General features: G+C 71.7%; 104 protein-coding genes, 3 tRNA genes, 2 pseudogenes and 1 riboswitch (2 of these 110 cut by a window edge). Of the genes and pseudogenes, 50 read left to right on the top strand and 59 right to left on the bottom strand.

The window, feature by feature from the left end:
* From miv_RS07550 to miv_RS07540, 3 genes are all read left to right on the top strand, one after another.
* Positions 1 to 1177, top strand: the 3' portion of a protein-coding gene (locus miv_RS07550) for a PAS domain-containing protein (protein ID WP_207182089.1). 782 nt of this gene lie to the left of the window's left edge; only the last 1177 of its 1959 coding nucleotides appear in the window; its start codon lies beyond the left edge, outside the window; it ends in the stop codon at positions 1175 to 1177.
* A 161-nt stretch (positions 1178 to 1338) separates the two neighbouring features.
* Positions 1339 to 2625: an MFS transporter gene (locus miv_RS07545; RefSeq protein ID WP_048430501.1), complete on the top strand. Its 1287-nt coding sequence runs from the start codon at positions 1339 to 1341 to the stop codon at positions 2623 to 2625.
* Complete coding sequence (locus miv_RS07540; RefSeq protein ID WP_207183429.1) at positions 2618 to 3484, top strand: amidohydrolase family protein; 867 nt, start codon at positions 2618 to 2620, stop codon at positions 3482 to 3484. The genes miv_RS07545 and miv_RS07540 overlap by 8 nt, the downstream gene beginning before the upstream one ends.
* A gap of 49 nt (positions 3485 to 3533) precedes the next feature.
* Here the strand turns inward: miv_RS07540 and miv_RS07535 are convergent, their stop codons facing one another.
* The 3 genes from miv_RS07535 to miv_RS07525 form a co-directional block, all read right to left on the bottom strand.
* Positions 3534 to 4811, bottom strand: coding sequence for an NAD(P)/FAD-dependent oxidoreductase (locus miv_RS07535; RefSeq protein ID WP_048461432.1), 1278 nt, complete (start codon positions 4809 to 4811; stop codon positions 3534 to 3536).
* Positions 4812 to 4832: 21 nt separating this feature from the next.
* Positions 4833 to 6071, bottom strand: coding sequence for an allantoate amidohydrolase (locus miv_RS07530; RefSeq protein WP_207182087.1), 1239 nt, complete (start codon positions 6069 to 6071; stop codon positions 4833 to 4835).
* Positions 6072 to 6163: 92 nt separating this feature from the next.
* A complete protein-coding gene (locus miv_RS07525) occupies positions 6164 to 6526 on the bottom strand; it encodes a metalloregulator ArsR/SmtB family transcription factor (protein WP_244276550.1) in 363 nt (120 codons plus the stop codon).
* Between the two features lie 89 nt (positions 6527 to 6615).
* Between miv_RS07525 and miv_RS07520 the strand changes: the two genes are divergently transcribed.
* Positions 6616 to 7482, top strand: coding sequence for a hypothetical protein (locus miv_RS07520; RefSeq protein WP_048425496.1), 867 nt, complete (start codon positions 6616 to 6618; stop codon positions 7480 to 7482).
* On the opposite strand, the gene miv_RS07515 is transcribed toward miv_RS07520, so the two are convergent.
* From miv_RS07515 to mdeB, 8 genes are all read right to left on the bottom strand, one after another.
* Positions 7470 to 8744 carry a BatD family protein gene (locus tag miv_RS07515; protein WP_048425497.1) on the bottom strand — a complete coding sequence of 425 codons (1275 nt, stop codon included), beginning with the start codon at positions 8742 to 8744 and terminating at the stop codon, positions 7470 to 7472. The two genes, miv_RS07520 and miv_RS07515, sit on opposite strands and share 13 nt — an antisense overlap.
* Entirely contained in the window at positions 8738 to 9619 is an 882-nt protein-coding gene (locus miv_RS07510) for a hypothetical protein (protein WP_048425517.1), read from the bottom strand. The genes miv_RS07515 and miv_RS07510 overlap by 7 nt, the downstream gene beginning before the upstream one ends.
* A complete protein-coding gene (locus miv_RS07505; protein ID WP_207182085.1) occupies positions 9562 to 10482 on the bottom strand; it encodes a VWA domain-containing protein in 921 nt (306 codons plus the stop codon). The genes miv_RS07510 and miv_RS07505 overlap by 58 nt, the downstream gene beginning before the upstream one ends.
* Positions 10483 to 10492: 10 nt before the next feature.
* Entirely contained in the window at positions 10493 to 11461 is a 969-nt protein-coding gene (locus miv_RS07500) for a VWA domain-containing protein (protein ID WP_207182084.1), read from the bottom strand.
* Between the two features lie 5 nt (positions 11462 to 11466).
* Positions 11467 to 11901: a DUF4381 family protein gene (locus tag miv_RS07495; RefSeq protein ID WP_058616910.1), complete on the bottom strand. Its 435-nt coding sequence runs from the start codon at positions 11899 to 11901 to the stop codon at positions 11467 to 11469.
* A complete protein-coding gene (locus miv_RS07490; protein ID WP_207183428.1) occupies positions 11888 to 12757 on the bottom strand; it encodes a DUF58 domain-containing protein in 870 nt (289 codons plus the stop codon). Before miv_RS07490 ends, miv_RS07495 begins: the two co-directional genes overlap by 14 nt.
* A gap of 83 nt (positions 12758 to 12840) precedes the next feature.
* On the bottom strand, positions 12841 to 13860 hold the full coding sequence (locus miv_RS07485) for an AAA family ATPase (RefSeq protein ID WP_048425502.1): 1020 nt from the start codon (positions 13858 to 13860) through the stop codon (positions 12841 to 12843).
* 223 nt (positions 13861 to 14083) lie between these two features.
* Positions 14084 to 16816, bottom strand: coding sequence for an alpha-ketoglutarate dehydrogenase (gene mdeB, locus miv_RS07480; protein WP_207182083.1), 2733 nt, complete (start codon positions 16814 to 16816; stop codon positions 14084 to 14086).
* A gap of 293 nt (positions 16817 to 17109) precedes the next feature.
* Here mdeB and gcvT point away from each other — a divergent pair, with 293 nt between their 5' ends.
* From gcvT to miv_RS07455, 5 genes are all read left to right on the top strand, one after another.
* Positions 17110 to 18243: a glycine cleavage system aminomethyltransferase GcvT gene (gene gcvT / locus miv_RS07475; RefSeq protein ID WP_207182082.1), complete on the top strand. Its 1134-nt coding sequence runs from the start codon at positions 17110 to 17112 to the stop codon at positions 18241 to 18243.
* Positions 18244 to 18257: 14 nt separating this feature from the next.
* Positions 18258 to 18620 (top strand): glycine cleavage system protein GcvH, encoded by a 363-nt coding sequence (gcvH, locus tag miv_RS07470; RefSeq protein ID WP_207182081.1) that lies wholly within the window; start codon positions 18258 to 18260, stop codon positions 18618 to 18620.
* Between the two features lie 273 nt (positions 18621 to 18893).
* Positions 18894 to 21743, top strand: a complete 2850-nt coding sequence (gcvP, locus tag miv_RS07465; protein WP_207182078.1) for an aminomethyl-transferring glycine dehydrogenase — start codon at positions 18894 to 18896, stop codon at positions 21741 to 21743.
* 100 nt (positions 21744 to 21843) lie between these two features.
* Positions 21844 to 22473, top strand: coding sequence for a hypothetical protein (locus tag miv_RS07460; RefSeq protein ID WP_207182076.1), 630 nt, complete (start codon positions 21844 to 21846; stop codon positions 22471 to 22473).
* 341 nt (positions 22474 to 22814) lie between these two features.
* The gene (locus miv_RS07455) at positions 22815 to 23051 is read left to right on the top strand and encodes a type II toxin-antitoxin system VapB family antitoxin (protein ID WP_207182074.1); all 237 of its coding nucleotides are present in this window, start codon (positions 22815 to 22817) and stop codon (positions 23049 to 23051) included.
* A gap of 22 nt (positions 23052 to 23073) precedes the next feature.
* Here miv_RS07455 and dnaQ read toward each other — a convergent pair whose 3' ends face one another.
* The 5 genes from dnaQ to miv_RS07430 form a co-directional block, all read right to left on the bottom strand.
* Positions 23074 to 23793 (bottom strand): DNA polymerase III subunit epsilon, encoded by a 720-nt coding sequence (gene dnaQ / locus miv_RS07450; RefSeq protein WP_207182073.1) that lies wholly within the window; start codon positions 23791 to 23793, stop codon positions 23074 to 23076.
* A gap of 48 nt (positions 23794 to 23841) precedes the next feature.
* Positions 23842 to 24447 carry a dephospho-CoA kinase gene (gene coaE / locus miv_RS07445; RefSeq protein WP_244748911.1) on the bottom strand — a complete coding sequence of 202 codons (606 nt, stop codon included), beginning with the start codon at positions 24445 to 24447 and terminating at the stop codon, positions 23842 to 23844.
* The gene (locus tag miv_RS07440) at positions 24444 to 25307 is read right to left on the bottom strand and encodes a shikimate dehydrogenase (RefSeq protein WP_207182069.1); all 864 of its coding nucleotides are present in this window, start codon (positions 25305 to 25307) and stop codon (positions 24444 to 24446) included. Before miv_RS07440 ends, coaE begins: the two co-directional genes overlap by 4 nt.
* A 232-nt stretch (positions 25308 to 25539) precedes the next feature.
* Positions 25540 to 26160, bottom strand: a complete 621-nt coding sequence (locus miv_RS07435; RefSeq protein ID WP_207182067.1) for a Maf family nucleotide pyrophosphatase — start codon at positions 26158 to 26160, stop codon at positions 25540 to 25542.
* A 7-nt stretch (positions 26161 to 26167) separates the two neighbouring features.
* Positions 26168 to 26998, bottom strand: coding sequence for a pyruvate, water dikinase regulatory protein (locus miv_RS07430; RefSeq protein WP_048425512.1), 831 nt, complete (start codon positions 26996 to 26998; stop codon positions 26168 to 26170).
* A 533-nt stretch (positions 26999 to 27531) separates the two neighbouring features.
* Between miv_RS07430 and hemE the strand changes: the two genes are divergently transcribed.
* The 5 genes from hemE (at position 27532) to miv_RS07405 (ending at position 31515) form a co-directional block, all read left to right on the top strand.
* A complete protein-coding gene (hemE, locus tag miv_RS07425) occupies positions 27532 to 28620 on the top strand; it encodes a uroporphyrinogen decarboxylase (RefSeq protein WP_207182066.1) in 1089 nt (362 codons plus the stop codon).
* 330 nt (positions 28621 to 28950) lie between these two features.
* Positions 28951 to 29325, top strand: a complete 375-nt coding sequence (gene hemJ / locus miv_RS07420; protein ID WP_244749038.1) for a protoporphyrinogen oxidase HemJ — start codon at positions 28951 to 28953, stop codon at positions 29323 to 29325.
* A gap of 20 nt (positions 29326 to 29345) precedes the next feature.
* Entirely contained in the window at positions 29346 to 30206 is an 861-nt protein-coding gene (locus miv_RS07415) for an alpha/beta fold hydrolase (protein WP_048425519.1), read from the top strand.
* A gap of 4 nt (positions 30207 to 30210) precedes the next feature.
* Positions 30211 to 30948 (top strand): acid phosphatase, encoded by a 738-nt coding sequence (locus miv_RS07410; RefSeq protein ID WP_207182062.1) that lies wholly within the window; start codon positions 30211 to 30213, stop codon positions 30946 to 30948.
* Positions 30949 to 31371: 423 nt separating this feature from the next.
* Positions 31372 to 31515 carry a hypothetical protein gene (locus tag miv_RS07405; protein WP_207182060.1) on the top strand — a complete coding sequence of 48 codons (144 nt, stop codon included), beginning with the start codon at positions 31372 to 31374 and terminating at the stop codon, positions 31513 to 31515.
* Positions 31516 to 32066: 551 nt separating this feature from the next.
* Here miv_RS07405 and miv_RS07400 read toward each other — a convergent pair.
* Together miv_RS07400 and miv_RS07395 are read right to left on the bottom strand one after the other, a co-directional pair.
* On the bottom strand, positions 32067 to 32807 hold the full coding sequence (locus miv_RS07400; protein ID WP_048425515.1) for a TerC family protein: 741 nt from the start codon (positions 32805 to 32807) through the stop codon (positions 32067 to 32069).
* A gap of 13 nt (positions 32808 to 32820) precedes the next feature.
* Complete coding sequence (locus miv_RS07395; protein ID WP_207182059.1) at positions 32821 to 33741, bottom strand: lipid kinase; 921 nt, start codon at positions 33739 to 33741, stop codon at positions 32821 to 32823.
* A gap of 406 nt (positions 33742 to 34147) precedes the next feature.
* On the opposite strand from miv_RS07395, the gene miv_RS07390 reads away from it, so the two are divergent.
* Complete coding sequence (locus tag miv_RS07390; RefSeq protein WP_207182058.1) at positions 34148 to 34948, top strand: hypothetical protein; 801 nt, start codon at positions 34148 to 34150, stop codon at positions 34946 to 34948.
* 120 nt (positions 34949 to 35068) lie between these two features.
* Complete coding sequence (locus miv_RS07385) at positions 35069 to 36211, top strand: thermonuclease family protein (protein ID WP_207182057.1); 1143 nt, start codon at positions 35069 to 35071, stop codon at positions 36209 to 36211.
* A 10-nt stretch (positions 36212 to 36221) separates the two neighbouring features.
* On the opposite strand, the gene miv_RS33700 is transcribed toward miv_RS07385, so the two are convergent.
* From miv_RS33700 to miv_RS07365, 4 genes are all read right to left on the bottom strand, one after another.
* On the bottom strand, positions 36222 to 37310 hold the full coding sequence (locus miv_RS33700) for a nitrogen regulation protein NR(II) (RefSeq protein WP_048430925.1): 1089 nt from the start codon (positions 37308 to 37310) through the stop codon (positions 36222 to 36224).
* A gap of 230 nt (positions 37311 to 37540) precedes the next feature.
* Positions 37541 to 39076 (bottom strand): histidine--tRNA ligase, encoded by a 1536-nt coding sequence (gene hisS, locus miv_RS07375; protein WP_048430924.1) that lies wholly within the window; start codon positions 39074 to 39076, stop codon positions 37541 to 37543.
* A gap of 132 nt (positions 39077 to 39208) precedes the next feature.
* Positions 39209 to 40444, bottom strand: coding sequence for an O-antigen ligase family protein (locus miv_RS07370; protein WP_048430923.1), 1236 nt, complete (start codon positions 40442 to 40444; stop codon positions 39209 to 39211).
* Positions 40445 to 40720: 276 nt separating this feature from the next.
* Positions 40721 to 41755, bottom strand: coding sequence for a bile acid:sodium symporter family protein (locus tag miv_RS07365; RefSeq protein ID WP_207182056.1), 1035 nt, complete (start codon positions 41753 to 41755; stop codon positions 40721 to 40723).
* 145 nt (positions 41756 to 41900) lie between these two features.
* Between miv_RS07365 and miv_RS07360 the strand changes: the two genes are divergently transcribed.
* A complete protein-coding gene (locus tag miv_RS07360) occupies positions 41901 to 42752 on the top strand; it encodes a LysR substrate-binding domain-containing protein (RefSeq protein WP_089504284.1) in 852 nt (283 codons plus the stop codon).
* A gap of 40 nt (positions 42753 to 42792) precedes the next feature.
* Here the strand turns inward: miv_RS07360 and miv_RS07355 are convergent, their stop codons facing one another.
* Positions 42793 to 43110 carry a hypothetical protein gene (locus miv_RS07355; RefSeq protein ID WP_420865523.1) on the bottom strand — a complete coding sequence of 106 codons (318 nt, stop codon included), beginning with the start codon at positions 43108 to 43110 and terminating at the stop codon, positions 42793 to 42795.
* A 280-nt stretch (positions 43111 to 43390) separates the two neighbouring features.
* Here miv_RS07355 and miv_RS07350 point away from each other — a divergent pair, with 280 nt between their 5' ends.
* The 4 genes from miv_RS07350 to miv_RS07335 all read left to right on the top strand — a co-directional run bounded on the left by miv_RS07350 (position 43391) and on the right by miv_RS07335 (position 46339).
* Positions 43391 to 43840 (top strand): DUF2948 family protein, encoded by a 450-nt coding sequence (locus miv_RS07350; RefSeq protein WP_048430928.1) that lies wholly within the window; start codon positions 43391 to 43393, stop codon positions 43838 to 43840.
* A 91-nt stretch (positions 43841 to 43931) separates the two neighbouring features.
* Positions 43932 to 45221 carry a histidinol dehydrogenase gene (gene hisD, locus miv_RS07345; RefSeq protein ID WP_048430920.1) on the top strand — a complete coding sequence of 430 codons (1290 nt, stop codon included), beginning with the start codon at positions 43932 to 43934 and terminating at the stop codon, positions 45219 to 45221.
* A gap of 103 nt (positions 45222 to 45324) precedes the next feature.
* Positions 45325 to 45813, top strand: a complete 489-nt coding sequence (locus miv_RS07340) for a UPF0262 family protein (protein ID WP_048430919.1) — start codon at positions 45325 to 45327, stop codon at positions 45811 to 45813.
* 112 nt (positions 45814 to 45925) lie between these two features.
* Positions 45926 to 46339 (top strand): arsenate-mycothiol transferase ArsC, encoded by a 414-nt coding sequence (locus miv_RS07335; RefSeq protein ID WP_058619803.1) that lies wholly within the window; start codon positions 45926 to 45928, stop codon positions 46337 to 46339.
* A 16-nt stretch (positions 46340 to 46355) separates the two neighbouring features.
* Here the strand turns inward: miv_RS07335 and miv_RS07330 are convergent, their stop codons facing one another.
* The 3 genes from miv_RS07330 to miv_RS07320 form a co-directional block, all read right to left on the bottom strand.
* On the bottom strand, positions 46356 to 46676 hold the full coding sequence (locus tag miv_RS07330) for an AzlD family protein (protein ID WP_207182055.1): 321 nt from the start codon (positions 46674 to 46676) through the stop codon (positions 46356 to 46358).
* Positions 46673 to 47419: an AzlC family ABC transporter permease gene (locus tag miv_RS07325; protein WP_207182054.1), complete on the bottom strand. Its 747-nt coding sequence runs from the start codon at positions 47417 to 47419 to the stop codon at positions 46673 to 46675. The genes miv_RS07330 and miv_RS07325 overlap by 4 nt, the downstream gene beginning before the upstream one ends.
* Positions 47420 to 47576: 157 nt before the next feature.
* Entirely contained in the window at positions 47577 to 48320 is a 744-nt protein-coding gene (locus miv_RS07320; RefSeq protein ID WP_207182053.1) for a Crp/Fnr family transcriptional regulator, read from the bottom strand.
* A gap of 374 nt (positions 48321 to 48694) precedes the next feature.
* Here miv_RS07320 and miv_RS07315 point away from each other — a divergent pair, with 374 nt between their 5' ends.
* Both miv_RS07315 and miv_RS07310 read left to right on the top strand, forming a co-directional pair.
* Positions 48695 to 48925, top strand: a complete 231-nt coding sequence (locus tag miv_RS07315; RefSeq protein WP_048428597.1) for a hypothetical protein — start codon at positions 48695 to 48697, stop codon at positions 48923 to 48925.
* Between the two features lie 7 nt (positions 48926 to 48932).
* Positions 48933 to 49208 carry a hypothetical protein gene (locus tag miv_RS07310; protein WP_048428598.1) on the top strand — a complete coding sequence of 92 codons (276 nt, stop codon included), beginning with the start codon at positions 48933 to 48935 and terminating at the stop codon, positions 49206 to 49208.
* A 130-nt stretch (positions 49209 to 49338) separates the two neighbouring features.
* Here miv_RS07310 and miv_RS07305 read toward each other — a convergent pair whose 3' ends face one another.
* The 4 genes from miv_RS07305 to miv_RS07290 all read right to left on the bottom strand — a co-directional run bounded on the left by miv_RS07305 (position 49339) and on the right by miv_RS07290 (position 51224).
* A complete protein-coding gene (locus miv_RS07305; protein WP_058618718.1) occupies positions 49339 to 49599 on the bottom strand; it encodes a hypothetical protein in 261 nt (86 codons plus the stop codon).
* A gap of 209 nt (positions 49600 to 49808) precedes the next feature.
* Complete coding sequence (locus miv_RS07300; RefSeq protein WP_207182052.1) at positions 49809 to 50534, bottom strand: hypothetical protein; 726 nt, start codon at positions 50532 to 50534, stop codon at positions 49809 to 49811.
* Positions 50531 to 50890, bottom strand: a complete 360-nt coding sequence (locus miv_RS07295) for a hypothetical protein (protein ID WP_131800178.1) — start codon at positions 50888 to 50890, stop codon at positions 50531 to 50533. The genes miv_RS07300 and miv_RS07295 overlap by 4 nt, the downstream gene beginning before the upstream one ends.
* Positions 50891 to 51002: 112 nt before the next feature.
* On the bottom strand, positions 51003 to 51224 hold the full coding sequence (locus miv_RS07290) for a hypothetical protein (RefSeq protein WP_125901269.1): 222 nt from the start codon (positions 51222 to 51224) through the stop codon (positions 51003 to 51005).
* Between the two features lie 271 nt (positions 51225 to 51495).
* Here miv_RS07290 and miv_RS07285 point away from each other — a divergent pair, with 271 nt between their 5' ends.
* From miv_RS07285 to hisG, 3 genes are all read left to right on the top strand, one after another.
* Complete coding sequence (locus miv_RS07285; protein WP_082711572.1) at positions 51496 to 54369, top strand: phosphoenolpyruvate carboxylase; 2874 nt, start codon at positions 51496 to 51498, stop codon at positions 54367 to 54369.
* Between the two features lie 139 nt (positions 54370 to 54508).
* A complete protein-coding gene (locus tag miv_RS07280) occupies positions 54509 to 55636 on the top strand; it encodes an ATP phosphoribosyltransferase regulatory subunit (protein WP_048428602.1) in 1128 nt (375 codons plus the stop codon).
* Positions 55636 to 56622 (top strand): ATP phosphoribosyltransferase, encoded by a 987-nt coding sequence (hisG, locus tag miv_RS07275; protein WP_048428603.1) that lies wholly within the window; start codon positions 55636 to 55638, stop codon positions 56620 to 56622. Before miv_RS07280 ends, hisG begins: the two co-directional genes overlap by 1 nt.
* A 49-nt stretch (positions 56623 to 56671) precedes the next feature.
* Here the strand turns inward: hisG and miv_RS07270 are convergent, their stop codons facing one another.
* The 4 genes from miv_RS07270 to hemA form a co-directional block, all read right to left on the bottom strand.
* Positions 56672 to 58366: a TadE/TadG family type IV pilus assembly protein gene (locus miv_RS07270; protein WP_207182051.1), complete on the bottom strand. Its 1695-nt coding sequence runs from the start codon at positions 58364 to 58366 to the stop codon at positions 56672 to 56674.
* Positions 58350 to 58976 carry a TadE/TadG family type IV pilus assembly protein gene (locus miv_RS07265; protein ID WP_048428604.1) on the bottom strand — a complete coding sequence of 209 codons (627 nt, stop codon included), beginning with the start codon at positions 58974 to 58976 and terminating at the stop codon, positions 58350 to 58352. The genes miv_RS07270 and miv_RS07265 overlap by 17 nt, the downstream gene beginning before the upstream one ends.
* Positions 58970 to 59494: a hypothetical protein gene (locus tag miv_RS07260; RefSeq protein ID WP_048428605.1), complete on the bottom strand. Its 525-nt coding sequence runs from the start codon at positions 59492 to 59494 to the stop codon at positions 58970 to 58972. Before miv_RS07260 ends, miv_RS07265 begins: the two co-directional genes overlap by 7 nt.
* Before the next feature lie 1161 nt (positions 59495 to 60655).
* The gene (hemA, locus tag miv_RS07255) at positions 60656 to 61939 is read right to left on the bottom strand and encodes a 5-aminolevulinate synthase (RefSeq protein WP_207182049.1); all 1284 of its coding nucleotides are present in this window, start codon (positions 61937 to 61939) and stop codon (positions 60656 to 60658) included.
* A gap of 243 nt (positions 61940 to 62182) precedes the next feature.
* Here hemA and miv_RS33215 point away from each other — a divergent pair, with 243 nt between their 5' ends.
* The 3 genes from miv_RS33215 (at position 62183) to miv_RS07245 (ending at position 64796) form a co-directional block, all read left to right on the top strand.
* Entirely contained in the window at positions 62183 to 62365 is a 183-nt protein-coding gene (locus miv_RS33215) for a hypothetical protein (RefSeq protein WP_048428607.1), read from the top strand.
* 108 nt (positions 62366 to 62473) lie between these two features.
* Entirely contained in the window at positions 62474 to 63763 is a 1290-nt protein-coding gene (gene murA, locus miv_RS07250; protein WP_048428608.1) for a UDP-N-acetylglucosamine 1-carboxyvinyltransferase, read from the top strand.
* A 193-nt stretch (positions 63764 to 63956) separates the two neighbouring features.
* Positions 63957 to 64796, top strand: coding sequence for a class I SAM-dependent methyltransferase (locus miv_RS07245; protein ID WP_207182048.1), 840 nt, complete (start codon positions 63957 to 63959; stop codon positions 64794 to 64796).
* A gap of 32 nt (positions 64797 to 64828) precedes the next feature.
* Here miv_RS07245 and miv_RS07240 read toward each other — a convergent pair whose 3' ends face one another.
* The 3 genes from miv_RS07240 to miv_RS07230 form a co-directional block, all read right to left on the bottom strand.
* The gene (locus miv_RS07240) at positions 64829 to 68248 is read right to left on the bottom strand and encodes an acyl-[ACP]--phospholipid O-acyltransferase (protein WP_207182047.1); all 3420 of its coding nucleotides are present in this window, start codon (positions 68246 to 68248) and stop codon (positions 64829 to 64831) included.
* Positions 68249 to 68391: 143 nt separating this feature from the next.
* Complete coding sequence (locus miv_RS07235; protein WP_048428611.1) at positions 68392 to 68664, bottom strand: YiaA/YiaB family inner membrane protein; 273 nt, start codon at positions 68662 to 68664, stop codon at positions 68392 to 68394.
* 40 nt (positions 68665 to 68704) lie between these two features.
* Positions 68705 to 69409, bottom strand: coding sequence for a PspA/IM30 family protein (locus miv_RS07230; protein ID WP_207182046.1), 705 nt, complete (start codon positions 69407 to 69409; stop codon positions 68705 to 68707).
* Positions 69410 to 69560: 151 nt separating this feature from the next.
* Between miv_RS07230 and miv_RS07225 the strand changes: the two genes are divergently transcribed.
* The gene (locus tag miv_RS07225) at positions 69561 to 70187 is read left to right on the top strand and encodes a TetR/AcrR family transcriptional regulator (protein ID WP_048428613.1); all 627 of its coding nucleotides are present in this window, start codon (positions 69561 to 69563) and stop codon (positions 70185 to 70187) included.
* Between the two features lie 61 nt (positions 70188 to 70248).
* Here the strand turns inward: miv_RS07225 and miv_RS07220 are convergent, their stop codons facing one another.
* The 5 genes and pseudogenes from miv_RS07220 to miv_RS07195 form a co-directional block, all read right to left on the bottom strand.
* Positions 70249 to 70689, bottom strand: a complete 441-nt coding sequence (locus miv_RS07220) for a type II toxin-antitoxin system MqsA family antitoxin (RefSeq protein WP_048428614.1) — start codon at positions 70687 to 70689, stop codon at positions 70249 to 70251.
* Positions 70682 to 70996, bottom strand: a pseudogene (locus miv_RS33210) (type II toxin-antitoxin system MqsR family toxin). The gene miv_RS07220 and the pseudogene miv_RS33210 overlap by 8 nt, the downstream one beginning before the upstream one ends.
* A 96-nt stretch (positions 70997 to 71092) precedes the next feature.
* Complete coding sequence (locus tag miv_RS07205; protein ID WP_207182043.1) at positions 71093 to 71779, bottom strand: SDR family oxidoreductase; 687 nt, start codon at positions 71777 to 71779, stop codon at positions 71093 to 71095.
* 106 nt (positions 71780 to 71885) lie between these two features.
* Positions 71886 to 74963, bottom strand: coding sequence for a PAS-domain containing protein (locus miv_RS07200; RefSeq protein WP_207182042.1), 3078 nt, complete (start codon positions 74961 to 74963; stop codon positions 71886 to 71888).
* A 222-nt stretch (positions 74964 to 75185) separates the two neighbouring features.
* A complete protein-coding gene (locus tag miv_RS07195) occupies positions 75186 to 75767 on the bottom strand; it encodes a MarR family winged helix-turn-helix transcriptional regulator (protein WP_207182037.1) in 582 nt (193 codons plus the stop codon).
* Positions 75768 to 75977: 210 nt separating this feature from the next.
* Here miv_RS07195 and miv_RS07190 point away from each other — a divergent pair, with 210 nt between their 5' ends.
* From miv_RS07190 to miv_RS07180, 3 genes are all read left to right on the top strand, one after another.
* Complete coding sequence (locus tag miv_RS07190) at positions 75978 to 76781, top strand: creatininase family protein (protein WP_207182035.1); 804 nt, start codon at positions 75978 to 75980, stop codon at positions 76779 to 76781.
* A 74-nt stretch (positions 76782 to 76855) separates the two neighbouring features.
* A complete protein-coding gene (locus miv_RS07185; RefSeq protein WP_048426267.1) occupies positions 76856 to 77818 on the top strand; it encodes a CobW family GTP-binding protein in 963 nt (320 codons plus the stop codon).
* Positions 77819 to 77963: 145 nt separating this feature from the next.
* Positions 77964 to 78068: riboswitch (glycine riboswitch) on the top strand.
* A 126-nt stretch (positions 78069 to 78194) separates the two neighbouring features.
* On the top strand, positions 78195 to 79481 hold the full coding sequence (locus tag miv_RS07180) for a D-amino acid dehydrogenase (protein WP_058620763.1): 1287 nt from the start codon (positions 78195 to 78197) through the stop codon (positions 79479 to 79481).
* 123 nt (positions 79482 to 79604) lie between these two features.
* Here the strand turns inward: miv_RS07180 and nhaA are convergent, their stop codons facing one another.
* Positions 79605 to 80813 carry a Na+/H+ antiporter NhaA gene (gene nhaA / locus miv_RS07175; protein WP_207182033.1) on the bottom strand — a complete coding sequence of 403 codons (1209 nt, stop codon included), beginning with the start codon at positions 80811 to 80813 and terminating at the stop codon, positions 79605 to 79607.
* Between the two features lie 392 nt (positions 80814 to 81205).
* On the opposite strand from nhaA, the gene miv_RS07170 reads away from it, so the two are divergent.
* Positions 81206 to 81976: a potassium channel family protein gene (locus tag miv_RS07170; RefSeq protein ID WP_207182032.1), complete on the top strand. Its 771-nt coding sequence runs from the start codon at positions 81206 to 81208 to the stop codon at positions 81974 to 81976.
* A gap of 12 nt (positions 81977 to 81988) precedes the next feature.
* On the opposite strand, the gene miv_RS07165 is transcribed toward miv_RS07170, so the two are convergent.
* Together miv_RS07165 and miv_RS07160 are read right to left on the bottom strand one after the other, a co-directional pair.
* A complete protein-coding gene (locus miv_RS07165; protein ID WP_048426270.1) occupies positions 81989 to 82597 on the bottom strand; it encodes a helix-hairpin-helix domain-containing protein in 609 nt (202 codons plus the stop codon).
* 229 nt (positions 82598 to 82826) lie between these two features.
* Positions 82827 to 83714: a C40 family peptidase gene (locus tag miv_RS07160; RefSeq protein WP_207182031.1), complete on the bottom strand. Its 888-nt coding sequence runs from the start codon at positions 83712 to 83714 to the stop codon at positions 82827 to 82829.
* 282 nt (positions 83715 to 83996) lie between these two features.
* Between miv_RS07160 and miv_RS07155 the strand changes: the two genes are divergently transcribed.
* From miv_RS07155 to miv_RS07140, 4 genes and pseudogenes are all read left to right on the top strand, one after another.
* A complete protein-coding gene (locus miv_RS07155) occupies positions 83997 to 84344 on the top strand; it encodes a hypothetical protein (protein ID WP_420865512.1) in 348 nt (115 codons plus the stop codon).
* Between the two features lie 198 nt (positions 84345 to 84542).
* Positions 84543 to 85004 carry a MarR family winged helix-turn-helix transcriptional regulator gene (locus miv_RS07150; RefSeq protein WP_048430129.1) on the top strand — a complete coding sequence of 154 codons (462 nt, stop codon included), beginning with the start codon at positions 84543 to 84545 and terminating at the stop codon, positions 85002 to 85004.
* Positions 85005 to 85304: 300 nt separating this feature from the next.
* Positions 85305 to 85760, top strand: a pseudogene (locus miv_RS33205) (NUDIX hydrolase); the annotation flags it as partial.
* Between the two features lie 362 nt (positions 85761 to 86122).
* Positions 86123 to 86839 (top strand): MgtC/SapB family protein, encoded by a 717-nt coding sequence (locus miv_RS07140; RefSeq protein WP_048430130.1) that lies wholly within the window; start codon positions 86123 to 86125, stop codon positions 86837 to 86839.
* 8 nt (positions 86840 to 86847) lie between these two features.
* On the opposite strand, the gene miv_RS07135 is transcribed toward miv_RS07140, so the two are convergent.
* The 4 genes from miv_RS07135 to miv_RS07120 are packed head-to-tail and all read right to left on the bottom strand — an operon-like array spanning position 86848 to position 90996.
* The gene (locus miv_RS07135) at positions 86848 to 87744 is read right to left on the bottom strand and encodes an ABC transporter permease (RefSeq protein ID WP_207182029.1); all 897 of its coding nucleotides are present in this window, start codon (positions 87742 to 87744) and stop codon (positions 86848 to 86850) included.
* Between the two features lie 5 nt (positions 87745 to 87749).
* A complete protein-coding gene (locus miv_RS07130; RefSeq protein ID WP_207182028.1) occupies positions 87750 to 88697 on the bottom strand; it encodes an ABC transporter permease in 948 nt (315 codons plus the stop codon).
* The gene (locus miv_RS07125; RefSeq protein ID WP_207182027.1) at positions 88694 to 89977 is read right to left on the bottom strand and encodes an ABC transporter substrate-binding protein; all 1284 of its coding nucleotides are present in this window, start codon (positions 89975 to 89977) and stop codon (positions 88694 to 88696) included. The genes miv_RS07130 and miv_RS07125 overlap by 4 nt, the downstream gene beginning before the upstream one ends.
* A 29-nt stretch (positions 89978 to 90006) precedes the next feature.
* Entirely contained in the window at positions 90007 to 90996 is a 990-nt protein-coding gene (locus miv_RS07120; RefSeq protein ID WP_207182025.1) for an ABC transporter ATP-binding protein, read from the bottom strand.
* A 221-nt stretch (positions 90997 to 91217) separates the two neighbouring features.
* Between miv_RS07120 and miv_RS07115 the strand changes: the two genes are divergently transcribed.
* Together miv_RS07115 and miv_RS07110 are read left to right on the top strand one after the other, a co-directional pair.
* Positions 91218 to 91292: transfer RNA gene (locus miv_RS07115), tRNA-Thr, on the top strand.
* 85 nt (positions 91293 to 91377) lie between these two features.
* A tRNA-Thr gene (locus tag miv_RS07110) sits at positions 91378 to 91452 on the top strand.
* Positions 91453 to 91556: 104 nt separating this feature from the next.
* Here the strand turns inward: miv_RS07110 and miv_RS07105 are convergent.
* Complete coding sequence (locus tag miv_RS07105) at positions 91557 to 94406, bottom strand: bifunctional diguanylate cyclase/phosphodiesterase (RefSeq protein WP_207182024.1); 2850 nt, start codon at positions 94404 to 94406, stop codon at positions 91557 to 91559.
* 309 nt (positions 94407 to 94715) lie between these two features.
* Here miv_RS07105 and miv_RS07100 point away from each other — a divergent pair, with 309 nt between their 5' ends.
* The 3 genes from miv_RS07100 (at position 94716) to miv_RS07090 (ending at position 95995) form a co-directional block, all read left to right on the top strand.
* Positions 94716 to 94874, top strand: a complete 159-nt coding sequence (locus tag miv_RS07100; RefSeq protein WP_158004072.1) for a hypothetical protein — start codon at positions 94716 to 94718, stop codon at positions 94872 to 94874.
* Between the two features lie 355 nt (positions 94875 to 95229).
* Positions 95230 to 95478 (top strand): hypothetical protein, encoded by a 249-nt coding sequence (locus miv_RS07095; protein WP_048430136.1) that lies wholly within the window; start codon positions 95230 to 95232, stop codon positions 95476 to 95478.
* A 109-nt stretch (positions 95479 to 95587) separates the two neighbouring features.
* Positions 95588 to 95995: a hypothetical protein gene (locus tag miv_RS07090; protein ID WP_048430137.1), complete on the top strand. Its 408-nt coding sequence runs from the start codon at positions 95588 to 95590 to the stop codon at positions 95993 to 95995.
* 22 nt (positions 95996 to 96017) lie between these two features.
* Here the strand turns inward: miv_RS07090 and miv_RS07085 are convergent, their stop codons facing one another.
* Both miv_RS07085 and miv_RS07080 read right to left on the bottom strand, forming a co-directional pair.
* On the bottom strand, positions 96018 to 97775 hold the full coding sequence (locus miv_RS07085; RefSeq protein WP_207182023.1) for a sensor histidine kinase: 1758 nt from the start codon (positions 97773 to 97775) through the stop codon (positions 96018 to 96020).
* 175 nt (positions 97776 to 97950) lie between these two features.
* Entirely contained in the window at positions 97951 to 100398 is a 2448-nt protein-coding gene (locus miv_RS07080) for a PAS domain-containing protein (protein WP_207183427.1), read from the bottom strand.
* A gap of 337 nt (positions 100399 to 100735) precedes the next feature.
* On the opposite strand from miv_RS07080, the gene miv_RS07075 reads away from it, so the two are divergent.
* Positions 100736 to 100984: a (2Fe-2S)-binding protein gene (locus tag miv_RS07075; RefSeq protein WP_058618782.1), complete on the top strand. Its 249-nt coding sequence runs from the start codon at positions 100736 to 100738 to the stop codon at positions 100982 to 100984.
* A gap of 108 nt (positions 100985 to 101092) precedes the next feature.
* Here miv_RS07075 and bfr read toward each other — a convergent pair whose 3' ends face one another.
* A complete protein-coding gene (gene bfr / locus miv_RS07070; RefSeq protein ID WP_048430139.1) occupies positions 101093 to 101590 on the bottom strand; it encodes a bacterioferritin in 498 nt (165 codons plus the stop codon).
* Between the two features lie 126 nt (positions 101591 to 101716).
* Positions 101717 to 102820, bottom strand: a complete 1104-nt coding sequence (gene ribA / locus miv_RS07065) for a GTP cyclohydrolase II RibA (protein WP_244748909.1) — start codon at positions 102818 to 102820, stop codon at positions 101717 to 101719.
* Positions 102821 to 103045: 225 nt separating this feature from the next.
* On the opposite strand from ribA, the gene miv_RS07060 reads away from it, so the two are divergent.
* Positions 103046 to 103591 (top strand): cytochrome b, encoded by a 546-nt coding sequence (locus miv_RS07060; RefSeq protein WP_207182021.1) that lies wholly within the window; start codon positions 103046 to 103048, stop codon positions 103589 to 103591.
* Between the two features lie 332 nt (positions 103592 to 103923).
* Here miv_RS07060 and miv_RS07055 read toward each other — a convergent pair.
* Positions 103924 to 104015, bottom strand: a tRNA-Ser gene (locus miv_RS07055).
* Positions 104016 to 104128: 113 nt separating this feature from the next.
* Positions 104129 to 104983 (bottom strand): LysR family transcriptional regulator, encoded by an 855-nt coding sequence (locus miv_RS07050; RefSeq protein WP_244748907.1) that lies wholly within the window; start codon positions 104981 to 104983, stop codon positions 104129 to 104131.
* Between the two features lie 215 nt (positions 104984 to 105198).
* On the opposite strand from miv_RS07050, the gene miv_RS07045 reads away from it, so the two are divergent.
* The 4 genes from miv_RS07045 to miv_RS07030 all read left to right on the top strand — a co-directional run bounded on the left by miv_RS07045 (position 105199) and on the right by miv_RS07030 (position 108033).
* Positions 105199 to 105813 carry a YceI family protein gene (locus tag miv_RS07045; RefSeq protein ID WP_202972698.1) on the top strand — a complete coding sequence of 205 codons (615 nt, stop codon included), beginning with the start codon at positions 105199 to 105201 and terminating at the stop codon, positions 105811 to 105813.
* 25 nt (positions 105814 to 105838) lie between these two features.
* Positions 105839 to 106444, top strand: coding sequence for a cytochrome b (locus miv_RS07040; protein WP_058618783.1), 606 nt, complete (start codon positions 105839 to 105841; stop codon positions 106442 to 106444).
* Complete coding sequence (locus miv_RS07035) at positions 106441 to 107016, top strand: YceI family protein (RefSeq protein WP_048430144.1); 576 nt, start codon at positions 106441 to 106443, stop codon at positions 107014 to 107016. Before miv_RS07040 ends, miv_RS07035 begins: the two co-directional genes overlap by 4 nt.
* Positions 107017 to 107118: 102 nt before the next feature.
* Positions 107119 to 108033 (top strand): bestrophin family protein, encoded by a 915-nt coding sequence (locus tag miv_RS07030; RefSeq protein ID WP_048430145.1) that lies wholly within the window; start codon positions 107119 to 107121, stop codon positions 108031 to 108033.
* 13 nt (positions 108034 to 108046) lie between these two features.
* Here the strand turns inward: miv_RS07030 and map are convergent, their stop codons facing one another.
* From map to miv_RS07015, 3 genes are all read right to left on the bottom strand, one after another.
* Complete coding sequence (gene map / locus miv_RS07025) at positions 108047 to 108802, bottom strand: type I methionyl aminopeptidase (RefSeq protein ID WP_058618784.1); 756 nt, start codon at positions 108800 to 108802, stop codon at positions 108047 to 108049.
* A gap of 112 nt (positions 108803 to 108914) precedes the next feature.
* Positions 108915 to 109577, bottom strand: a complete 663-nt coding sequence (locus miv_RS07020; protein WP_207182019.1) for a L,D-transpeptidase — start codon at positions 109575 to 109577, stop codon at positions 108915 to 108917.
* A 105-nt stretch (positions 109578 to 109682) separates the two neighbouring features.
* A complete protein-coding gene (locus miv_RS07015; RefSeq protein WP_207182017.1) occupies positions 109683 to 111770 on the bottom strand; it encodes a prolyl oligopeptidase family serine peptidase in 2088 nt (695 codons plus the stop codon).
* Positions 111771 to 111973: 203 nt separating this feature from the next.
* Here miv_RS07015 and miv_RS07010 point away from each other — a divergent pair, with 203 nt between their 5' ends.
* Positions 111974 to 112422, top strand: partial view of a glycosyltransferase gene (locus miv_RS07010; RefSeq protein ID WP_207182016.1) — the 5' end (the start) only. Its footprint extends 703 nt past the window's final position; the window shows 449 of its 1152 coding nt (coding positions 1-449); the start codon lies at positions 111974 to 111976; its stop codon lies off the right edge, out of view.

Raw genomic sequence — 112422 nt, 5'->3', positions numbered from 1 at the left:
GCTCCGCTCGCAGGCGGTGATCGAGTTCGACATGGACGGCGTCGTGCTCGACGCCAACGCCCACTTCCTGAAGGCGATGGGCTACGGCCTCGACGAGATCGTCGGCCGCCACCACCGCCTGTTCGTCTCCCCCGACCAGGCCGGGAGCCCGGGCTACGCCGAGTTCTGGGCGAACCTGCGCGCCGGGCGCTACGCCTCCGCGGTGTTCCAGCGGGTCGGCAAGGGCGGCCGGGAGGTGTGGATCCAGGCTACCTACACCCCGGTCTTCGACCTCGACGGGCGGCCGAGCAAGGTGATCAAGTTCGCCACCGACGTCACCCACAGCATGACCGTGCGGGCCCGGGCGATCGGCGCCGCCGAGCAGGCCTTGAGCCGCGTCCAGGCGGTGTCGAGCGCCGCCGAGGAGATGCACCGGACCTCGACGGCGATCGCCACCCAGATGGACCGGTCGCGCCACGCGGTCGACGAGATCCAGGAACGGATGGGCGCGGCGGGCACCGCCACCGGACGGCTCGACGAGGCCGCCCAGGCGATGAACGGCGTCGTCGAGGCGATCACCGCCATCGCCGAGCAGATCAACCTGCTGGCGCTCAACGCCACCATCGAGGCCGCCCGGGCGGGACCGGCCGGCCGGGGCTTCGCCGTGGTGGCGGCCGAGGTGAAGAACCTCGCCGGCCAGGCCCGGGCCGCGACGGACCGGATCTCGGGCGAGATCGGCGCGATGCAGGCGGTCTCCCGCGAGGTCGCCGACGCCCTCGGCTCGATCCGCGGTGCGGTCGACGCGGTCCAGGGCTTCATCGCCGAGACGACCGCCGCCAGCGAGCGGCAGCGCGCGACGACCGGCGAGGTCAGCCACAACGTCCAGACCACGGCGGCGGGCGTCGCCGATCTGGCCGGCAGCCTCGACGAGTGGCTGGTCGGCGTCGAGGAGCGGCGGATCGGCGAGCGGGTGCGGACCTCGAAGCCCGGACAGGTCACGGTGCCGGCGGGTCCGGGCCCGGAGGAGACGCTCTCCTGCATCATGCTCAATCTCTCCGAAACCGGCGCCAAGCTCGGCCTCGACCGGCCGCTGCGGCTGCCTGTCCGGATCCTGCTCCGGATCGAGGGCGGACCGGCACGACCCTGCGAGGTCGTGCGCCAGCACGGCGTCGAGGTCGGCGTGCGGTTCATGGCGTGATTGCCGGAGGGTGCCAAACTACCAAGATATTTTGCACCGAAAAATATCCAATTAGCCGGCTATGCGACATGATCGGTGCGGCGTCGTAGCAGGTATCCCAGAAATCGTGTCATCTCCCGACCGGCCCCGCGAGGGCCGCAACGACACCAGGGAGCGACACGATGCCGACGCCCGCCCGCGACGCGGTCGCGGTGGAGGATGCCAGCCTCACCGCCTTCTACCGCGACATGACCCCGCCGGAGCGCCACACCTTCTGGGCCTGCGCCGCCGGCTGGGCCCTCGACGGCATGGACTTCATGATCTACCCGCTGGTGATCGGCACGATCATCAAGCTGTGGAGCGTCGATGCCGGCACGGCCGGGCTCGCCGCCACCGTGACCCTGCTCGCCTCGGCGCTCGGCGGCTGGCTCGCCGGCTACCTCGCCGACCGGATCGGGCGGGTCCTGACGCTCCAGATCACCATCCTGTGGTTCTCGTTCTTCTCCCTGGTCTGCGCCTTCGCGCAGGATTTCTCGCAGCTGCTGATCGCCCGCGCGCTGCTGGGCCTCGGCTTCGGCGGCGAGTGGGCGGCGGGCGCCGTGCTGATGGGCGAGACCATCCGGGCGCAGTATCGCGGCCGTGCCGTCGGCTCGGTGCAGTCGGGCTGGGCGATCGGCTGGGGCATGGCGGTCCTGTCCCAGGCCATCCTGTTCTCGGTGCTGCCGCCCGAGACCGCCTGGCGCTGGATGTTCGTGATCGGGGCCGCCCCCGCCCTCCTGGTCTTCTACCTGCGCCGCTACGTCGAGGAGCCGCGGGTCGCCGTCGAGAGCCGGGCCCGGGCCGCCGCCACCGGCGACCGTCCGGCGATCTGGGAGATCTTTTCCGGTCCGCTCCTGCGCACCACCATCCTCGCCTCGCTGATGTCGGCGGGCTGCCAGGGCGGCTACTACGCCATCACGACCTGGCTGCCGCGCTTCCTCACCACCGAGCGCGGTCTGTCGATCGTCTCCTCGACCGGCTACCTCGCCGCCCTGATCGTGGGTTCATTTGCCGGCTATCTCGCCGGAGCCTGGCTCGCCGACCGCCTCGGGCGCCGGCCCCTGTTCCTGATCTTCTCGCTCGGTGCCATCGCGGTGATCCTGGTCTACACGCAGATCCCGCTCTCGAACGCGGTCCTGTGGGTGCTGGGCTTCCCTCTGGGCTTCTTCGCCTCGGGCTACTTCTCGGGCATGGGCGCGTTCCTCACCGAGCTCTACCCGACGCGCCTGCGCGGCTCGGGCCAGGGCTTCTGCTACAATTTCGGCCGCGGGATCGGCGCCCTGTTCCCCGCCCTCGTGGGCTATCTCTCGGCGAGCATGAGCCTGGCGAGCGCCATCGCGATCTTCGCGGCCGCCGCCTACGGGGTGTTCTTCCTCACGGCCTACGCCCTGCCCGAGACCCGCGGAAAAGTGCTGCATGCCGATGGCTGAGATCCGCGACTGTCCCGGGCCCGCCCCGCATCCGCGCGGACCCACCCGGTTCACCGTGCCGGCGGGCGCGGTCGACACCCACGCCCACGTCATCGGCCTGCCGCCGGACTACCCCTTCGTGGCCGCGCGCAGCTACACGCCGCCGCACGCCGCGGCGGAGTCGTACCTCGCCATGCTCGACGCCACCGGCATGATGCATGGCGTGCTGATCCAGGTCAGCGTCCACGGCACCGACAACCGGCTGATGGTCGAGACCCTGCGGGCGCATCCGCGGCGCCTGCGCGGCATCGCGGTCGTCCCGCTCGGGCTGCCCGAGGCGGAGCTGGCATCGCTCAAGGAGGCGGGCGTGGTGGGGCTTCGCCTCAACGTGCTCTATGGCGGCGGGGTCGGCTTCGAGGCGGTGGAGGCCTACGGCGCGCTCTGCCGCGAGATGGGCTGGCACCTGCAGTTCCTGATCGACGCGCGCAGCCTGCCGCCGCTCGCTGGGCGCCTCTCCCGGCTGCCGGTGCCGTTCTGCATCGACCATATGGGCCATTTCCCGACCTCCTGCGGGGTCGGGGACGAGGGCTTCCGCACCCTCGTGTCGCTCGTGCGCGACGGCGCCTGGGTCAAGCTCTCGGGCGCCTACCGCAACTCCGTCGCCGGCCCGCCCTACGCCGACACGGTGCCGTTCGCCCGCGCGCTCCACCAGGCGGCGCCGGAGCGCTGCGTCTGGGGCTCGGACTGGCCGCACGTCGCGCATTGGGGGCCGATGATGAATGTCGGCGACCTCCTCGACCTCCTGGCCGAGTGGGTGCCCGACGAGGCCGACCGGCACCGGGTGCTGGTGGAGAATCCGGCCCGGCTCTACGGGTTCTGAGCGACGGGGCGGCCGTCGCGACGTCCGCCCCGTCCTCCGTCGGATCCCGCTACGGCCGCGGCCAGCCGAGCAGCCGCCCCGGCGCGAAGGCCGCCACCGGCACCTGCGGCGTGCGGCCGGTGGCGAGGTCGGCGACGAGGCGGCCGGTGATCGGGCCGGTCGAGAGGCCGATATGGCCGTGGCCGAAGGCGAAGATCAGGCCCTTGTGGCGCGGGGCGGGTCCGATCACCGGCAGGCCGTCGGGGGTCGAGGGGCGCGAGCCGAGCCAGGGCCGGTTGTCGAGGGGCTGGCCGAGGCGCACCGTGCCGGCGGCCTCCTTCGCCGCCGCCTCGATCTGGCGGTAATCCGGCTCGGCGTGGCGGTCGGCGACCTCGACGCCGGAGAGCACCCGCACCCGGCCCTCGCCCATCGGCGACAGGATCGAGGCGGCGCCGGTGTCGTAGATCGGCCGGGTCAGGGCCGGGCTGCCGGGCAGGAGCGCGTAGTGGCGATGGTAGCCGCGCTCGGCCGCGAAGGCGAAGCGGTAGCCGAGGGGGCGCGACAGCTCGTTGGCCGCCGCCCCCGTCGCCAGCACGACCTGGCGCGCCCGCACCGTGCCGCCCGGATGGACGACGCGCCAGCCCTCGGCCTCGGGCTCGAGGCGGGACACGGTGGTGGGCAGGATCCGCCCGCCGAGGCCGGCGAACAGCTTTTCGCTCGCCTCGACCAGCCCGCCCGGATCGCCGACCGCGCCGGTCTCCGGCAGCAGCATCGCCCGGGCGAAGGGGCGAATCAGCGCCGGCTCCAGGGCCTGGATCGCGGGCCCGTCGAAGATCTCGAACGGCACGCCGTGATGGGCGAGGATCTCGCGCTCGAGGGCCGCCCCCGCGAAGGCTTCTTCCGTGCGGTAGAGCTTCACCCAGCCGCTCTCGCGCAGCAGATGGGGCACGCCGGCCCGGTCGGCGAGGCGGCGATGCTCGGGGAAGGCGGCGTCGGTGAGCGGGGCCAACGCCGCGGCGGCCCGGCGCCAGGCCGAGGTCCGGGCGCTCGCCAGGAAATGCGCCGCCCAGGGCATCACCCGCAGGAGGTGGAGGTGGCGCAGCCGCAGGCCCGCATCGGCATTGCGCAGATAGGCCGGCAGCTTGCCCCACAGGGCCGGGCTCGACATCGGGAAGATCGAGCCGCGGCTGACCACGCCGGCATTGCCGTAGGAGGTGCGGGCCCGGGCCTCGCCCGGATCGCACAGCACCACGTCGAGGCCGCTATCCTTGAGCGCGATGGCGGAGGACAGCCCCACCATGCCGCCGCCGACCACCACGATGTCGGCCGTCCGTTCGTCCTGCTGCATCACCTGAGTGTCTCGTATCGGTCAGTGGGAGAGGCCCGCGAGGTCGCGCACCGTGCCGAGGAGCACCCGGGTCGCCGCGTCGGCATCCTCCAGGGTGATCGACTCGGCGGGGTTGTGGCTGATCCCGCCGCGGCAGCGCACGAACAGCATCGCGGAGGGGCCGAGCGCCGCCATCGCCACCGCGTCGTGGGTGGCGCCCGACGGCAGCGGCAGCGGCGCGAAGCCGAGGCGCCGCGCCGCCCGGTCGAGGCCGGCCCGCAGGCCCGGATCGAGGCCGACCGCGGGATTGTCCATGAAGGTCTCGCTCGTGAAACCGACTCCGCGGCGCTGCGCGATCGCCCGGCACTCGGCCTGGATCGCCGCGAACAGGCCGTGGCGGTCGGGATCGACCGGCGAGCGCACGTCGAGGCTGAAATCGACCTGGCCCGCGATCACGTTGACGGCGCCCGGCACCACCGCGAGCGACCCCACCGTGGCGACGGTGCCGGGCATGCCCTCGCTGAGGCGCTCGACCGCGAGCGCCATCTCGGCGGCGGCGGCAAGCGCGTCCCGGCGCATCCCCATCGGCACCGTGCCGGCGTGGTTGGCCTCGCCCGTCACGGTGCAGCGCGCCCGGGTCAGGCCGGCGATGGCCGAGACCACGCCGACCGGCTGCACCGCCGCCTCGAGCGCCGGGCCCTGCTCGATATGGACCTCCAGGTAGCCGGCGACCTCGTCCGGGCGCCGGGCGAGCGCCGGGATCCCGTCCGGGTCGCCGCCGAAGGCCACCAGCGCCTCGCGCAAGGTGAGACCGGCGGCGTCGCGGCCCTCCAGCCACTCGGACCGGTACTGGCCGGCCCACGCCTTCGAGGTCGAGAGCGAGGTCGGGAAGCGGACGTTCTCCTCGTCGCCGAAGGCCACCACCTCGAGGGCGAAGGGCAGCGCCTCGCCGCGCAGCTCCTCCGCGACCACCAGGGCCGCCGCGACCCCGAGGGGGCCGTCGTAGCGGCCGGCATCGACCACGCTGTCGATATGCGAGCCGAGCACCAGGGCCGGCAGCCCCGGCGCGCGACCCTCCAGCCGCCCGACCACGGTGCCGGCGGCGTCGATCCGGGCCGAGAGGCCCGCCGCCCGCATCAGGTCCAGCACCGCCTCCGCCGTCGCCCGGTGGGCCGGCGAGAGGTAGAGCCGGGTCAGCCGGCCGGGCTCGTCGGTGTGGCCGGCAAGGTCGTCGATCAGCGCCATCACGCGGGCGCCGAGGCGGAGGCTGGTCTCGGTCATTGCGGTCGCGACCCTTCGGGCGGGAACCACGGGGGTATGCAGGGACGGTGCCGCGGAAGGCAACCGGCCGCATCCCGCCTTCCCGGATTTCGTCAGCCGGCCTGCGGCTCGTCCGACGTCGCGTCGTCCGGGGAGCGGTCCCGTCGCACCGCCTTTCGGCGGGCCTCGCGCCGCAGCGGCCCGGCCACCGGGCAGACCTCCTGCACCAGGGCGCCGAGCTTGTTGACGAGGCTGTCCTCGACCAAGCTGTACTCGATCCGGTTGCCGTGGCGCGCACCGACGATCAGCCCGGCCGCCGACAGGATCGAGAGATGGCCCGACAGCGACGGCTTCGAGATCTCGAACCGCGCCGCGATCTCCCCGGCGCTGAGCGGACCGGCCGACAGGTAGGCGAGGATCTTGCGCCGGACCGGCGACACCAGCGCCTCCGCCATCACCTGCAGGCCGTCCGACAATTTAGGCCCCCGACTAATTAGACCGTTGACAAAATAGCAGCCCTCCCCACCCTGTGCAATTTAGGCTACAGCCTAAACAGGAGGCGGCGATGGCGGGCTCGGAGGCGTCGGGTGTCGAGGCGGGAGACGGGCTCGCGCGGGACTACGCCGCCGCGCGGCACGAGGCGGAGCTCCTCGCCGGGGGCACGGGCGACCTCGCCCAGCGCACCCTGGCCTATCACCACCTCTTCCGCCACTCGGGCGGCGGCCACGCCTTTCCGCTCCTCGCCGCGCACGGTGCGCTCTGGGCCCGGGGCTACTTCGCCTGGGGCGGCCGGGCCGGGGCCGCGCTCTCCCTCGCGGCGCTGCACCGGCCGGACCTGCGCCGGGCCCGGCTCGCCGGCCTGGCGGGTTTCGCCGAGGCCTTCCGGGAGATCAACCGGCGGGTCTTCGTCGAGGTCTATGCGGGCTACCGCTTCACCCTGGCCCATGGCGAGCGGGCCGGCGCCGAGGCGCATCTCGATCCCGGGCTCCTCGACGCGCTCAACCGCTGCCACCGGGCCGGGCGGCGGATGCGGAGCCTGAACCCGGGCGAGCGGGCGTATCTGTTCGAGGCGTGCTTCCGCTGGGAGCAACGCGCCGTGGTGGCGCCGGCGGTCGCGGCGGCCGCGGCGGGCTTCGCCTGGGAACCGGTGCGGCGCCTGGCGCTGCGCCCCTCGATTCGCTTTGCCTATATGCCGCGCCGGGAGACGCTGCACTTCGCCGACTTCGCCGACACCGATGAGCGGATCGAGAAGGGGCTGCGCGCCTTCGCGATCGCCGAGGCGGTCGGCTGGGGCACGGTCGAGGCGCGGCTGTCGCGCTACGGCGCGCTGCCGGCGGGGTTCTTCGCCGCGGCCGGCACCGCCTTCCACGCCACCCGGGCGCGGCTCCTCGCGGGGGAGCCCGGCCCCCAGCGCCTGCCTCAGCCGGCGTGACGCACGGGACCGTCGAGGGGCGCCAGGGCATCCGGCGCCATCGTCGGGGGGTGCAGGCGCGCGAGGTCGCGGGCGAGGCCGGCGAGGTCCGGCACCGGGTCCCGATGCGGGACCGGCGTCCGACCATCACCGAACAGGGCGGCGTCGAGGGCGGCGAGACGCGGACCGGTGCCGGGATCGGCCCGCCAGAGGGCGGCGCGCGCCGGATCGCGGCGGGCAACCTCGCTGATGGCCGCATGGAAGGCCCGCGGGTCGCGCCGCCGGCCGGCCCGGGCCAGCGCCCGCAGGGCGGAGGCCCCCGGCGCCTCGCGGCGGCGCAAGGTTCGCCAGGCGCCGAGGCCGACGCCGAAGGCGGCGAGCCCCGCGGCCAGCACCCGCCAGGGCGAGGCCGGGGCGGGGGGCGGAGCCGCCTCGACCGCCGCGGCGCGGCCGCCGATGATGCGGGCCGGGATCTCGGCCTCGCGCATCACCCGCGCCTTCGTGTCGAACCACGGGATGGTGATCGCCGAGAGCGTGATCGGCTCGGGCACGCCGGGGCGCACGTCCCAGCGATAGGTCACGCGGGCGACGGGACCCGCCGGGGTGATGCGGGTCTGCCGCTCGACCGGGCCGGCGAAGGTGAGGACGCCGCGGGTGCGCAGAACCGGCCGCGGCGGCAGGGCGTCGGCGGTGAGGCCGCTCGCCTCCAGCGTCACGGTGCGGCGCGCCGGTTCGCCGAGCTTCAGGGTCTCGGGCTCGGGCTCCCAGGCGTCGGTCACCGTCAGGTCCCGGGCCGGCAGCCACCAGGGCTCCGCCGCCTCGGGCCCCCCCGGGCCCTGCCAGGCCGCGACCGCGATCGGCAGGGGAGGGGAGCGCACCTCGACCACCCGGCGCTCGCCGTTGTCGACGATCGTCAGGCGATGGATGAAGGGATCGACGGTGAAGCGGCCGGGTCCCTGCGGAAACACCGCGACGACGCGCTCGAAGCTGCGGGCTTCCTGGCCCTGGATCGTGGTGCGGGACCAGCGGTCGCGGCCGAGCTGGGTCCAGCCGAAATGCGGCAGGCTCGGCTGGCGCAGCTCCTCGAGCGCGATCTGGGCCCGGTAGACCCCGTGGATGCGCAGCAGCACCATCTCGCGCGGATAGGGCTCGGCCGAGCCCGGGGTCTCGGCCGTGACCGTGAGGGTGAGGTCGCCCTCCTCCAGCGCCCGGGCGGGAGCGGCGGCGAGCACCAGCACGACCGCGAGCAGGCTTCCGCGCGCCCTGCGCCACGACGTCACCATGGATTGCTCCCGGGCTGCACGGCGGTGCCGTCGGCGCGGCGGCGGGTCTGCTCGGCGAGGATGCGCAGGCGGACGAAGCGGCCGGGATCGTCCGGCAGGGTCGCGAGCCAGTGCCGGTCGGGGCGGATCTCCCGGGCCTCGAAGCTCTTCGAGACCCGACGCACCTCGCGCTCCACCACCTCGGACACGCTGGCATTGCCGCCGCCCTGGCGCCCGCCGCCCTCGGCGTCGCTGGCCGAGCCGCGGGCCTGGCCGCGGCCGGGATCGACCGCCCGCTGCTCGGCCTTGCCGGTGCGGGCGGCCTTGGAATTGCCGGGCGAATCCGCCGCCGTGGAGGCCTCGCGGTGGCCGGCGAGCCCCTCGCCGGTCGAGGCGGTGCCGGCATCGTTGGCGTCGGATTCGGTCTTGGTGGCGTAGCGGGTCGTCGCGTCGGCCTGGGCGTTGGCCTCGCCGGCGGTGCGCCCGCCGGGAGCGTCCGGCGTGTCGAGAAGGCGCGCCATCAGCTCGCGGTTGGCCTTGGCGTCCTCGTCGGACGGGTCGCGGACGAGCGCCGCGTCGTAGGCGGCCATCGCGCCCTTGAGGTCGCCGGCGAGCGCCAGCGCGTTGCCGCGGTTGTAGGGCGATCCCGCGAAGGCCTCGGCGGCTTCCGGATAGCGGCCGGCGGCGTAGAGGGCCGTGCCGCGCCAGGCCGGGTCGTCGCTGATCGCGGCCGCGAGGCCCGGCATCCCGGCACCCATCAGGAGGCGGGCCAGCGCGGCGGGCTCGACCGCGAGTCCGACGAGGGCGAGGCCACCGGCGGCGAGAAGCGCGATCCGCATCAGGCGCTCCGCCGAAACAGCATGAGGACCGGCAGCAGGGCGAGGCCGGCGAGCCAGCGGCCGAGATCGCGCCAGGCCAGCACCGCGTAGCCGCCCTCGGCGAGGTGGCGGGCGACCGTCTCGGAGATCGCCGCCAGCACGGGAGCCGGCGCGTCGAGGCTGCCGGCGCTGCCGCCGCCGGTCGTGGCGAGGCGGGCCATGCCGGCGCCGTCCGGCCGCGGCGCCTCGGGCGGCAGGGCGGGATCGGTCACCAGCACGGTGTGCACCCGGTGGCCGTCCGCCGCCAGCGCCGCGGCCTCGCGCATTGCCGCGTCGTCGAGGCCGCCGCCGTCGCTCACCAGCACTACGTCGCCGGTCACCACCGCGCCCTCGGCCAGCGTCCGGCGGGCGAGCGCCAGCGCCCGGGCCGGGTGGCTGCCGCGATCCGGCACCGTGGCGCCGTCGAGGGCGAACAGGATCGTGCCGAGGGAGTCGCGGTCGGTGGTCGGCGCCGCCGCGAGGTAGGCGTCGCCCGCATAGGCCACCAAGGCGACCGAGCGGGTGCCGGCGGCCTCGGCCAGCGCCTGGGCCAGCACCCGCATCTCGCCGAGGCGCCCGCCCTCCGCGACCGAGCGCGACAGGTCGAGGCACAGGATCGTCGCGTCGAGGTTGCGGAAGCCCGCCACGTCGCGCCGCTCCAGCGCCGGGCCGGCGAGGCCCAGCGCCAGGAGGGCGCCGGCCAGCACCAGGAGGACCTGCCCGCCCCGGCGCCCCGGCCGCACCGCCCCGCGGGCGGCGAGCGCCGCCATCAGGTGCGGCTCGACGGCCCGGACCCAGTCGCCGAGCGGCGCCGAGCGGTGGGCGGCGCGCCAGGCGAGCAGCCCGAGGACCGGCAGGGCGAGGAGCCACCACGGGCGCAGGAGCGTGACAGCTTCGGTCATGGACACGTCCTCACGCGGCCCTCCGGGTCAGCAGCAGGGCGAGCGCCGAGAGCAGGGCCACGGCGCCGGGCCAGGGCCAGAGGTCGCGGCGCAGCGGCACCGGCGGGGCCCGGTCGCGGCCGCCTTCGAGGGCGTCGATGCTGTCGGCCACCCCGGCGAGGTCGTCGGTGGTGCGCACCCGGAAGAAGCGGCCGCCGCTCGTCGCCGCGACGTCGCGCAGGGCGTCCGAATCGACCACGTCCTGCTCGCCGTTCGCGTCGGCGAGGTCGCGGGGGCCGAGCGCGATGGTATGGACCCGGATGCCGAGCTCGCGGGCGAGCACGGCGACGTCCCGCGGGGTGGTCTGGCCGGCATTGTTGGCGCCGTCGGAGAGCAGCACCACCACCTTGGAGGGACCCGGCAGGGCCTGGAGGCGCTTCAAGGCGAGGCCGAGCCCGTCGCCGATACCGGTCGAGCGGCCGACGAGCCCGATCTGCGCCTCGTCGAGCGCCCGGGCGACGGCCTTGGTGTCGAAGGTCGGGGCGGCAGCGACGTCGGCCTGGTCGGCGAAGATCACGAGGCCGACCCGGTCGCCGGTCCGGCGGCGGATGAAGTCGGCGCCGACGCGCTTGACCGCGGCGAGCCGCGAGGAGGTGCGCCCGTCGAGGGAGAAGTCGATCCGCTCCATGCTGCCCGAGAGATCGAGGGCGAGCACGATGTCCCGCCCCGAGGCCGGCAGAGCCGCGCCGGGCAGGACCAGCCGCGGACCGGCGAGCGCGGCGACGAGGGCGATCCAGAGGAGCCAGGTCAGCGCCGCGCGGCCCCGCACCCCGACGGTGAGCGGCCCGCCGCGATCGAGCCCGGCGACGAGGGAGGCGGGAACGGCGAGCGCCCCGCTGCCCCCGGGCCGCGGCGGCAGGAAGCGGGCGGCCAGAAGCGGCAGCGGCAGGAGCAGGGCGGCGAGCGGTGCCGCGAAGTCGAGGGAGGCGAGCCCGGCCATCGGCGTCAGGCCCGCAGGCCGGCGACGAGGCGGGCGAGCCCGGCCTCGGCGGCCGACAGGTCCGGCACCGGCCCCGGGGCGTAGAGGGCCTCGGTCAGCACCCGGCCGGGGCCGCGGCCGAAGAAGTCGGTGCGCAGGGCGGCGTCGAGCCCCGCCGGCCCCTCGACCCCGAGGCTGCGGGCGAGCCGCCGGCTGAGGCGGGCCAGGGCGAGGCGGCGCTCGGCGGGCGGCAGGGCGCGGGCGGCGGCGAGCTCGGCGAGCGCCGCGCGCCGCACCGGGCGGGCGCGCCAGCGCGGCCACAGCCAGGCGACGAGACCCGCGAGCGCGAGGCCCGCCACGACCGCCGCCAGCACCCCGGGCCGGACCAGACCCGGATCGGGCGGCAGGTGCAGGCCGCGCAGGGCGGAGAACGCGCCGGGGGGAACCTCACAGCACGGCATCGAGCCGCTCCATCAGGGGGGCGACCCCCTCGGGACCCATCTCGGAATCGACGCGCAGGGTCGCGACGCCGAGGCGGGTATAGGGCGCGACGCGCTCCTCCGGCGCCGGCCGTGCCTTGGCGAGTCCCTTGGCCGACTCCTTGGCCGGCCGGGCGGTGCCGCGCCGCCCGTCCGGGGTGGCGTAGGGATAGAGGCCGGGCGGGGCGGCGCGCTCGAACGGGTCGCTCACCAGGATCAGGCTCACCGAGATGCGCTCGGCCAGGACCGCCACCGCCTCGGCAAACCCCTCGCCCGGCGCGTCGAGGGCGCTCGCGAGCACGAGGTGCCCGCCCGCCGGCAGCAGCGCGCGGGCCCGCTCCAGCACGGGTCCGAGCGGCAGGTCGGGGTCCGGCGGGCCGAGGAGCGCGCGCTCGTGGGCCCGCGCCAGGGCCTGGCACAGGGCCGCCATGCCGCGCCCGCCGCCCGCGGGCGGCAGGGCGGCGGGCTCGGGAGCCGCGACGCAGAGACCGACCCGGCCGCCATCGCCGACGATGCGCCAGCCGAGCAGCGCCAGCGCCTCGGCGGCGGCGACCGAGCGCAGGGCCCGGCGGGTGCCGACCAGCATGGAGGGCCGGAAATCCGCCACCAGCACCACGGCGCGGTCGCGCTCCTCGTGATGGGTGCGGACGTGGAGCGATCCCGTGCGGGCGGTGACGTTGCGGTCGATGTGGCGCACGTCGTCGCCCTCGGCGAAGGGGCGCACGTCGTCGGGCTCCGTCCCGCGCCCGCGCCGCCGGGTGACGAGGCCGCCGGGCAGGCCCGCGCGGACCCGGGTCGCCGTGCCGGCGCCGCGGCGGGCGAGGTGGCGCAGGCCCATGAGGGCGGCGGCCTCGAGGGCGATGCCCGGGGCCTTGAGCGGATCGGAGCCGGGAAGCGGCCGTGCCACGGTCGGGACGATCCTCAGAGCGGGTGCACCCGGTCGAGCAGGCCGGCGACGAGCGCCCGGGTGGTCTGCCCCTCGGCGGCGGCGCGCCAGGTGAGGGCGAGGCGGTGGGCGAGCGCGTCGGGAGCGAGCGCCACGATGTCGTCCGGGGTGACGTGGTCGCGCCCGTGCAGGTAGGCCCGGGCCTTGCCGGCGAGCATCAACGCCAGGGTGCCGCGGGGCGAGACCGGATGCTCGATGGCGCCGCGCAGGTCCGCCGCCGCCGGCCCGCCCCGGGTGGCGGCGACGAGGCGGACGAGAAAGTCCTTGAGCGCCGGCGAGACGTGGGTCTTGAGCGCGGCGGTGCGGGCGGCGCGCAGCTCTTCCGCGGTGAGCCGCACTGGCATCGGCGCGACATCCTCGGTCATCTCGCCCTCGACGAGATCGAGGATGCGCCGCTCGGACGCCTCGTCCGGCATCTCGACCACGACGTGGAGCAGGAACCGGTCGAGCTGCGCCTCCGGCAGCGGGAAGGTGCCGGCATGCTCGATCGGGTTCTGGGTCGCCACCACCATGAAGGGATCGGGCAGGGCATGGGTGGTGCCCGCCACCGTGACCTGGCGCTCGGCCATCGCCTCGAGCAGCGCCGACTGCACCTTGGGCGGGGCGCGGTTGACCTCGTCGACGAGGACCAGGGAATGGAACAACGGGCCTTCCAGGAACTCGAACCGGCCGCCGTCGGGCCGCCAGACCGTGGTGCCGGTGAGGTCGGCGGGCATCAGGTCGGGGGTGCACTGGATGCGGGCGAAGCCCGTATGCAGCCCGTCGGCGAGGCGCTTGACCGCCCGGGTCTTGGCGAGGCCCGGCGCCCCCTCGATCAACAGGTGGCCGCCGGTGAGGAGCCCGATCAGCAGCCGCTCGACGAGGCCGGTCGAGCCGATCAGTCCGGCTTCGAGACCGGTCCGAAGGGCGTGGAGCCGCGCGCGCCCCGCATCGTCGGGCGCCGGTGTCGCCCCGACGAGGTCCCGCGCCACCGCCTGCTCAGCGCCTCGCGCCATCCGCTGCGTCCCCTCCGCCGCGCCGGTGCTTCGATGGCCCGGCCTTGGGTGGATCAGGCCGTGTCTTGGGGGCAGCGTCAATCCCGTGGGAGCGAGTGCCGACGTGTTCTTAAGTCCGCGGTGAGACCGGGGACGTCCTGACACAATCTCCCACGCAGGCGGGACCCTTAAGCTCCCGCCTGCGTGGGGCTCGAAGTCCCGCGCCTTGCCCGGTCGAATGCCCTCACACCGTCCAGGGCGCCGGCCGGTTCGCGCCGAGCCCGTAGCGGGCGACCGCTTCCGCCACCGTCGCCCGGTCGAGCTTGCCGTCGTCGGCGAGCGCCGCGAGCGCCGCCACCGCGACGTGGTGGCGGTCGACCTCGAAGAAGGCCCGCAGCGCGCTGCGGGTGTCGCTGCGGCCGAAGCCGTCGGTGCCGAGCGTGACGTAGCGGGCCTGGATCGCGGTCGCGATCAGCTGCGGATAGGCGCGGACGTAGTCGGTGGCGGCGACCACCGGGGCGGGACCGGACAGCGATTCCTCGACGAGGCTGCGCTTCGGCGGCAGACCCGGATTGAGGCGATTCGACCTTTCGACCTCGCGGGCTTCGCGGGCGAGCTCGCTGAAGCTCGTGACGCTGTGGACCTCGCTGGCGATGCCCCATTCCTCGGCGAGGAGCTTTGCCGCCGCGATGACCTCCGGCAGGATAGCCCCCGAGCCGAGAAGACGAATAGCCGGCTCATCATTTCCATAGCCGGCAAAACGGTACATCCCCCGGATGATCCCGTCCCGCCCGCCGTCGGGCATCGAGGGCTGGGCGTAGTTCTCGTTCATTGCCGTGACGTAGTAGAAGGCGTCGACGTCGCGCTCCATCATGTCGCGGGCGCCGTGATCGAGGATCACCGCCATCTCGTAGGCGAAGGCCGGGTCGTAGGCGCGGCAATTCGGGATCGTCGCGGCGACGAGGTGGCTCGACCCGTCCTGGTGCTGCAGCCCCTCGCCGCCGAGCGTGGTGCGGCCCGCCGTGGCGCCGATCAGGAAGCCGCGGGCGCGCTGGTCGGCCGCCGCCCAGATCAGGTCGCCGACGCGCTGGAAGCCGAACATTGAGTAGTAGATGTAGAACGGCAGCATCGCGAGGCCGTGGACGCTGTAGGAGGTCGCGGCCGCGGCCCAGGACGAGATCGCGCCCGCTTCCGTGATGCCCTCCTCCAGGAGCTGCCCGTCGCGGGATTCCTTGTAGTAGAGCATCGAGCCGGCATCCTCCGGCTCGTAGAGCTGGCCGAGCGGCGAGTAGATGCCGACCTGCCGGAAGAGGTTCGCCATGCCGAAGGTGCGCGCCTCGTCGGCGACGATCGGCACGACGCGCGGGCCCAGCTCCTTGTGCTTGATCAGGCTGCTGAACAGCCGCACCGCCGCGGTGGTGGTCGACATCTCCTTGCCGTCGGCCTCGAGCGCGAAGCCGGCATAGGTCGAGAGATCCGGCACCGGGACGTGGGCCGCCGTGCGACGGCGCTTCGGCAGGAAGCCACCGAGTTGTTCGCGGCGCTCGCGCAAGTAGCGCAACTCGCGGCTGTTCTCGTCGGGCTTGTAGAATTCCAGGCCCTCGACCTGCGCATCGGTGAGCGGCAGGGCGAAGCGATCACGGAAGGCCTTGAGAGCGTCGGTGTCGAGCTTCTTCGCCTGGTGGGCGGTCATGCGCGATTCGCCGGCCCCGCCCATACCGTAGCCCTTCTTGGTCTTGGCCAGGATCACGGTCGGGCGGCCCTTGGTGGCCTTCGCCGCGGCGAAGGCCGCGTAGAGCTTGCGGAAATCGTGGCCGCCGCGCTTGAGCTTGTCGACGTCGCCGTCCGACATGTGGGAGACCAGCGCCTTCACCTCCTCGTCCTCACCGAAGAAGTGGGCGAGGTTGTAGGCGCCGTCCTTGGCGCCCAGCGTCTGGTACTTGCCGTCCACCGTGGCGGCGAAGCGGCGCAAGAGAGCGTGGTTGGTGTCGCGGGCGAAGATCGCGTCCCATTCCGAGCCCCACAGCACCTTGACGACGTTCCAACCGGCGCCGCGGAAGACGCTTTCCAGCTCCTGGATGATCTGGCCGTTGCCGCGCACCGGCCCGTCGAGGCGCTGCAGGTTGCAGTTGATCACGAAGGTGACGTTGTCGAGCTTTTCGCGGGCCGCCAGCGTCAGCGCGCCGATCGATTCCGGCTCGTCCATCTCGCCGTCGCCGAACACGCCCCAGACGTGCTGGCCGGCGGTATCGGCCAGCCCCCGGTCGCTGAGGTAGCGCATGAAGCGCGCCTGGTAGATCGCGTTCATCGGCCCGATGCCCATCGAGCCGGTCGGCACCTGCCAGAACTCGGGCATCAGCCAGGGATGCGGGTAGGAGCACAAGCCCTCGCCGGCGATCTCCTGGCGGTAATGCTTCAGGTTGGTCTCGGAGAGCCGCCCCTCCAGGAAGGCGCGGGCATAGACGCCGGGCGCCGAATGCGGCTGGAAGAACACGAGGTCGGCGCCGGCCCCGGTGGCGTCGCCGGCCTGGAAGAAGTGGTTGAAGCCGAGCTCGAAGATCTCGGCCGCCGAGGCGTAGGAGGCGACGTGGCCGCCGAGCTCGCCGTAGGCCATGTTGGCCCGCACCACCATGGCGAGCGCGTTCCAGCGCATGATCGAGGTGATCCGCTCCTCGACCGCGAGGTCGCCCGGATAGGGCGGCTGCTTCTCGAGCGGAATGGTGTTGCGGTAGGGCGAGTAGGGCGGCGCCTCCTCGACGATGCCGATCTCCCGCGCCTTCTGCTCCAGCCGGTCGAGGAGGAAGCGCGCCCGGGCCGCGCCGCCGTGGCGCAGGACCGATTCGAGGGAGGCGAGCCAGTCCGCGGTCTCGGCCGGATCCGGATCGGCCACGCCGCGAGGACCCAGGATCGCCTGACCGTTCGGGCGGTCGTTCTCGTTGACCGGCAGGGCCGGGCTCGGCTTGGCGCTCGCGCTCATGGCGTCGTTTCTCCCATCGATGGCGCCAGGATAATTCCCCGGCCGCGGCAGAACCTGCTTCGTTTGCCGCCCTTGGAGCCGATCGCGCAAAACATTTTCGCTTGATCCGATCGGATCGGTCGTTCTTGCCACACATCGCGGGAGAAGCGGAACGGTTACCGGCCGGACCGGCCGCCACGCCCGACGGTCGTGGGTAGCGTCAATGGCACTTTTGTCCTAGCCTCCCTCTCGAAGTCGGGCCGTACGGGACCGGTGGTCCCGCCTGCGCCCGGACACGCTCGGGAGCCTCCGCGATGACCGCCAGCCTCCATGAGACGCCGTTGCATGCCCTGCACGGGGAGGCCGGCGCCCGGATGGTGCCGTTCGCCGGCTACAGCATGCCGCTGCACTACCCGCTCGGGCTCCTGAAGGAACATCTGCACACCCGCCAGGCTGCCGGCCTGTTCGACGTCTCGCATATGGGCCAGATCGCCGTACGGGCCCGCTCCGGCGACCCGGGCGACGCCGCTCGCGCCCTCGAGACGGTGCTGCCGATCGATGTCCTCGGCCTCGGCGTCGGGCGCCAGCGCTACGGTTTTCTGACGCTGCAGGGCGGCGGCATCCTCGACGACCTGATGCTCGCCAACGTGAGCGGCCACTACCTTCTGGTCGTCAACGCCGCCAACAAGGCCGCCGACCTCGCCCACCTGCTCGACGCGATCGGCACCGCCTGCACGGTCGAACCGGTCGAGCGGGCCCTGATCGCGCTCCAGGGCCCGGGGGCGGAAGCGGCCCTCGCCCGGCATCTGCCGGTGGTGGCCGAGATGCGCTTCATGGATGCGCGCACCATCGCGTTCGCGGGCGAGGAGGGCGTGGCCGTCCGCTCCGGCTATACCGGCGAGGACGGGTTCGAGGTCGCGCTGCCGCCCGCCTCCGGCCTGGCGCTCGCCCGCGCGCTGCTGGCCGAGCCGGAGGTGAAGCCGATCGGCCTCGGCGCCCGCGATTCGCTGCGCCTCGAAGCGGGCCTGTGCCTGCACGGCTCGGATATCGGCCCCGAGACCTCGCCGGTCGAGGCCGGTCTCGCCTGGGCGATCCCGAAGGTGCGGCGCCGCGGCGGCGACCGGGCCGGCGGTTTTCCCGGGGCCGAGCGCATCCTGGCCGAGCTGGCGGAGGGACCGGCGCGGCTGCGGGTCGGCCTCAAACCCGAAGGGCGCACCCCGGTGCGGGCGGGCGCCGCCCTCTACGGCTCCGCCGACGCGAGCGAACCGGTCGGCCGGGTGACCTCCGGCGGCTTCGGGCCGAGCCTGGACGGACCGGTCGCCATGGGGGTGCTGCCACGCGCGCTGGCCGTGCCTGGCACACAGGTCTTCGCCGAGGTGCGCGGCCAGCGCCTGCCCTGCGCGGTGGTGCCGCTGCCGTTCCGCCCCGCCGGCTTCAAACGGTCCTGAACGAGGGGAAACACATGCTGAAATACACCGACGAGCACGAATGGCTGCGCCTGGAGGGCGACGTGGCGACGGTGGGGATCACCGATCACGCCGCCGAGCAGCTCGGCGACCTCGTCTTCATCGAACTGCCGAAGGTCGGCGCCACGCTGACCAAGGGCGCCGCCGCCGCGGTGGTGGAATCGGTGAAGGCCGCCTCCGACGTCTACGCGCCGGTCGACGGCGAGGTGACCGAGGTCAACGAGGACGCGGTGGCGAACCCCGAGAGCGTCGGCACCGATCCCCAGGGGGCCGGCTGGCTCTACCGCGTGCGCCTCGGCGACCCGTCGCAGCTCGACGGGCTGATGGACGAGGCGGCCTACCGGGCCTTCGTCGGCTGAACGGCGACGTCCTTCGTCTGATCCGTTCCGACACCAGTATAGCGCGTGATCCCCTCTCCCGTTTGGGAGAGGGGTAGGGGTGAGGGTGGCTCGGCTTCAGGATAAAGAGCCAAGCGTCGAGCTGCGCATCTTGGCGCTCAGAGTTCAAATTTGAACCCGAGCCACCCTCACGCGGGATCTTCGATCCCCCGACCCCTCTCCCACACGGGAGAGGGGAGACGTGCTCCATCTTTCAAGCCGCCCCACGCGGCTGTCGACCAGGGCAACCCTCCCATGCCGATGGACAAGTACGATCCCTACGACTTCGCCAACCGCCGCCATATCGGCCCGTCGGTGGAGGAGATCGCCCGGATGCTGGAGGTGGTCGGTGCCGAGAGCCTCGACGCCCTGATCGACGAGACCCTGCCGGCCGGCATCCGCCAGAAGGAAGCGACCGAGTTCGGCGCCGCCCTGTCGGAGCGCCGGGCGATCGAGCGGCTGCGGGCCACCGCCAACAAGAACACGCTGCTGACCTCGCTGATTGGCCAGGGCTATCACGGCACCACGATGCCGCCGGCGATCCAGCGCAACATCTTCGAGAATCCGGCCTGGTACACGGCCTACTCGCCCTACCAGCCCGAGATCAGCCAGGGCCGGCTCGAGGCGCTCCTCAACTTCCAGACCTGCGTCGGCGACCTGACCGGGCTCGACATCGCCAATGCCTCGCTCCTCGACGAGGCGACCGCCGCCGCCGAGGCGATGGGCATGGCGCGCCGGATCGCCACCGCCAAACCCGATACCTTCTTCGTCGACGCCCAGTGCCTGCCGCAGACCATCGCGGTGCTGAAGACCCGGGCCGAGCCGTTCGGCTGGCGGATCGTCGTCGGCGATCCCTTCACCGACCTCGATCCCGCGGCCGTGTTCGGCGCGATCTTTCAATATCCAGGCGTCGAGGGCGCGGCCCACGACTTCACCGACGTGATCGCCAGGCTCCATGACGCGGGCGCCATCGCCGTGGTGGCGGCGGATCCGCTGGCGCTCACCCTCCTCAAGCCCCCGGGCGAGATGGGCGCCGACATCGCAATCGGCTCGATGCAGCGCTTCGGCGTGCCGATGGGCTATGGCGGGCCGCACGCCGCCTACATGGCGACGCGGGACGCCCACAAGCGGGCGCTCCCAGGCCGCATCGTCGGCGTCTCGGTCGATTCCCGCGGCAACCGCGCCTACCGGCTCTCGCTCCAGACCCGCGAGCAGCACATCCGGCGCGAGAAGGCGACCTCGAACATCTGCACCAGCCAGGTGCTGCTGGCGGTGATCGCCTCGATGTACGCCGTGTTCCACGGGCCGCGGGGGCTCAAGGCCATCGCGATGCGCATCCACCGCGACGCGACGCGGCTCGCCGCCGGCCTGAACCGGCTCGGCTTCGAGACCCACCCGGACGCGTTCTTCGACACCATCACCGTGACGGTCGGCCCGTTCCAGGGCGTGATCCTGAAGAACGCCGTCGCCAACGGGATCAACCTGCGCAAAGTCGGCACCGACCGGATCGGCATCACGGTCGACGAGCGCACCCGGCCCGACATCATCGAGGCGGTGTGGCGCGCCTTCGGGGGCGATGCGCTGACGTATGACGAATCCTGGCCCGCGCCGCGCCTGCCGGAGGATCTGGCGCGCACCTCCGAGTACCTGACCCACCCGATCTTCCACATGAACCGGGCCGAGAGCGAGATGACGCGCTACATGCGCCGTCTCGCCGACCGCGACCTCGCCCTCGACCGGGCGATGATCCCGCTCGGCTCCTGCACGATGAAGCTCAACGCCACCGCCGAGATGCTGCCGGTCTCGTGGCCGGAATTTTCGGAATTGCACCCCTTCGTGCCGAAGGACCAGGCCGAGGGCTATGCCGAGATGATCGCCGATCTCTCGCAAAAACTCGCCGACATCACCGGCTACGCGGCGATCTCGATGCAGCCGAATTCCGGTGCGCAGGGCGAGTATGCCGGCCTGCTCGCGATCCGCGCCTATCACCTGTCGCGCGGGGAGGGGCACCGGACGATCTGCCTGATCCCGTCCTCGGCCCACGGCACCAACCCGGCCTCGGCGCAGATGTGCGGCATGACCGTCGTGGTGGTCGGGGCCGACCGAGACGGCAACGTCGACCTGGCCGATTTCCGCGCCAAGGCCGAGAAGCACGGCGACAATCTCGCGGCGTGCATGATCACCTACCCGTCCACCCACGGGGTGTTCGAGGAGGCGGTGCGGGAGATCTGCGACATCACCCACGCCCATGGCGGTCAGGTCTACCTCGACGGCGCCAACCTGAATGCCCTCGTCGGCCTCGCCCGGCCCGGCGACATCGGGGCCGATGTCAGCCACATCAACCTGCACAAGACCTTCTGCATCCCGCATGGCGGCGGCGGGCCCGGCATGGGGCCGATCGGCGTCAAGGCGCACCTGATCCCGTTCCTGCCCGGCCATGTCGAGACCGACGGGCGCGAGTTCTCGGTCTCGGCCGCGCCCTACGGCTCCGCGGCGATCCTGCCGATCTCCTGGAGCTACTGCCTGCTGATGGGCGGGCGGGGGCTGACGCAGGCCACCCGCATCGCGATCCTCAACGCCAACTACATCGCCAAGCGCTTGGCCGGCGCCTACGAGGTCCTGTATACCGGTACGCATGGGCGCGTGGCGCATGAATGTATCATCGATGTCCGTCCGCTGATGAAGAGCGCGGGCGTCAGCGTCGAGGACATCGCCAAGCGCCTGATCGATTGCGGCTTCCACCCGCCGACGATGAGCTGGCCGGTGGCCGGCACCCTGATGATCGAGCCGACCGAATCCGAGACCAAGGGCGAGATCGACCGCTTCTGCGACGCCATGCTGGCGATCCGCGACGAGATCCGGGCGATCGAGGAGGGCCGGATGGACCGGGCCGACAACCCGCTCAAGAACGCACCCCACACGGTGGAGGACCTAATCGGCGCCTGGGAGCGGCCCTATTCCCGCGAGGCGGCGTGCTTCCCGGCCGGCGCCTTCCGGGTCGACAAGTACTGGCCGCCGGTCAACCGGGTCGACAATGCGTATGGCGATCGAAATCTGGTCTGTGCCTGTCCGCCGGTGGAGAGTTACATGAAGGCGGCGGAGTAGGACCCCCGGGGCGCCCGATTGACGATCGGGCGCCCGCTCAATTTTCAACTTGAATATATGTAATATTTGCGCAATTTTACAGGGCCCTAGCTGATCTTTGTTGGGTTCCCAGATGCTTGAAAATTGGGATGCGACACGGCGAAAATGGATTTTGTACACGTCTCAGGAAAGTCATAGTGCCTATTGTGAGAAATACCCATTTGAGAAAATTCCAAAAAATATATTTCTAGATACAAATGTGATTAATATCATTGTAAAATATCCATATCAAATATTTGAACATGAAGATATTCCAATAGACATCCCTGTCTCACGAGCGAAAGAAATTGAAGCATTGATGCATATTTTCTATGTGGGACAGCGTGCATGCTGGAATATATCCGCATCTGAAAAATGCCTTGAAGAAATAAATCAAACATCAGATTCTGATCTAAAACATGATCTATCTGAGTACGCGCATGGGCTTATCGATTTTCGTTCTGCCGACAGGGGCCATAGTCGTAATCTCGGACGGCGGTTATCAGACTCATCGATCTGCTCGGCTCTTCCCGATCCGAGCGATCGCGAATTGCTAGGTAATGCTATTGGGCTAGGATGCGATGTATTCTGCACGTGTGATCACAAGACAATTATCAGTAAGAGAGATTTTTTGCCAAAGTTACCATTGCAAATTTTAAGTCCGATCGAGTGGTGGTATCATATAAAACCATGGGCAGGTCTTTGGTGTTAATAATATAATATTATGAAATAGCCAACATGCTTTTCATCTAATATGTCGCAAAATCCATCTCTATATATCCAGAAATAGATAAAACGCGGGACCCCCTCTCCCGTGTGGGAGAGGGGTAGGGGTGAGGGTGGAGACGGTGCAGCAAGAGGGCTGAGCGGTTCCGCTGCCCAGCTCAGCGCTCAGAGTTCAATCCTGAAGCCGAGCCACCCTCACCCCCGGCCCCTCTCCCACACGGGAGAGGGGGGACGCGATTTATCTTTATTCGGATGGATCAAGCGGACATGGTACCGTAAGTAGCGATTTATAATTTCCGATATCGCAAATCTTCACGGGAGATAGAAATGATCCGCTTCATCAACGACCCGGGTGTCGACGCCCTCGCCCAGGAGCCGGGCTCCCTCACTCGCGCCAGCGAGACTGAAGCCGTGCAACAAGCCCCACGCGGCGCGCTCGCATGCGTAACGGACGATCTCGTCGCTCAATCGACCACATTTGCGCGCGAGCTGCGGGAGATGGCCGGCCCGAACCCGCAACCCGTCGATCAGACCTTCCTCGATGGCCTCTACGAAGATCCGTGACTAGCGCTCGACGACAGGTGCCTCACCCCGCCGTCCCATCCCCCACATAATCCCGCCAGATCGCCTTCTCGCCCATGCCCGCCGTGAAGGCCGCATGCGCCGCCAGCTCGGCCTCGGTGAGCCGGCTGCGGGTCGGGCGGGGGCCGTGCGCGACGGGGGCGGCGCGCAAGCTCGGACCGGCCGGGCCGGCATTCCCCTCGACCGTCAGCCCGAGAGTCGTCTGCTTGCCGCCGAGCAGCTCGATATAGACCTCGGCGAGGATCTGCGAATCGAGGAGCGCGCCGTGCTTGGTGCGGCGGGAATTGTCGATGCCGTAGCGCGAGCAGAGCGCGTCGAGGTTGTTGGCCGCGCCCGGATGCTTGCGGCGGGCGAGTGCCAGGGTGTCGACGACGCTCGCGAGCTCGATCGGCGGCGGCGCCTTGTCGCCCAGCCGCGCGTACTCGGCGTTGAGGAAGCCGACATCGAAGGCGGCGTTGTGGATCACCAGCGTCGCGTCGCCGCAGAATTCCAGGAAGTCGGGCAGGATCTGCGCGAAGAGCGGCTTGTCGGCCAGAAAGGCATCGGAGAGGCCGTGGACCCGGAACGCGCCCTCCGAGACCGCCCGCTGCGGGTTGATGTAGCGGTGGAACTCGCGGCCCGACGGGATGTGGTTGAGGAGCTCGATGCAGCCGATCTCGATCAGCCGGTCGGTCTTGGCCTCGGTGCCGGTGGTCTCGGTGTCGAGGACGATCTCGCGCAGCATCGTGCGGTTCCCCTTTGAGCTGATGTCGAGCGGTGTAGCGAGGAAGCGTTAACCGGCCCGCCTCGCCGCGACGGCGGCGATCACCGCGTCCACCTGTGCCTCGGCGTGAGGGAACCCGCGATCGGTCTCGATCAGGTAGTCGGCGCGGCGGCGCTTCTCGGCGTCGGGCAATTGCTTGGCGAGGATCTGCGCGAAGGCCGCCTCGGTCATGCCCGGCCGGGCCAGGACCCGGGTGCGCTGCACCTCGGCCGGGGCGGTGACCACCGCGACGGCGTCGCACCCCGCCTCGCCGCCGGTCTCGAACAGCAGCGGCACGTCGAGCACGACGAGGGGCGCCGCCGCGTGCGTGGCGAGAAACACGTCCCGGGCCGCGCCCACCAGGGGGTGGACCAGGGATTCGAGGTGGCGCAGGCGCTGGGCATCGCCCAGCACGGCGTCGCGCAACGCCGCGCGATCGACCGCCCCGTCGGCGCCGAGCGTCCCGGGAAAGGCCTCGCCGATGGCAGAGGCCGCGGCACCGCCCGGGCCGTAGAGGGCATGCACGCAGGCATCGGCGTCGTGGACCGGCACGCCGCGCGCCCGGAACATCGCCGCGGTGGCGCTCTTGCCCATGCCGATCGAGCCGGTGAGGCCGAGGATGAAGGGCCGGCTCACCCGTGGCTCCCGAGATCGGCGACGATGCGGGCGCGTAAATCCGGCGTCACCGCGGGCGTGCGGCCGAACCATCGCGAAAACCCCGGCACCGCCTGGTGCAGCAGCATGCCGAGCCCGTCGACGGCCGGCAGCCCGCGGGCCCGGGCGGCGGCAAGCAGCGGTGTCTCCAGCGGCACGTAGACGATGTCGGCCACCGCGGCGCGCGCCGGCAGCGGCGCGAGGTCGAGGGAGAGCGGATCCTGGCCGGCCATGCCGAGGGCCGTGGTGTTGATCAGGAGCCCGGTCTCCGGCAGGTGCGCCGGCACCGCGTCCCAGGGAGCGGCGGTGATCCGGGCGGGATCGAGGGCGGTCAGGCTCTCGGCCCGCTCGGCGCTGCGGTTGGCGACGACCAGACGGTCGAGGCCGCGTTCGAGGAGGCCGACCAGGATCGCCCGGGCCGCCCCGCCGGCACCGAGCACCAGGGCGGCACGCCCGTCCGCAACCCCCGTCGCCTCCGGCCAGCCGGCCCCGAGGCTGGCATCGAGATGGGCGAGGAAGCCCGGCGCGTCGGTGTTGTCGCCGTGGAGGCGCCCGTCCTCGAACCACAGGGTGTTGACGGCGCCGATCCGCTCCGCCCGCGGGGTCAGCAACTCGGCGAGCCGGAACGCCGCCTCCTTGTGCGGGATCGTGACGTTGCCGCCCACGAAGCCCGCCTCGCGCAAGGACCGGATGAAGTCCTGGAAGGCGTCGGGATGCACGTCGACGCGCTCGTAGGTGCCGGGCAGGCCGTGCTCGGCGAGCCAGTGGCCGTGGATTAGCGGCGAGCGCGAATGGCCGATCGGGTGGCCCACCACGAAGGCTCGGGGGTGCGGGGTCGTCATCGGGAAGCCAAGTCTCGGACGGTTCGAATGGTTTTCGCAGTTGGTCCCACCCAGAACCTCATCCTGAGGCGTCAGTCCATCTCCGATGGACTGACCTCGAAGGAGGGCTCCAGAAGTCGCCGCGATCGCTGGAGCCCTCCTTCGAGGCTGCTGCAAGCAGCAGCACCTTAGGATGAGGTCGCGGGTGGGATGAAGGAAACAGGCGTCACGCGACGGCCCTGCCTCCGGGTTCTCAAAACGCCAGCAATCCCCGCGCCCGCAACCGCGCGAGCAGCGGCGGCAGCGGCAGGCCCAGGATGGTCGAATGGTCGCCCTCGATACGGTCGAACAGGTGGATGCCGACGCCCTCGAGCTGGTAGGCGCCGACACTGCCGGTCACGGCGGGCCCGGCGGCGTCGAGATAGGCGGCGATCCCCGTCGCATCGAGGGGCCGCATCGTCAGCCGCGCCGTCGCGACGAAGACCTCGGCCACCGCGCCGTCGACCGCCAAGGCCACGGCGGAATGGAGCGCGTGGCTGCGCCCCTGCAGCCGGGCGAGATGGGCGGCGGCCCCCGCCCGGTCGGCGGGCTTGTGGAAGACCGTGCCGTCGAGGTCGAGCACCTGGTCGGCGCCGATCACCACCCGGTCGGGTGCCCGGTCCGCGACCGCGGCGGCCTTGGCGGCCGCCAGCCGCTCGGCGAGATCGGCGGGTGAGAGACCGGCGGCCTCCGCTTCGACGGCGCGCTCGTCGACGCCCGGCGCGCGGGTCTCGACGGCAAGAGCGGCCGATTCGAGCAGCGCGCGCCGGGTCGGGCTCGTCGAGGCGAGGAGGAGCGGCGCGGACCCGCGCCAGAGCGAGGAAGGGTGCGGCATCGGACGATCAGTCGGCGATGAACTTCAGACGGTGCTCGCGGTAATAGTCGAGGATCGCCGCGGCGGTCTCCTCGATCGAGCGCCGGGTGACGTCGATCACCGGCCAGCGGTTGCGGGCGAAGAGCCGGCGCGAGGAGGCGATCTCGTTCGCCACCGCGTCGCGGTCGACGTAGGAGGAGGAATCGTCGGCCTTGAGGCTGAGCAGGCGGTTCTGGCGGATCTGGACGATCCGCTCCGGCGAGGCGATCAGCCCGACGATGAGGGGCTGGCGCAAGGTCTCCAGCACCGGCGGCGGCGGCACGCCGGGGATGAGCGGGATGTTGGTGGTCTTGAGGCCCCGGTTGGCGAGGTAGATCGCCGTCGGCGTCTTCGAGGTGCGGCTCACCCCGAGCAGGATCACGTCGGCCTCGTTGAGGTCGTGCGGCAGGTTGCCGTCGTCGTGCGCGAGCGTGAAGTTCATCGCGTCGATGCGCTTGAAGTACTCCGCGTTCAGCATGTGCTGCGCGCCGGGCCGCGCCGTGGAGTGGGTGCCGAGATAGGATTGCAGCAGCTGGTGCACGGGCTCCAGCACCGAGAGCAGCGGCGAGCCGGTGGCCCGGCAGGCCTCCTCCAGCCGCTCGGTCAGCTCGCGCCCGACCAGGGTGTAGAGCACGATGCCGGGGGCCTGCTCGATCTCGTTGATCACCCGTTCGAGCTGGGTACCGGAGCGCACGAGGGGATAGACGTGCTCGATCGCCGAGACCCCCTCGTACTGCGCCGCCGCGGCGCGGCCGACATTGATCAGGGTCTCGCCGGTGGAATCCGACACGAGGTGGAGGTGGAAGTAGCTGCGGACCACGCGGGCTCCCCGGGCTCGCCGCGGGCGCGGCAGACACCAAGACTCCGAGGCTCGGTGCGTCGTCCACCGATCGGCGGCGCGGAGTCGATGAGTGTGGATAATGCGCCGACGAAGCGAGGTCCAGGCGGGGGGCCTGTGGGTTAACGGCCTCGCGCCTCAACAGGCCGGGCGTTAACACTCGTGGCGGACCGCCCGTGGGAGAATCCGGGACGCGGGACCGCCGAAGCGAGACCGACGGGGCGCAAGCCCCTCGTGACTCTCGTCATCCTTCGACAATGGAGCAAATCTGTTAAAGCCCTCTTAACGCACCGGCGGTGGGGACGGGCTGTGGACGGGGCTGGAGCCCCGCGATGCCTGCCTCCAATAGAAAAAACAGATTCCTAGAATCTCTCTTTTCTTTTCAGAGGCCTGGGTGGGGATGGGCATCGCGGCGGGTCGCGACCAAGCGTCGGGCTGGCGCGGAGAGCCGGTTCTCGGCATAGGGAGAGCCGAGCCGTCGACGTGGCGGAATCGGGTTTTCGGGGGGACGGAGAATGAGCGCGACCGCGGGAGCCGGACGGGGAGCCGCTGAACGGCCGATCCTGCGGGTGCTGAATGGCGAGGCGCTCTCGCCCCCGCCGGCCTGGATGATGCGCCAGGCCGGGCGCTACCTGCCGGAATACCGGGCGGTGCGGGCCGAGGCCGGCTCGTTCCTCGACCTCTGCTACAACCCCGACTTCGCCACCGAGGTCACGCTGCAGCCGATCCGCCGCTTCGGCTTCGAGGCGTCGATCCTCTTCTCCGACATCCTGGTGGTGCCCCACGCGCTCGGCCAGGACGTGCGCTTCGTGGAAGGGGAGGGCCCCCGCCTCGACCCGATGGCCGGCCGGGCGGAATTCGACGCGCTGATCGAGGCGGGCGACCCGCGGATCATGCGCCACCTCGCGCCCGTCTTCGAGACCGTGGGCCGCCTGCGGGCGGAGCTGCCGGCCGAGACGACGCTGCTCGGCTTCTGCGGTGCCCCCTGGACGGTGGCGAGCTACATGATCGGCGGGCGCGGCACGCCGGACCTCGCGCCGGCTCGGTCGCTCGCGGCCCGCGACCCGGCCCTCCTCGACGCCCTGATCGACCGGCTGGTCACGGTCTCGACCGAGTACCTCGTGCGCCAGTTCGAGGCCGGCGCCGACGCGGTGCAGATCTTCGAGAGCCATGCCGGCGCCCTGCCGGACGTGCCCGCGGGCGAGACCGGCGACGCGCTCGCTCGCTGGAGCCTCGGGCCGATCGCCCGGATGGTGTCGGGTATCCGCGCCCGGGTGCCGGGCGCCCGGATCATCGTCTTCGCCCGCGGCTCCGGGCTCGACGGCCATGCCCGCGTCGCCGCCGAGACCGGTGCCGATGCGGTCGGGGTCGACTGGGCGGTGGACCTGAAGGCCCTGCGCGCCCGCCTGCCGGCTTCCGTCGTCACGCAGGGCAACCTCCACCCCGAGACCCTGATCGCCGGCGGCGCGGCGCTCGACGCCGCCGTGGACGCGATCCTGGAGGCGACCGCCGGTACCCCCCACATCTTCAACCTCGGCCACGGCATCACGCCGCAGACGCCGATTCCCCATGTCGAGCGGATGCTGGCGCGGTTGCGGGGGTGAGGGGTCCACCGCCAGAACCCTCCCCCCTCTGCGGGGGAGGGTGGCCTGCGGAGCAGGCGCAGCGGGACGCAGTCCCGCCGAGAGGGGCAGCGCGACGCTGATCCAGAGGGCGCCCTTCACTGCGGGCGCGACCTTTCCGGAAGCGTGGTTCCCCTCTCCCGGCCCCTGCTGACGCAGGGGCCACCCTCCCCCGCAGAGGGGGGAGGGTTATGGCGCGGTGCCCACATCCCTCGATCCAAGATTTCAGTTCAGTCTCAATCCCCCGAGAGGAACCACCCCACCGTGTATCTCTGGATCAAGGCCGCCCACATCGTCTCGCTCATCGCCTGGATGGCGGCGATGCTCTACCTGCCGCGGCTGTTCGTCTATCACGCCGCGCTGCCGGCGGGATCGCCGACGGCCGAGACCTTCAAGGTGATGGAGCGGCGCCTCGCCAAGGCGATCATGCTGCCGGGGATGATCGCGACCTGGATCTTCGGCATCGCCCTCGCGGTGATGAGCGGTGCCTATACGCAGGGCTGGCTGCACGCCAAGTTGGCCCTGGTGCTGATCATGAGCGGCATCCACGGCTGGCTGTCGCGGATGGTCAAGGACTTCGCCGCCGACCGGAACGCCCGCAGCCCGAAATTCTACCGGGTGCTCAACGAGGTACCGACGCTGCTGATGATCCTCATCGTGATCCTGGTGGTGGTGAAGCCGTTCTGAGGGAGCCCGTGATGGCCGGCATCGAGACGCAGACCCTCTCCTTCACCCTGGCCGGGCGCGCCCTGACCCTACCGATGGACCGGATCGGCGAGGGATCACCGGCCCTGCTGCTGCCGGCCCTGTCCTCGATCGCGACCCGCGAGGAGATGCGGCCCCTGGCGACGCGGCTCGCCGCCCGCCACGCCTGCCTGGTGCCGGACTGGCCCGGCTTCGGCGCGCAACCGCGCGCCCGGGTGCCCCTCGCCCCCGACACCCTGCACGCTTTTCTGGATGCGCTTCTTGCGCAAGCCCCCGGCCCCTACGCCCTCGGGGTCGCGGCCGGCCACGCCGCCGGCTACCTCGTCGCCGCGGCGGCCCGGCATCCGGGTGCCTTCGCCCGGCTGGTTCTGGTGGCGCCGACCTGGCGCGGCCCGCTGCCGACCGCGATGGGCGAGGAGCGCCGGCCGCTCTTCGGGCGCCTGCGCCGCGCCGTCGAGGCGCCGGTCGTCGGCAACCTGCTCTATCGCCTCAACGTCAGCACGCCGATCGTGGCGCGGATGATGCAGGCCCACGTCTATGCCGACCGGGCCCGGGTCACCCCGGCGCTGCTGGCCGAGAAGCGGCGGGTGACGCACCAGCCCCGGGCCCGCTTCGGCACTGCGGCCTTCGTCACCGGCGGCCTCGATCCGGTGCGGACGCGCGAGGAGTTCTTCGCCCTGTTCGGTCCCGGCCTGCCGCCGGTGACGATGCTGCATCCGAAGGGCGCCCCGCGCCGCTCGGGTGCCGAGATGGCGGCGCTCGCCGAGGCCGGCCTCGTGCGCAGCGTCGCGATTCCCGGGGCCCTCGCCGCCCACGAGGAATGCCCCGAGGCGGTCGCCGCCGCGATCCTGTCCGGGACCTGAGGCCGTGCGGGCGCCGCTCGCCCTCGGCCTGGCGCTCCTTGCCGGTGTCGCCACGGCCGAGCCGGCGCCCGCCCCCTACCTGGCGGCCGGCGCCCTCGACGCCGCCGCGATCCTGCCCCCACCGCCGACACCCGGCAGTGCCGCGCAGGGCGCCGATGCGGCGGCCTACGCGGCGACCCGGGCGCTCGCCGGGTCGCCGCGCTGGGGCCTCGCCGTGTCCGATGTCCCCTCGGGGGTGACCCGCCTCCTCGACGGGTTCGCCTGCGCGGCCGGCCGCCGCCTCGACCCCGCCCGGCTGCCGGCGCTCGCCGCCCTCCTCGCCCGCACCCGCCGCGACGTGGTGGCGGTGGTGCGCGACGCGAAGACTCGCTTCGCCCGCCCGCGGCCGCATCTCGGCAACGATGCGGCCCTGTGCGTCCCGCGCAGCGAGGCCCTCGACCGCAGCTTCTCCTATCCGTCGGGCCACGCCACCGAGGGCTGGACCTTCGCCCTCGTCCTCGCCGCGCTGATGCCGGAGCGCAGCACCCCGATCCTGCGCCGCGGCCGGAGCTACGGCGAGAGCCGGATCGTCTGCGGAGTGCACTGGGCGAGCGACGTCGAGGCCGGACGGCTCGCCGGCAGCGCCCTGTTCGCGGTCCTCGTCGGCGATGCGGCGTTCCGGGCCGACCTCGATCGGGCCCGGAGCGAACTCGCCGCCGTGCCTCCAGATGCGGGGCCGTCTGCCTGCGCGCGCAACGAGTAGGGATCGCGCATGGCCGGGGATTCGTCCCTTGCCCGACCCTTCCTGGATGCGATTGCAGCCGCCGTTTTCTCGTCGAAAGAGGTCAGGCGGTGGCTGATGGCGGGAACTCCTGCCGCCTCGGATCATGAACGTGCCGAGATTTCGATCGATGAGCAGAGAGCGTTGCGGTGATGCAGCAAACCCACAATGCAGCCATTCCGGGCGAATGATCGTTGCGGCCGCGACAGCCGGTCCCAATGCCGTATTCCCGGAAGCAAGGCACGCGAGTCAGATGCGATCTTCTTTCTGCGAAATCGGCATGCCAGGGTCTTGGCGAACCATATCGAGTTCAAACATCCGAGAGAGAAGTTTGGTTTCGGTCAGCCGGAAGCTTACCCCCTCCGGGCGGAATGCTGGTCGCGGACTCATGCGGATCGGAAGACCGTGAACCCGCATCAGGATTGGGCGACCGTGCTGTCCTGCGAAGCTGAGACCTTGAGCGATCCGCGCGTGACCTCCTTTCAGCGTATCATCACCCACGCGCAGGCTGCCGCGATGATCGAAGGATATGCTCGTCGTCTGGCTTGAGGAGCAAGTCGCAATCCTGCCGCCGCTCGCGGCGCTGGTGACGGTGGATGTCTCGCACGTGTGTCACGGTCGGAAGTAAAAGCGTTCATGAGCGTCTTTGAAAGAATAGATAGCCTGTTTGATCGACTCACTCTGTCGATCTAGAGCGCTTCACGATCGCGTTGCAATCGCGAAGCTCTCTAATTATTTGTTTTGCCGCATTTTCTTCGACGAACCGGCATCCACTTCGTCGGAAAATGTTTTAGCGCCGACATTGCCGCTTCACTGTGTCATCCTGGGGCCGCGGAGCGGAATCCGGGATCCATAACCGCCGACGGTGGAGGATCAGGCGATCAGCGTTCCGTCTCTGCCTACTTCGTCGGCGGTTATGGATCCCGGGTTCCCGGCTACGCCGGGCCCCAGGATGACATCGAGGGTGTCATCGCTGTCGAATCCCATGGATCACCCAGGATTGAAGCGGTTCTTCTCTGCGACAGCACAGTCCTCGAACGAAAACAGCGCCCGACCGCATCACGATCGGGCGCTGCCGTCACAGGCTCGGATGACCGCCGTCAGGCCGCGTTGCGCTTCGCCTTCTTCGCCCGCCGGCCGAGGATGTTCAGTACCTCGACGCCGGCCGAGAAGGCCATGGCGGTGTAGACGTAGCCCTTCGGCACGTGGGCCCCGAAGCCTTCCGCGATCAGCGTCATGCCGATCATGATGAGGAAGCCCAGGGCCAGCATCACCACCGTCGGGTTGGCGGCGATGAAGCGCGACAGGGGGTCGGCGGCGACGAGCATCACGGTCACCGCGGCCAGAACCGCGATCACCATGATCGGCACGTGCTCGGTCATCCCGACCGCCGTGATGATGCTGTCGATCGAGAACACCAGGTCGAGGATCAGGATCTGGCCGATCGCCGCGGCGTAGCCGAGCGAGGCGCCCCCGCCGGTCTTCTCCGCCGGGTCGGGATCGAGGCTGTGGTGGATCTCCTTGGTGGCCTTCCAGAGCAGAAAGAGGCCGCCGGCGATCAGGATGATGTCGCGCCAGGACAGCCCCTTGCCGAAGATCTCGAAGACCGGCTGGGTCAGGTGGACGATGTAGGCCACGGTCCCGAGCAGCGCGAGGCGCAGGATGAGCGCGAGCCCGATGCCGATGCGCCGGGCCCGCGATTGCTGCTCCACCGGCAGCTTGTTGGTGATGATCGAGATGAAGATCAGGTTGTCGATGCCGAGCACGACCTCCATGACGACGAGGGTCGCGAGAGCGGCCCAGGCCGTCGGGTCGGCGGCGAGTTGAACGAGGGAATCCACGGCGGAGCCCTCCTTACGGGAAGATCGAGGGGCGGCCCGCCGGCGCCGAGGGCGGCGGGGCGTGGACCTGGACGGCCTTCTGAAGCACCCGCACGTGGGCGGGGGTGTAGGTCGTCAGTTCGCCGTCGGTGTTGACCGGTCGCGGCTTCTTGGTGCGCAGGATCACCTCGGTGGTCTGGAAGGCGCGCACGTCGGCGGCCTTGCCCTGCGTGCCCCGGCGCAGGGCCGGCAGCAGGGCGAGCAGCCGCCACCAATGGGCGACCTCCAGGCTGTAGAAGTTGAGTAGCCCGTCATCGACGGTGGCGTTCTCCTCCACCGTCATGCCGCCGCCGTAATGGCGGCCGTTGCCGACCGAGACCTGGATGGTCTTCACGGTCTCCACCGTGCCGTCATGCTCGATATAGACCGTGAACGGCCGCGCCCGGCGCAGCAGCCGGAACGCCGCGACCGCGTAGCCGACCGTGCCGAGACGGCGCTTGAGGTCGGCCGTCAGCTCGCCGGCGAGATCGGCCGAGAAGCCGATGCTGGCGACGTTGAAGAAGTAATGGCCGTTGACGCAGCCGAGATCGATCGGCCGGGCCGGCACGCTGGCGATCACCTCCGCCGCCTCGAGCGGATCGGCGGGCAGGCCGAGGCTGCGGGCGAGGTCGTTGGCGGTGCCGAGCGGCAGGATGCCGAGGGGCAGCCGCGCCTCGGCGAGCGCCTGGGCGGCGGCGTTCAGGGTGCCGTCGCCGCCCCCCAGGATCACCATGTCGCAGGTTTTCGCATGGGCGTGGATCAGCGCCTTGCAGTCGGTCTCGCCGGGCGGCGGATCGACCGGCTCGATGCCGCCGCGGCGTAAGGTGTCCTTCACGGCATCGAGGTCGAGCCCGCCGTTGCGGGCCTTCTTGTTGACGACGAGCAGTGCCCGCCGGGAGGTCTCAGCGCCGGACATCGGCGCCTCCGGCGAGCGGGCGGAGGAACGGGGTCGGAATGACGCGCAACATTGCGGGCCCTCCAGTGCGATCGTGCCGCGTCAGCACAAAGGCAGCGAAGGGGTCCGACATCGCGGTCGACGCCTCGAACCGCCAGAGGGGCCCGGACCCGGGGAGCCCTTGAGGTGGGGTCGCGGCCGCGCTTGGCAAGGGTTCCTGAAAGCGTTCCCGACCGCGACAAGGAGTTCCCTCACGCGAGAAGAGGTTCCCCTGCGCGAGAACCGGCTTCGTCCAGGACCTCGGAGACCGGGCCGGGGATGTGCGCAACGGGGGTAGCGGGGAGGGCGCCGGACCCGCAATGGAACCGTAACCGCGGCGACGAACGTTCCCCTTCCTGAACCTGGTCCTCCCCCCCGGTGCCGCCCCATGCTCGGTCCCTTCCGGCCTCTCCCCATCCGTCCCGCGGTCCTCCTCGGCCTCGGCGCGAACCTCCTCCTGGCCCCCGCCGTCCTGGCGCAGGGCTGGGTCGATCCGCCCACCCGCGGCGGCGCGGCTCCCGCACCCACCCTCGCCCCCGCGCCCAGGGTCGAGCCGGCGCCCCGGGCCGAGGCGGCCCCGCCCGCCAAGGTCCAGGCCAAGGCCCAGCCGTCGGCGTCGCGCCGGATCGCCGAGGAGGCCCATCGGCCGGCCCGCAGCGGGCTCCACGCGGCGACGCAGGCGCGCCGCGCCGCGCGGCTCGCCCGGACCGAGCGGCCGCTTCCCGTCCAGATTCCCGCCCCCGCGCCGGTCGCGGCTTCGGACGGGCAGATGCGCGACTGGGCTCTGGCCTCGCAGCGCCTCGCGCGCGACTACCTGGCGTCGATCTCGGGATCCAACGGCGCGACCCTGGCCGACGCGCCGGGCTTCTACGGCAACCAGGTCGTCTTCCACGGCCGCACGATGAGCGTCGCGAGCCTGATGTCCGAGAAGCGCCGCTTCGTGCAGCGCTGGCCCGAGCGGCGCTACCGGCCGCGGCCGGATTCCCTGCGTACCGCCTGCAGCGCCGGTCTCGCCCTGTGCCAGGTCCGGGCGACGGTGGACTTCTCGGCCTTCAGCCCCGCCCGCGGCGTGCGCTCGCAGGGCACCGTCGATCTCGAACTGGCGATCAGCCTCGCGGGCGCGCGGCCGGTGATCGTGTCCGAGAACAGCCGGGTCGTGCGCCGCGAGGCCGTGGCGAGCCGCGATTAGCGCGCGATGCGTGACGCTGCCCTGTGACAGGGCGGCGTTCGGCCCCTACATGAGGGACAGCCCGGCCGACGGGTGCGGCGCGGGACCCCCGCGGCCGGGACGATGGGACGTGATGCGGACATGACCACGCGTGAGCAGTTGCAGGCGCTGATCCGGGCGGAGATCGACCGGCAGCGCCCCGTCGCGGTGGCCCGTCGCACCCTCGAACTCCTGGTCGAGGCGGCGATCCGCCGCCTCGATGCGCCGCCGGGCTACCAGGTCGTCGACCGGGACGGGCGCCCGCGGACCCGGACCGTGGCCGGCGAGGTGCAGCCCCTGACCCTCGGGGATCTCGTCGACGAGCTGCGCCGCCAGCATCCGACCCTCTTCCTGCCTCCGGTGTCGCCCGGCCCGGCCCCCGCCGCGGCGCCGGCCGCGCGGGACTGGATCGTCGTCGATCCCGCCCCCCGGCCGAGCGTCGCGTCGCCCGCCCCGCCGGACCGGACCGCGCGCCTGCGGGACGCGCTCCAGGATCTCGGCGCGCGCCTGCGCCGGCCGCCCCGCGAGCCCGCCTCCCCCGAGGCGGCCCCGATCCCGGTCCCGCCGCCGCCGCCCGGCGAGGGGCTGAAGCCCGGCCTCGCCCGGCCGCAACCGGTGCCGGGCCGGACCTCGACCCGCCGCCCGCTCTACGCCGCCCTCGGGGCGCTCGTGCTGCTCGGCGGCGCCTATGCGGCGTTGCGCAGCCCCGGGCCTGCCGACAGGGCCGCCGTCGCGCAGGCGCCGGCCCCCGCGACCCGGACGGCCGAGGCCACGCCGCCCGCACGGACCGACGAGGCCAAGACCGGCGACAAGACCGGCGACCCGAAGCCCTCGGATGCGAGATCGGCCGAGGCCAGACCCGGCGAAGCCAGGTCCGAGGCAAGGTCCGGGGCCAAGCGCGAGCCGGGGGAGACGGGCGCCGTCGAGGGCCCCATCGCCGGCGTCGCCGAGGTGGTCGACACCGCGACCCTGCGGCTCGGCGGCCGGACCCTGCGCCTCTCGGGCGTCGAGGCCGCCCGGGGTGCCCAGGCGAGCGACCTCTCGGGCTACCTCGCCGGGCGGCCGGTGAACTGCCAGCCCAATCCCGGCCGCAGCGCCTGGATCTGCACGGTCGACGGCCACGACCTCTCGGAGGTGGTGCTCTACAACGGCGGCGGCCGCGCCACCCCGGAGGCGACGCCGGACCTCGTCGATGCCGAGCGCCACGCCCGCACGGCCCGGCTCGGGATCTGGGCCAGGCCGTAATCCTCGCGCCTCACCGCAGGCCCGGCGCCCCGAGGAGCGAGATCAGGGCGCCCTGGCGCCCGGTCCCGGTCTTGGCGAACACCGCCTTGAGCTGGCTGCGCCCGGTCTCCACCGCGATGCCGAGCGTTCCGGCGGCCTCCTCCAGGGAGGCGCCGCCGGTCAGGAGGGCAGCGAGCCGCGCTTCGGCGGCGGTGAGCCCGAAGGCCTGCGCCAGCAGGCCCGGATCGGGCCGCCTGTCGGCCTCGAGATCGGTGACGAGCAGGAGCGCCCGGGCGTTCAGGAAGGGCGAGCGGGCCGCCTCCGCCAGCGGCAGGGCCCGCAGGATCAGGGGCCGGCGGTCGCGCCGGGGCACCAGCACCAGCCCGGCGGGCGGCGACGAACGGTGCTGCAGCGCCTCCGCCAGGGCGGCGATCTCGTCCCGGGCCCGCGGATCGGCGACCCGCAGGCTGCCGCCGACGACCCGGAACGCGGCATCGAACAGCGCCTCCGCCCGCGTGTTGGCCCCCACCACCCGGCCGGTCGCGTCGAGGGCCAGGGCCGCCTGGGCGATCTGGTCGAGCCCACCCAGAGTCCCGTCGAGGGCGGCGCGGCCGAGGGCTTCCGACAGGGCGGCGGCCTCGCCGAGCCGGCGCATCAGGCCGCCGAGGGGCCGCACCCCCGCCGCCTCGAACGGCCCGCGCCGCGTCTTGCGCTGCACCGAGACCGCCCAATGCTCCGCCCCGGCCCGGAAGCCCGCGACGGCGAACCAGGAATAGCCGTGCGGCCGCAGCAGGTCGTTGTAGTAGGGCGCGCGGTCGATCTCCTCGGTCGTCAGGATGTCGAGGTCGGTGACCACCTCGCCCCGCATCACCCGCGGCACGGCCCGCGTGCGCAGGTCGTTCAGGTGCCAGCCGTACCGGAAATACGCGGCGACCAGCTCGTCCACCTCGGGGGTACAGGGAACGCCCGGTATCCGGCGGTGGCTCTGCAGCAGCATCGCGCCGTCACCGCCGACCAGGGTCGAGACGTGTCCCAGCACGGCGCCCCAGCGCGACGGGTCGAGGGCGGCCTCGCCGAGGCTGTCGTCGAGGCGCCGGAGCGTGTCGTCGGTCGGGCCCATGGCTGCGCGGTCCCCGGCATCGTCCTGCCGGATACTACGTCATGGGCCGCCGAAATCCGCGGGCTCTCCATCCGGGATCGCCAGGAATTTTGTCCACGGCCGGGCTGCCCGCATCGGAACGGGGCAGGGTTTCCCCGTCCGACGAACGGAAACGCCGCCGGTCTCCTTCTGCAAGCGGGAAGAGTGGCGGCGCGCGACCCGTTATGGGCGTCCCGCGCGCCGCCGGGTCCTCACCCCCCGTAATGCCGCGCCAGCACCTCGCGCACCCGGGCGACCATCTCGTCGACCGGCACGGAGAACTGGGCCGGCCGGGCGGCCTTCCACTCGGCGTTGCTGGCGATGGCGTCCGCCGCCTTCGCGCCCTCGATCAGGTCCTTGATCTGGACCTCGCCCTTCGCCCGCTCGTCGCTGCCCTGGATGACGACGCAAGGCGAGCCGCGGCGGTCGGCGTACTTCATCTGGGCCTTCATGCCGGAGGCGCCGAGATAGAGCTCCGAGCGGATGCCGGCCTGACGAAGGCCTGCGACGAGGGCCTGGTAGGCGGCGGTCTCCTCGCGGTCGAGCACCAGCACCACCACCGGGCCGGGGGCGGCCTTCCCCGACACGATCGGGCTGCGGACGACCTGGAGGGCCGAGAAGAGACGCGAGACGCCGACCGAGAACCCGGTCGCCGGCACGGGCTCGGAGCGGAAGCGGCCGACGAGGCCGTCGTAGCGCCCGCCGCCGGCCACCGAGCCGAAGCGCACGGTCTGGCCGTCCTCGTTGACGACCGGGAAGGTCAGCTCGGCCTCGAAGACCGGGCCGGTATAGTATTCGAGGCCCCGCACCACGGACGGGTCGGCCCGCACCCGGTCGTGGCCGTAGCCCGCCGCCTCGCACAGCTTCATGATCGCGTGCAGTTCGGCGATGCCCTGGCGCCCGGTCTCGGACGAGCCGACCACCTCGCCCCAGCCGCCGAAGAAATTTTCCCAGAAGGCGAGGCGGTCGCCCCCCTCGGTGGGGGCGGCCTGGAACGACACGTAGCGCAGGATGCGCTCGATCGCGTCGTCCGAGAGGCCGGCGCCCTTGGTGAAGTCGCCGCTCTCGTCCTTGCGGCCGGGGCCGAGCAGCAGGCGCACGCCGTCGGGCCCAAGCCGGTCGAGCTTGTCGATCGCCCGCAGGACGGTGAGGCGCCGGCCGGCCTGGTCGTCGCCGCCGAGGCCGATGGCCTCCATCACGCCGTCGAGGACCTTGCGGTTGTTGACCTTCACGATGTAGTCGCCGCGGCCGATGCCGACCTTCTCCAGGGTGTCGGCGGCCATCATGCAGATCTCGGCATCCGCCGCGACGGTCGGGGCGCCGACGATGTCGGCGTCGAACTGCATGAACTGGCGGAAGCGGCCCGGGCCCGGCTTCTCGTTGCGGAAGACGTAGCCGGCGCGGTAGCTGCGATAGGGCTTGGGCAGGGCGTCGAAATGCTCGGCGACGTAGCGGGCGAGCGGCGCCGTCAGGTCGTAGCGCAGCGACAGCCAGGATTCGTCGTCGTCCTGGAACGAGAACACGCCCTCGTTCGGCCGGTCGAGGTCGGGCAGGAACTTGCCCAGCGCCTCGGTATACTCGATGAACGGGGTCTCGACCGCCTCGAAGCCGTAGAGCTCGAAGCTCTCGCGGATCTTCTCCAGCATCCGGTGGGTGGCGGCGATCTCGGCCGGCCCGCGGTCGACGAGGCCGCGCGGCAGGCGGGGCTTGAGGGTGGCGGCCTTCTCGGCCTTCGCGGGCTTGGACATCGGGTCTCGCAGGGGCAATCGGGCGGCGGCAGCCTCGGGCGCCCGTCGTCGGGGACGGGCCCGACACAGAGGCGGGCGCAGGGTTCGCCGGGCTCTAGCCCATTTGCCGGCGCCTGCAAACCGAGGCCCGCCTCACGCCTCCCCGCCGGCGAGCCACCGCACCCGCGCCGCCTCCAGACCCCACACCATGCCGAGCATCATGTAGACGTGGCGCCACTTCTCCATGTCGATCTGCATCGCCTGGAGGAAGAACATCAGGAGGGCCGGCACCACGATCTGGGCGTGGCGCCGGTAGGGCGTGTCGTGGCTCATCAGCCGAAAACCCACCCGGCTCGTCATCAGCACCAGGAACACGAAGGCGACGCCGGCGACCCAGCCGCCGTTCGAGAAGGCGCCGATATAGGAGTTGTGCGGCTCGAGGTTGAAGGTGCGGCGCCAGCGCAGGGGGCCCATGCCGAGGGGATCCTCGATCAGCATGCCGATGCCGCGCAGCTGGTTGCCGAAGCGGCCGGTCTCGCCCTCGTCGTAATCCTGGGTGACGGCGGCGCGCTTCGAAAAAGTCTCGCCGACATCGCCGACCGAGAGGAGGCCGGCGAGCGAGACCGCCCCGAACCCCGCCGTGAGGGCGGCGAGCAGCACGATGCGGCGGCGCAACCGCGGGGCGCTGGTGCGGTAGAGCATCACCACCAGCAGGATGCCCATCGCCAGGGTGCCGCCCCAGGAGCCGCGGGAGAACGACAGGAACACGCCGGCAAGCAGGATGGCGAGACCGAGCCCCGACAGGAGCGGGCGGCGCGCTCGGCCGGTCAGCAGGTCGTGCATCAGGTAGAAGGCGCCGAGCGTCAGGAACGAGCCGAACACGTTCGGATCCTGGAAGGTGCCCGACGCCCGGCCATACATGCTGAACAGCTTGTCGTTGCCGATCAGCTCCAGATAGCCGCCGATGCCGAGGACGGCGCAGAAGAGCGCGCTGGCGGTATAGACCTTGAGGGCGGCCTCGACCCGCCGGTCGCTCTCGTCGGAGAAGAACATGGTGAAGAAGATGCCGGTGACGGCGAGGTAGCACAGCTGCACCGTCCAGACCGGCGGCAGCTCCTCGTCGAGATAGGGCATCAGGGCGACGACCGTGGCGCCGACGAAGACCAGGAGCACCAGGACGAGGGGCACCGCCCCCCGGTAGAGCCGCACGCCGAGCAGGACCCAGAGCACGATCGTCGGGATCGCCACGATGTCGTAGGGCGAGGTGTCCGAGAAGGCGAAGCAGGCGAAGAAGATGAACGCCGCCATCAGGGCGTGGCCGAAGCCGCGCAGCAGCGACAGGAACGGCACCGCCGCGAGGTCGCGGCGCGGCAGGACGAACGTGCCCATCGGGCGCCTCCTCGGGTGACGGCACCCGGGAGATTAGCGGCGGATGGTGTGCGCCGGCTGAAGCGACACGGTGAACGAAGACTTAAACGGAGGGGCGGGCGCGTCTCGCCAGTTCTGCGAAGGCCGAGGTTTCGATCGGATCGGGTTGTCTGATACGGCACGGCCCCGCCGCGGAACGCGCGACGGGGCCGGACAATCGAGAGAGCCGGTACGCAACTTGGCTCCCCAGGAGAATGGCGCGACGACGTGAATTCTTCGTCAACGCGCGGGCGCGGATCAGCGCGCCGAGAGCTTGGCGGCCCCCGGCGCCACGCCGGCGCGGGCCGGGCCCTCCTCGGCGAGCAACGCCTGCCCGCGCTCGGCGTAGCGGCGGGCGAGCGCCGCGCAGGCCATCAGCTGGACCTGGTGGAAGAGCATCAGCGGCAGGAGGATGCCGCCGACGTCCTGGCCGGAGAAGATCACGTTCGCCATCGGCACGCCGGAGGCCAGGCTCTTCTTCGAGCCGCAGAACACGATGGTGATCTCGTCCTCCTTCGAGAATCCGAGCAGGCGGCTCGCCGCGGTGGTGATCGCCAGCACCATCGCGAGGAGGACGAGGTCGACGACCAGCATGGTGGCGAGCGCCGGCAGCGGCGTGCGGCTCCACAGGCCCGTCGCCACCGCGTGGCTGAAGGCGATGTAGACGATGAGCAGAATCGAGCCGCGATCGACCACCATGGTCAGGGGCTTGTGCCGGGTCAGCCAGGGCCCGAGGCGCGGCTGGAGCAACTGCCCGAGCGCGAAGGGCAGGAGCAGCTGGGCCATGATCTTGCCGACCGCCGCCCAGTCGAACTCGTGGTGGCTGCCTTGCGTGTTCAGCAGCACCGCGACGAGGAGCGGGGTGATGAACATGCCCAGGATGTTCGAGGCCGAGGCCGAGCAGATCGCCGCCGGCACGTTGCCGCCCGCCACCGACGTGAAGGCGATGGAGGATTGCACGGTCGAGGGCAGCACGCAGAGGAAGAGCACGCCGGCGGCGAGCGCCGGGGTCAGCAGCGTCGGGCTCAGCAGGCCGGCGGCCAGTCCGAGGATCGGGAAGAGCACGAAGGTCGAGGCGAACACCACGAGGTGCAGGCGCCAATGCACCAGGCCGGCGAGCGCGGTCTGCCGGTCGATACGCGCGCCGTGCAGGAAGAACAGCAGCGCGATCATGCCGTTGGCAAAGACGCCGAGCCATTCGGCCGCCCGGTCCTGCACCGGCAGCACGCTGCCGAGGATCAGGGCGCCGACGATCATCAGCGTGAAGGTGTCGGGGCGAAAGCGCGAGAGCATGGCGGACCGGAGGATCGGGGTCTGACGGGGATTCCCCCTCTCCCTATCCGGCCGGTGCCCGCATGGGTACGCAGGGCGCCAGGATTACAGTTATCGCGAAATGCGATAGCCTGGGCATCGTTCATGCAGGATGCCGAGGGCCGCCGTGACCCGCCTGATCGATCCCGTGCTGCTGCGCACCCTGGCGGCGGTGGTGCGCAGCCGCAGCTTCAGCCGGGCGGCCGAGCAGCTCGGGCTCGGCCAGTCGACGGTGAGCCAGCACGTCCAGCGCCTGGAGGCGCAGCTCGGCCACCGGCTGGTCGCCCGCGACACCCACTCGGTGGCGCTGACCCCGGAGGGCGAGACGGTGCTCGGCTTCGCCCGCACGGTGCTCGACGCGCACGAGCGTCTGGAGCGGGCGCTCTCCGGCGGCCCGGTGCGGGGCAAGGTGCGGTTCGGCGCCTCCGAGGATTTCGTCCAGAGCCGGCTGTCGGAGGTCCTGCGCGATTTCCGCGAGGCCTACCCGTCGGTCGACCTCGAGCTGAGCGTGGCGCTGACGGGCTTCCTCCACGACGCGCTGGCGCGGGGCGAGCTCGATCTCGTGCTCGGCAAGCGCCATGTCGGCGAGACGCAAGGGATGCTGGTGCGGCGCGACCGGCTGGTCTGGGTCGGGTTGCCCACCGCGCTGCCCGAGCGGGGCGAGCCGGTGGCGCTGGCGAGCTTCCCGGCCCCCAGCATCACCCGGGCAATCGCGCTGGCGGCGCTGACCCAGGAGGGCCGGGCCTTCCGGGTCACCTGCACCTGCGCCAGCCTCAGCGGCTTGCGCGCCGCCGCGCTCGCCGGGGTCGGCGTGATGGCCCAGCCCCGCAGCCTGATCCCGGACGGGTTGCAGGAACTCGCCCATCCCGAACTGCCGCGCCTCGCCGACGTCGAGTTCGTGCTCTCCGGGCCGGGCCTCCACCGCGAGCCGAGCCGGGCCCTGGCGCACGAGATCCTGAACGCGGACATCTGGGATTGATGCCGCGTCCGGTGGATGGGCGATCGGGGAGCGACCGGGTTCAGTACCCGATGGCGCCGCGCTTGAAGCCGAAGCCCGGGACCTCGCAGCCGCAGGACGAGTTGAGCGGGGCGGGCCGGGTCGGGCAGTTGCCGCGGGCGGTGACGCAGATCCGGCCGATGCGGCCGCCGCCATACTCCCGGTAGCCCGGGCGGTCGTAATCGTAGCGCCGGGCGCGCGGGCGGTCGTAATCGTAGCGCTCCTCGTAGCGGCGGCGGGGACGGTCGTCGTCGTAGCCGTAGCCGTATTGCGCGAAGGCGGGCGCGACGCCGAGGCCGAGGGTCAGGGCGGCCAGGGCCGCGGTCATCACGGTCTTCACGGATCTCTCCTTCGTATCGGATGGTGTGCCGGATCGTTTCACCGGTCACGCTAGGCACAGCCACATGAACGCGCGCTGAGGCGATTCGGTGCCGGTGCGACATCGGAACCGGCGCAGAGGCCACGGCGCGGCACGATCGCGCGGGAAGCGCGCGGGACGCGGTTGTCGAGGGCGGGGGACGTCGCCACCTACGGGCGACCACCCTTTCCGACAGCACGGGCCGCGACCGCCGAGGCGACCGGCCCCCAGCACAGGGACGCCGACAGTGAAGGACGCGGAGATGGAGCTCCTGAAGCTCGCTGCCCTCGACGCCGACGATCTCGCGATCATCTCGACCCACCTCCAGGACGCGATCCTGCGCACCGGCGATCTCGCCTACCTGCCGCGGGAGCGCCGCTTCGCCCTGGTGGCGCGGCGCTTCGACTGGGAAAGCCCGGACGGCGCCCCGCCGCGGCGGCGTCTCACCGGCCTGCATTTCGAGCGGGTGCTCTCCGTGCGCTGCCGCAACATCCCGCGCGACGAGCCGGACAGCCCGCTCGAACTCCTCGCCATCACGTTCGAGCCCGGCGAGGCGCCGTCCGGCATCGCCACCCTGGTCTTTTCCGGCGGGGCCGCGATCCGGCTCGAGCTCGAATGCATCGAGGCGGCGATGAAGGATCTCGGCCCGGTCTGGCAGGCCGACAGCAAGCCGCTGCACGCCTCCCACGACATGCCCCTCGACGCGGCCTGAATTTTTTGGCAGTCGGCGGGCCCTGGCACGATCGCTCTGGCACAATCCCTTGGCCGTTCCCCCGGCCCGCCGACACGAGACCGGATACCGCATGCAGCGCCTCGATTCCCGCGATCCCGATTTCGAGTCGCACTTCGCCCGCCTGCTCTCGGTCAAGCGCGAGGTCTCGGAGGACGTCGACGCGGCGGTGCGCGACATCATCGCGGAGGTGGTCGCCCGGGGCGACGACGCGGTGATCGACTACACCCGGCGCTTCGACCGGCTGGATCTCACGCCGGACACCATCCGGGTCTCGCCGGACGAGATCGAGGCCGCGACCGCGTCCTGCTCCGCGGAGGCCCTCGATGCGCTGGCGCTGGCCAAGGCGCGGATCGAGACCTACCACCGCGCCCAGGTGCCGGCGGACCACCGCGAGACCGACGCGCTCGGCGTCACGCTCGGCTGGCGCTGGACCGCGATCGAATCGGTCGGCCTCTACGTGCCGGGCGGCACCGCGAGCTACCCGTCCTCGGTGCTGATGAACGCGGTGCCGGCCAAGGTCGCGGGCGTGCCCCGCATCGCCATGGTGGTGCCGACGCCGGACGGGGTCACCAACCCGCTCGTGCTCGCCGCCGCCCGGCTCGCCGGGGTCGACGAGGTCTTTCGCGTCGGCGGCGCACAAGCCGTGGCGGCGCTCGCCTACGGTACGGCGGCGATCCGGCCGGTGGCCAAGATCGTCGGGCCGGGCAACGCCTACGTGGCGGCGGCCAAGCGCCGGGTGTTCGGGCAGGTCGGCATCGACATGATCGCCGGTCCCTCCGAGGTGCTGATCCTCGCCGATTCCTCGGCCAACCCGGACTGGGTCGCGGCCGACCTGCTCGCCCAGGCCGAGCACGACACCGCCGCGCAGGCGATCCTCGTCACCGACAGCGACGCGCTGGCCGACGCGGTGGCGGCGGCGGTGGAGGGTCAGCTCAAGACCCTGAAGCGGGCCGAGATCGCGACCGCGAGCTGGCGCGACTACGGGGCGATCGTGCGGGTCGCGCGGCTCGCCGACGCGATCCCGCTCGTCGACCGCCTCGCGCCCGAGCATCTCGAGATCGAATCCCACGACGCCGAGGACTTGGCGGCGCGGGTGCGCAACGCCGGCGCGATCTTCCTCGGCGCGCATACGCCCGAGGCGATCGGCGACTATGTCGGCGGCCCCAACCACGTCCTGCCGACGGCCCGCTCGGCCCGGTTCTCCTCCGGCCTCGGCGTCCTCGACTTCATGAAGCGGACCTCGCTCCTCTCCTGCACGCCCGAGGCCCTGCGGGCGCTCGGCCCCGCGGCGGTGACGCTCGGCCGCTCGGAGGGACTCGATGGCCACGCCCGGTCGGTGGCGATCCGCCTGAACCTTTGATCAATCCGTCGCGGTCATCCTACGTCCGGCTTGCGCGGGAGGCCGCGCTCGCCTCTGCTGCACGCCCTGACAAAGACCCGCGACGATCCGGGGAGGAGATCCGATGGCGAGCGAGGCTCCCGATCCGCGACAGCGCCTGGCGGCGGTGACGCTCGACGAGGATTCGATCGGGCGCGGCAATCCTGACCAGGAGCACGAGCGCGCCATCGCGATCTACGACATCCTGGAATCGAACACCTTCCGGGTCGCCAACCAGGACGGCGGCCCCTACGCGCTGTCGCTCGGCCTCGTCGAGAACAAGCTGTCCTTCGCGATCTCCACCGCCGACGGCCAGCCGGTGATGACCCATCTCCTGTCGCTGACGCCGTTCCGCGGCGTGATCCGCGACTACGAGATGATCTGCGACAGCTACTTCAAGGCGATCCGCACCGCCTCGCCGAGCCAGATCGAGGCGATCGACATGGGCCGGCGCGGGGTCCACAACGAGGCGTCCGAGCTGCTGCGCCAGCGGCTCGACGGCAAGGTCGAGATCGACCACGACACCGCCCGCCGGTTGTTCACGCTGATCTTCGCCCTGCACTGGAAGGGCTGAGCCGGTGCCTGAAGGCCCCCCTGCGGACGGCGCCGCGCCCGCCGGGGCCGACCCGAAGAAGCCCGACCCGTCTCGGACCGACCCCGCGAAACCGGGCCGGCGGGTCCAGTCGGTGCTGTTCGTCTGCAACTTCAACGCGGTGCGCTCGGCCTGCGCGGAGGCGCTGGCCCGGCACTATTTCGGCAAGTCGGTCTACGTCCAGTCGGCGGGCGTGCGCGGGGGCGAGCCGACCGACCCGTTCATGATCGCGGCCCTCGACGAGATCGGCATCGACGCGTCGCGCCACCGCCCCCGCACCCTGGAGGAGCTGGAGGAGTGGGAGGGGCTGAACTTCGACCTGATCGTCTCGCTCTCGCCGGAGGCCCACCACGCCGCGCTGGAACTCACCCGCACGGTGGCGGCCGACGTCGAGTACTGGCCGACCCCGGACCCGACCGTGGGACAGGGCTCGCGCGAGCAGCGCCTCGACGGCTATCGCGACGTGCGCGACGGGCTGGGGTTCCGCATCCGGCAGCGGTTGCGGTGAGGGCGATAAGCCGCCTCTACAGCCCCAAGGCCCGCCCCAGAGCCACCACACCCAACCCCGCCAGCACCGCCGCCAGCTCGAACCGGGTCAGCGCCATCACGCCGGCCGCGGTGACGAGGCCGAGCAGCCCCGGCAGGCCGGCGGAGAGGCCGGTGGGCAGCGCGGTCGCCACCACGATCGAGCCCGGCAGGGCGCGCAGCCCCCGCTCGACCCGCGGGGTGAGGCGCACCCGGCTCATCAGCACCACGCCCGACGCCCGGCAGAGATAGGTGACGAGGGCGAGCGCCAGGATGGCGATCCAGGGACCGGCGGGGCCGGCGAGGAGCGCATCGATCATCGCGCCGCCCCGTCGTCGACGAGGAGGCCGGTGACGAGGCCCGCCGCCGCGCCGGCCGCGATGAAGGCGTAGCCCGGCACCAGCCGCTGGACCAGGAGGGCCACCAGCCCCGAGGCGAGCCAGGGCAGGGCCGGCCGCACCCCGCGCCAGAGCGGCGCCAGCATGGCGGCGAAGAACACCGGCAGGATCATGTCGAGGGCATAGGCCCGGGGCTGGGTGACGAGCGCGCCGGCCAGGTGGCCTGCCACCGTCGAGGCGACCCAGAGCGGCCACAGGCCGATGCCGGCCCCGAACAGCACGCCGAGGTCGCGCCCGCCCTCGGCGCGGTGGCGCACGCCGATGAGCCAGCTCGCATCGACGAGCACGAACAGGGTCATCGCCGTGCGCCAGAGCGGCGTGCCGCGCATCCAGGGCTGGATCGTCGCGCCCATCAGGATCATGCGGGCGTTGATGAGCCCGGTCACCGTCATGGCGGCGAGCAGCGCGCTGACCGTCCAGGGCTGGCCCCAGACTTCGAGGGTCACCATCTGAGCCGAGCCGGCATAGACCAGCGCGCTGGCGCCTGCGGCCTCCGCGAGGCTCACGCCGCGCTGGGCGGCGGCCGCCCCGAAGGCGGCGCCGAACACCGCGATGCTGGGCCAGAGCGGCAGGCTGAGCCGGACGCCCCTGAGGATGCCGGCGCGGGTGAACGGCGCGGCGGGGGCGGGGCCGGCGGGGATCGGGGCAGCGGGCCCGTGGGACATGGGAGCAGGAGCCCTGGGAGCGGGAGCCTTGGGAGCGGGAGCCGTGGCGACGCGTCTGCGCGGACGCCCCGTCTGTCGCCCACCGGCCCGGCGGGCGTCAATCCGCGCCGGCGACGACCCCGGGTTGCAGGATCCACATCGGTTTCGGGGACCGGTCTCAGGTCTCGTTGGCGTCGAGGTGGCGGCCCTCGTGGTCGAGATGCAGGTAGTTGGGATTGAACTGCACCGCCCGCTGTAGCGCCTCCAGCCGGGGAAGCGTGAGTTCGCGGCCGCGCAGCGCGATCAGCCCGATGCTGCGCAATTCCTGCAAGGTGCGGTTCACGTGGACCACCGAGAGCCCGATCGTGTCGGCGATCTCGGCCTGGGTCAGGGGCACCTCGCAGGTCGTGCCCCGGGTGAGTCCGACCGCCTGCAAGCGCAGGTAGAGCTCGCAGAACAGGTGGCCGAGGCGCTCGAAGGCGGTGCGCTGGCCGATATTGACCGTCCATTCCCGCTGGATCGCCGCCGCCACCAGGGATTCCCAGGTCAGGGCCTGCGCCAGCCGGGCGTGGTCGGCGGTGAGCTGGCGGACGGTCTCGGGCGGGATCTCCGCCAGGGTGACGGCGGTGAGGCTTCCGATCGAGTGGTCCATCTCGCGCAGGATCGGAACGCCGTGGTCGCACAGGTCGCCGGGCAGCAGGTAGGCGATGATCTGGCGGCGCCCGTCCTCCAGGGTCTTGTAGCGGCAGGCCCAGCCGTCGAGGATCAGGTTCACCCCCGGCGGCAGGTCGCCCTCGCGCACGATGTCGTCCCGTGGGCGGATCTGGCGCATGCGCTGGCGCGACGCCTGATCGAGCGCGTGCCTGTCCTCGGTGGACAGTCTCGAGAAATTCTCGAGCTTGCGGATCAGGAAATCGGCCAAAGCACCCCACCGTAACACCTGATTTTATCATAACATATTTGTGAATTTAAATTTAATAACAAAAGTTAATCGGGGTCCCCGATCGATAAAAAATCAAAAAAATCCGATCGTTGGGCCAATACAAATTGGCCCGCGACGGACATCGTCCGTAACGCGGAGGGGCCACCGGAGCCGCGCTGCCATGCGCGAACGGACGGCGATGCGGGACTTCCGGACCCGGGGCGGAGGATGAAACCAAGTGTTGCGGTGCCACCACATCGGTTTCCGAAGTGGAAGCTCGGCCACAGAGCAGGGATTGTGATCCGGGCGCAGATGGGCAGTTTTGGCGGCGAGGGCTGGTCCTGCAAGGCGAGGCTGCGATGATGTCACGGACGATGCACGATCGTTCCGGCGGGCCGATCCCCGCCATCCTGCCGCCGCCGGCCCTCCGGTCGACGGACGGCGCGGGTCCCCTCGCGGCCGTCCTGGCGCCGGGCCTGCACGCGGCGTTCGACGGCTGCCTCGACGAGGCGCTGCCGGCCGACCTGTCCGCCCTCCTGGGGCGGCTCGACCGCGCCGCGGCCGGGCACCGCGCCCGGACCTCCGATTCCTTCAAGCGTTCGTAAGAGTCCCATGAGCGAAATCGCCGCCGACACCAACCGCATCGTCGCCTTCCCGCAGGCCGTGGCCGCGAGCCCCGTCGACGAGAACACCGCCTCGATGATCGAGGTGCTGCAGGAGCAGCTGCGCCTCGCCCGCGAGGGCAAGCTGCGCTCCGTCGCCGTGGTCTCGGTCTCCTCCGACGGCGGGGCGGTCGGCACGCAATGGTCGTGCACCCACGGCGACATCACCAGCCTGATCGGCAAGCTGACGGTGCTGACCCACGACATGATGGCCGCCCGCAAGTGAGCCATCTACGCAAGTGAGCCATCTACCCAGGTGAGCCAGCCACGCGAGTGAGCGATCGAAGCCGGCGAGCCATCCGGGTGGGTGGGGGCCCGGAGGCGTCCCCGGGCCTACTCGGACGGGCGATACCGTCTCAGCCGCGGCTGAGGCGGTGGGCGTTGGCCCGCACCTTCCGGCGGTAGTCGCGCACGACCCGCTCGGGCGAGCCGCCCGCGGCCAGCGTGATCGCCGCCTCCGCGGCGGCCTCCATCTTCTCGATCACCATCCGCTCCGCCTCGGCCTGGGCCGCGCTGCCGCCGAGCGAGAGCTTGGCCAGCCGCAGGGCGACGACCGTCTGGGCCTCCATGCCGAGGCGGACGGTGTCGAGGCCGAGGCGCAGCCAGGAATCGTACATCGCGAAGCGTCTCCGGGTCAGGACGTGATGAGGGGCGGGATGTGCGGGGAAGCCGTCCGGCGAGCGAACGCGGCAAAGGCCGCGGCGTTCGCCGCCCGGACGGCGCACTAAGCAGACTTGCGTTGGCAGGCCAACGCTTCGCCCGCTTAGGTTCTTGTTTTGCCGCAGATTTTCGGCGCCGAACCGGTCACCACTTCGGCGAAATCTACTTAGGGAATCGCGCCCTGCGGCAGCATCAGCCCGCCGGGCGTCCGGGCCGGGGATTCCGGTGCCGCGGCCTTCTCGCGCCGCGGACGGGGCGCGCGGGGCGCGGGCTTGGGGGCCTCCTTGGCATCCGTCGACGAATCACCCGCCGCTCCCTCCGCCGCAGCCGTCTCTGGCCTGGTCGTCTCGGGCTTGGTCGTCTCGGCCTTGGCCGCCCCGCCCTTCGCCGCGGCCTTCTGGCCCTTCGCGGTGCCGCGGGCCACGGGTGGGGGCTTGGGCACCGCGACCTTCGGGGGATCGCCGCAGGCCTTGAAGGCCAGCTCGGCCAGGACCTGGCCGTCATCCTCCGACAGGATGCGCAGGGTCGGCGGCAAGCCCTCCATCGCCTCGGACCACCGGATCGGAGCGCCGTTCTGCGCCTCCAGGGCCGCCGGGGACGGGCCGCGGCGCAGGCCCGACAGGTCGGGTCCATAGGCGGTGGCGAGCTTGTTGCGGATCACCACCTGCAGGACCTGCAACGACTCCGGCGAGAGCGGGCGCAACGGGTTGTTCCAGGTCATGGTCCCCTGCCGGGTGACCCAGAGGCGAAACCCTTTCCCGCCGGCGAATTCCGGCGCCTGCGGGGCCGGGCAGACCGGGACCGCGTCCTCGGCGGCAGCGCGGCCGGGGCTCGCGGAGAGGCCGGCCGACAGGGCGGCCAGAAGAACGGCCGTCACGGCGGCACGCGTCACCGGGATTCTCCGTCACGCTTGAACGGGTGGGGGTGGGGCCCGCGCTCGTCCGGACCGGACCCGTGGGGTTCCGGCTCGGGCAGGCCGGGCTCGGCCGGATCGTGGTCGATGGTCCTCGGGCCCTGGAGCCGGGGACGGGGTGCCTCCAGCCGCTCGTAGGCGCGCGGTGCCTCCGGCTGATGGGCCGCCTGCTCGAACACCCCGGCGAGGTCTTGGTCGAAATCGCGAAACAGCTCGTCGCCCCGGTCCTCCAGCTCCTGCTCGTGCGGGAGCCGCAGGGGCGGACGGCCGCGGCGCTGCCCGAACGCGAGCATCACTCCGGCGAATACCAGGGCCGCCACGGCAGCCAGAATCACGATCATCTCCATCGTGATGCCAGCCTTAGAGCATTTCCGGCGGCCTGTCCGGTCGCTCGGCGCCGGGCCGGCCTGCGGCGCGCGGGGGCTCCGCCGGGCGGGTCCCGCCCCTTCAGCTCGCCAGGGCCGCCGCGATACCCTGCAGGTAGCCCGCCTCGCGCAGGCCCGCCTCGACGGCTTCGAACAGCGCGCCCTCGGCGGACGCGGTGCCGGCGAGTTCCTGGCCGCGCTCCCCGTGGAGGACCGGCGCCTGCGGGCGCTCGCCGATCGGACCGGCGGGCAGAGCGTATCCGACCAGGGTGGTGGCCGCCGTCAGGGCTGATCCGATCGACATCATGGCGGGTCCTTCCGCGAATCGGCGTCTGCGAGACACCCATGATGGCCGTTCAACCAAACCTTAACCATTGTCCGGGTCGCCGCAGGTGCGACAGGCGCGCAGCAGCCCATTGTCCGGTGACGCAACGTCCGCCGGCACTCGCAACCCGCGGGATCCCGCGGTAGAGCGTGACGGGAATGCGGAACGCTCCTTGCGTCGCCGCCGGCAGGCGCGAGCCCGCGCGCCGCGCGATCCGGACGGCGATCCGGCCACAGGACGAAGCGACCCGATGGACAGGCCCCAACGCTCCGATACCCACGGTCTCGATGCCCGGGAGGCCGACGCACCCCGCAGTGACGCTCGGGGTGCCGACGCGCTCGAAGCCGACCTGCTCGGGCTGGTCGAGGAGGCCCGCCACCAGGCGAGCCAGGATCCGTTCCGCAACCCCGTCCTGACCGTCGCTCTGGCGATCAGCCGCCGCTTCGACCGGGGCGAGATCGGCGAGGACGATCTCGCCGGCCTGTTCGTGCGGTTGCGCGCCGAGGCGCTGGAGGCGCGGGCGGCGCGGCTGCGGGCCTATCTCGGCCTCGGGTCGGAGCCGGATTCTTCCGCCGCGATCGAGGCCGTCGCCGAGGCGGCTCTGGGCGATCCGGAGATGGCGTTCGAGACCGCCCGCACCCGCGTCGAGCGCACGCGCTTCGCCGCCGTGTTCACTGCCCACCCGACCTTCGGGATGCCGAAGGCGGTGGCGAAGCTCCTGGCCGAGGCCGCCTCCGAGCCCGACCCGGCGGCGCGGCACGCCCCGATCGCGGCGGCGGCCGCGCTCTCGGCCCGGGCCGACCCGGTCATCACCCTCAACGACGAGTTCGACCAGGCCCGGCACGCGGTCCAGCACGGCCGGACCGCCCTCGACGGGTTGAACGAGGCGCTGCTGCGGGCCGCCCGCGAGCGCTGGCCCGATCGCTGGAGCGAGCTCGTCCCCAAGCCCGTCGTCATCGCCTCCTGGGTCGGCTGCGACACCGACGGGCGCACCGATATCGGCTGGTGGGACACCCTGCGCTACCGGCTCGAATCGAAGCGCACCCAGTTCGACCGGGTGCTGGCCCAGCTGCCCGACGCTCCCGCCTCGGAGCCCGCCCGGCGCCTCGCCGAGGAGGCGAAGGCCGCCGTGCTGCGCCAGCTCGCGGTGGCGCCGAAGCTCGGCGAGCAGCCGAGCCTCGAGGCGGTGCACCGCTTCGCGCTGGCTCTCATCATCGAACGCGACCGGGCCCAGACCGAGGCCGGCCCGCTCCTCGCCCTCCTCGACCGGGCGGTGGCGCAGGTCTCCGACGACGAGGCGCGGCTGAAGCTCTGCGTCTTGCGGGCCGGCGTCGCCGCGCACGGGCTGCAGAACGGCCTGCCGCATTTCCGGCTCAACGCCAGCCAGGTCCACAACGCGGTGCGCCGCGAGCTCGACCGGGACGGCGACCCGACCGATCCGGCTCAGCGCCGCTCGCACCTCGCCTCGATCAACGCGCTCCTCGACGCGGTCGCGGCGGTGCCGGTCGATTTCGGCGCGCTCGCCGCCGAGCGGGCCTCGGCTGCCCGGCTGATGATGACGATCGCCCAGATCCTCAAGCATGTCGACGGCACCCACCCGGTCCGCTTCCTGATCGCCGAGACCGAGACCGGCTACACCCTGCTCGCCGCGCTCTGGCTCGCCCAGCATTTCGGCATCGGCGACCGGGTCGAGATCACGCCGCTCTTCGAGACGGCCTCGGCGCTGGAACAGGGCGTCCACGTCATCGAGGACGCGCTCCGCTCACCCCATTGGCGCGCCTATCTCAAGCGCACCGGGCGCCTGGTGGTGCAGTTCGGCTACTCGGATTCGGGGCGCTATGTCGGCCAGCTCGCCGCGACCTTCTGGATCGAGCGGCTGCGCTTCCGCATCACCGAGTTGATGGCGGCGCACGACCTCACCGACATCGAACTCGTGATCTTCGACACCCACGGCGAGTCGATCGGCCGGGGCGCCCACCCGACGAGCCTGTCCGATCGCCTCGCCTACCTCGCCCCGGACCATGCGCGGCGGCGCAACCGCGAGGCGGGGATCCGCACCAGCCTCGAATCGAGCTTCCAGGGCAGCGACGGCTACCTGATGTTCGGCACGAAGGCGCTGGCCGAGGCGACGGTGGCGCGCATCGGCGAGCACATCTACAGCCGGCTCCAGCCCGCCCCCGACCCGATCTACGCGGAAGGCGATTTCGCCACCGAGTTCTTCACCGGCGTGCGCCAGGACATGGAGACGCTCGTTAACGATCCGGGCTACGCGGCTTTGCTCGGCACCTTCGGGCCGAACCTGATCGACCGCACCGGCTCGCGCCCGGTGGCGCGGCAATCGGATGCCGGCGGTCCCGTCGCCATCACCCATCCGCGCCAGATGCGGGCGATCCCCAACAACGCGATCCTGCAGCAGCTCGGCTTCCTGGCCAATTCCCTGCACGGGGTCGGGCGGGCGGCAGGGCGCGCGCCCGACCTGTTCGTCGAGATGCGCGAGCGCTCCGAGCGCTTCGCCCGCGCCTTCCGGCTGGTGCAGGAGGCGACCGCCGTCGGCGACCTCGACGTGCTGCGCGCCTATATCGACACCCTCGACCCCTCGGTCTGGCTCGAGCGGGCGCGCCGGGCCACCCGGGACGGGCGGCGGGAAGAGATCGTGGCGGTCGCCGCCGCCCTCGACCGGCTCAACCTCGCCCCGCACCTGCGCCGCCTGTTCGGCCGGCTGACGCAGGACCACCTGATGCTGCACTCCGTGGCGCCCGATCTCCCCGCGATGACGCCGCGGCTCGCGCTCCTGCATGCCCTGCGCCTCGCCCTGATCCACCGGATCTGGTTCCTGGCGGTGCACATCCCGGGCTTCCGGCCGCAGAACGGCATCACCCGCGAGGCCCTGATCGAGCGCATCCTGCGCCTCGACGTCGAGGGCTGCCTCAAGCTCCTCGACGACATCTTCCCGGTCACGCCCGACCCGACGCTCGGCCTCAATTTCGGCGAGCCGGCGGGACCCCGGGGCGTGGGCACCTACGAGGCCGAGCACCGCACCCTGTTCACCCCGATCCGCCGCCTGTTCGGCCTCGTGCGCGAGATCAGCGGCATGATCCAGCACGAGGTGGGGGCGTTCGGCTGATCCTTGCGGTCGTCGCCCGCCGCGTCGGGTGGCGTCGCGGATGCGCGGACCCTCCGCAGAGAGCCGCGCATCCCGCCCGGTCGCCAAGCCCGGCTGGTGCTGCTACAGGGCCGTCCAAGAGAGTTGGATGTTGTGACCAATGACGGGTAACGGAGCCGCGGCCCCCCGGCCGGCGGCGGCGCACGAGGCGCTTCTGGCGCTGTTCGAGGACCGGGGCTACGCGCGGGTCGAGCCGCCGGTCTTGCAGCCGGTCGAGCCCTTCCTGGAGCTGTCCGGCGAGGACATCCGGCGGCGCATCTTCATCACCCAGGATGGGGCCGGGGCGGAACTCTGCCTCAGGCCCGAATACACGATTCCCGTCGGGCGCCACCACCGCGCCGTCGCCGACGGGCAGGCGGCCGATTACAGCTATCTCGGCCCCGTCTTCCGCCTGCGGGCGGCCGAGCCCGACGAGTTCCACCAGGCCGGCATCGAGTCGATCGGCCGGACCGACGTGCCGGCGGCCGATGCCGAGATCCTGGGCCTCGCCCTCGACGGGCTCGACCGCCTCGGGCGCGGCGATGGCCAGGTGCGCCTCGGCGACATGGGGCTCATCACCGCGCTCCTCGACGCCCTGAACGTGCAGCCGGCGGCCAAGCGCCGGACGCTGCGGGCGGTGGCCGCCGGCCGCTCCCTCGACGCGATCGCGGCGCCCGTCGCGGTCGATGCGGCCCATGCCGGCCTGCTCTCGGCCATCCAGGGCCAGGACCCGCAAGGGGTGCGCGCCTTCGTGGAGGACGTGCTCGCCATCGCGGGGATCAGCCGGGTCGGGGGCCGCACCGCCGGCGAGATCGCCGAACGCTTCCTCGCCAAGGCGGCGGCCCATGCCGAGGGCGGCGTCGGCCTGGGCGCCCGCGCCCGCGAGGTGCTGGACGCCTATCTGGCCCTCACCGGCGATCCCGATGCGGCGGCGTCGGCCGCCCGCGACCTCGCCCGCCGGGCCGGTCTCGACGATCCCCGGCTCGAGGCGGCGCTCGCCCTGTTCGAGGAGCGCAACGGCTTCATCGCCGCCCGCGGCCTGCCGCTCGAGCGCTTCGTGTTCACCGGCAGCTTCGCCCGCAACCTCGACTATTATACCGGCTTCATCTTCGAGGTCGGGCAGGACGGCGAGAAGCCCGTGGTCGGCGGCGGGCGCTATGACGGCCTGCTCCAGCATCTCGGCAGCCGGGACGCCCTGCCGGCCGTGGGCTGCTCGTTCTGGCTCGAACGCCTGGGAGGCGAGCGCTGATGAGCGACGCGACGATGGATGGCCCCCTGGTTCTCGCGGTGCCCTCGAAGGGCCGCCTGCAGGAGAACGCCGCCGCCTTCTTCGGCCGCGCCGGCCTGACGCTCGCCCAGACCAGCGGCGCCCGCGACTATCGCGGCCGCCTGAAGGGCGTGGACGGGGTCGAGGTCCGCTTCCTGTCGGCCTCCGAGATCGCCGGCCAGCTCGCCAGCGGCGCGGCCCATCTCGGCATCACCGGCGAGGACCTGATCCGCGAGACCCTGCCGGATGCCGCCGGGCAGGTCGAGCTGCTGACGCCGCTCGGCTTCGGCCAGGCCACCGTGGTGGTGGCGGTGCCGCAGGCCTGGATCGACGTGCGCTCGATGAGCGACCTCGACGAGGTGGCGAGCGATATGCGGGTGCGGCACGGCAAGCGCCTGCGCATCGCCACCAAATACGTCAACCTGACCCGCCGCTTCTTCGCCGATCACGGCGTCGCCGATTACCGCATCGTCGAGAGCCTGGGCGCCACCGAGGGCGCGCCGGCCTCCGGCAGTGCCGAGATCATCGTCGACATCACCACCACCGGCGCCACGCTCGCGGCGAATGCTCTCAAGATCCTCGACGACGGGGTGATCCTGCGCTCGGAGGCGAACCTCGTCGCCTCCCTCGCCGCCTCCTGGAGCGAGACCCCGCGCCGCGCCGTGCAGGCGGTGCTCGGCCGGATCAGCGCCGAGGAGCGGGCCCGCACCACCCGGGAGGTCCGGGCCGGGATGCCGGCCTCGGGCGAGATCGACCTCGCGGGCTTGGCGGCCCTGCACGAGGCCGAACTGCCCTATGGCGCGCCGGAGGGGCGGGGCGAGATCGTGCTGCGCTGCCCGGCGGATGCGGTGTTCGGCCTCGCCGACGCGCTCGTCCAGGCCGGCGCCCAGGCGGTGAGCGTGCGCCGGATCGACTACGCCTTCGCGGCGGAGAACCCGCTGGTTGAGCGGCTGCTCGGGCGGCTGTGACGCCCCGCGCGCGGCGGAAGGTAGATCCTCCCGCCGCCGATCGGCGGCGCTACCGCGTCAGCCGCAGCTTGCCGATGCTCGCCGCGATGGCGTTGAAGGCGCCGATGAGGCTGCCTGCATCGTTGGCCTGGAAGTACTGGCTCGCCGAGCCGGCGCAGTCCTTGAGCAGGCCGACGCCCTGCGCGTCGATCGGATCCGACGAGACGCTGAAGCCGATCGTGTAGATCGTCACGCTGGCCGTCCTGGCATTCGCGCAGCCCTGCCGCGTCAGCTCGTCGAGGGCGTTGCGCGCCTGCGTCCCGCTCGACACGTTCTGGTAGGACGTCGGGAAGTGAAGATCGGGATCGCTGCCATCCCCGTTGATGAAGTACCCGTTCGAGGAGATCAGCGATTTGTTGTAGGAATAGGGGTTATCCGTCCACGTGTTCGCGCCGTCGGTCATCAGCACGATGATCTTGCTGACTGCCTGATTGTTGTAGGCGGCGCCGTCGGCGAAGACACTCTTGGGCGAGATGGTGCGCCAGCCCCACATCAGCCCCTCGTGGATGTTGGTGCTGCCGCCGGCGACCATGTTGTCGATGATGCCCGTAAGAACGCTGCTGTCGCGCGTCAGCCGCTGCAGCGGCTGCGTGCTGCAGCCGAAATTCGGCCCGAGCGCCACCCCGTCGCTGATCGTGCCGCTCCGCGCGTTGCGGGGAGACTGGTACTTGCAGGCGCGGCGCTGCGCCGTGGCGTAGGTGTCGCTGCTCGTCAGCTTGGCGCAGGTTCCGCTGGTCGTCCCGTCGTCGTCGTCGATGTAGCTGTTGAGGCTGTAGCTGCCGAACGAATACGCCAGGTAGCCGGCCTGCGTTCCCGCGCCGCCCTCGTCCGGCGCGATGTAGGGCATGTAGAGCGAGGCGTCGCCGTTCGTCGCCATGTCGCTCACGTTCTGCGGGTAGGGCAGCGACTCGAAGCAGCCGGCCCACGCCCAGCTCGGCACCACGCCCTGCAGCTTCGCGAACAGGTCGAACCGGCTCTTGAACCCGGCGTCGGCGGTCCCCGAGAAGTTCGTCCAGTGATAGGGCGACTTGCCCTTCGTATCGACCCAGGCGGCATTCCGGTACGCGGCGGCATCGACCGCGACCGCTGAGGAGAACGGGACGATCGCGATCTTGGTGTTCGTGGAGAAGCTCTTGTTGTTGAGCACGTAGGTGACGAATTTCCGGGCGGCCGAGCGGAGCGACGAGATCTTCGAGACGCCGTCGTTGCCGGAGCTGTTCATCGAGCCGGTATTGTCGAGGACGAGGGCGATCTCGAAGGTGCGCGGTATCGGCGTGGCGCATTGCGCCCGGGCGACCGGGTTGATGCTCTGCGTGCCGGTGATCCGGCCGAAGAAGAGGGTCGAGAGCTTGCGGGCCGTCAGCGTGATCTGGCGCGGGTTGCTGGTGATCGCGAGCGGCTCGACCACGAGGCCGTCCGCCCCCATCTGCCCGGTCAGGGTCGTGCGGGCGAGGGCGTCGAGATCGGCATTCGTCGTGCTCAGCGGCGTCTGGCACAGGAGGAGCGAGGTCGCGTCGGTCGCGGCCTGCAGCTTGGTCTCCATCCGCATCGCCGCGCCGTAATCGACCGCCGCGCCGCCGAAGATCAGCATCGGCAGCAGGAGGAAGGCGAACAGGATCGTGATGTTGCCCCCGCGATCGCCGGCAAAGCGGCGTGCGGGGTGCCCGGCGCGCCGCCGCGCCGCCGGGTCAGGGCGCGGAGCCATCGCAGGCCTTCGGGTTCGAGCCGGGCAGGATGACCTCCGTGAAGGTGTTCGTGCCATAGGTCTGGCCGCCTCGAACCGGCCAAGGGACGCTGGCGGAGAGCGTGATCTCGCTGCTGACGCCGCTGACGAGCTTGACCAGGGCGCCGCCGATCATCGGAGCGTAGGTGCCCTTCACCTCGACGAGGACGTAGCGCATGCCCTGGGTCTGGTAGCCGGGCGGCACCGCGAGGTCCTTGGCGGGCCCGAGCGCGCGCGCCGTGGTCCCGGACGCCGCGGCCGAGCAGACCTGCGGCCCGTTCTGAAGCTTGGTGGTGTCGACGCCCAGGGCGCTCACGGCGATCTGCACGCCGGAGGCGTCGAACGGGCGCAGCACCCGCGGGGCGACGGCGAGGATGTCGGCCATCGCGCTCGCGCTGAACGGGTTCTGCGCATCGCCCTGCGACACGAGGTCGGCGACCGTCCGGGCGAGCAGCGTGAGCTTGCGCCAGTTGTCGAAGGCGCGGGAGAATTCCGACATGCCGGCGAGCAGGGCCAGCATCAGGGGCAGCAGCAGGGCGAATTCCAGCGTGGCGGTGCCGCGCCGGTCGCGCAGGAAGGTGGGTCTCAGCACGCGCCCGCCCCGGTCACTTGATACGGCTCGGTGCGGAGCACGGCCGTGGAGGTCAGCAAGCTCGCTCCGTTGTCGTCGCCGCTGGTGAATTGCCGGGTGGCCAGCCCGAGCAGGTTGAAGAAGGTCGGGATCGGGACGGCCGCCGTGACGACGATGATGGTGCCGGGCTTGGCGCAGGCGTAGTTGGTGCCGAAGCTGGTGCTCCAGGTGCCGGCGCCGGTATCGAGCGGCTGGACCGGCGTGGCATTCGCGAAGGCGCTCGCCGTCGCCACCTCGATCCGCACCTTGCGGCAGTCGAAGACCGTCACGACGTTGGCCGACGCCGATCCGCAGACCTGCGCCCTGAGATTGGAAAGCAGCGTCGCCGCGTCGGTCTTCCCCGCATTGGCGAGCTGGAACTCGCCGGTCAGGACCGTCCTGACGCCGTTCTGGACCGAGCGATCGAAGTTCTGGGCCGCCCAGATCTGGAACGCGACCTGGATGATCGCCCCGACGAGGCCGAGGAAGGGCAGGGCCACGAGGGCGAACTCGACCGCCGCGCTGCCGCGCTCGTCCGCCGCGAAGTGGCGAAGCCGCCTCCGGGCCGAACCCGTTCGGCCCCCTCCCGAGGGGCGGCCCGCGCAGCGTGGTGTGATCGCGTGTTGCGTCATGCGGACCAATTGCCCGTCGTTGCGAACGCTGCCTGAAGACGAGAGGCGGTCTTCACCGCGGCAGGCCGCGATGTCTGTCTGACTCGACTCGGCGTCAAAATCCTCGTGGGGGTACCATTGGCCGCGATTCTGAATCAAACGATAAACGTGTCGATAATTTGCAATCATTAACAAATCGATCGCGCAATCCAACACCAAACGTTTGTACGAAACACGGCGCTCAAGTTCGATATTATGGCGGATGAATGGTTGAATGGTTCCGGTATGCGATCGTTTATGTTGAGTTCGATGTGGAGACGACGCAACAATATTCAGGATTTGCTCCAATAGGCGCGCGATCCGACAACATTTGATTGCTCTGAATACCTCTTATGGCGTTACGTCATTAAAGACGATGTTTGCGCGCATTTTTGATTGGAGAAAAATTATATGTGGAATGCACGTCTCGCGATGAGATATGAAGATAGGATAACATTCAAATCAAAGTCTAATTTTCATGGAAGATCGCATTGTGGGCCCGCCCTTACTCTCGGGATCGGGCGAGCGGCGGATGACGAAACCTCTGCCCGGCTCGGCCGCCTGTCCACCTGCGCTTCCCGTGCGCCCGGATCCGCATGTCCAGCAAGGCTGGGTCGTGCGCCACTCGCACGCATCCGCGGATCCCTCGTTGCAGCGGCGGCCGACGGGCTTGCGAAGGGCCAGGGGGGATCGGGAATGACCGGTCGCGAGATCGTCGGTGGATGGGACGCGTCCGGCCGTTCATCCCGCGCGGTGCGGATTCGCCCGAACGGTGCCGCCGGGTCATCCCCGACGGCCTACCGACGCGCCGCGGCGGCGGGAGACCCGCCGACCGAAGCGGCCGCGCGCCCGCGGAAGCCTGATTGAGCGCGTCGCGCTTCGACGCGCCGTCGTTGCCGGATCGGCCCGTCGATCCGGTATCGTCGACAAGCGCGGACGGAGACCCCCGCGTGGCGGCCGGGCGGACGATCGTCCCCCCGGCGCGATCCTGCCGGAACGGTCCGGCTCGACCTACTCCGCCGCCTCGACGAACACCGTCCCGGCCCGCGGCAGGTTCAGCGCGTCCCACACCTCCACCAGGGCTTCCGTCAGGGCCGCGATATGCGCCTCGCCGTGGAACGGCGAGGGGGTGATGCGCAGGCGCTCGGTGCCGCGGGGCACGGTGGGATAGTTGATCGGCTGGATGTAGATGCCGTGGCGCTCGAGCAGCCGGTCGGCCGCCGCCTTGCACAGTTCCGCATCGCCGACCATCACCGGGACGATGTGGGTGTCGGTGGCGAGCACCGGCAGGCCGGCATCGAGCAGGGCGGCCTTGGTGCGGGCGGCCTGGCGCTGGTGCGCCTCGCGCTCGCTGCCGGACTGCTTGAGATGGCGGATCGACGCGATGGCGGCCGCCGCGATCGCCGGGGGGAGGGCGGTCGTGAAGATGAAGCCGGCGGCGTGGCTGCGCACCGCGTCGCACAGCGCCGCCGAGCCGGTGATGTAGCCGCCGACGCAGCCGAAGCCCTTGGCGAGCGTGCCCTCGATCACGTCGACCCGGTGCATCACCCGGTCGCGCTCGGCGATGCCGGCGCCGCGGGGGCCGTAGAGTCCGACCGCGTGGACCTCGTCGAGATAGGTCATGGCGCCGTAACGGTCTGCGAGGTCGCAGATCCTGCCGATCGGCGCCACGTCGCCGTCCATCGAGTAGACGCTCTCGAAGGCGATCAGCTTCGGCCGGTCGCCGGCCGCGATCAGCAGCTCTTCGAGGTGGGCGAGATCGTTGTGGCGAAAGATCTGCTTGTCGCAGCCCGATTGCCGCACGCCCTCGATCATCGAGTTGTGGTTGAAGGCGTCCGACAGGATCAGGCAGTTTGGGATCAGCTTGGCGATCGTCGAGATGCCGGCCTGGTTCGAGACGTAGCCGGAGGTGAAGACGAGGCCCGCCTCCTTGCCGTGCAGGTCGGCCAGCTCGCGCTCCAGATCGACGAGCGGCGAGTTGTTGCCGGCGATGTTGCGGGTGCCGCCGGCGCCGACGCCGCAGCGCTGCGCGGTCTCGGTCAGGGCGCTCACCACCGCCGGGTGCTGGCCCATGCCGAGATAGTCGTTCGAGCACCACACGGTGATCTCGCGGGTGGAGGCGTCGGGGCGGCGCCACTGCGCGGCGGGAAAGCGGCCGTTGATGCGCTCGATATCGGCGAAGACGCGGTAGCGGCGCTCGCCGTGCAGGCGCTCCAGGGCGCCGCGGAAGAGGGCCTGGTAATCGGTCGCGCCCTGAGCGGTGTCGGGGCGGGTCTCGTGCCGGGTCTCGGGCATCGTGGTCCTTCGCGGTCTGGCCGGACGGGTGTCCGGGGCGGGACCGGGCGAGGCCCCGGGAAGGGGCCCGTCCGCGCGGCAAGGGACCGGGATCGCCGATCCGCCGCTGGTCGCGCCTTGATCTCGCTCAAATGCGACGGCTTTTGTCTTTTGAAAAAGTCGAGGGCGAGGGGGAGCGTTCTGCCGCCTCCCGCACGGGCACGGAAGCTGGAATTTGGTCATGGCGACGAAGGGTCGCGCGCGATGAGCGGGCGGGAAGACGGCAGGCCGGGCGACGGAACCCGGGAGCAGCGCCTGAAGGCGGCCTTGCGGGACAACCTGAAGCGCCGGAAGGCCCAGGCGCGGGGCCGGGAGGCCGCCGAGGCGGAGCCGGAGGATTCGGCGGCCCCGCCGGGGACGGATCGAACCGCCGGGGATCGGCGTTGACGCGCAAGCGTGGCGGTTTCATCGCTGCGGTGCAATAACCGGGTTTTGGATCAGGGGCGCGCCTCGCGCGCCGGACGCGCCGCAAGAGGCGCGAGGGACGTTGTCACCATGGATCGCATTCACATCGTCGGCGGCAAGCCGCTTCACGGCATCATCCCGATCTCGGGGGCCAAGAACGCGGCCCTGCCGCTGATGATCGCCAGCCTGCTCACCGGCGAGACGCTGGAACTGTCGAACGTGCCCCGGCTCGCCGACGTCGCCTCGCTGCTGCGCATCCTCGGCAACCACGGCGTCGACCACATGGTGGTGGGCAAGCGCCCGGGCCAGACCACCGAGGCCGGCCAGACCATCCGGCTCACCGCCTCGAACGTCATCGACACCACGGCGCCCTACGACCTCGTCTCGACCATGCGGGCGAGCTTCTGGGTGATCGCGCCGCTGCTCGCCCGCTTCGGCGAGGCCCGGGTGTCGCTGCCGGGCGGCTGCGCCATCGGCACGCGCCCGGTCGATCTCCTGCTGATGGCGCTGGAGACGCTCGGCGCCACGATCGAGATCGACGGCGGCTACGCGGTGGCGCGCACCAAGAACGGCTTGCGCGGCGGCGAGATCAAATTCCCGAAGGTCACGGTCGGCGGCACCCACGTCGCCCTGATGGCGGCGGTGCTGGCGCACGGCACGACCGTGATCGAGAACGCCGCCCGCGAGCCGGAGGTGGTCGATCTCGCCGCCTGCCTGACCCGGATGGGCGCGCGGATCGAGGGCGCCGGTACGCCCCGCATCGAGATCGAGGGCGTCTCGCGCCTCTCGGGCGCCCGCCACGCGGTGCTGCCCGACCGGATCGAGACCGGCACCTACGCCATGGCGGTGGCGATGACCGGCGGCGACGTGACGCTCGAGAACACCCGGGCCGACCTCCTGCACAGCGCGCTCGACATCCTGGCCACCACCGGCACCGAGGTCACGCCGCTCGATCACGGCATCCGGGTGCGCCGCAACGGCCACGGCATCGCGGCGGTGGATATCACCACCGATCCGTTCCCGGGCTTCCCGACCGACCTCCAGGCCCAGTTCATGGCCCTGATGACCAAGGCCAAGGGCCAGTCGCGCATCCGCGAGACGATCTTCGAGAACCGCTTCATGCACGTCCAGGAGCTCGCCCGCCTCGGCGCGAAGATCCGGCTCGAGGGCGACGTCGCGGTGGTCGAGGGCGTCGAGCGCCTCAAGGGCGCGCCCGTGATGGCGACCGACCTGCGCGCCTCGGTCTCGCTGGTGATCGCGGGACTGGCCGCCGAGGGCGAGACCCAGATCAACCGGGTCTACCACCTCGATCGCGGCTTCGAGGCGCTGGAGGCCAAGCTCGTGCGCTGCGGCGCCGAGATCCGGCGCGAGCGGGTCTAACGTCCACGTCCGGACGAACGGGCGATTGGACCTAACAACGGATCCGATCGGGCGTCCCGGCGGATGACTCCGCCGGGATCAAGTCTCTATTAGGCTTGAGCGGCGTCAATCGTTGTCCGGGCGGCCGGGGCCCGGCATCGTGCTGCCACTCTCGGTCGATTGCGGGCGGGAGCGGTGCAACCGGAGCGAACCCGTGCCGTCCCTCTCGACCAAGCTGATCCCGCCCGGGATGCTGAACGTCATCAAGCGCTCGCCGGCCCTCTACGCCGCCGGACGCAAGGCCCGCTTCGCGCTCGGCTCGCGTCTTGGCGCCCGGCCGGTCGCCGGCATCGGGCGGGCCCACTACAACGACTTCATGCTGACCTCGACCGCCCCCGACCGGGTGGCGAGCTACGTGACCGGCGCGCGCCAGTTCGTCGACATCCTGGAGACGGCGCTGAAGGAGGCCGGGCGCGACTGGGACTCGGTCGGCCGGGCGCTGGAGATCGGCTGCGGCTACGGCCGCATCGTGCGCGAGCTGTCGCGCCGGCTGCCCGGCAACCGCCTTGCGGTCTGCGACGTGATCGACGAGGGCGCCCGCTTCACGGCGGCGGAGTTCGGCGCGAGCCAGGTGCCGGTGATGGAGCGCGCCGCGGCGAAGCCCGACGCGGCCTACGACCTCATCTACCTGCTCTCGGTCTACACCCATCTGCCGCGGGACTTCGTGGTCTCGAACCTGCGCGATGTCGGCCGCGCCCTGAAGCCCGGCGGCGTCGCGGTGTTCACCATCCACGGCCAGGGCTCGGCCGAGACGGCGGAGCGCTACGAGCAGTACTGGCTCGACAAGCCGGCGGTACTCGCCGCCATGGCGCAGGCCGGCTACTATTACGCCCGATATCCCTACTACACCGACGAGTACGGCCTGACCTGGTTCGCCAGGGACGCCGTCGAGCGCCTGGTGACCGAGGCGGCGCCGGAACTGGAACTCGTCTCGTACCGGCCGATGCAGCTCGACGCGCACCAGGACGTGTTCGTGTATCGCAAGCGCGGATGAGCGGAAGGGGCGGATCGGATCCGCCCCGCCCCTCAGGCCGCCACCTCCGCCGGCTTGGTCCGCTCCGCGGCGAGGCGCGTCACGGCGGCGAAGTCGACCTTGCCGGAGCCGAGCTGGGGCAGCGTGTCGACCGTCACGATCTCGGCCGGCACCGCGAGTTCGCTGAGGCCGCTCGCCCGGGCGCGGGCCTGGAAGGCGGCGCGGGTCGCGTCGGCCTTCTCGGTCACCAGCACCAGGCGCTCGCCCTTGCGGGCATCGGGCAAAGCCGCGACGGCGCTGGCCGCATCGGGATAGAGTTCGGCGGCGACCGCCTCGACGGCGGCGAGCGAGATCATCTCGCCGCCGACCTTGGCGAAGCGCTTGGCCCGGCCCCGGATGGTGACGAAGCCGTCCGCGTCGATCGTCACGATGTCGCCGGTGTCGTGCCAGCCCTCGGGCGGGGCCTCCAGCACCCCGGGCTTCTCGGCCCTGAGGTAGCCCAGCATCACGTTGGGGCCGCGCACGAACAGCCGCCCGCCCTCCGTGACGCCCGGCACCGGCTCCAGACGGGCCTCCATGCCGGGCATGATCCGCCCGACCGTGCCGAAGCGGTTGAACATCGGGGTGTTCAGCGCCAGCACCGGCGCCGTCTCGGTGACGCCGTAGCCCTCCAGGATCCGCAGGCCGAATTTTTCCGCGTAGGTCTTGCGGGTCGCCGGCTTCACCGGCTCGGCCCCGGCCAGGATGTAGCGCAGCGAGCGGAAGTCGTAGGCGTGGGCGACCCGGGCGTAGCCGGCGAGGAAGGTGTCGGTGCCGAACAGGATGGTGGAGTTCGAGCCGTAGACCAGCTCGGGCACGATCCGGTAGTGCAGCGGCGAGGGGTAGAGGTAGACCGGCACGCCCGAGACCAGCGGCAGCACCAGCCCGACGGTGAGCCCGAAGGAGTGGAACACCGGCAGGACGTTGAACACCTTGTCGGTGCGGCCGAAATCGATCCGCGCCTGGGCCTGGGCGGCGTTCGCCAGCATGTTGCGGTGGGAGAGCACCACGCCCTTCGGCGTGCCCTCGCTGCCGGAGGTGAACAGGATCGCGGCCGGGTCCTCGGGCTTGCGGGGGTGGATCGCCTGCCGCCAGCTCAAGAATCCGCGCAGCTTGTCGAGCCGGCCGACCTGGCCCCGCACGTCCTCCAGGTAGACGATTTTCAGGCTCTGGCTCAGCGTCTCCAGGAGCGCATCGAGGCGGCCCTTCTGCACGAAGGCCCGGGAGGTGACGATGGTCTCGACCTCCGCGGCCTTGCAGGCGCTCAAGATGTTCGCCGGGCCGGCCGTGAAGTTGATCATCGCCGGCACCCGGCCGGCCGACATCACGCCAAGCACGGTGACGGCCGCCGCGTTGGCATTCGGCAGCATCACGCCGATGGCGCGACCCTGCGGCGCCAGCGGCCCGAGCTTGGCGCCCAGCACCCGGGCGCCCATCAGCAGGCGGCGATAGGTGAGCGTGCCGGTGACCGGATCCTCGACCGCGACCCGGGCCCCGCCCTCGCGCTCCGCCGCCTCGACCACGGCGTCGAACACCGTGCGGTCGATGGGCGCGGTGCGGAAGATCAGGTCCGACATCACGCCGTAGAGCGCCGCGCCCGCGGCCTGGCGCCGGGCCTTGCCCTTGAGGCCTGCATCGACCTCGAGCCGCACCGGCTCCAGCACCGTCACGGTGAATTTCGGCCACCAGCGCCGGCGCATCTGGGCGCGGGAGAGGCGCGAGAAGGCGGTCTGCTCCGGCCCCTCGATCTTCACCGGCACGACCGGCACGCCGGACTTGTCGGCGATGAGGCCGGCGCCGTCATAGACCTTCATCAGGCTGCCGGTGACGGTGAGCCGGCCTTCGGGGAAGATGATCAGCGTCTCGCCGCCCTTGACGGCGTTGATGAGGGTCCGCGTCGCCATCGGCTTCGTCGGGTCGAGCGGCAGCGCCCGGGTGAGCCACAGGAAGGGCTTCACCCACCATTTCTGCGCGATGGTGTGGTCGATGGCGAAGGTCGGGTCGCGCTCGGTCAGGGACAGGGCGAGGCCCGCATCCAGGAAGCTGACGTGGTTGAGGGCGATGATGGCGTTCGGTCCCGCCTTCTCGATGTTCTCGAGGCCGCGCACCTCGAGCCGGTAGAAGGCCCGGAAGACGATCGACAGGAAATCGCGAAAGCCGCTCGTCGGCAGCACGGCGAGGACCGCGACACCGGCGACGAGGTTGGCGATGCCGACGATCAGGAACTGGCCGGCCGAGGACAGCCCGGCCTTCTGCAGCACCGCGAGGCTGACGGCGCCGAGCACGATGAAGGCGGCGGCGAGCACGTTCGAGGCGGCGATGACGCGGGCGCGGCGCTCCTTCGGGGTCCAGGCCTGGAGCGCGGCGAAGGAGGGCACGATGAACAGGCCGGCGGCGGCGGCCAGCACCACGAAGTCGACCGCGATGCGGATGCCGCGCCAGGAGCCCAGGAAGTCGAGGGCGCCGACGGGGGAGGGGGGCGGGACGCTCGCCGCCGCCACATGCGCGAGGTCGAGGGAGACGAGGCCCATGATCAGCGCCGCGATCGGCGTCGGCAGCATCACGATCCGGCCGGCGCAGAGCCAGGAGGCGAGGCCGGAGCCGAGCGCCACGCCGACCGAGAACAGGGCGAGAAGCGCCGTCACCACGGTCTCGTCGCCGCCGAAGGTGCGCTTCACCAGGGCCGGCAGCAGGGCGAGCACCACGGCGCCGACGAGCCAGAACCAGCTGGTGATGAGCCCGGTGCGCCACAGCCGCGTATCCTCGTAGAGGTCGCGCATCAGGCCGCCCGTCGAGCGCAGCACGTTGCGGTCGACCTCGAGGTTGGGCGCCGCCTCGCCGGTCGTCGGGATGGCGAGGCTGGCAAGCCAGCACAGGCCGGCGAATCCCATCACCAGGAGGCCGAAGGCGTGCGCCCCGCCATGGGTGACCGCGAGCCCGCCCGCGATGGTGCCGGTGAGGATGGCGAGGAAGGTGGCGGCCTCGATGAGCGCGTTGCCGGCCGGCAATTCGGCGCGGGCCAGGTGGTCGGGCAGGATGCCGTACTTGATCGGCCCGAACAGGGCCGCGACGATCCCGAACAGGACGAGGGCCACGAACAGGATCGGCACCGAGGAAAGCCAGAAGCCCAGGACCGCGACGCCCGCCGCCAGGATCTCCGCCGCCTTGAGGCGGCGGGCGACGTAGGCCTTGTCGTAGCGGTCGGCGAGCTGGCCGCCGAGGCCGGACAGGAAGAAGAACGGCGCGATGAAGGCCGCGCCGGCCAGCGTCACCAGGGCTGCCGAGCCGCCATCCGCTCCGCCGCCGACCCCGCCCGCCCCGAACATGATCAGGAACACGAGGGCATTCTTGAGGAAGTTGTCGTTGAAGGCGGAGAAGAACTGGCACCAGAACAGGGGCGCGAAGCGCCGGCTGGCCATCAGCGATCCTGACATCGGGGCGGTCCTCGCTGGGTGTTGCGTCGTGCGTGGAGGCCGGGCGCCGGCCGCGGCGGGAGAGTGCTTAGCCGGTAAACCCTAATCGGCTTTGTTGCCCGGGTCTGCGGCGATCCGATGTCGGGCCGCCGCGCGGAAACCGGCTATTCCTTGCCCATCTCCATCAGCAGGCGCTCGGCCCGGGCATCCTCGATGCGGTTGACGAGGCGCTTGCCCTCGTGGACGTCGCGCACGGTCTTGACCATCGTGATGCAGGACTGGACCAGCATCGTCACGCCCATGGCGAGGTAGGCCTTGGTCCAGAGGTCGAGGGGCAGGAACAGGATGCCGCCCGCCACCATGGTGGCGGCGCCGATGAACGAGGCGTAGGTGAACGCCACCCAGGCGGAGGTGTGCGGTGTGGTCTGCTGGGTCATGACGGTGTCTCCTCGGACAGGGAATGCGGGTTCGGTGCGGTCAGGCGGCGTTCGTCTGGGCCTTGGCCTGCGCCTTGGCGCGCAGGCGCTCCATCACGCTGCCGGCGCTCGGCCGGGGGCGCGGGGTGAAGCCGGCCTCCTCCAGGCGCTCGCACAGGGAATCGGGCGCCGCCGCGTCGACGATCGCCATGGCCTCGTCGGAGGCGGCGTCCGCGGCCTGGGCCTCGCGCAGGCGCCGCAGGGTGGCCTGCGCCTCGGCGAGCGCCGCCGGGCTCCCCGTTCCCTGACCGCGCCGGGCCCGCAGGCGGCGCACCGCCTCCGTCGCCCGGGCGATGCGCTGGCCGCGCTCCAGCTCGGCGAACTGGTGGGTGCCCTTGCGCACCGCGCGGCGCAGGGCGGCGACCTCCGCCGCATAGGCCGCCCGGGTCGTCTCGAGGGTGAGCGCCTCCTGCTCCATCTCGGCCAGGGCCTCGGCGGCCTCCCGCGCCAGGTCCTCGCGCCCGCCGGCGAGCGCCGCGACGGCGCTGGCCTCCAGATCGACCATCCTGGCGTAGAGCGCCGTCTGCCGCTTGGCGTCGACGGCCTCCTGGGCGATGGCCCGCCCGAGCGCCCGGCGGCTGTCGTCGAGGGCGGCGGCCGCGTCGCGCAGCTGCTGCTCCAGGATCAGGAAGGCGTGCTGGTCGTGGAGGTCCTCGGCGGCCCTGGCGGCGGCGCCCCGGACGAGGGTGGAGAAGAGGTTGAGCATCGTCGGCTCCGGGTTCGTGAACGCTGTTCACGAAGGCACCTTTCCACAGCCGTGAACGTTGTTCAAGCGCAAATTTGAACATCGTTCACGCATGTGCGGAGACGCACGGGTTACGAAGGTGCGACAACGCACGGGGAGAGGTGGAGACAGGATGCGCAACGACGACAGGCGGGAGCGGCTGCGCACGGCGCTGATCGACGCCGCGGAGGCCACCATCGCGGCCGAGGGCCTGGCGGCGCTCAAGGCGCGCGATCTCGCGAAGGAGGTCGGCTGTGCCCTCGGCGCGATCTACACGGCGTTTCCCGACCTCGACGCCCTGATCCTCACCGTGAACCTGCGCACCCTCGCCCTGTTCGAGCGGGCGATCACCGCGGTGACGATCGCGCCGCCGCCGACGGGCGCGGCGAGCCCGGCCGAGCGGGCGGCGGCGGCCGACACCCTGGTGCGGCTGGCGGTGGCCTATCTGCATTTCGCCGCCGAGAACCCGGCCCGCTGGCGCGCCTTGTTCCAGCACCGGATCACGCATGCCCTGCCCGACTGGTACCTCGTCGAGCAGGTGCGCCTGTTCCGCTACATCGAGACGCCGCTGCAGGTCCTGCGGCCCGGCCTCGGCGACCGCGAGCGGGCGCTCCTCGCCCGCTCCCTGTTCTCGGCCACCCACGGCCTCGTCAGCCTCGGCCTCGACGAGAAGCTGATGGTGCTGAGCGAGCCGGTGCTGCGCGGGCAGATCGAGATCGTGGTGGGGGCGCTGGGGCGGGGCCTGGCGGAGGGCGGATGAGCACGATCCGTCCGGCGAAAGCCCGCTCCGCGATCAGGGGGAATCCGATCAAGCCACCATGCTAATCCCCGAGTGAGGACGATCCGCCTCTCACCGATATGGCGGCTTCGAGCCGGTGGATCTCCTCGGGATGACGCTCCATGACTCGTAGGAGGTTCGTCATGGCTCGGCTGGGCGTGACCTCGCCGCTTTCGTATTTCTGGAAGGAACGAGGGCCGCCCCCGAGAACCTCGCTGGCTTTCACTTGCGAGAGGCCGAGCTTCTTGCGAACGCGTGCGACTTCTCCTGGCGTCGCAAGGCCTTCGGCCTCGGCCTTGAGTGCCATCAAGGCGCGATCCGTGGCCTTGAGATCGTCACGCGAGTGAATGCTCTCGCCACTGGCGTCGCAGTACCAGCCCGGCAAGGACACCGTCTGCTTGCGGCCCTTGTAGGAAACCACGAACGGACGTGTATCGCGCACCATCGGCTCGCCGGTCACAGGGCAGACTGGTGTCTCATTCATCGTTCTTTTCCTCGAACGACAGTAATAAAAACTCCGTGACAGTATCAGATCTAAATTTGATATATAGCATACCAACTTCGGATGGAACGTGATAGACGTCTTGCCACTCGCGAGAGTTTTAGTGCGATGTCACCGACTTGTCGAAGTGTCGTCTCTTTATGGTCTGGATGGTGTCGATCATGTCGGTTGCGCCGAAACCAATCTCTGCAGCGGTTCGAGCAGCCGATCCCGCTACACGGAAGCGGGTGCTCTTCGCCCAGGCTTGGAAGCTGTCGAGGTCGTAGGTCGGCTTCCGCTTCTCTGACATGCCCCATCGTACACCATAATGGTGCAATGGACAGTCTGTTTGAGCGACATGCGAGACTGGTCGGTCCCGATACGAGCGGGGTCGTACCAGGGACCGTCACCAAGGAAGCATCTCCCCCCGATAATCCAGGTACGCGCAGCCCCGCTGCCCGAGCCGCCCCTCCACCACCGTCACCATCCCGTCCGCGCTCGTCGCCACGTCGATGTCGGCCTCCGGCCCGCCCATGTCGGTGCGCACCCAGCCCGGATGCATCAGCACCGTGCCGAAGGGCGCGTCGCCGTGGCGGGCGGAGAAGCTGCGGGCCAGCGTGTTGAGGGCGGCCTTGCTCGCCCGGTAGCTCTCCCAGGTGCCGCCCTCGTTGAGCGAGACGCTGCCGAGGATCGAGCTCATCAGCACCATCAGGCCGCCGGGGGCGACCCGGCCGGCGAAGGCCTCGGCGAAGCGGATCGGGCTCACCGCGTTGGTCTCGTAGACCTTGAGCGCCGTCGCCCGGTCGCCCTCCGGCAGCGGCACGTGGGCGCCGTCGGCGATGCCCGCCACCACGAACACCACGTCGAAGCTCTCGCGTTCGAGGTCGTCGCGCAGCCGCGCCACGGCCGCGTCGTCGTCGATGTCGACCTGCCGGATCGCCGGGGCGACCGGGGTGAGGGCGGCGAGCGCCGGCGCCTCGCCCCGGGCGGTGGCGGTGACGGCCCAGCCGCGGGCGAGGAAGGCCCGGGTCAGCCCCAGTCCCAGGCCCCGGGACGCCCCGACGATCAATGCGCTGCGATCCTGCTTGGCCATGGCGGTCTCCTGCGAAAGGTCCGATTTTCGCGGGAGAAGTAGGGTCCCTGCCGTCGTGGCAAGGGAGGGATCAGGGGAGAGGGGCGGGGGAGGGACGGTCTCGGCGTCAGGCCGCCCGGGCCGCGCTCCAGCGCTCCACCGTCGCCAACAATTCGTCCGGCCGGAACGGCTTGCCGACGTGGTCGTCCATGCCGGCGGCGCGGAACTGCGCGATCTGCTGCGGCAGCACGTTGGCGGTGAGCGCGACGATCGGCAGGCGGCCGAGCGGCGAGCCGAGGTCGCGGATGTGGCGCGTCGCCGTCACGCCGTCCATGCCGGGCATCTGCACGTCCATCAGCACCACGTCGTGGGCGCCGGCCTGCACGGCGGAGACCGCCTCGGCCCCGTCCGCCACCACGGTCACCCGGTGGCCGCGGCGTTCCAGGATCGCCCGGGCGATGTCCTGGTTGACCGGGCTGTCCTCGACGAGCAGCACCCGGGCCGGCCGGTCGAGCGGGATCGCGGCGCCGCGGGCCGGGGTCGCCTCCTCCGCGACGGCCTCCGCCAGCGGCACGCTGAACCAGAAGGTCGAGCCTTCGCCGGGCCGGCTCTCGACCCCGATCTCGCCGCCCATCGTCTCGATCAGGCGCCGGCTGATCGCGAGGCCGAGGCCCGTGCCGCCGAAGCGGCGCTGGATCGAGCCGTCGACTTGCGAGAAGCGCTGGAAGAGCCGGCCGAGCCGGTCGGCCGGGATCCCGATCCCGGTATCGTGGATCGCGGCCCTGAGGAGGTGGCGGCCGTCGCCGAGGGGCGTCGTGGCCAGCAGCAGGGTGACGTGGCCCGCCGGAGTGAACTTGATCGCGTTGTTGAGGAGGTTGAGCAGGACCTGGCGCAGCCGGTCGGGATCGCCGACGAGGCGCGGGGCGAGGCCGGGCTCGGCCCGCACCGCGAGGCTCAGGCGCTTGGCCTCGGCGGCGCCGCCGACGATCGCCACGGCGTTGTCGGCCAGCGAGGCCGGCGCGAAGGGCTGGGGATCGAGGTCGATCTGCCCCGCCTCGATCTTCGAGAAGTCGAGGACGTCGTTGACGACCGTCAGCAGGGCCTGGCCGGCATCCTGGATCCGCTCGGCGCTGCGGGCCTGGGCCGGCGACAGGGTGCCGGCACGCATCAGGAGGTCGGCGTAGCCGATCACGCCGTTGAGCGGCGTGCGGATCTCGTGGGACATCGTCGCCAGGAACTCGGTCTTGGCCGCGCTCGCGGCCTCGGCCTGGAGCCGCGCGGCCTCCGCGACGCGGTTGGCCTCCAGGACGGCGAGCTCGCGCCGCTTGCGCTCGGTCACGTCGGAGAAGGTGCGGATCGCCCCGCCCTCGGCGAGGCGCACGGTGCGCACCTCGAGCACGGTGCCGTTCGGCCGCGTGCGCTCGTAGACCGGCGGCGCGCCGAGGTGGTCGCCGGTGAGCGCGAGCCAGGGCTCGCGGACGGCCTGTGCATCGCCGAACTCCCCGGCGGCGTCCTGCCGGGCCACGACCTCGGCGAAGGCCGGGCGGCAATGGCGGTATTCGGGCGGCAGGCCGAGGAGGTCGATCGCCCGCTCGTTGCAGAGCTGGACGATGCCCGCGGCGTCGATCAGCAGCACCCCCTGGTCCATGTTGGCGAGGGTGGCGTCGAGCAGCGCCTTCTTGTGCCGCAACGCCGCCTCGGCCGCCCGCCGGGCGGTGATGTCGGTGATGGTGCGCAGCACCCCGCCCTCGGCGGTGGGCGCGTTGTGGACCTCGAGGATCGTGCCGTTCGGCCGCGTGCGCTCGTAGCGCTCGCCCAGCACCGCGAGGTCGCCCATCGCGATCGCCTGCCCGAAGGCCGGATCGACCCCCGCATATTCCCCTGCCGCGTCGAGCGCCCGCCGCATCTCCGCCCGCGACGGCTGCGTCGCCAGGAAGGCGGGGTCGAGGTCGAGGAGCTCGGCGAGGCGCCGGTTCGTCACCGCCACGGTCCCCTGGGCATCGACCATGATCAGGCCCTGGTCCATCGCGTCGAGGGTGGTGGTGAGCACCGCCTCCTTGGCGACGAGCTCGCGGGTGCGCGCGGCGATGCGGTTCTCGAGGTCGGCGTTGCTCTCGCGCAGGGCGTCGGCCTGCCGGTGCAGGGTGGCGGAGGTCTCCGCCAGCACCGCCCCGACCTCGTTCACCTCCCGCACCGGCGTCACCGGCGTCCGCAGCGGGATGCCCCGGCGCAGGTCGTCCGCCGCCTTGGCGAGGAGCGCCTTGGCGAGCAGGATGCGGCGCCCGGCGAGCAGCGAGGCGACGAGCGCGATCAGCCCGAGGCCGAGGACCACCGGCGCCAGCACCAGGACGGAGGTGACGAGCGGCGCCTGCAGGGCCGCCTGCGCGATGCCGATCGTCACCACCCAGCCCGACGGCACCGAGCGATGATGGGTGCCGAAGACCGGAATGCCGCTCAGGTTGCGGCCCTTCCACTGCCCGGTCGTCTCCGTGATGGTGTCGAAGCCCGGCAGGGGCTTGCCGGCCGCCGCGTCGGTCTCGACCGAGCGGCCGATGACGATGCCCGCCCGGTCGGCGATCGAGCCCGAATAGGGGGCGGCCACGCCCGCCGCCCGCAGGATCTCGCCGAACAGCGCGGCGGGCAGCGTGGCGGTGAGAAGGTGGGTCACCGCGCCGTCGCGCCGGACCGGCACCGTGACGGCGACGACCGGCCGGCCCGACCCGGCCTCGGCGAAGAGCCCCGAGATCGTCGGCGCGCCGGTCTCCTGCACGGTGCGGTCGTCGGCGAGGGGGCCGCCCGGCAGGGTCGCGCCCCGGGGCAGCCGGGTGTTCACCCGCTCGCGGCCGTCGGGATCGCGCAGCACGATCTCGACCCCCGGCAGGCGCACCAGCTCCCGCGCCTGGCGGTCGAACCGGGCGTCGTCGCCAGCCTCCAGGGCCGGCGAGGTCGCGAGCGCCCGCAGCATCGCCACCTGGCCGCCGAGGAAGCCGTCGATCTGCTCGACCGCGTGGGCGTTCAGGGTCGCGGTGCGCTCCTCCATCCGGGCCTGCTCGGCCTGGACCCAGCGCTGGGCGATCAGCCCGATGATGATGAGCGCCGGCACCAGCAGGGCGGCGGCCAGCGCCGTGACGTGGGCCCAGAGGGGGCGGGCGCGAAAGCCCGGCGACCGCGTGGCGCGGTCGCTCCTGTGATCGTGATCGGACACTGTTTCCGGCCCGGCGCCGTCGCGCCCGCCGCGAACGGGTCGCCCCACGGCAGAAAACTGACAAACGACGGACTTGGCAAGGTGATCGCCCGCCGCAGCGCCGGATCATTCAACATAGGCCGCGCCGCGCCGCGGGATAATCCGTTCGGCGAAGCGGGTGCCGGCCCGCGCATGTCGGTCCGGGGCGTCCTCACCCAAGGGCGTCGCCGGTCCAGGACGTCGTCAGTCCATGTCCCGGCTCGAATCCCCGGCATCGAGACCGTCGAGGTCGTCCTCGGCCTCGCCGTCGGACTCGTGCGCGTCGAGGCCGGCGGCCTCGGCGAGGTTGCGGGCGGTGCGGCGCAGGAGCTTGCGCAGGCGCCGGCGCTCCTTGCCGTCGAAGCCGTCCAGCATCTCGGCCTCGACGTCGTCCCAGATGCCCTCGATCGCCTTCGCCTTGGCCAGGCCGGCCTCGGTCAGGCGGACCCGGACGACGCGGCCGTCCCCGGCCTCGGTGCGGCGCTCGACCACCCCCATGGCGGCGAGCCGCGTGATGGTCTTCGAGGCGGTGGGCGGGCGCACCCGCAGGGTGGCGGCGAGGTCGCCCATGGTCATGGTGCCCGCCGCCGCGAGCGCCTGGACCACCTGCTCCTGGCCGGCGAAGAGATCGAGATCCGCCAGGCGGTCGCCGATGCGGCCGCGATGGAGGCGCGCGGCCTGCATCAGGGCCCAGCCGACGCTCTTGGCGCCGGGGGGCCGGAGGCGCTTGGACGCCCGGCGCGGCGTGTCCACGGCTACGGCCACTGCCTGCTCGCCCGCTGCCATGGCGTTCAGCCCCTGTTTCGAGACGGATCCTGCCGCGCGTGCACCGTGAGCGCAAGGACGGCGGGCCGGGCGCCGCGACGGCACCCCGACGCGCACATGCCAGCCCGCCTGTGACGCCTGGATGACGAGGCCCCGGTTCCGGCCCGCCCCGCCGCGGCTTATGTTGCCGGCGATCGACAGACGTGACGGACAGATGTGGAGGAGACGCGCATGCCGGCCCGGCCCTGGGGCGACCTGACCACCGAGGAATGCCGCGAGGGCGCGCTGCGGGCCGCCGTGGCGGTGCTGCCGGTCGCGGCCGTGGAGCAGCACGGGCCGCACCTGCCGCTCTCCACCGACGTCGTCATCGCCGAGGGCTACCTCGCGCGGGTCGTGGACCTCGTCCCCGCCGACCTCGACGTCCGGGTGCTGCCGGTGCAGAGCGTCGGCCTGTCGCCCGAGCACGCGGACTTTCCCGGCACCCTGACGTTGACCCCCGAGACGGCGCTGAGGGCCTGGGGCGAGATCGGCGACGGGGTGGCGCGGGCGGGCTGCCGCCGGCTCGTCATCGTCTCCTCGCATGGCGGCAACAGCGCGCTCGTCGACCTCGTGGCCTTGGGCTTGCGCGGCCGGCACGGGATGGTGGCGGTCACCACCGCCTGGAGCCGCTTCGGCACGCCGCCGGACTCGTTTCCCGAGGACGAGGTGCGCCACGGCATCCATGGCGGCGGCATCGAGACCGCCCTGATGCTGGCGTTGCGCCCCGACCTCGTGCGCCGGCCCGCGATCCGCGACTTCGTGCCGGCGACGCGGGAGATCGCGCGCAGCTACACTCATCTGCGGGCCGGGCGCCCGGCGGCCTTCGCCTGGCACGCGCAGGACCTGAACCCGGCGGGCGCCATCGGCGACGCGCGCCTCGGCACGGCGGAGGCGGGGCGGGCCCTGCTCGATCACGGCGCCCGGGCCTTCGTCGAGCTGCTGGGCGACGTCGCCCGCTTCCCCGCGCCCGATCCGGCCTCCCGCGGCGGCGGGTGACACACTATATCACCGGTCAGTGCGACGCCCCGGCGGCGTCCGCGCCCCGTCCGGTTGCAGAAGAAGCCTCCCGCATGTCCGACAAGATTCCCGTCACGGTGCTCACCGGCTACCTCGGCGCCGGCAAGACCACCCTCCTCAACCGCATCCTCACCGAGCCGCACGGCAAGCGCTACGCCGTGATCGTCAACGAGTTCGGCGAGATCGGCATCGACAACGACCTCGTGGTCGGCGCCGACGAGGAAGTGTTCGAGATGAACAACGGCTGCATCTGCTGCACCGTGCGCGGCGACCTGATCCGCATCATGGACGGGCTGATGAAGCGCAAGGGCAAGTTCGACGCCATCATCGTCGAGACCACCGGCCTCGCCGAGCCGGCGCCGGTGGCCCAGACCTTCTTCGTCGACCAGGATGTCGGCGAGGCCGCCACCCTCGACGCGGTGGTGACGGTGGTGGACGCCAAGTGGCTGTCCGAGCGCCTGAAGGACGCCCCCGAGGCCAGGAACCAGGTCGCCTTCGCGGACGTGATCCTGCTCAACAAGGCCGATCTCGTCGACGAGGCCGGCCTCGACGCCGTCGAGCGCCAGATCCGCGCCATCAACGCCTCCGCGGAGATCCACCGGACCCAGCATTGCGCCATCGCCCTCGACAAGGTGCTCGGCCGCAACGCCTTCGACCTCGCCCGCATCGTCGAGATCGAGCCGGAATTCCTCGAGGAAGGCCACCATCACCACCATTCCGAGGAGATCCAGTCTATCTCGGCCCGGCTGCCGGGCGCCGTCGATCCCAACAAGTTCATGCCGTGGATCTCCGACCTGACCCAGGTCCAGGGCGCCGACATCCTGCGCTGCAAGGGCATCGTCAGCTTTCCCGACGAGCCGCGCCGCTTCGTCTTCCAGGGCGTCCACATGATCCTCGATGGCGACCTGCAGGACGAGTGGAAGCCCGGCGACCCGCGCGAGTCCCGCGTCGTCTTCATCGGCCGCCACCTCGACCCGGACCAGATCCGCAAGGGGTTCGAGGCTTGCCGGGCCTGAGCGGGGCTTGCCGGGCCTGAGCGACGCTCGCCTGGCCTGAGTGGATCAGTCGCCTCCGCTTGAGCGGGAGCGACCGATCCTGGCGATTCCGCGACTCTTTGCACTTTTGTCCGACGGGCGGCCATGTTAGAGGCTTGGCCGTCCGTTGATGGTCGCGGGAGAGACCGGCTTCGCGCCGGCACCGAAGGGGAAAGGCGTGCCAGCCGTGCTGCGCGCCGAAGCTCTCAGGTCAAAGGACCGCGATCGAGAGGACACTCTGGAGAGGGCGCCACGACGCCCGCCGATGGAGCAAGCCGGGTCGTGAACCCGGCGAATCTCTCAGGCCACCCGAACAGAGTTCCAACCCCTGCCACCTGCCTTCGACGAGGCGGGAAGGATGGAACGCGTGTCGGGACAAAAGACCTCCTTCGATCTCATCGTGCTCGGCGCCGGCGTCGTCGGCACCGCCACCGCCTACTGGGCCGCCAAGGCCGGCCTGTCGGTCTGCGTGATCGACCGCCAGAGCGGCGCCGGCCTCGAGACCAGCTACGCCAATGGCGGCCAGATCTCGGTGAGCCACGCCGAGCCCTGGGCCAATCCGAGCGCGCCGCTCAAGGTGATGAAGTGGCTCTTCGATGCGCGTGCGCCGCTGCTCTTCACCCCCCGGTTCGACCGGCACCAATGGTCGTGGATCGCCGGCTTCCTGCGCAACTGCACGCCCGAGCGGGCGCGCCGCAACACCGTCGAGATCGTGCGGCTCGGCGCCTATAGCCGCGCCAAGCTCCAGGAGATCCGCGCCGCCGAGAGCCTGGCCTACGCCGAGAAGACGTTGGGCATCCTGCATTTCTACCGCGACGCCAAGGAGTTCGAGGCCGCCAAGCCCGTCGCCGAGCTGATGCGCCAGCACGGCTGCGAGCGCCGGGTGATCGGCCGCGACGAGGTGCTGGCGCTCGAGCCGGCCTTCGCCCACGCCATCGACGACGTGGTCGGCGCCACCTACACGGCCGAGGACGAGAGCGGCGACGCCCGCGCCTTCACTCAGGCACTCGCCGCCCGCACCGCCGCGATGGGGGCGACGTTCCTGTACGGCTCGGAGGCGACGCGCCTCTTGCTCTCCCCGTCGGGCGACCGGATCACCGGCGTCGAGGCGATGGTGGCGGGCGGCCACCAGCGGCTCACCGCGCCCAACGTCGTGGTCTCGCTCGGCTCGTGGTCGGCGCCGTTCCTGCGCCGCTACGGCGTCAACCTCGCGATCTACCCGGCCAAGGGCTACTCGGTCTCGATCCCGATCGAGGGCCATAACGGCGCGCCGCAGGTCAGCCTGACCGACGACGAGTACAAGCTGGTCTACTCGAACCTCGGCACCCATCTGCGGGTCGCCGGCACCGCCGAACTCTCGGGCTATACCCGCCACCTCGATGCGGCGCGGGTCGCGGCGATCCTGGAGAACGCGCGGCGTACCTTCCCGAATGCCGGCAACTTTTCCGCCGCCACCGCCTGGAGCGGCCTGCGCCCGACCACGCCCTCGAACGTGCCCTATCTCGGCCGCACCCAGATCCGGGGCCTCGTGCTCAATACCGGCCACGGCACGCTGGGCTGGACCATGGCGGCGGGCTCCGGCCGCATCGCCGCCGACCTCGTGACCGAGCGCGAGACCGAGATCCCGGCGCCGCTCGCGGCGTGACCGGTGCGGCCCCCGGTGCGCTGCATCGGGGGCCTTCGCGAGAGGCCGGATGCTCGGCGCCGAGCGTCCGGTTCACCGGCGGGTCCGGTCGTTCGACGGCCCGACGATCGCGCGGGCCCGGCATCAGGACCCGTGCGCCGCCGCCGGCTTCGGCGCGCGCGGCGCCAAGCGCAGCACCAGCGCCCCGGCCGCCATGCAGGCGAGCGAACCCACCAGCACGCCGATCTTGGTCTCGGCTTCGAGCGCGGGGCTCGCGGCGAAGGCCAGCAGGCCGATGAACAGGCTCATCGTGAAGCCGACGCCGCACAGCAGCGCCACGCCGTAGACCTGCAGCCAGGTCGCGTGCGCCGGCCGCTGGGCCCAGCCGAGCCGGACCAGGGCCAGCACGAACCCGAACACGCCGAGCTGCTTGCCGACGAACAGGCCGAGCGCGACCCCGAGCGTCACCGGATCGAGCAGCATGGCCGGCTTGAACCCGGCCAGCGACACGCCCGCATTGGCGAACCCGAAGATCGGCAGGATCAGGAACGCCGACCACGGATGGATGGCGTGCTCGAGGATGTGCAGCGGCGAGGTCGGGTCGTCCGGCTTGCCGACGCTGAGCCGCAGCGGGATCGTCAGCGCGAGCAGCACGCCCGCGATGGTCGCGTGCACGCCGGACTTCAGGACGAACACCCACAGCACCGCGCCGAGCAGCAGGTAGGGCCACAGACGTGCGACGCCGGCCTTGTTCATCCCGTAGAGGATGGCGAGCGTCAGGCCGGCGCCGCCGAGCATCGGCAGCGACAGGTCGGCGGTGTAGAAGGCCGCGATGATGAGGACGGCCCCGAGGTCGTCGATGATCGCCAGGGCGGTGAGGAACACCTTGAGCGAGACCGGCACGCGCGAACCGAGCAGCGCCAGCACCCCGAGGGCGAAGGCGATGTCGGTCGCCGCCGGGATCGCCCAGCCGCGCAGGGTGTCCGGCGAGTGCCGGTTGACCGCGGCATAGACCAGCGCCGGCATCAGCATGCCGCCGAGCGCGGCGATCCCGGGCAGGATGCGGTCGGGCCAGGTGCGCAACCGCCCGTCCAGCATCTCGCGCTTGATCTCCAGGCCGACCAGCAGGAAGAACACCGCCATCAGGGCATCGTTGATCCAGTGCAGGACCGAGAGCGGGCCGAGATCGGTCTTGAGGACCGCGAAGTAGCTCCCGGAGAGAGGCGAGTTCGCCACCACCAGGGCCAGCGCGGCGCTCGCCATCAACACCAGGCCGCCGCTGGCCTCGTTGTGCAGCATGTTGCGCAGGGCCGAGAGCGGCCGGCGAACCGGGAGGGGGGCCTGAACGCTCATGTCGTCGCCTTGCCGAAATGTGGAGGATGCGTCGGCGAAACCCGACCCGCCGCCGGGCATGTCGGGTCTGCCGCGATGATCGGATCGATGGACCGCATCACGACGCCTGCGCCGGGGGCAGGACGACGGCCATGTCGCCGGTGGGACCGGGGAGGCTGCCCGGCCGCATGAGGCCAAGTCGGATGGGGCCGGGTCGAATAAGGCCAAGTCGGATGAGGCATGGGCACGGGTCTTCCCCGCTGGCGGCCCGACCAGCGGCAGACATCCTGCAGGTCCCGCTGCGGGACCGCACACCTTGGCGCCCGTATCCCATCGATCGGATCGGTGCGCAACGGGCGCCGGCGGTCGGAATGCGCTATGGGGCGGCGGCGCCCGTCCGACCGATCGGAACCATGACTCCGCTGAAAGCCAGACTGCAGGCCCTCTACGAGGGCGACACCGATCGGGCGCATCGCTTCCGGTACGCCCTGCTCGCCTTCGACATCGCGACGATCGCCTTCGTGATCGTGACCTCGTTCCTGCCGCTCTCGTCCTGGATCGTCGCCTGCGACGTGGTCCTCGGCCTCGGGGTGCTGGCCGATTTCGCCGGCCGCCTGGCGATCAGCCGCGCGCCGGCGCGCGAGTTCCTGCGCCTCAGCACCTGGACGGACGTGGTGGCGATCGCCTCGTTCCTCGCGCCGATGTTCGTGCAGGGCGTCGGCTTCCTGCGCATCCTGCGCACGCTTCGCCTCCTGCGCACCTACCAGCTGCTCGACCGGCTGCGCCAGGACAGCACCGTCTTCCGGCGCAACGAAGAGGCCATCCTGACCGCCACCAACCTGATGGTGTTCGTGTTCGTGATGACCGGCGTGGTCTACGTCACGCAGGCCGGCAGCAATCCGGCGATCGGCAGCCCGGTCGATGCGCTCTACTTCACGGTCACGTCGCTGACGACCACCGGCTACGGCGACATCACCCTGCCGGGCCCGTCGGGCCGGTTGATCTCGGTCTTCGTGATGATCTGCGGCGTGACCCTGTTCTTCCGCCTCGCCCAGGTGGTGTTCCGGCCCTACAAGGTGCGCTTTCCCTGTCCGACCTGCGGGCTGCAGCGCCACGAGCCGGATGCCGTGCACTGCAAGGCTTGCGGGACCACGCTGAACATCCCCGACGAGGGCCTCGACTGATCCGGAGAGCTCCTACCGTACCGTCACCTGGCCCTTGATCTTCTCGTAGGTCGCCCGGCTCAGGACGCGCTTCGACAGGAGATCGCCCGGCGAGGTGTAGGGCCGCCGGGCGACGATCGCCTTGCCGATCATGCCGCCGCCCAGCCCGTTCAGCTCCGCCACGCTGGCGGTGTTGAGGTCGACGGCGCCGGCCGGGGCGGGAGCGGAGGCCGGCTCGTCGTTCGCCGCGACCGGTGGCACGGCCGGCGGGCCGAAGACCGGGGGAGGGGTGGGCTCCGGCACCGTCGCCGGGGCGGCGCTCGGCACCGGAACGGGAACCGGCGCAGGTGCCGGAGCGGGTGCCGGATCCGCCGCCGGGGGCTGGCGCGGCGCCGGCGGCTCGGCGGCGCGCGGGCCCGGATAGACCGAGCGCACCGGGTCTCCGCTCTCGCTGGTCGGCGGCGGCACGGTCCGGCTCGCCGTGGGGCTCGCTGTGGAGCTCTTGCCGGTCTCCGCGCGTTTGGGCGGCTCGGAGATGTTGGGGCCGGTCGCCCGCGGCATCAGGAACTGCCACAGGCCGGCGAGACCGGCTGCCAGCACGACGATGACGAGGGCGCGGGTGACGGCCGAACCGGTCAGCATCGCGGGCGGGTATCCTCGGAGCACGAGTGGGTGGGCCGCCGACGGCGAACCCTTGCGTCACAATCTATCGCAGGTGATGGCCGAGGCGAGGCGGCGCGACCCCCGCCCGGCCGGTATTCCGCCGGATGTCCACGGCTTTGCACGCGCGATCCGTCGCGCACCGGGCGGTTTCCCCAGTGTCGGGATCGGACAGGTCCAATGAAAGGCCTTCGGGCTCGGCCCCGGACGGTCAGCCGGGGAGGAGGCGGCGGATCGCGCGGATCGCCCCGTCGCCGGTGCCGGGCCCCGTGCGGCCGCCGCGGATGCGGGCTTGCGCCTCGGCGAGCGGCTCGACCGCCACCGCCATGTGATGACCGTTGGCGTGGATCAGGCGGGTCTCGTCCAGCATCATCCCGACATGGCCGCGCCAGAACACCAGGTCGCCCCGCCGCAGGCCGGCGAGGTCCGCCGCGACCAGCACCGCCTCGCCGAGGGCGGCCTCCTGCTGGTCGCTGTCGCGCGGCGCCGCGATCCCGGCGGCGGCGAGCGCCGTCTGCACCAGACCGGAGCAGTCGAGCCCGAGGCTGCTGCGTCCGCCCCAGAGATAGGGGACGCCGAGGAAGCGCAGGGCCGTCGCGGCGACGTCCGGCTCGATCGCGTCGAGGGGGGCGAGGTGGCCGGCCCAGACGAAGCCGCCGTTGTGCAGGCGCGCATAGGCGCCGTCCCGCGCCGCGACCGCCACCCGGGCGCCGAGGCTGAGCGCCCCGAGGGCGGGCCGCTTCAGGTCGGCGGCGGGATACAGAAAAGTGCGCAGGGCCGCGACCCGGTGGGTCGGTGCGGGATCGACGGGCCCGAGCGCCTCCGCCGGCAGGTAGCCGACATAGCCGTCCGCCGCGAGCTGCGCGAAGGCGAACCCGTCGCGCAGGTCGTAGACGGTCGCCGCCTCGCCGAGCAGCGCCTCGCTGTCGAGGGCGGCGGCGGGGTCGGGCGCGCGGCGCAGGGGGGCGAGGGGGAGGCGGATCCGGTGCGCCGTCCCGGCGACGTAGCGCGCCGCCTCGACCCGCCCGCGCAGGCGCTCGTCGGCGAGATCGGGCCGGGCCGGGGTCAGGCGGGGATCGAGGGGAGGAAGGGCGTTCATGATGTCGGCCAGTCTCTCAAGCCGCGCGGCCGGGAGCAAGCCGGCCGGCGGCCCCGACCCGAAGGCGGCGCGCGACCCGGTGGATCGGCCTATCCAGAGCCTGCGACCTTATGACCGATGTGCGGGGCGGACCACCGCACAAGTCGAATTTCGCTGGCGGCGGCAGGCGCTACCCTTTCGGCGACGCAACCATTCCAGCCGCGCCGGGTTGGACATGCGCGTGTTGCACTGCAACAATGGCCGTGCCTGCGCTATGGTCAGCCCATGATGATGAGCCGCACCGTGAAGAAGCCGACCGACAAACCCCGCAACCTGCCGCCCATCCGGGTGCGCAAGGAGCCGCCGACCATCACCGAGGCGGTGGCGGCGGCCCAGGACCTCGCCGACGACGTCGAGCAGCAGGTCGAGATCGCCGCGGGCCTGATCGGCCTGCCCCTGGACGAGGTGCGTCCCCACGTGCTCCAGGCCGCGCAGGCCCAGGCGGCGAGGCCGAAGGCCGAACGCGCGCCCGAGCGGATCATCAGCACGGGCAGCGGCCTGCGCGGTCCCCGCACGGTGATCGTCGAGCGCCGGGCCACCCGGCCCCTGGTCGAGCGCCGCATCCGCCCGCCGCTCGACGGCCGCCGCTGAGGTCCGCGCGGAGGTCTGCGGCCGCCGCCGGTCGGCGTCCCATCCTATGGTGTTGCACAAACACCTGCATTCGAGAGATGATTGTCCACCATCGAACGCATTGGTGCGATTTCGGTGGGCTGCCCGGCCGTGTTAGGCTGGTTGTCGGATGATCCTTCGGCAGGGGCGGCGTCCGGTTGCCGTCGGTATGGTGAGCACATGAACTCTCTCGAGCCTGTCCTGTCAGGCGTGACCGCATTGCGGCTCGATAATCAGCTCTGCTACGCGCTCTACGCCGCGTCCCATCGCATGACGAAGTGCTATCGGCCGCTGCTCGAGCGGCTGGGCCTGACCTATCCGCAGTACCTCGTCCTGATCGTGCTGTGGGAAAACGATGGATTGACGGTGTCCGACATCGGCCGCCGCCTGCGCCTCGATTCCGGAACGCTGACGCCCGTGCTGAAGCGCCTCGAGGCGGCCGGCTTCGTCCGCCGTACCCGGCGCCAGGCCGACGAGCGCGAGGTCGAGATCAGCCTGACCGAGGAGGGGCACGCCCTGGAGGGACAGGCCGTCGACGTGCGCCGCTCGATCGTCGATACCTTGAAGATGTCCGAGAGCGAGATCGCCGATCTGCGCGCCCGCCTCGACGTCCTCATCGCCACCCTCGGCGGCGAAGCCTGACGCGAGGCCCGACCCGGCGATTTGTTTTGCCGGTTAACAAATCCTGCTTGAGCGCCGCGCCGCATCCCGCGTAAAGGGACGGACGGGGAGACGCCGCCTGCCGCGAGGAAGGCACCGTCGTGCTGTTCGTTTCTTGCGGGTCGTGCCCGACCCCGCGGGGCATCGGCGCGATCCGGACCGTCACGATCGTGCGGCCTTCCCGCCCCGGACCGGACCCCAGCGAGTGCGCCGCGACGTGACACCCGTGACCTGCACCAGTCTTCGCTCCGCCCGCTGCGTCGCCGTTCGCCGGGTCCGCGCATGAGGAGCCTGCGGGCCCTGGCGAGCGCCCTGACCGGCTGGTCGGAGCGCAACGGAGAGCCGCGCCGCCAGGTCGGCGTGCTGCCGCTGCGCACCCGCGCCGACGGGGAGCTGCAGGTCATGCTCATCACCTCCCGCGAGACCCGCCGCTGGGTGGTGCCGAAAGGCTGGCCGATGAAGGGCCTGAAGAACTACGAGGCCGCCGCCCGCGAGGCCTACGAGGAGGCGGGCCTGATCGGCCGGGTCGGCCGGCGGGCGCTCGGCAGCTATTTCTACCAGAAGCGCCTGAAGAGTCGGGACACGGTGCTGTGCCAGGTCCAGGTGTTTCGCCTGGAGGTGCGCAAGCAGCTCAAGACCTGGCCCGAGCAGCACGAGCGCGAATGCCGCTGGTTCAGCGTGCCGGAGGCGGCCGAGGCGGTCACCGAGGCCGGACTCGCCGCCCTGATCCGGGCGGCCGGCGCCGACGGCGCGAAGGCGAAGGCGAAGGTCAAGGCCGCCGCCCACAAGCGCTCCCAGGTCAAGGTCGCTTCGGCCAAGGATTCGCCGGACAACGGCGCTCGCGACAAGCACTCGGCCGAGAAGGGCGCGGTGGAGAAGGGCGTGCCGGCCAAGGGCGCGACCGCCAAGGGCTCCTCCGACAAGGAGACGGTGGCCAAGGACACGGCAACCAAGGGGCCTGCGGGCAAGGGACAGGGCTCCAAGGGCCCGGCCGACCGCGCGCCCTGACGGCTTTGCTATCGGGCCGTCACACGGCCCCGCTATAGCGGCAGGCTTTCCCGCGGGCTCGCCCGCGGCCCCCGACGAGCGGCACGGACGCGATGGCGATCATCCAGGCCTTCCAGGCCGGCGAATTTCTCAACTCCGTCTTGAGCCTGTTCTGCGCCTTCGTGCTCGGCACCCTGATCGGGGCGGAGCGGCAGTACCGGCAGCGCACCGCGGGCCTGCGCACCAACGTGCTGGTGGCGGTGGGCGCCGCGGCCTTCACCGATCTCGGCATGCGCATCGGGCATGCCGACGGGGCGATCCGCATCGTCGCCTACGTGGTCTCGGGCGTCGGCTTCCTGGGCGCCGGCGTGATCATGAAGGAGGGCATGAACGTCCGCGGGCTCAACACCGCGGCGACGCTCTGGTGCTCGGCGGCGGTCGGGGCGCTGTCGGGCGTCGATCTCGCCGCGGAGGCCGCCCTCGTCACCGTGGCGGTGCTCGCCGGCAACACCCTGCTGCGGCCCCTCGTCAACGCCATCAACCGCATCCCGATCGACGAGCGCGACACGGAAGCCACCTACGAGGTGCGCGCCACCACCGACACCGGCCGCCTCTCCGAGGTGCGCGACCTTCTGGTCGAGCGCCTGGAGGCGGCCCATTACCCGGTGAGCGAGGTCGACGTCGAGGAGCGCGGCGACGACGACGTCGAGGTGGTGGCGACCCTCGTCAGCACCGCGATCGAGCCGGAGGAGATCGAGGCGGTGATCGCGAAGCTCGGTGCGGCGGACGGCATCCGCCGGGCGACCTGGGTGGTGCGCACGACCGATTGAGGGGCGGCTCAGGACCCCGGCAGGGTCACCCGCCGTGCCCGCCGCCGCTGGATCGCCAGGAAGCTGCCGAAGGCGAGCCCGATGACGAGGAGCGAGACGCCGGTCGTCACGGTGCCGAGCGCGTAGATCTCCGGCGTCGTCACCGTGGTGGTCAGGCCCTGCAGCTCCAGCGGCAGGGTGTTGCGCCCGCCGATCGCCTGGCTGGTGCGGGCGAGCTCGTCCCAGGACAGGGTGAAGCCGAACAGCGCGACGCCGACGAGGGACGGCAGGATGATCGGCACCACGACGTGGCGGAGCGATTGCGGGCCGGTGGCGCCGAGGTCGCGGGCGGCCTCCTCGTAGGCCGGGTTGAAGCGGTTGAACACCGCGAACATGATGAGGAGGCCGAAGGGCAGGGTCCAGGTCAGGTGGGCGCCCAAGGCCGAGGTGAACAGCCCCATCACGGTGCCGTGGTCCTGGAGGACGCCCCAGCCGGTCCGCGCCGCGAGCGCCTTGATGCCTTCGTCGATCAGCCGGAATTCGAGGCCGATGCCGAGCGACACCACGATCGAGGGCACGATCAGGCTCGCCACCGCGACGTAGAACAGCGGCGTCTGGCCGAGGAACCCCTTGCGGAAGGCGAGGCCTGCGAAGAACGCGATGGTGACGGTGAGCGCCATCACCACGAGGCCGAGCGCCAGCGAGCGCCGGAACGCCGCCCAGATGTCGACCACGCCGAGCCCGGCCCAGAGGCGCGAGAACCAGAAGGTCGAGACCCCGTTCATCGGGAAGGTGAGGCCGCCCTGCGGCCCCTGGAAGCTGAGCGCCAGGATCGTCAGGGTCGGCCCGTAGAGGAAGAGCACGAACAGCCCGAAGAAGGCGGCGAGCACGTAGAACGAGAAGGGGCGGGGCCCGTCGCGGCGCATGTCTCTCAAAGCTCCCGGCGCAGATCGATCAGGCGAGTGAGCGCGCCGATCAGCACCATCACGGCGCCGAGCAGCACCACCGCGTTGGCGGCGGCGGCGGGGAATTGCAGGTAGGCCATCTGCACCTGGATCACCTTGCCGACGGAGGCGATCTGCTGGCCGCCCATGACGCCGACCGTGACGAAGTCGCCCATGATCAGCGTCAGCACGAAGATCGACCCGATGGCGATGCCGGGTTTGCAGAGCGGCACGATGACGTTCCACAGGGTCTGCCAGGCCGTGGCGCCGGCATCGCTGGCGGCCTCGATCAGCGACCGGTCGATCCGCATCATCGAGTTGAAGATCGGCACGATCATGAACACCGTATCGAGGTGGATGAAGGCCAGCACCACCGAGAAGTCGGAATAGAGCAGCCCCTCGATCGGGGTGCGGATCAGGCCGAGACCCATCAGCGTGTCGTTGACGAGCCCGTTGCGGCCGAGCAGCGGCACCCAGGCGATCATCCGGATCACGTTCGAGGTCCAGAACGGGATGGTGCAGATCAGGAACAGCACCGTCTGCATCGCCGTCGAGCGGACGTGGAAGGCGACGAAGTAGGCCACCGTGAAGCCGATTCCCAGGGTCGCGGCCCAGCCGAGCAGGCAGAACTTCAGCGTCGACAGGTAGGTCCGGAAGGTGGTGCAGAGGTCGCCCCCCGACAGGCAGCCCTCGAACACGTCGGCGTAGTTCTGGAGCGTGAAGGCCGGGATGATCTCGTACTCGTTGTACTCCCAGAAGCTGACGATCAGGGTCAGCGCCAGGGGCACCAGGAAGAACACGAGGAACACGAGCCCGAGCGGCATCGCCTGCCAATAGGCCAACCGGCGCTGGCGCCGCGTCGCGGCGGCGAGACCCGTGGGGGTGGAGGCGGCGGTTGCCGCCTCCGGGAGGGCTGGAGCCGCGGCCGTGCTCATGCGGCGATGAACTCGTTCCACTTGCGCACCATGTAGGTGTTCTCGTCCATCACCGAGTTCCAGCAGGCGACGGCGCCCATCCGCTGCTCGAACGAGCCGCCGTCACGCATCGCGCCGGCCTTCTCCATGATGGTGCCGTCCGGGGCCTTGATGTCCTTCTCGGCCGGCTTGCCCTCCATCCAGAATGCCCATTCGTAGGGCTCCATGTTGGCCTTTGCCGTTTCCAGCACCGCCGAATAGTAGCCCTGGCGATTCAAATAGGCACCGGCCCAGCCCGACAGGAACCAATTGATGAAATCGTAGGCAGCATCGAGCTTCTTGCCGGTCAGGGTCTTGGGCAGGCCGAAGCCGGTGGCCCAGGCGCGGTAGCCTTCCTTCAGCGGCTGGTAGGTGCAGGCGACGCCCTGCGAGCGCACCTTGGTGACGGCGGGCGACCACATCGACTGGATCACCGTCTCGCCCGACGCCATCAGGTTCACGGATTCGTTGAAATCCTGCCAGAAGGCGCGGAACTGCCCGGCACGCTTGGCCTCGATCAGCACCTTCATGGTGCGGTCGATCTCCGCCTTCGTCATGTTGCCCTTGTCGGGATAGGTGTAGTCGCCGGTCGCCTCCACCACCATCGCGGCGTCCATGATGCCGATCGACGGGATGTTGAGGATCGAGGCCTTGCCCTTGAATTCGGGGTTCAAGAGCTCCTTCCACGAGGTGATCGGGCGCTTGATCAGGTCGGGGCGGATGCCGAGCGTGTCGGCGTTGTAGGTCGTCGGGATCAGGGTGATCCACTCGGTCGGGGACGAGGCGAACTTCGTGGAGTTCTGGCCCTCGAGGTAGAAGACCTTCTTGGGCGCCGTGCCCTGGTCGCCGATCTTCTTGCCCCCGACCTCGCCCTTGGTGAAGACCGGGGTGATCTTGTCGGCGTTCTTGATCCGGCGCGCATCCATGCCGACGAGGTTGCCCGACGGCATCAGCTTCTTGAGGCTGAAATATTCGGAATCGACGATGTCGAAGGAGTTCGGCTGGGTGACGACGCGCTTCGAGACCTCGTCGGTCACGACCGGGATGTACTCGATCGTGATGCCGAGATCTTCCTTCACCTTGCGGGCGATGTCGCCGCTCTGGTTCACGGCGGTGCCGAGATAGCGCAGGGTCACCGGCTCGGCGGCGATGATCGCCGGAAAGCCCGTGATCACGCCGGAGCCGGCGGCGAGGCCGGCCGCGGCGCCGGCCCCTTGCAGCAGCGTGCGGCGCGACAGGCGGGGTGTCTTCGTCTCGGTCATGGCGAAAGTCTCCCTTTTCGAAGTCGTCGTCAGGCGTCGAGGCGGTGGGCCTCGCCGGCCGGCCAGCCCACCCGCACGTTGTCTCCGAGGGCGAGGGGATGGGTGGCGAAGGCGTGGTCGCTGAGGATCGCGGTGAGGGCCGAGCCGGCGTCGGCCGCGAGGTCCGGCGCGTCGAGGCTCACATGGACGGTGCTGCCCTGGTACTCGACCGCGACGACCCGGGCGCTGAGACCCTCGGGGCCGGCCTCCGGCCCGAGCCGCATCCGGTCGGCCCGCACGGCGATGCGCCGGTCGGGGAGCGCGATGACGTTGTGGCCGCCGATGAAGCGGGCGACGAAGGCGGTGGCCGGGCGCTCGAACACCGTGCGGGGATCGGCCGCCTGCTCGATGCGGCCGCCATTCATCACCACGACGAGGTCGGACAGCGCCATCGCCTCCTCCTGGCTGTGGGTGACGTGCACGAAGGTGATGCCGAGCTCGCCTTGCAGCCGCTTCAGCTCGGTCCGCATCCGCACCCGCAGGAACGGATCGAGGGCCGAGAGCGGCTCGTCGAGGAGCAGCACCTTCGGCCCGGTGACGAGGGCACGGGCGAGCGCGACGCGCTGCTGCTGCCCGCCGGAGAGCTGCGCCGGCAGGCGCCCGGCGAGGTGGTCCATCTGCACCAGCGCCAGCATGGCGTCGGCGCGCTTGATCCGCTCGGCCTTGGCCACGCCCCGCATCTTGAGCCCGAACGCGACGTTGTCGCGGCAGGTGAGGTGGGGAAACAGCGCGTAGCTCTGGAACATCATCGCGGTGCCGCGCTGGGCCGGCGGCAGGTCGCCGACCGCCTTGGGGCCGATCACCACGTCGCCCGACGAGACGGTCTCGTGCCCGGCGATCATCCGGAGCGTCGTGGTCTTGCCGCAGCCGGACGGCCCGAGCAGGCAGCAATACGAACCCGAGCGGATCTTCAGGTTGATCCCATCCACGGCTACGGTGTCGCCGTAGCGCTTGGTCAGGCTGATCAGTTCGACATCCATGCCCCGTCCCTTGGCGCTCTCCCCTTGGGCGGGAGCAAAGCAAGGGACGGGCCAGGGAGCGGGGGCCGGCCGACGCGCCGCCATCCGACGGGGGCCGCGATTCCTGGGCCCGGGCCTGTTGCAATGCGCCGGGCGATCCGCTATCCCCCCGCTCGTCTTCGGCGCACAGCGACGAACTGCCCGGCCCAACGGTCGCGGTCAGGTTATCGTGGCGCCGACGGGCCGTTGTAGCTCAGTGGTAGAGCGCGTCATTGGTAATGACGAGGTCGGGAGTTCAATCCTCCCCAGCGGCACCATCCTTCACCGTGAGAGTCCAAGATTTCGCTCGGTGTGTCTGACGTCTGTCCGCTCCCGATCGGGAGGGCAGCCCGGCACCGGCGCGCCGTTGTAGCTCAGTGGTAGAGCGCGTCATTGGTAATGACGAGGTCGGGAGTTCAATCCTCCCCAGCGGCACCATCCCTCTCCCGACCCTCCCGATAGCATCCGCCCGTCCCGTGGCGCCGGCGAGGCCCGAGATCCGCTCCGGGCTCCGGGGGGGGCACCGGAGCCCGGAGCGGATCTCAGATCCCCGCCGCCATCATGCGGTTCTCGCCGGCGTCCCGCATCCAGGCCGCGTCCCGGGCGATCAGGCCGGCGAGCTGATCGACCGGCTGGGGCTTGCCGAACAGATAGCCCTGCATCTCCTCGCACCCCTCCTCGGCGAGGAAGCGCATCTGCCCGTCGGTCTCGACGCCCTCGGCCACGACCCCGATGCCGAGGCTGCGGCCGAGCCCCAGCACCGCCCGCACGATCACGGCGGCGGAGGGACGCTGCTCGAGCTGGCTGACGAAGGAGCGGTCGATCTTGATCTTGTCGAACGGGAAGGCCTGCAGCGTCGCCAGCGACGAATAGCCGGTGCCGAAATCGTCCATGGCGATGCGCAGGCCGAGCGCCTTCAGCCGCCGCAGGACGGAGAGCGCCCGCGCCATGTCGTTGATGATCACCGTCTCGGTGATCTCGATCTCGAGCCGGTCGGGCGGCAGGCCGGTCTCGGCGAGGATCGTCCGCACGCGCTCGGGCAGGTCGGCCTGCTGGAACTGGCGCGGCGACAGGTTGACGGCGATCTTGAGCGGATGCGCCCAGCCCGCCGCCTCGCGGCAGGCCGCCCGCAGCACCCATTCGCCGAGCGGCACGATCAGGCCCGTCTCCTCGGCGAGCGGAATGAACGCGCAGGGCGGCACGAGCCCCCGCGTCGGGTGCCGCCAGCGAACCAGGGCCTCGAACCCGACGAGCCGGCCGCAGGCGGAGCGCACCTGGGGCTGGTAATGCAGCATCAGCTCGTCCCGGGCGAGGGCGTGGCGCAGGTCGCCTTCCAGGAGGCGCCGCTCGGCGAGGGCGGCATCCATCGCCGGCTCGAAGGCCCGGGCGGTGTTCCGTCCCTCCGCCTTCGCCTTGTAGAGGGCGAGGTCGGCGCGCCGCAGGATCGTCTCCTCGTCGGTCCCGTGCGGGGGAGCGACAGCGATGCCGATGCTCGCGCCGACCTCGACCGATTGATCGCCGACCGCCACGGGCCGCCCGATCTCCCGGATCAGCGCCTGCGCCCGCGCCATCGCGCCGCCGGGGCCCTCCACGGAAGCCACGAGCACCGCGAACTCGTCGCCGCCGAGCCGCGCCGCCGTGTCGCCGGCTTCCAGCCCGGCGCCGAGCCGCGCGGCCACCGCGCGCAGGAGCGCGTCGCCCGTCAGGTGGCCGAGGGCGTCGTTGACCTCCTTGAAGCAGTCGAGGTCGAGGCACAGGACCGCGCAGGCCCCGCCCCCTTCGGCGATCTCGGCCAGGCGCTGGCCCAGCCGCTCGCGAAACAGGGTGCGGTTCGGCAGGTCGGTGAGCGCGTCGTGGGCCGCCATGTGGGCGATCCGGCCCTCGGCCTCCTTGCGCACCCCGATATCGCCGTGGGTGCCCACGATTCGCAGCGCCTGCCCGCTCGCATCGCGCGAGACGACCTTCGCGCGGGTGAGGAACCAGCCCCAGCCGCCGTCCTTGCGCTGCAGCCGGTGCTCGCATTCGAAGACCGGGATCTCGCCGGCGAGGTGCCTCTTGAGCAGTGCGACCACGGCCCCGCGGTCGTCGGGATGGAGCAGCGACTGCCACGTGCGGGTATCGGCGATCATCTCGCCCGGGGCGTAGCCGAGCAGCTGCCACCAGCGGTCGGAGATCCAGGCGTCGCCGGTGCGCAGATCGTAGTCGCACAGGCCGTCGCTGCCCGCGTCGAGCGCCAGCGCCAGGCGCTCCTCGCTCTCCCGCAGCGCCTCGTGGGCGAGGACCATGTCGTCGATGTCGAGGGCGGTGCCGATCCATTCGACCACCGTGCCCCCGTGCACGACCGGTACCATGACGATCTTGTACCAGCGGTAGTCGCCGGACAGGTCCTTCAGCCGCGCCTCGGTCTCGAAGGTGCGCGCCTCGGCCTCCGCGACCTGCCATGCCGCGGCGATGGCGTCCCGGCCGTCCGGGTGGTGGGTGGCGAAGCGCTGCTGGCGGGAGGAGACGCCGGGGCCGAACAGCGCCTGGAAGCGCCGGTTGGTGTAGACGGTGTAGCCGTCCGGGGGAAAGACCCAGACCATCTGGGGCAGCGTGTCCGTGAGCGCCCGCATGCGCTCCTCGCTCGCGACGAAGGCCGCCGCCTGGGCGCTCAGCACGCGGTTCACCTGGCGCAGGCGGTCGGCCGCCAGCGCCAGGGTGGCGCAGGCGAGCACCGCGAGGGTGACGACGGCGATGCCGGCGGCGAGCCCGGCATGAGGCAGGCTGTCGACGACCGGGCCGGCCTGGGGATCCGGGACGACCCGCAACGCCGCCATGGCGACGACGTGTAGCGCCACGATCCCGAGGGCGAGCAGGATCCCCGCGGGGGCGAGGCGCCCGCCTTCCGGCCTGCGCGGCAGCGCCAGGAGGGCGCCGCAGGTCAGGGCGAGCCCGGTCGCGACTGCGATCCCGGCCAGGGCCGGGTCCCAGACGAAGCTGCCCTGGACCCGCACGCCCCGCATGCCGGTGAAGTGCATCGCGGCGATCCCGAGGCTGAGGATCGCGCCGGCGGCGGCGCAGCGGAGCGGGCCACGGGAGCGCCACAGGAGGGCGAAGGCCAGGAATGCGCTCGCGACGCTGAGGAACAGCGAGGCGAGCGTGACCGCCGGGTCGTAGCTGATGCCCATGCCCGGATCGTAGCCGAGCATGGCGATGAAATGCGTGCTCCAGATCCCGGCACCGGCCGAGAAGGCCGCCCCGACGAGCCAGCCGAGCGCACGCGCGCCGTGCTCGACGCGCGCCTGCTCCAGCAGGTGCAGGGCCGTGCGGCACGAGAACCAGCAGACCAGCGCCGCCAGGGGAATGGCCCAGGCGGTGTGCTCCGCCGTCAGGCAGACGAACGCACGGTGCATGATGTCCTGCTGTGGCGCCGACGATGCGAGCAACATGCCTCAAAGGAGCTTAACAAACGGCATCCCCGACGAACAGTGCCGGCGGCCCAATCCGGTCTTTCCCCTGGGCCCACGTCCCGCGTACCCGTGATCGGCTGGACGAACCCGCTTGCCGACTGCCCGATGACTGTCACGGCAGGACCACCTCCCGCACAAGGACTGCGTCGTTCCTGATGTCCGTAGTGAGGGCATCCGGCGCCGCGCAGGCCGGCGCCATCGGCGGCCTCGATGGTAACGATTTGTTAACCATTGCGACCCAGTGATTCGACCATGTACTCACAGCTCCGCCGTTACGGCTGGCGCCCTCTCCAAGCGGTCGGCCACGTCACTCTCGCCCTCGCCCTGCTGGCTTTCGGTCTCGCCTGCGCGGGTGCCGACCTTCTCGGGGGCTGGGAGCAGGCCGCGCGCCTCCTCTCGGGCCAGGGTTGATCGCAGGACCGGGAGCCGCATCCCGGCGCGACCGGCTTCGGCCTCGGCAGGAGCGGGTCCGACGCGGCCACGAAACCCTGCGGGTTGCATCCGGAGGCTCGGCTGTTAAGCTTGACCGTACCGGCACGCACGGCGTGACCCGCCGCGGCCGGCCGGGCCGCCCCGCTGCCGCCTCGGAGGCGGCACGTTCCGCTGCCCGACCGCGCACCGCGAGGGATGCCGCGAACCCGGGCGACGACCCTTTCCGTGATGCGAGGCCCTGGGGGCCCGCGTCCCATCGGCCGTGTCCCGCGCTGCCCCGCTCCTGCGGCGGGTTCACCGCCGGCCACCGGTCTCCGATCAAGGATCCGACGCGATGATCGATCACCGCCGCCGCCTCCTCAGCCGCGCCGCCCTCGGCACGGAGGGCCGCATCACGCTCGAGCGCGCCCCCGACCGGGCCTGGCCCGGCGACCACAGCCGGCTCTGCGCCCTGGAGAACGACGGCGACCTTCTCTTCCTGGGCGAGCAGCCCGGTTCGCGGCCCGGCGGCGTCGCGGCGGCCTGGTGCCTCACCCCGCAGGGCCGCGCGGCCCTTCTGGACGCGTCCCCCGCCCGAGCCTGAGGGCGCAACCCCGAGACCCGGCGCCGCACCCGCGCTTCAAAACGGCCCCGTCCGACCCCACACTGGAGGGAGCAAGGGCACGAGGCCCGGCAAGCCGTCGAGGTGAGCGATGGACTACGTCTGCGACGTTCACGGCGGAAAAACCTGGTTCCGCATCGAGACCGAGGCGGAGGCGATCCGGGAATCGGCCCTGATGGGCCACGCCGTGGAAAAACATTTCCGCCAGGCCCAGGGCCGCGCCGAAGCCTCCTACGTGCCGCCCGCCGGTCCCTTCATCGAGCAGCAAATCGGCCTCAAGGCGCATCTGGCGAAGGCGATGCCGCGCTTCTTCACCCTGCGCGACGCCGAGGGCAACGGGCTCGCCACCGCGATGGTGCCGGAGGGCGCGGGTTGCCCGATCGTGGTCGGGGTCGGCAACGGCGATCCCTACATCGAGCACGGCGAGGCGATCCGCGGCCTCGGCGCGCATCTCGGCATCCCGTTGGAGCGCAGCCGCTGCTACCCCTACGGGCGGTGACCGCACCGCCCCCGTCGCGCGCTCACGCCGCCGCGTCCGTCCGCGCCGGCTCCTCGGCGCGGGCGGCGAGCGGCACCGCGATCCGGCACACGAGGCCCCCTCCCGCGAAGTCGAGTTCCACCTCGCCGGCGAGTTCCCGCTCCAGGCTCGCCCGGATCAGCCGGGTCCCGAAGCCGGTCCGGGCCGGCGGCACCACCGGAGGACCGCCGCTCTCGCGCCAGCGCAGGGAGAGCGTTCCGGTCCCCGGCCGCCCCTCCAGCATCCAGTCCACCGCGACTTGGCCGGCCTCGGCCGAGAGGGCGCCGTACTTCGCCGCGTTGGTGGCGAGTTCGTGGATCGCCATGCCGAGCGGCAGGGCCACCGCCGGGGTGAGGGAGACCGGCGGTCCCTCCAGCCGGATGCGGTCGGGCCGTCCGCCGGCATAGGGTTCGAGTTCCGCCGACAGGATGCCCGACAGGCCCGCCCCCTCCCAGTGGTTGGCGGTGAGCACGTTGTGGGTCTGGGACATCGCCAGCAGCCGGGCCTCGAAGCTGCCGGTGAAGTCGGCGAGCGAGGCGGCGCTGCGGGCGGTCTGGCGCGCCATCGACTGCACGGTGGCGAGCGTATTCTTCACCCGGTGGTTCAGCTCGTGGATCAGGAGGTCCTGGCGCGCATCCGCGGCCCGGCGCTCGTCCTCCTGCCGGGCGAGGGCCCGGGCGGCGGCCGTGAGCGCGTGACTGATCGCCTGCGCCTCCCGCACGGCCGAGCCCGGCACCGTCGCCGTCTCGCCCCGGCCGAGGGCGGAGGCCGCGATGGCCAGCCGCCGCAGGGGCCGGGCCAGCAATCCGGCGGCGAACCAGCCGATGCCCGCCGCCACCGTCGCGACGACGAGGCCCCACAGCAGGATCTGCCGGCGCAGGTCGGCCACCGACGCGAAGGCGGTGCGGGCATCCTGGCGCACCAGCACGGTCCAGCCGAGGCCCGGGAAGTCGCGGTAGCCCCGGGTCTGCCGGAATCCGGTGAGGTAGCGCCGGCCGTCCGGCCAGGTCTCGGCCTCGGTGCCGGAACGCCCGTCCCGGGCGCCGGCGACGCTCGGCAGGTCGGCCGGCAGGCGGGTGCGGCGCAGCGCATCGGGACCGAGCAGCACCGTGCCGTCGCGGGCGAGCACCAGGACGGTGAGGTCGCGCGGGGTGCCGGCGGTCTCGCGCAGGGAGGCCTCGGCGGCCCGCGCCCAGGCCCAGTCGAGGTGGCCCGACACCACGCCGACGAGGCGCCCGAGATCGTCCCGCACCGGAGCGGCGATGTCGAGCACCCGCGGCGGGTCGGCCGGGTCGCGGCCTGGCTCGAGCTGGGCCAGCAGCACGACATCGTGCACGTCGCCCACGAAGGGGCTGTGCCGGCCCTTCGTGAAGTAGTCGCGGTGCCCGACCTCGGCCCCTTCGAGGGCGCCGGTGCTCGTCGCCGCGATCCGGCCGTCGACGCCGATCAGCCCGATGATGGCGTAGTCGGGATAGGTCTCCTGCGCCCGCCAGAGGACCCGGCGCTTGCGCTCGACCGGGGCGGCGGGATCGCGGATGGTGTCGTTCTCGGCCAGGATCACGATGTCCCGCCAGCGCTCGAACAGGCCGCGGTCGAGCCGGCCGGCCATGGTCCCGGCGAGGTCGGCGAGCTCGGCCTCGATGCGCGCCTCGAGCCGTTCGCTCGCGACCCGGGACGCCACCAGGGCGAGCACCAGGGTCGCCGCCAGGCCCACGAACCCGAGACCGAGAGCCAGGAAGACGCGGAGCGGCGGCTGCGGCACGGGGCGATCCGTGAGAGGGGAAGGCGCGATCGGCGGAGGGCGGGATGCCCTCCGGTCGCGGGCGGACCTTACCCCAAGGCGAGCGCCCGGAGATAGCCTCGCCGTGCCGGCTTTCCCGGGGGCGCACCCCCACGCTCGACCACGGTGATCGCGGGTGGGGGGCAGGGACCGGGTTTCACCGCGGGCCCGGCTCGATCATCGCCCGGACCTTGGTGGCGAAGGCGTCGATCGCGAAGGGCTTGGTGATCATCCGCATCCCGGGCGCCAGGTGGCCGTTGCCGAAGGCGGCGTTCTCGGCGTAGCCGGTGATGAACAGGACCCGCAGGCGGGGACGCGCCGCCAGCGCCTCGTCGACCATCCGGCGGCCGTTCAGGCCCGGCAGGCCGACATCGGTGACGACGAGGTCGATCCGGCCCGGCGCCTCGAGGATGCGCAGGCCGGTCTGCCCGTCCGGCGCCTCGATCACCCGGTAGCCGAGATCGGTCAGGGTCTCGCCGATGAGCGTCCGGACGGTCGCGTCGTCCTCCACCACCAAGACCGTCTCGCCGTGCTCGGCCCGCGGCACCGGCAGGCCCGCGCTCGGCGCGGGCTCGTCCGCCGCCCGACCGAGATGGCGCGGCAGGTAGAGCTTGACCGTCGTACCCTGGCCGACCTCCGAGTAGATCCGCACGTGCCCCTCGGATTGCTTGGTGAAGCCGTAGATCATCGACAGGCCGAGGCCTGTCCCCTCACCCATGGGCTTGGTCGTGAAGAACGGGTCGAAGGCCCGGGCGATCACGTCGGGCGGCATGCCGGTGCCGGTATCGCTGACGCAGACGCACACGTACTGGCCGGCCCGAACCCCGATCTCGCTCGCCACGTAGGCGTCGTCGAGATGGGCGTTGGCGGTCTCGATGGTGAGCCGCCCGCCGTCGGGCATCGCGTCGCGGGCGTTGATGGCGAGGTTGAGGATCGCGTTCTCGAGCTGGTTGGGGTCGCAGAGCGTCAACCACAGGCCGCCGGCCACCACCACCTCGAGCCGCACCCGCTCGCCCAGCGTGCGGCGCAGGAGCTCGTCCATCGCGCTGACCAGCCGGTTGGCGTCGACCGCCTGCGCCGCGAGAGGCTGGCGCCGCGCGAAGGCCAGCAGGCGGTGGGTCAGCGCCGCGGCACGCTGGGCCGAGGCCATGGCGAGGCCGGCATAGCGCGTCAGGTTCTGCGTTCGGCCCTCGTTGATGCGGGTCTGCATCAGGTCGAGGGAGCCGACGATGCCGGTGAGCAGGTTGTTGAAGTCGTGGGCGATCCCGCCCGTCAGCTGGCCCACCGCCTCCATCTTCTGCGACTGGCGCAGGGCCTCCTCGATTCGGGCGCGCTCCTCGATCTCGGCGGTCAGGCGGGCATTGGCCTCGGCGAGCGCCGCGGTGCGCTCGGCGATCTCCGTCTCCAGCGCCTCGCGGCGCTGCGCCAGCGTCTCCCGGGCCCGAACCTGGTCGTCGATGTCCGTGCAGGTGCCGAACCAGCGCTCGATCGCCCCGGTGGCGGGGTCGCGGATCGGCATCGCGCGGCCGAGCACCCAGCGATAGATCCCGTCGTGCCGGCGCAGGCGGTACTCGATCTCGTAGGGCTCGCCGGTGGCGAGCGAGTGGCGCCAGCGCCGCCAGGCCTCCGGCTGCTCGGCGGGGTGGAAGATCGCGTTCCAGCCCTCGCCGTCGGTCGAACCCTCGGGCATGCCGGTGAACTCGTACCAGCGCGGGTTGTAGTAATCGTGGTAGCCGTCCGGCAGGGTCGACCACACCATCTGGGGCATCGATTCGGCGATCGCCCGGAACTTCAGGGCGCTGTCGGCCAGCGCCGCCCGGGCGTCCGTCTCGGCGGTGATGTCGACGCCCAGCAGCTGCAGGTCGGCGATGTCGCCGTCGGGTCCGCGACGGGGCACGTAGCGCACCAGGGCGTGGCGCCCGTCGGCGCGCGGATGGGATGCCTCGAACGACACCGTCTCGCCCGCGAAGGCCCGGGCGAGGAAGGGCCGGCGCGCCGCGTAGGCCGCCTCGCCCACGATCTCGCGCAGGGACCGCCCGACGGTCTCGGCCGGCGCCCGGCCGAACCACCGGGCGAAATTGCCGTTGGCGAAGCGGCAGACCTCGTCGCGGTCGAGGGCGGCGATCAGGGCGGGGGCGGCCTCGGTGATGCTGCGCAGGTCGTCGCGGTCGGCCCGCGCCGCGCGGAGGGCCGCGACGAGGCCGATCTCCCGCGCCGCCTGCCGGCCGAGCGCGGCGAGGGCCGCCGCCGCGTCGTCCGACAGGCCGTCGGGACGCGCCGCGGGATCGAGCACGCACAAGGTGCCGAGGAGACGGCCGTCCGTGCCGGCCAGCACGAGGCCGGCCTGGAAGCGCAGGGCGGCAGGACCGCAGACCGCCGACAGCCCCGCGGTGCGCGGGTCGCGGGAGAGATCGGGGACGATGACCGGCTCGCGGCCGGCGAGGGCGGCGAGGGCTTCCGCCTCGTCCGGGGCGAGCCCGGGCGGCACCGGGCCGCAGGCCGGCGCACCGGGCATCAGGACCATCGCGAAGGCGGTGCCGCAGACCATCCGGGCGAGGCGGGCGGTGTCGGCGAGGTCCGGCATGGGGGGCGGGCCGGCCTGCATGTCCCGCCCGGCCGTCTCTGTCGCCCCGCTGTCGTCGTGACTGCTCATGTCGGAAGTCGCGGCCTCGCGTCCCTCATCCGGACCTTGCGGAATGGCCGCGATAGACGCGCGGCGTCCCGCAGGCAACCGACAACGGGGCGTGCGGGTTTCCGGGCCCCCCGTTGCAGGGTGCCGCACGGGCCCGCCTGCGGCGCGATGACCGGGCCACGACCGTTGCGAAACTGCGGGATGCGCGGTAACTTGTTGATTATGTTGTAGTTTTCAAAAGTTCTAATCTGCGAGCTGTCGGCGGGAGTTCGTCCCTCGGCGTTCCACGGATCGGGTGCCCCGTCACAGCATGATCGTCTGTTCCTGCAACGTGCTCTCCGATGGCCAGGTGCGCGCCTGCCTCAATCCCGGCCCCGGCTGCCCGCGCACGCCGGCCCAGGTCTATGCCTGCCTCGGTTGCAGCCCGAAATGCGGCCGCTGCGCCCGCACGATCCGGGGCATCCTCGACCGGGCGCTCGCCGACGCGCATGCGGCCTGCACCACCACCTGCGGGACGGCCTGCACGCTGAAGGATCTCAAGGAAGACGTGGCGGCGTGAGGCGATCCCGCCCGACGTGGCGCGCGTCGTCCGGGCTCCGCTGGTGCGGCCCCGGACGACGTCGCGACGGTCCCGCCGGGACGGAATCGTCCCGGGACCGCCCGCGGCTTACATCGCCTCGGGCTCGATCTTCTCGAGGCCGCCGATGTGGCGCTGGGCGTAGAGCGGCAGGCCGACCTGGCGGATCAGCTCGAGCTGGGTTTCCAGGAAGTCGATATGGCCTTCCTCGTCGGCGGCGAGAGCCTCGAACAGCTGCTTGGAGACGCGGTCGTTGATCGAGTCGCAGTACTTCGCGGCCTCGAGGTAGAGGCTGCGGGCCTCGACCTCGGCGGCGAGGTCGCACTCGATGATCTCCTGCACGTTCTGCCCGATCCGCAGCGGGTCGAGCTCCTGCAGGTTCGGGAAGCCCTCGAGGAACAGGATCCGATCGACGAAGCGATCGGCGTGGTTCATCTCCTCGATCGACTCCTTGCGCCAGAACTTGGCGAGGTCGACATAGCCCCAGTCGTTCAGCATCCGGAAGTGGAGCCAGTACTGGCTCACCGCAGTCAGCTCGCTGCGCAAGCCGCGGTTGAGGTATTCGACGACCTTGGCGTCACCCTTCATCGCTCGATCTCCCGTATCGATCGTTCGTCGCGGCCGGCGAGGCCGGCCCAACCGGCGCCTTAGCTATCAGCGAACGTGACGCAGGGCCACCGCAGCCAGGTGCTTACATCGATTTTGCGGCCGCATTCACGCTTCGCTGCACACGAAGGCGTCGAGGTCGAGGGCGTGGCCGGCCCGGTCTCGCTTGGCCGTCAGGTAACGGATGTTCTCCGGCGTGACCCGGCCGAGCGCCCGCTGCGTCTCGACCACGGTCAGCCCGGCCGCCTCCAGGCTCGCGGCCTTCTCGGGGTTGTTGCTGACGAGGCGCACCCGGCTCACGCCGAGCGCCGTCAGCATCGCCGCGGCGAAGTCGAACCGGCGCTGGTCGAGGCCGAAGCCGAGGGCCTCGTCGGCCTCGTAGGTGTCGAGCCCGCGGGCCTGGAGGTCGTAGGCGCGGATCTTGTTGGCGAGCCCGTTCCCGCGGCCCTCCTGATCGAGATAGAGCACGATGCCGCCGCCGTGCTGCGCCATCCAGCCGGCGGTGCCGCGCAGCTGGTCGCCGCAATCGCATTTGAGCGAGCCGAACAGGTCGCCGGTGAGGCAGGCCGAATGCAGCCGCACCGCCACCGGCTCGGACAGGTCCGGCTTGCCGATCACCACCGCGACCTGATCGCGAAGACCCTCTCCGCCGCGGAAGACCACGAACTGGCTGTCCGGGGCGCCGGCGAGGGGCACCGGGGCCCGGCTCACCTCCCGGAGCCCCGCGGCCTGCCGGCCGGGATAGCGGGCCACCGCCTCGGCCGCGACCGAGAGGGTGCCGGGGGGCGCCGCCTCGCCCGGGATCGCCAGCACCGCCGGCAGAACCTGGGCGAGCGCCATCAGGGCGAGCGCCGCCTCGTCGCCGGGGGAGGCGGGCGCCACCGGCGCGTCGATCCGCCCGTCGAGGCGCAACGCCAGGGTCTCGATCCGGGCGGGATCGAGCACCGGAAGGGCGACCGCGCCGGGCTCCGTCCGCTCCGGGACGCCGAGGCGGCGCAGGCGCGGTGCCGGCAGGACGAGGCGGGTGCCGGTGCCCGCGAGCGGCGCCAGGAGCGCGGCGTTGGTCTCGTCGAGGGCTTCCGCCGAGAGGGCGAGCACGGACTCACGGCCCCGCACGACCACGGGGCGGCCGGCGCGGATCTCCGCCAGCGCCCGTTCGACATCGATCTGGTCCCGGCCCGCGGCCGGATCTAGAGTGCTTCTGCTCTTCATCGTGACCGACATCATCGACCCTGACAGAGATGGCCCGAGCGCCATGGCGACGGAGAGCCTCCGGGGCAGAGCCGTCCAGACCACCGCCGCGGCTCGTTGCCGGGCTTCGTTGCCGAGCTTCGCTGCCACGCGACATGTGGGGAGGCCGGCTCCGCTCTGCCCGGATCCCTCCATCAACCTTTCGCGATTGTCCAGGTTAGCCATACACCCCGGGAGTGAGGCCGCATGACGCTCCGCACCGCCTACGCGCCGTCCCAGAAGGCGCTGCACTGGCTTGTCGCCGCCCTGGTCTGCGTCCTGGTGCCGATGGCGCTCGCCATGGCCAACCTGCCGGACGGAGCGTTGAAGAACGCGCTCTACGAGTGGCACAAGTCGTTCGGGCTCACGGTGCTGGCGCTGGCGCTGGCCCGGCTCCTGGTACGCGCCGCCCGTGGCGCCCCGCCCCTCGTCGCCGGCCTGCCCGCCTGGCAGCGACGGGCGGCCCGGGCCTCCCACCTTGCGCTCTATGCCCTGATCGTGCTGGTGCCGCTCCTCGGCTGGGCCGGCACCTCGGCCTGCTGCGCGCCGGTGATGCTGTATGGTACGCTACCCTTGACGCTTCCTGTCTCGGGCGGCATGCCGGTGGGCGAGGCGATCCTCAAGGTGCATCAGGTCGCGGCCTTCACGCTCGTCGCCCTCGTGGCGCTGCATGTCGGCGCGGCCCTGCACCACCACGTCGTGCGGCGGGACGGAACCCTGCGGCGCATGTGGCTGGGGCGGGGGGAGGGGTGAGCGCATCCACGCCGCCTGGCGGCGGTTCCATTCCGAGGGATCGCCGGAGTCCGGGACGCGCCCGCCAGCCAGGAACCCGATGATCCGACAACCCTCGTCCCAGGCGGGGTTCGGTGATCGGCGGCCCGATTTGAGGATGGACCAAGGATCGACGCTCGCGGCAATGCGCGCTGTCGCCGAGCTGCGTCAGACTTCAATGACGTTTGAAAATCGAGACCGAGTGAACCGAGCGGCCACTTCTGTGTCTTTGAAGGGATTGTCGCTTGGCCAGACGGAGCCTCGAGCGATCCCGAACCCAGGCCTCAAGGTTCTGAGGCGACGCGATGCTGAATTGGCGGAGACGGAGGGATTCGAACCCTCGAAGCCCCTTTCGGGGCTTGCTCATTTAGCAAACGAGTGCCTTCAGCCGCTCGGCCACGTCTCCGGTGGGCCAACGCTCTAGGGAATCGGCGGGGCGCGGTCAACCGGTTTCGTCGGGCGGTCGGGGCGTTCCTGCGCGCGGGGCGGCGTCGGCCGGGCGCCGCGGATCTCGCGGGGTCACGCGTCCTCGCGCATCGCCGCGAGGCCGAGGCGGACGTGGTCGCGAAAAAGCCGGACCCGGGCCGGCAATTCGCGGCCGGCGAGGCTGACGGCGCGGAGCACGCCGCCCCGGCTCGCCCAGTCGGGCAGCACCGGCACCAGGGCGCCGTCCTTCAGGGCCCGGGCCGCCACCAGGCTCGGGATGTGGCCGATGCCGGCACCGGCGCGGGTCAGGCGCAGCACGGTGGCGTAGTCGGTGGCGCGGAGCGCCGGACGGGCCGTGATGTGGCCCTCGCGGCCCTGCCCGTCGGAGAGCCGCACCGGCGCCGACCCGAGACGCTCGCGCGACAGGATCAGGTCGTGGCCCGCGAGGTCGTCGAGCGTCGTCGGCGTGCCGCGCGACGCGAGGTAGGCCGGGGCGGCGTAGAGCCCGATCATCAGGTTCGCCAGCACCGGGGCGCGGTAGCCGCCATCCTGCCCCTCGCCGCTGCCGAGGCGCAAGGCGAGGTCGATGCGGTTGGCGGCGAGGTCGAGGCGCGTGTCGGTGATGAGGAGGTCGATCGTCACCTGCGGGTAGCGCGCCCGGAAGCTCGCGACGAGCTCGGGCATCACCTCGATGCCGAAATCGATCGAGGTGGTGACCCGCAGGTGGCCGCGGGGCAGGGTGCGGGCGTCCCGTGCCGTCTCGAGCGCGCCGTCGAGGAGGGCGAGGCTCTCCTTGGCCTTGGCGTGGAAGGCCAGCCCCTCCACCGTCGGCGAGACCGCCCGCGGCGTGCGGGCGAGCAGCGTGACCCCGAGTTCCTGTTCGAGCCGCGAGACCCGGCGCGAAATGCTGCCCTTCGTCTCTCCCAGGATTTCCGCCGCCTGGGTCACGGTTCCGTGATCGACGACGGCACAAAAGGCCCGAACATCAGAGAGCGCACCCCGGAAGGTTTCCGATCCAGCAACCATGTGTCCCGGTTTAGCTGTCTTACGCCCGCGACGGAACCGGCTTAATCCGGTCGCCGCAAGACGGGTGCGGTGCGAAAGACCTGGATCCGGGTCCGCCGCGCCCCGGCGATCAAGCCCCGACCATACGGAGTGATCTCGTGAAGCTGTCCGTCCTCGCCCTCGGCCTCGTCGCCGGTCTCGCCCTCGCCGCCCCGGCGGGCGCTCAAGGGGCCGCGACCCGCGACCCCGCCCAGATCCAGGCGGGCACCTACGTGGTCGACCCCAACCACACCCAGGCGGTGTTCACGGTCACGCATTTCGGCTTCTCGCCCTATACCGGCATCTTCTCGGACGTGTCCGGCACCCTCGAGCTGCAGCCGACCAAGCCCGCCGAGAGCCGCCTGAAGGTCACCGTGCCGGTGAAGTCGCTCTATGCGCCGAGCCAGCACCTCGTCGAGTCGCTGAAGAGCGACAAGTGGCTCGACGTCGCCCAGTTCCCCGACATGACCTTCACCTCGACCAAGGTGACCCCCGAGGGCAAGGACAAGGCGAAGGTCGTCGGCGACCTGACCCTGCACGGCGTGACGAAGCCCGTGACCCTCGAGGTGACGCTGGTCGGCGCCGGCGCCAACCCGATGAACAAGAAGGTCACGGTCGGCTTCGAGGCCAAGGGCACGATCAAGCGCTCGGACTTCGGCGTGAAGACCTTCGTGCCGGCGATCAGCGACGAGGTCCACCTGGTCCTCAACGGCGCCTTCGAGCGCAAGGACTGAGGCTCGGGCCGAAGGGTCGACTTCCATGCACACGGTCGCGACGCCCCGTCGCTACACCCTCGTCGCGATCGTGCTGCACTGGCTGATCGCCCTCGGCATCCTGGTCCTGCTGGGGCTGGGCCTCGCGATGACGCGCGGCCCGCTCTCGCCGATGGACCGCTTCGCCTTCTACCAGTGGCACAAGTCCGTCGGCCTCACGGTGCTGGTGCTGATGGGCGTCCGCCTGGCCTGGCGCCTGTTCCACGCGCCCCCGCCGCTCCCCGCGGCGATGCCGAAGGCCGAGCGGCGGGCGGCGTCTGCGGCGCATCTCGCGCTCTACGGCCTGCTTCTCGCCATGCCGCTCGTCGGCTGGGCGATGGTCTCGGCCTCGCCCTACAACATCCCCACGGTGCTCTACGGGGTGATCCCCTGGCCGCACCTGCCGGTCCTGCCCGAATTGCCCAACAAGGCGGCGGTCGAGGGCGTGCTGAAGCTGGTGCACAGCTACGGCGCCTGGCTGCTGATGGCGCTCCTCCTCCTGCATGTCGGCGCGGCCCTGCGCCATCACCTCGTGCTGCGCGACGACACCCTGTGGCGGATGCTGCCCTGGGTGCGGCGCGCGAGCGCGAAACCCGAGGCTTCCTCGCGATGATCCCCTTCCGTCTCGTCCTCGCCGCCCTCGTGGCCGTCCCCTTGGCCGCTCCCTCGGTCGCCCGGGCCGCCGACTGGGCCGTCGATCCGGCCAAGAGCCGCATCGGCTTCTCGGGCACCCAGGTCGGCGCCCCCTTCAAGGGCCGCTTCACCCGCTACGACGCCCGGATCGACTTCGATCCGGCGAAGCCCGAGGCCGGCAAGGCGGTGGTGCTGATCGACCTCACCAGCGCCGAGACCGGCGACAAGCAGCGCGACGAGGCCCTGCCGCAGGCCGACTGGTTCAACACCAGCAAGGACAAGCAGGCCCGCTTCGAGGCGACCCGCTTCGTGGCGAAGGGCGGCGATGCCTACGACGCGGTCGGCACGCTGACGATCCGCGGCCTGCGCAAGGACGTGACCCTGCCGTTCACGCTCACGATCTCGGGCGGCACCGCCCACGCGGTCGGCCATCTCGATCTCGTGCGCACCGATTACGGCGTCGGCCAGGGCTCCTGGGCCAACGACTCGATGGTCGCCCTGCAGGTGGGGGTGGATATCGACGTGACGGCGAGCGCCAAGTCCGGCGGCTGAGCAGGTCCGGCGGCCGACGGGCCTGATGGGTGACGGGCGCTTGACCCCGACCGCCCGGGGGCGGATGACCGCGCACCTTGTCCCGGCCAGCGTGCGCACCCGATGATCGTCCGTCCCCGCCCCGGCGCCCTCGCGATCCTGTTCGCGCTGCGCGGGTCGATCCTGCCGCAGATCGCCCCGCGGGTCGTCGCCATCACGGCGGTGGCCTGCCTCGTGGTGGCGACGGAGCAGGGCTGGGCGCGCGCGATCCCGCTCCATGCCGGCATCGGGCCCTTCACCCTGATCGGCCTCGCCCTCTCGATCTTCCTCAGCTTCCGCAACAACGCCTGCTACGACCGCTGGTGGGAGGCCCGGAAGGTCTGGGGCGCCCTGGTCGTCGAGGCGCGGGGCCTCGCCCGCCTGCTCGGCGCGCTGCTGCCGGAGGACGACGCCCGCCGTCGGCGCTGCCTCGAGCGCCTCGCGGGCTTCGCCCACGCGCTGCACGCCCGCCTGCGCGGGCAGGACGACGCGGCGGCCGCCGCCCCCTACCTGCCGGAGGACGAGCGCGGGCGCCTCGCCTCCCGTGCCAGCCCGGCCGACGCCGCCCTGTCGGGTCTCGCCGCCGATCTCGCCGGGGCGATGCGGGAGGGGACCTTGAGCGACGTGTCGTTCGGCCTCGTCGAGCAGAAGCTCGCCGGCTTGTCGGGGGTGCAGGCGGCCTGCGAGCGCATCCAGGGCACGCCTCTGCCCTTCGCCTACACGCTGCTCCTCTACCGCACCGCCTGGCTCTACTGCCTGCTGCTGCCCTTCGGCCTCGCCGAGTCCCTCGGCTGGGGCACGCCGGTGGCGACGGCGCTGGTCGCCTACACGTTCTTCGGCCTCGATACGCTCGGCGACGAGCTGGAGGAGCCGTTCGGCACCGCCGCCAACGACCTGCCCCTCGACGCGCTGCTGCGCACCGTCGACGGCGTGGTGCAGGACGCCCTCGGCGCACCGGTGCCGCCGCCCCTCAGCCCCGAGCGCTATTGGCTGCGGTGACGCGGTCTTCCCGCTACTGCCCCGGCATGGTGAGGACGAGGGGCCCGTTGCGGGTCGCCACCACCGTGTGCTCGTACTGCACCGTGAGCGCCCGGGGCTGGCTGTAGAGGGTCCAGGGGTCGTCCTCGCCGCTCTCGGCGTAGTCGGCGCCGAGCGACAGGAACGGCTCGACGGTGAAGACCAGGCCCTCGGTCATGATCCGGCGCTCCGAGGCGTCGGGCCAGGTCGCGATCTCGGTCGGCTCCTCGTGCAGCGAGGTGCCGATCCCGTGGCTCGCGAGGTTGCGCACCAGGGTGTAGCCGTTCTTCTGCGCGAAGGCGCCGACCGCCCGGCCGATGCCCGCGAGCGGCTTGCCGGTTCCGACCTGGCGCAGGCCGGTCCACATCGCCCGGCGCCCGTCCCGGCACAGCCGCTCCACCGCCCGGGTCACCGGCGGCACCGCGAAGGACGCCCCGGTATCGGAGAAGTAGCCGTCCTTCTCGGCCGAGACGTCGATGTTGACGAGATCGCCCGGCGCGATCCGGCGATCCCCCGGGATGCCGTGGGCGACCTCCTCGTTGACGCTGATGCAGGTCGCGCCGGGAAAGCCGTAGACCGCCTCTGGGGCGGAGCGGGCGCCGGCCCGCTCCAGGTGCTCCCGTCCGATCCGGTCGAGCTCGGCCGTGGTGATGCCGGGCTCGATCGCCCGACCCATCGCCTCCAGCGTGTCGGCGACGATGCGGCCGATCCGCCGCAGGGCCTCCAGCTCGTCGTCGCTCGACACCGTCATCGCCATCGCCCCCGGCGCGGCCGGAAGGGCCGCGGCGGGCCGCTTGTGCCACCGCGACGGGCCGCGGCAAAGCCGTGATGCGGCCCGGGGCGGCGCGGGGGAGCGGCCTTCGTCAGTAGCCCGGAACGACGGTGTAGTAGCCCGTCCCGTAGGCCGGCGGATACGCCGCTCCGACCGGCTGCCACCCGGCGTCGCCCCACGGATCGACGCTGCGGCCGCGCCGGACGCGGACGACCGGCGCCTCGGCGGCGAGCCCGTCCTGCGCGAAGCCGTCCTGTTCCAGGCGATCCCGGCGCGCCCGCGCCTCCCGCCGCGGCGAGGCACGGCCCGCCAGCGCCGTCTCGTCGCCGCCGATCACCACCCGGGTGTTGCCCATGCCCTCCGCCTTGACGAGGGCGAAGAGCGTCGCGGCCTTGCCCGGCGCCAGGCGCACGCAGCCGTGCGAGGCCGGGGTGCCGAGGCGGCCGGTATGGCCGCTGCCGTGGATGGCATGGCCGCGGCCGGTGAAGAAGATCGCGTGCGGCATCGGCGCGTCGTCCCACTCGCGCGAGCGGTAGTCCGCCGCCATGCGGGAGGGCGAGAAGGTGCCGCGGGGCGTGTTGTAGCCGGCCATGCCGGTGGAGACCGGCCAGTCGTAGAGCGTCCGCCCGTCCCGCGTCACGGTCATCCGCTGGGTGGTCTTGTCGACCTCGATCAGGATCCCGGCCCGCGCCTCGCCCATACCGACGGTTGCACCGGCCACGCAGAGGGTGACGGCGAGACAAGCGGCGCGCATCGTGGAGGTTTCCCTGTTCGGCAGGACGCGCGGGCATGATGCCACGCGCTGCCGGAACGACGTGCGCGCCGCCCCCGGGTTCCCGGGTGTGAACTGCTGAAACGCTCAGCTCCCGGCCACCTCCGGCTCCCAGCCGATCGCCCGGCGCAGGAAGGCGGCCCCGAGCGCCGCGAAGGCGGCGGTCTCGGCGCTGTTCTTGCCGTGGGAATGGCCGCCGGCCTCGGGCTCGTAGAAGCGGGCGTCGTAGCCGAGCGCCTGGAGCTTCGCCGCCATCTTGCGGGCATGGCCCGGATGCACCCGGTCGTCGCGGCGCGTCGTGGCGATCAGGATCGGCGGATACGTCTTCCCGGCCTCCGCGACGTGGTAGGCCGAGATCTCCTGCAGGAAGGCCCAATCCTCCGGGATCGCCGGGTCGCCGTATTCGGCGATCCAGCTCGCGCCGGCCAGAAGCTTGGTGTAGCGGCGCATGTCGATCAGCGGCACGGTGCAGAACAGCGCGCCGAAGCGCTCGGGGTAGCGCGTCAGCATGTTGGCGATCAGGAGCCCGCCATTCGAGCCGCCCTCGGCGGCGATGCGGCGAGGCCGCGTCACGCCGCGGCGCACGAGGTCGGCGGCGACCGCCGCGAAGTCGTCGTGGGTCCGCGCCTTGCCCTCGCGCCGCCCGGCCTCGTGCCAGCGGGTGCCGAACTCGCCGCCGCCGCGGATGTTGGCGACCACCCGGGTGCCGCCCTTGGCGAGCCAGAGCCGGCCGAGCACCGCCGAGTAGCCGGCGAGGTTCGTCACCTGGAAGCCGCCATAGCCCGAGAGGTGCACCGGCGCCTCGCCGGTCTCGCCGGCCGGGCCGGCCTGGACGTAGGGGATGCGCTCGCCGTCGCTCGACACCGCCTCGTGCCGGGTCACCACCATTCCGTCGGCCTCGAACAAGGCGGGGGCCTGCTTGAGCAGCGTCGGGGCGGCGAGGTCGGGCCGGGTCGTCAGCAGGGTCGAGGGGGTGACGGGGTCGTTGGCGGCCACCATCAGGTCGCCGTTCGATTCCTCCTCCTCGCCGTCCATCGACCAGACGCTGACGACGCCGAGCTCCGGCAGGCCGGCGACGCGGCCCTCCGCCCACCCGCTCGGCGAGGGGGTGAAGACCGGAAACACCGCCTTCAGGTCGTCGAGGACCGACAGGATCAGGTGCCCCCCGGTCCAGAAGAAGCCCTGCAGGGCCCGGCGCGGACCCGGGGTGAACAGCACCTGGAAGTCCCGCGCGCCCTCCAGGAACGCGTCGAGCCCGATGCCGAGCACGCCGTCGGCCGGGTGCGTCGTGCCGCCCACCGCCCACGGCGTGCGCAGGCGGATGGCCAGGAAGCCGCGGTGCCAGTGGGCGTCCGCATCGGTCGGGATGTCGAGGCGGGTTTTCGGGCCGGTGCGGTCCCCGAGCTGGATCGTGCCGTCGAAGAAGCCGGTGCGCTCGGCGAAGACCAGGCGCTCGGGGCGCGCCTCCCGGTCGGGATAGCTATAGGCGACCATGCTGGTCGGCGCGGCCGAAAAGATCACCGGGGCGTCGAGCGGGTCGGTGCCGCGCCGCCACAGCCGGACGGTGCGGGCATAGCCCGACGGTGTCGCGTGCTCCGGCCCGCCGAGGGGGCTCGCCAGCAGCAGCGTGTCGGGATCGAGCCAGACCGGGATGCTCTTGGCTTCCGGCAGCGAGAAGCCGTCCGCGACGAAGGAGCGGGTCTCGAGGTCGAACTCGCGCACCACCGTGGCGTCGCCGCCGCCGCGGGAGAGCTGGACGAGCGCCCGGGCGTGGCTCCTCGGCAGGCTCGCGGCGCCGCTCCACACCCAGTCCTGACCCTCGTCGCGGGCGAGCGCGTCGAGGTCGAGGAGCACGTCCCAGGCGGGCTCCGCCTTGCGGTACTCGCCTTCCGTCGTGCGCCGCCACAGGCCGCGGGGATGCCCGGCATCCTGCCACAGGTTGTAGAGGAGGCCGCCGCGCCGGGTGACGCCCGGGATCTTGTCGGGCCGGTCGAGGGCGGCCTTCAGGCCGTCGCGGTCGGCGGCGTAGCGCCCGTCGGCGTAGGCCGCGAGGGTGTCGGCGTTCTGCGCCTCGACCCAGGCCAGCGCCCGCGCGCCGTCGACCTCCTCGAGCCAGAGATACGGGTCGTCGTCCGGGGCCTGGAGGGTCGGGCGGGGATCGGGCTGGTGCGGCATGCCGGACTCGTCGGTTCGCGAACGTCGAAAAAATCTCGCCGGATCATCTAACCCGGCGGCGGGCCGGGTCCAGGTCGCTCCGACCGAGTGATGCGGCCGCGAAACACCGGTCCGGCGCATGCGCTGCCGTCATACGGTTGCAACAGCCGATCTGTTTGAGGGGAGGGGAGGGCGCGGGTCTCGACCGGCCCGGGAGGACCCGCATGACCGGTACCGGCCTTGCCGCCATCATCTGCCTCGCCCTCACGGTCATCAACCTCGCGAGCCTCGCCATCGCGCTGCGCCGCCTCGGCCGGCCGGACCCGGTTTCCGCCGGGCTCCCGGACGCGCCGGTCACGGTGGTGCGGCCGGTCTGCGGGCTGGAGACCTACAGCGAGGAGACGCTGGGCTCGGGGTTCCGCCTCACCTACCCGCACTACGAGCTGATCTTCTGCGTGGCGCGCGCCACCGATCCGATCGTGCCGCTCGTCGAGCGGCTGATCGCGATGCATCCCGGGGTCCCGGCCCGGCTGATCGTCGGCGACGAGCGGGTGAGCGACAACCCCAAGCTCAACAACTGCATCCGCGGCTGGGACGAGGCGCGCCACGACTGGATCGTCCTGGCCGATTCGAACGTGCTGATGCCGGAGGACTACATCCAGCGCCTGCGCGC

This window comes from Methylobacterium indicum (genome assembly GCF_017347565.1).
Taxonomy (GTDB): Bacteria; Pseudomonadota; Alphaproteobacteria; order Rhizobiales; family Beijerinckiaceae; genus Methylobacterium; species Methylobacterium indicum.
This window is presented reverse-complemented; position numbering and strand designations above follow the sequence as displayed.

Excerpts from the sequence above, each read along its gene's own strand:
- miv_RS07545 (WP_048430501.1), top strand. The coding sequence starts at position 1,339 with ATGCCGACGCCCGCCCGCGACGCGGTCGCGGTGGAGGATGCCAGCCTC.
- miv_RS07540 (WP_207183429.1), top strand. The coding sequence starts at position 2,618 with ATGGCTGAGATCCGCGACTGTCCCGGGCCCGCCCCGCATCCGCGCGGA.
- miv_RS07535 (WP_048461432.1), bottom strand. The coding sequence starts at position 4,811 with ATGCAGCAGGACGAACGGACGGCCGACATCGTGGTGGTCGGCGGCGGC.
- miv_RS07530 (WP_207182087.1), bottom strand. The coding sequence starts at position 6,071 with ATGACCGAGACCAGCCTCCGCCTCGGCGCCCGCGTGATGGCGCTGATC.
- miv_RS07520 (WP_048425496.1), top strand. The coding sequence starts at position 6,616 with ATGGCGGGCTCGGAGGCGTCGGGTGTCGAGGCGGGAGACGGGCTCGCG.
- miv_RS07515 (WP_048425497.1), bottom strand. The coding sequence starts at position 8,744 with ATGGTGACGTCGTGGCGCAGGGCGCGCGGAAGCCTGCTCGCGGTCGTG.
- miv_RS07505 (WP_207182085.1), bottom strand. The coding sequence starts at position 10,482 with ATGACCGAAGCTGTCACGCTCCTGCGCCCGTGGTGGCTCCTCGCCCTG.
- miv_RS07500 (WP_207182084.1), bottom strand. The coding sequence starts at position 11,461 with ATGGCCGGGCTCGCCTCCCTCGACTTCGCGGCACCGCTCGCCGCCCTG.
- miv_RS07495 (WP_058616910.1), bottom strand. The coding sequence starts at position 11,901 with ATGCCGTGCTGTGAGGTTCCCCCCGGCGCGTTCTCCGCCCTGCGCGGC.
- miv_RS07490 (WP_207183428.1), bottom strand. The coding sequence starts at position 12,757 with ATGGGCCTGCGCCACCTCGCCCGCCGCGGCGCCGGCACGGCGACCCGG.
- miv_RS07485 (WP_048425502.1), bottom strand. The coding sequence starts at position 13,860 with ATGGCGCGAGGCGCTGAGCAGGCGGTGGCGCGGGACCTCGTCGGGGCG.
- mdeB (WP_207182083.1), bottom strand. The coding sequence starts at position 16,816 with ATGAGCGCGAGCGCCAAGCCGAGCCCGGCCCTGCCGGTCAACGAGAAC.
- gcvT (WP_207182082.1), top strand. The coding sequence starts at position 17,110 with ATGACCGCCAGCCTCCATGAGACGCCGTTGCATGCCCTGCACGGGGAG.
- gcvH (WP_207182081.1), top strand. The coding sequence starts at position 18,258 with ATGCTGAAATACACCGACGAGCACGAATGGCTGCGCCTGGAGGGCGAC.
- gcvP (WP_207182078.1), top strand. The coding sequence starts at position 18,894 with ATGCCGATGGACAAGTACGATCCCTACGACTTCGCCAACCGCCGCCAT.
- miv_RS07455 (WP_207182074.1), top strand. The coding sequence starts at position 22,815 with ATGATCCGCTTCATCAACGACCCGGGTGTCGACGCCCTCGCCCAGGAG.
- dnaQ (WP_207182073.1), bottom strand. The coding sequence starts at position 23,793 with ATGCTGCGCGAGATCGTCCTCGACACCGAGACCACCGGCACCGAGGCC.
- miv_RS07440 (WP_207182069.1), bottom strand. The coding sequence starts at position 25,307 with ATGACGACCCCGCACCCCCGAGCCTTCGTGGTGGGCCACCCGATCGGC.
- miv_RS07435 (WP_207182067.1), bottom strand. The coding sequence starts at position 26,160 with ATGCCGCACCCTTCCTCGCTCTGGCGCGGGTCCGCGCCGCTCCTCCTC.
- hemE (WP_207182066.1), top strand. The coding sequence starts at position 27,532 with ATGAGCGCGACCGCGGGAGCCGGACGGGGAGCCGCTGAACGGCCGATC.
- hemJ (WP_244749038.1), top strand. The coding sequence starts at position 28,951 with ATGGCGGCGATGCTCTACCTGCCGCGGCTGTTCGTCTATCACGCCGCG.
- miv_RS07395 (WP_207182059.1), bottom strand. The coding sequence starts at position 33,741 with ATGTCCGGCGCTGAGACCTCCCGGCGGGCACTGCTCGTCGTCAACAAG.
- miv_RS07390 (WP_207182058.1), top strand. The coding sequence starts at position 34,148 with ATGCTCGGTCCCTTCCGGCCTCTCCCCATCCGTCCCGCGGTCCTCCTC.
- miv_RS07385 (WP_207182057.1), top strand. The coding sequence starts at position 35,069 with ATGACCACGCGTGAGCAGTTGCAGGCGCTGATCCGGGCGGAGATCGAC.
- miv_RS33700 (WP_048430925.1), bottom strand. The coding sequence starts at position 37,310 with ATGGGCCCGACCGACGACACGCTCCGGCGCCTCGACGACAGCCTCGGC.
- hisS (WP_048430924.1), bottom strand. The coding sequence starts at position 39,076 with ATGTCCAAGCCCGCGAAGGCCGAGAAGGCCGCCACCCTCAAGCCCCGC.
- miv_RS07370 (WP_048430923.1), bottom strand. The coding sequence starts at position 40,444 with ATGGGCACGTTCGTCCTGCCGCGCCGCGACCTCGCGGCGGTGCCGTTC.
- miv_RS07365 (WP_207182056.1), bottom strand. The coding sequence starts at position 41,755 with ATGCTCTCGCGCTTTCGCCCCGACACCTTCACGCTGATGATCGTCGGC.
- miv_RS07350 (WP_048430928.1), top strand. The coding sequence starts at position 43,391 with ATGGAGCTCCTGAAGCTCGCTGCCCTCGACGCCGACGATCTCGCGATC.
- hisD (WP_048430920.1), top strand. The coding sequence starts at position 43,932 with ATGCAGCGCCTCGATTCCCGCGATCCCGATTTCGAGTCGCACTTCGCC.
- miv_RS07340 (WP_048430919.1), top strand. The coding sequence starts at position 45,325 with ATGGCGAGCGAGGCTCCCGATCCGCGACAGCGCCTGGCGGCGGTGACG.
- miv_RS07330 (WP_207182055.1), bottom strand. The coding sequence starts at position 46,676 with ATGATCGATGCGCTCCTCGCCGGCCCCGCCGGTCCCTGGATCGCCATC.
- miv_RS07325 (WP_207182054.1), bottom strand. The coding sequence starts at position 47,419 with ATGTCCCACGGGCCCGCTGCCCCGATCCCCGCCGGCCCCGCCCCCGCC.
- miv_RS07315 (WP_048428597.1), top strand. The coding sequence starts at position 48,695 with ATGCACGATCGTTCCGGCGGGCCGATCCCCGCCATCCTGCCGCCGCCG.
- miv_RS07310 (WP_048428598.1), top strand. The coding sequence starts at position 48,933 with ATGAGCGAAATCGCCGCCGACACCAACCGCATCGTCGCCTTCCCGCAG.
- miv_RS07305 (WP_058618718.1), bottom strand. The coding sequence starts at position 49,599 with ATGTACGATTCCTGGCTGCGCCTCGGCCTCGACACCGTCCGCCTCGGC.
- miv_RS07290 (WP_125901269.1), bottom strand. The coding sequence starts at position 51,224 with ATGTCGATCGGATCAGCCCTGACGGCGGCCACCACCCTGGTCGGATAC.
- miv_RS07285 (WP_082711572.1), top strand. The coding sequence starts at position 51,496 with ATGGACAGGCCCCAACGCTCCGATACCCACGGTCTCGATGCCCGGGAG.
- miv_RS07280 (WP_048428602.1), top strand. The coding sequence starts at position 54,509 with ATGACGGGTAACGGAGCCGCGGCCCCCCGGCCGGCGGCGGCGCACGAG.
- hisG (WP_048428603.1), top strand. The coding sequence starts at position 55,636 with ATGAGCGACGCGACGATGGATGGCCCCCTGGTTCTCGCGGTGCCCTCG.
- miv_RS07270 (WP_207182051.1), bottom strand. The coding sequence starts at position 58,366 with ATGGCTCCGCGCCCTGACCCGGCGGCGCGGCGGCGCGCCGGGCACCCC.
- hemA (WP_207182049.1), bottom strand. The coding sequence starts at position 61,939 with ATGCCCGAGACCCGGCACGAGACCCGCCCCGACACCGCTCAGGGCGCG.
- miv_RS33215 (WP_048428607.1), top strand. The coding sequence starts at position 62,183 with ATGAGCGGGCGGGAAGACGGCAGGCCGGGCGACGGAACCCGGGAGCAG.
- murA (WP_048428608.1), top strand. The coding sequence starts at position 62,474 with ATGGATCGCATTCACATCGTCGGCGGCAAGCCGCTTCACGGCATCATC.
- miv_RS07240 (WP_207182047.1), bottom strand. The coding sequence starts at position 68,248 with ATGTCAGGATCGCTGATGGCCAGCCGGCGCTTCGCGCCCCTGTTCTGG.
- miv_RS07235 (WP_048428611.1), bottom strand. The coding sequence starts at position 68,664 with ATGACCCAGCAGACCACACCGCACACCTCCGCCTGGGTGGCGTTCACC.
- miv_RS07230 (WP_207182046.1), bottom strand. The coding sequence starts at position 69,409 with ATGCTCAACCTCTTCTCCACCCTCGTCCGGGGCGCCGCCGCCAGGGCC.
- miv_RS07225 (WP_048428613.1), top strand. The coding sequence starts at position 69,561 with ATGCGCAACGACGACAGGCGGGAGCGGCTGCGCACGGCGCTGATCGAC.
- miv_RS07220 (WP_048428614.1), bottom strand. The coding sequence starts at position 70,689 with ATGAATGAGACACCAGTCTGCCCTGTGACCGGCGAGCCGATGGTGCGC.
- miv_RS07205 (WP_207182043.1), bottom strand. The coding sequence starts at position 71,779 with ATGGCCAAGCAGGATCGCAGCGCATTGATCGTCGGGGCGTCCCGGGGC.
- miv_RS07195 (WP_207182037.1), bottom strand. The coding sequence starts at position 75,767 with ATGGCAGCGGGCGAGCAGGCAGTGGCCGTAGCCGTGGACACGCCGCGC.
- miv_RS07190 (WP_207182035.1), top strand. The coding sequence starts at position 75,978 with ATGCCGGCCCGGCCCTGGGGCGACCTGACCACCGAGGAATGCCGCGAG.
- miv_RS07185 (WP_048426267.1), top strand. The coding sequence starts at position 76,856 with ATGTCCGACAAGATTCCCGTCACGGTGCTCACCGGCTACCTCGGCGCC.
- miv_RS07180 (WP_058620763.1), top strand. The coding sequence starts at position 78,195 with ATGGAACGCGTGTCGGGACAAAAGACCTCCTTCGATCTCATCGTGCTC.
- nhaA (WP_207182033.1), bottom strand. The coding sequence starts at position 80,813 with ATGAGCGTTCAGGCCCCCCTCCCGGTTCGCCGGCCGCTCTCGGCCCTG.
- miv_RS07170 (WP_207182032.1), top strand. The coding sequence starts at position 81,206 with ATGACTCCGCTGAAAGCCAGACTGCAGGCCCTCTACGAGGGCGACACC.
- miv_RS07165 (WP_048426270.1), bottom strand. The coding sequence starts at position 82,597 with ATGCTGACCGGTTCGGCCGTCACCCGCGCCCTCGTCATCGTCGTGCTG.
- miv_RS07160 (WP_207182031.1), bottom strand. The coding sequence starts at position 83,714 with ATGAACGCCCTTCCTCCCCTCGATCCCCGCCTGACCCCGGCCCGGCCC.
- miv_RS07150 (WP_048430129.1), top strand. The coding sequence starts at position 84,543 with ATGAACTCTCTCGAGCCTGTCCTGTCAGGCGTGACCGCATTGCGGCTC.
- miv_RS07140 (WP_048430130.1), top strand. The coding sequence starts at position 86,123 with ATGGCGATCATCCAGGCCTTCCAGGCCGGCGAATTTCTCAACTCCGTC.
- miv_RS07135 (WP_207182029.1), bottom strand. The coding sequence starts at position 87,744 with ATGCGCCGCGACGGGCCCCGCCCCTTCTCGTTCTACGTGCTCGCCGCC.
- miv_RS07130 (WP_207182028.1), bottom strand. The coding sequence starts at position 88,697 with ATGAGCACGGCCGCGGCTCCAGCCCTCCCGGAGGCGGCAACCGCCGCC.
- miv_RS07125 (WP_207182027.1), bottom strand. The coding sequence starts at position 89,977 with ATGACCGAGACGAAGACACCCCGCCTGTCGCGCCGCACGCTGCTGCAA.
- miv_RS07120 (WP_207182025.1), bottom strand. The coding sequence starts at position 90,996 with ATGGATGTCGAACTGATCAGCCTGACCAAGCGCTACGGCGACACCGTA.
- miv_RS07105 (WP_207182024.1), bottom strand. The coding sequence starts at position 94,406 with ATGCACCGTGCGTTCGTCTGCCTGACGGCGGAGCACACCGCCTGGGCC.
- miv_RS07100 (WP_158004072.1), top strand. The coding sequence starts at position 94,716 with ATGTACTCACAGCTCCGCCGTTACGGCTGGCGCCCTCTCCAAGCGGTC.
- miv_RS07095 (WP_048430136.1), top strand. The coding sequence starts at position 95,230 with ATGATCGATCACCGCCGCCGCCTCCTCAGCCGCGCCGCCCTCGGCACG.
- miv_RS07090 (WP_048430137.1), top strand. The coding sequence starts at position 95,588 with ATGGACTACGTCTGCGACGTTCACGGCGGAAAAACCTGGTTCCGCATC.
- miv_RS07080 (WP_207183427.1), bottom strand. The coding sequence starts at position 100,398 with ATGCAGGCCGGCCCGCCCCCCATGCCGGACCTCGCCGACACCGCCCGC.
- miv_RS07075 (WP_058618782.1), top strand. The coding sequence starts at position 100,736 with ATGATCGTCTGTTCCTGCAACGTGCTCTCCGATGGCCAGGTGCGCGCC.
- bfr (WP_048430139.1), bottom strand. The coding sequence starts at position 101,590 with ATGAAGGGTGACGCCAAGGTCGTCGAATACCTCAACCGCGGCTTGCGC.
- ribA (WP_244748909.1), bottom strand. The coding sequence starts at position 102,820 with ATGAAGAGCAGAAGCACTCTAGATCCGGCCGCGGGCCGGGACCAGATC.
- miv_RS07060 (WP_207182021.1), top strand. The coding sequence starts at position 103,046 with ATGACGCTCCGCACCGCCTACGCGCCGTCCCAGAAGGCGCTGCACTGG.
- miv_RS07040 (WP_058618783.1), top strand. The coding sequence starts at position 105,839 with ATGCACACGGTCGCGACGCCCCGTCGCTACACCCTCGTCGCGATCGTG.
- miv_RS07035 (WP_048430144.1), top strand. The coding sequence starts at position 106,441 with ATGATCCCCTTCCGTCTCGTCCTCGCCGCCCTCGTGGCCGTCCCCTTG.
- miv_RS07030 (WP_048430145.1), top strand. The coding sequence starts at position 107,119 with ATGATCGTCCGTCCCCGCCCCGGCGCCCTCGCGATCCTGTTCGCGCTG.
- map (WP_058618784.1), bottom strand. The coding sequence starts at position 108,802 with ATGACGGTGTCGAGCGACGACGAGCTGGAGGCCCTGCGGCGGATCGGC.
- miv_RS07020 (WP_207182019.1), bottom strand. The coding sequence starts at position 109,577 with ATGCGCGCCGCTTGTCTCGCCGTCACCCTCTGCGTGGCCGGTGCAACC.
- miv_RS07015 (WP_207182017.1), bottom strand. The coding sequence starts at position 111,770 with ATGCCGCACCAGCCCGATCCCCGCCCGACCCTCCAGGCCCCGGACGAC.